Source organism: Candidatus Kuenenia sp., from assembly GCF_027493735.1.
GTDB lineage: Bacteria > Planctomycetota > Brocadiia > Brocadiales > Brocadiaceae > Kuenenia > Kuenenia stuttgartiensis_A.
Window position 1 is genome coordinate 1 of record NZ_JAOSKF010000003.1, and the last position, 115,343, is coordinate 115,343.

Below are 115,343 nucleotides of genomic sequence, written 5' to 3' on the forward strand. Positions count from 1 at the left end.
CATCATCTCCTTCCACCCATTTTAACGCTTCCTTTATAGCGCCGCCAGTTCCGAGAGGCTTATCTTCTATTACATATTCGATATCCAAATTTTTATACCTTAAACCAAAATAGTTTTTAATAATTTCATGTTTATATCCAACAGAAAGCAGGATTTTTCGAATATTCTGGCATAATAAATAATCCATTAGATAGGATAGAAATGGGCGGCCGTTTATATCCGCCATAGGTTTTGGAATATCTTTTATAACACTTTGAAGCCTTGTGCCATAACCACCTGCCAAGATGATAGCCTCCATGAATTCTATTTGTACTCCGTTGCCATAACCATCGATTTAAACTCCTGGCTTTTATCGAACAATTCGTCATACACCCCATAGTCAGTAATAGTACCATCTTTTATGAAATAAAGCAGATTGCAATTTTTTATAGTACTTAAACGGTGCGCAATAATTATTGTTGTTTTTTCCCCACGTAGGTTTTTTACTGTCTGCATAATTTCCCATTCCGTTTCGTTATCCAATGAAGCAGTGCCCTCATCCATCACCAGCACCTCAGGATTACGATACAATGCCCTGGCAATACCTATGCGTTGCCGTTGGCCACCTGAAAGACGAATGCCCCGCTCCCCTACAAAAGTACCAAGTTTATCAGGTAGATTATTAACGAATTCCTTAAGTTGCGCAGATTCAAGAACCGACCAGATTTGATCCTCATCGATTTGTTCATCAGGCAAACCAAAAGCTATGTTCCGCCGAATGGTGTCATCGGAGAGATATATGCTCTGTGGAATGTAACCTATTCGGCGTTGCCAATCTGATAAATTATCTTTCATAATTTTACCATCGACCAATACCTCTCCATGTGTTGGCGTAAGCAGGCCGATAATCACATCCACAAGAGTAGTCTTACCCGCCCCCGATGGACCAACAAATCCGATAGAATAGTGCTTTGGAATTACGAGCGAAATACCGTTAAGAACAGCCTTCTCAGTATTGGGATATTGATAGGAAACGTTCTTAAGCTCTATTGCATTATCAAAGAAGGACTCTCCTGCGGGAAAGGAAACAGCAGGAGTTTTTGGTTTGTCCACTGTTTTTGCAATAACATCAGCAGGCGCCCTTTCAAATGAAGCAGGATGTTTATCGAAGGAAGTGAGTTCATTATAAACTATTTCAACCGAAGAACTGTTGTAGCGCATCAGTGTGGCGGCTGCAAAGATGCGGTTCATAGATGGTATGATTCGAAAAGCAGCCATTGCAAATAATGACAATGTGGGTATGATCGATCCCAAATCTTTATTCTGAGCCATCATTAATAGCATTATCAGGAACATACTCAAAATGCATATCGTCTCCAGAAATGGGCGAGGGAGTTGATTAATCACATAGAGAAATCTTTCTGCATTAACATATCCCTTGCTGTTTTTATTGTATTCATTAGCAAAGAACCCTTCCCTCCCCAGCACCTTGGTTTCCTTTATCCCGCCCAAACCCTGAGTAACCCAGCGGACCATCTGTTCGCCGAAATGATGCCTCATCTCACCGAGCTTCCCGATCTTTTTCCGAATTAACTTATAAAAAAAAATTGTAATAATGCCCAACACGCTTACTGCAATTATAGACGGCAGTGGTTTTAATATAATGAGTAGGCAAAGGATAGACAGAGTAGTTATTATTTCAATCACGAACATTATCGCATAAAGCAGAAAACCACTAAAAAGCGTAGAAACCGTAACGTTGATTTTATGCAATAATTCTGCGGTATTCCTTTGCACATGAAAGGTATAGGGCTGATTAAGATAGAAAACAAATAAACGGTGGGCAAACAATATCTGTTTATTATAAATGAATCTTGATTGTGCATAAGCCAATAAAACCAGGAAGACATTTTTGAGTAAATAAAATGCAATCAATCCTATTACAGCCCAAATTAAGAATTCTTTCAAGGACCCCATACCCATGAAAACATAAAACCAATGCAAGATTCTATAAGAGTGGATAACTTCCGGATTTTTAAGTATCGAAATAAAGGGGTACATTAGCCCCACCCCAAATGTCTCAAATAAGGCGCTTACAAGTATTAAAATAAACAGGGCAAATATCTGTAGCTTTTCTCTGCGGTTAAATAAATATAAAAATTTAGAAAAAATAGTTTTCATTTAGATGGCCTAACCCGAACGAGCCGGAAGAGAAAATTGTTCCACGCAAAGACGCAAGGGGCACAAAATTTCAAAAGATTATTTTCCCCCTTCTCAACCTGGTCTTGCAAAAAACCACAGAACCTCTTAATTCCCCTTATAAATTCATCCCATCTCATAGAATATCTCCCCTTTTTTAGTCCTACGTCTTTTTCTTCTTTTCCCGTTCCAAAACTACTTGAATTAATTTCAAAACAGCATCTTTAATGTGATAGCCAGGACAAGAAGACAATGGATGGCGTATAAACACGTCCATTCAAAATATGGATTTATAAGCAGCAGTTTCATTTTCCACCTCGTGTTTTTCAAAGCCAAGCATGCCGCTTTTCTCTACAATTCTCTTTTTATCTATCACAGAGAAGCCCCTCTAAGATTTTCTCTATGGAGAAAAACACTTAATTCGCAACAGGTTCAAATTCTATTTTTTCTATTCTTGACAAAACCTTAGGGCGAATATTTTTGATCAGTATATATACCACCCGCCCACCATCCGCTTCGATGTTTTTTCCCAATTGAAGATTAAATCTCTTTAATTCTTTGTCAAATTCAGGCAAAAGCACAACCTTTGCATCCAGTGGTATCTTTGTTTCAACTTCCGGATGTTCAAACAAATACCTGCTAAACTCAGCGCTTAGCTCAATATTGCGCTCTATCATTTCTTTTTCCTTGCACATCACCCCTCCTCCAAAAATCTCTTTTTGTAATACTCTCAATTAGATTTTAGATCATTTTCAGCAAAAGTTAATGCACTGTTATTGTCTTGATTAAATAAAGGTGTTTTCTTTACATCTCCATTGACACTCATCAAATCCCCATGTACAAATCCACGAGCAGTATCATATCTGACAACAGGACACCATTTATCATTAATTCTTGTCTTATATGGTACCCTGAAAAATACTATCTTTCCTCCCTCATGTCTCATGAATATGCCGATGTCTGTATCTATCGTTGATTACAATCATTATGACATATTCTATTTTTTTGGCAGCCATATCTTCACAAAATTCCTCTGTCTGAATATCCACATTCTCAGCAAACTGTAGTCTTGTAGAAGGTTTATCTCTCCTATCAGGGCAAAGTTTGACAGGACATTGTTGTCCATAAGTATCATTCAGCACTTTCCCTGGTACCTCTTGCAGCTATCCCTTCGGCTACTATTTCTTCTATCGTTTCTACACCTATCCTGACAGGTATGCCTTTTGATAAAAGTTGCCCTCTCAGCTTAACCGGGTGAATCCCCAATAGTTCTGCCGCTTTTCCAGGATTTATCTCTCCGTCAATATAGGCGCCTACTATCAATTTCTCCCTTAATTCAGGCTCTTTATTCAAAAGTTCAGCAATAGCATTGGGAATTACAGGGACATCATACTTAATTCAGGAGAGGCTTCTTTTCCTTTTGAGACCTCTTTGGGCCAGGTTTTTGCTTATGGAGTATTCTTCCATGGGCATTTTCAAGCTGGACTAAAAAACTGTTAGCGCCAGGAAGTCTTCCGGTTCGTTCATGACATCTAACCTCTTCGACTTCTTCTTCCGATAGACCGCTGGTAAGAAAATCGTCCCACTTGCCAAACATCTCAAGCAACGGCTCTACATGCACAAGACGGTCATCTCTCCCAGCAAGGGTGGTACAGTCATTCCTGCCTGTATTTCGCACAGGCAAAATGCCTGTGCCAACCCGTATAGGCAGGCAGCTTGTGTATTAAATATCACAAGCAGTATGCTTGTGTTACATTGTGCAGATAATTACAAAAAATCGGGAATGCACCTCCCAGCAATGTGTGCCGGTGCACTACTCCATCGGTACTCCTGTAGTTTCTTAACTAATTTTGCTCTCACCGGATTCAGTTCAACATAGCGTGCGGCTAAGTACAAATGGGTTTTGTCTATTAAGGAAGAGGCAAAACGTCCTTGTGACAGGCGCCCTCTCCAGCCTTCCCGGAAGTTTACGCGACTTGTGTAGCGTCGATGCACTTATCCAATCGCCTGACTAAGCGCATTTCCAGAGGACGGACCCCAATCAGGTGTACATGGTTTGGTAGCAAGCAATATGCACATATTTCAATGTCCCAGCGCCTACACCACTGAGACATCAAGTATATGTAGCCTCACAATCCTAGTCGCAGAAGAATGCCTGCAAATGTCGACTTCCTCGTTGAGTAATATGATGTGGCGTTTCCGGAACTACCATATGCGCAATTCTGGACATGAACACCTCTTAACTATTTTAATAATGAAGTCAATAATTTATGTATGGTGTCCCCAGAACTAAAAGGAATCTTTTTCAGTTCAGCTTTCGGCCTTCCTTTTACCATTAGCAACAAAAGTTTTAATATCTACTGGATTTTTAAATCTAGTATAGCGTTTCATTAGAATATCTACATTGATACCGTCATTGCGAGCGACAGCGAAGCAATCTTAAGTCTTTTGGGAACAAGAGATTGCTTCGTCGCTCCACTCCTCGCAATGACATTTTTTACGTACACATTTTAACGAAACGATGTACGAGAAACCGGAGTTTGGGAGCAAGTCGGTATTAAACGATAATATTTACGCTGAACAGTTACTCTGTAAGAGCAAAACGCTCCTCACAGGGGAATTCTTTCGAAAGTTCAAACAGTTCCATAGCAAGTGCATAAGCTTTCTGATACACCCGGAAGTCAGAGGGCAGAGACTAGAAGTCAGAAGTCGGAAGTCAGGGGTCGGAGGGCAGAAGTCGGAGGTCTGCGGTCGAGTCTTTTTTTCTAATGAGTTGACCAGTGAATTTAGTTCTTTTCCATATTTCATGGATAAGATATGAGGTAATAGTTCACCGTAAAGGGCGCGGATAACACGGAGAAAACAAATACCCGTGGGCACCTGCATAATTTTCTGTTTTTATCTCCTAAAAACCTCTGCGATTGTTCGATTGAGCTCACGACGAAGTCCCAGCGTTCTCTGCGGCAAGCTAAATTGTTACGATATGAGTTTTTCATGTTAGAGCAATTTTTCAATTTCTTCCATATTCTTTGATATTTTCACCGCCTCTTTTATTGCCTCCAGTTTCTCTATTACTACTATTTTACTGATACGTTCCAGAAGCCTTAAACCTTCAACGCCATACTTTAGCTCCAAACCAATCTCTATCGCTTCTTTTAGGCCTTCTATCCGGCCTTCTACTCTACCTTCTACTTTACCTTCTACTTTACCTTCCGCCCTACCGGCCATTTTGCCTTTTTCTATTAATCTGGCTGCTATTGTCATGCTTAATCTACCTCCTTCTTCCGATATCTCTTTTAGGGTATCTATTACCCTTTCTTCCTCTATATCCGACGCATAGTACAAATACCTGATCACACTTTCCAGAAACTTTAATCCTTCACCCTCTTCAAAATACTGCTTCCCTATTTCAAAGAATGCCTTTAGCTTGTCTCCCAGAATTTTGTCATTATATATATTCCTCATTAATAACATGGTTATTTGAAGGGATACCCTTCTAAATGCCCTGTCCTTTATTTCCTCATTACTATAACAACTCAGATCCGTCAGCAGATATTCAAATTCCGGTATAAATCTAAAGAATACCTCGTCTATCCCTTCAAAATAGTCTCTGAATCTCCTGACTTTCCACGCATCTTTGCCATGATACAATATCACCGGAATTACCGGCATGAGCCTTTGTGACTGCTTGCTGTTTGCTTCCCATATCTTTAAAAGGTATTTCATCAACTGTAGATACGGACATGCTACGGCATAACTCTTGTGCTCGAATAAAAGGGTTATCCGGAGTTCTTTGTCTTTACAGAAACAGGTATATACAATGTCTGAGAAATGTTCTTTTAGTTCTTCGTCGATATATGAATTATTATCCTGTGTTAAAGTGGATAAATCCAGCTTTTTCAAAATTTCAGGGGGAAATGTTCCCTGGAGAAAATCGATTACATTTTTCTTTATGGAAAAGGTCTCTTTGAAAAATTTGTCGTGTGGATTGATTATTTCCATTGATGCTCTTTCTGTAACATTTATCTTTTGATTCGTTAATTGGTTTTAATCTGAGGTCATAGGTCAGAAGTCAGAGATCAGAGACCAGAGACCAGAGGTCAGAGGTCAGAGATCAGGGGGCGGAGATCAGAAACGGCTTTGGATTATTGATCATACTCCCAAGCATTTTTCCAACTTCTAAGCAAATAGACGTCAGCTCCTTATGATGTTTGTCCGTAATGTAGTTGCAGTCTCGTGCAAAGTCTAACCATGTATCTGTTTCACTGTTTTCTCCGTCACAGTCTGTAAGTTTGCTTACAAAATGTGCAGGGTAACGCCTTTTTGCCCAAGCTTCTCTCAGGTTGGCGCAGACTGATCTTGATGATCGGCGTATTTGATCTGTAAGAGCAAAACGCTCCTCACAGTGGAATTCTTTCGAAAGTTCAAACAGTTCCATAGCAAGTGCATAAGCTTTCTGATACACCCGCAAATCCTTAGCTGATTCAATTTTCATATTATCCAGAGGCCTGAAGTCAGAGGTCAGAGGTCTGCATTAGAACGGTTGAGTCGTTAAGACGTTAAATGGTTGATTAGATAATAAACAGTTGGCAGTTTGGCCGTGAGCGGTCAAAGGTCAAAAACAGGCTGACAAGCTGACAAGCATGCAAGATTTATTAAAAATCAGGATGACATCTTACTCTCTACATCTTTTTTAAACTGCTCAATAAGTTTCTCGCCTATCCAGAAGCCGTTCAACCGTAACTTATTTATCTCATGGATTGGTTCTTTTATTAAGCCTTTCGTCCATGCAAATCTAATAACACCAACTGTGCCAATCATTTTCAGATTAACAGTCCTTGCAAAATTACGTGGCTCTCTGTTGTCAAGTAAAAGAATGCTTTTTTTAATCTCCTGTCCCAGCGTTATAACTTCGGCTTCGCCTTCATCAAGAATGGTCTGCAATACTTCAACTTCTGGCCTGTTTTTCACAGAAACAACTCTTATCCATTCTTTACATGCCTCCTCTATTACATTCGCTCCCTGTTTTCCTCTTCCTTCTACAACAACTTCCTTATACACAGCCTCAGGAATAACTATTTCCGACCATAATTTTCTTAAGATATGCAGTTGTTCAATTCCCACAAGTCCTATTAATGGAGAAGCATTGGAAATAACAACAGGCATTATGATAATTCCCTGATTGTTTCTAAATCTTCCTCATACTCAGCCAAATCATAATGCAAAGGGATTTTCCTTTCTCTTAAAAATTCCAGAAAGTCCCATACTGATAACCCTGAAAATTGTCTTGCCTGACCAAAACTTAAAAGTTTTTTTTCAAAAAAATAAACTGAAAGTTCTTTTTTTAGCGTTTCACTTACTTCACTTTCACGCAAACCAAGCGCTTTTATCACTCTTTCTGGTATTTCTATATCATATTTAACAGGCATATAGCACATTCCCCATTTATAAAAAGTAAGGCGGAAAACTGGCAAAGGGTAAATAGTTCAAATTCGAGGTAAGTGGGCAAAGATCGGAAGTCAGAAGCCAGAGGTCAGAGGTCTGCATTAGAACGGTTGATTCGTTAAGACGTTAAATGGTTGATTAGATAATAAACAGTTGGCAGCGAGCGGTCAAAGGTCAAAACAGGCTGACAAGCGGACAAGCATGCAAGATTTATTAAAAATCAGGATGACATCTTACTCTCTACATCAAAGGCAATATTCTTCACGTCAATACGAGGATCGGAAGCTTCCGAATCTCTTCCGCTATGAGGTGATGTCCCTTACACTCCTTGTCGTCGTAAGCTATGTCAATATCATTCGTTTTAGTAAAAAGGAAACAGTGCCTGGACTCCGTCCCTCTCAGTTACATGGATATCATATGTGTAACTTATTATATTGCGGTACTTATGAATAACTTGCCCGCCTGCCAGTGAAACGAGATTGTCGCTCCATGTTAGACGTCACCCTTACAGTCCGTTTACCTATGCGCGTGGCAGTAAAGAATTGTTTGAATTGTTAAACGTTTAGAATTTCAAACGTTTGGCATAATAAACACTTCTTCGGGGATTGTCAATCCAGAAATGGGAAAACTTGTTAAATAGTTGAAGTCTGAGGTCTGGGACAAATTGAGTAGCGATAGTAAAAAGCATTTATTTTTAGAAGAACCTGTTTTTTTCTTGCATTTGAATTGTTTCTAGAGTATTAAATTCTGCATGAATCCATTTCTCAGTGAAAAAACCCGAATAGAATTTAAAAAAGCACATAAGAAAGAGCCTCATAGACGTCATGCCGACCGAATCAAAGCTATACTTCTTCTTGATTCAGGATGGAGTTATGAAAAAGTAGCAGAGGCGCTCTTGTTAGACGATCAAACAATCAGGAATTACGAAAAACTATACAAAGATAAAGGTTTTGACGGGCTTTTATCTGACAATTATATTGGCTGTGTGCCAAAACTCACCTGCGAACAAGAAGAACAATTAAAAGATCATATCAGGAAAAACAACTATAGTGCGGCAAAAGAAATTGTTGAATATGTAAAACAGACATTCAATAAAATCTATACACCCGAAGGAATGGTACATACCCTCGATAGATTAGGCTTTACTTACAAGAAAACTACAATAGTTCCAGGCAAAGCAAACCCTGAAAAACAAAAAGAATTTATCGAAAACTACAAACAACTCAAAGAAGAGAAAGCCCCTGGAGATAAGATACTTTTTATGGATGGAGTTCATCCACAGCACAATTCTACGTCTGCATATTGCTGGATAGAGAAAGGCAAAAAGAAGGAAATACCCTCTAATACCGGCAGGAAAAGAATAAATTTAAACGGTGCTATTGACATAGAAACCTTTGAAGTAACAATCCGGGAAGATGAAAGCATCAATGCTCAATCAACAATAAAGCTTTTCCATGAAATAGAGTCAAGGTATGCTCAAGCCGGTACTATTTACATAATCTCTGATAATGCTAAATATTACAGGTCTAAATTGGTCAAAGAATACCTTGCAAATTCGAGAATAAAGATCAAATTTCTCCCTTCCTATTCACCCAATTTAAATCTCATTGAAAGATTATGGAAATTCTTTCGCAAAAAAATATTGTATAACAAGTATTATGATACTTATGAGAAGTTTAAAAACAAATGTTTAAGTTTTTTCAAAAATATTAACGAGTATACAGATGAATTGTCTACTCTTTTAACTGAAAATTTTCAAATTATTGGCGAGCAAATTTCGAAAATCTGATTTGTTTGACTATATCTCTATTGTCTCGCTAAACGCCGCTATTTTATCTAACGATGGCTTCCCGTACAAATTTTCAATATCTTTCATTTCTTCCTTTGAAATCAAAGGTATATTTTTAAGAAATATCTCCACAATTTCTTCGTGCAAAACCTCTCTTACCGCTTCTTTAATAAGTTTATAAAGTTCTTCTTTTTCTGTAATAACTTTCATGAAGCTAATCCTCCCGTTAATCTTATTTAATTTTATCTTGGAAAAAGGAGACACATCCCACTTATTGAGAATTCATGGGACGCCATACTTAATTTTGGAGATGCTTCTTTTCCTTTTGAGACCTCTTTGGGCCAGGTTTTTGCTTATGGAGTATTCTTCCAGGAGCATTTTCAAGCTGGACTAAAAAACTGTCAGCGCCAGGAGGTCTTCCGGTTCGCCCATGACATCGAACCTCTTCGACTTCTTCTTCCGATAGACCGCTGGTAAGAAAATCGTCCCACTTGCCAAACATCTCAAGCAACGACTCTACATGCACAAGACGGTCGTCTCCCCCAGCAAGGGTGGTACAGGCATTCCTGCCTGTATTCCGCACAGGCAAAATGCCTGTGCCACGGCTAAGCACAAATGGGTTTTGTCTATTGGGAAAGAGGCAAAACGTCCTTACCGCAGGCGTCCTCTCCAGCCTTCCCGGAAGTTTACGCGACGTGTGTAGCGTCGATGCACTTATCCAATCGCCTGACTAAGCCCATTTTCAGAGGGCGGAACCGCAATCAGGTGTAAATGGTTTGGCGGCAAGCAATATGCCCATATTTCAATGTCCCAGCGCCTACACCACTGAGACCTCAAGTCTATGTAGCCTCACAATCCTAGTCGCAGAAGAATGCCTGCAAACGTCGATTTCCTCGTTGAGTAATTATGATGTGACGTTTCCGGAACTACCACATGCGCAATTCTGGACATGAACACCTCTTAACTATTTTAATAATGAAGTCAATAATTATGTATGATGTCCCCAGAACTATCAGTCAATTGACGCCTCACTATATTTTGATTAAAGAAAAGTGGATTATGGAAAATAACGATAAATATAGCCAAACAAATATGATTTTAGAGATTTGGCGATAAAATGGCTTTCTAAAAAACAGATTTATTTGACTAGGCATATTATCAAACACACCCCTAAATCCCCTCTTGATAGAGGGGACTTCTTATCTCCCCTCTAAAAAGAGGGGCCGGGGGTGTGTAAATTTTTCGAAAACCTTATTTGTTTGACTATATCTTTACGATGTAATACACGCATAAAAACCAGTGTATTATTATTCAATCTAACTCCTATTCTATATTCCCCAATACGAATCCGGTAATATGGTTTGTTATTTTTTAACTTTCTTAAATTCTTCACTTTGTCTATATCAGGTAATTTGGGAATATCTTCGAAAACCATAGTTTTAATTTTCTCATAATAATGGGAACCTTTTAGCGCTCCCAAATCCTTTATAAAACTTGATATATACTCCGTCTTCATTTCTTTTCAAGTTCATTTAATGCCTTTTCCAGGCTCATAGACGCTTCATTTTCAACCTCATTCATTGCCAGAACTAATCCTTCATCTTCAACCCAATCAAGAAAACGTTGATAATCATCAAAATCCATAATTATTTTGGTAATGTGCCCTTTAGAATCTGTTATAAATTCTTTTGCAAATGGAAGGGTTTTTGTTTTCATCGTTTTTTCTCCAATAAATTTTTATTACCATCAAGTCAATTAACACTAAGGCAATCATACTTATCAACCTTTGACGAATTCAGGGACGCCATACTCAATTTTGGAGATGCTTCTTTTCCTTTTGAGACCTCTTTGGGCCAGATTCTTGCTTATGGAGTATTCTTCCAGGAGCATTTTCAAGCTGGACTAAAAAACTGTCGGGTGCATTCCCGATTGTTTGTAAGCGTTCATGGAGTCGGGGCAAAACAACCCTGACAGGGTTTGAAACCCTGTCAGGGTTAACACTACTGCAACGTTTCATAAAACATGGCGGAAATCACAAAAAATCGGGAATACACCCAAAACTGTCGGCGCTAAGAGGTCTTCCGGCTCGCTCATGACATCGGGCCTTTTCAACTTCTCCTTCCGATAGACCTCTGGAAAGAAACTCGTCCCACTTGCCAAACATCTCAAACAACGGCTCTACAGGCACAAGACGGTCATCTCTCCCAGCAATGTGCGCGGATGCGCTACCCCATCGGTGCCCCTGCAGTTTCTTAACTAATGTTGCTCTCACCAGATTCAGTTCAGCATAGCGTGCGGCTAAGTACAAATGGGTTTTGTCCATTGGGAAAGAGGCAAAACGTCCTTACCACAGGCGTCCTCTCCAGCCTTCCCGGAAGTTTACGCGGCGTGTGTAGCGTCGATGCGCTTCTCCAATCGCCTGACTAAGCGCATTTTCAGAGGGCGGAACCGCAATCAGGTGTACATGGTTTGGCAGCAAGCAATATGCACATATTTCAATGTCCCAGCGCCTACACCACTGAAACGTCAAGTTTATGTATACCTCATAATCCTCGTCGCATAAGAATGTCTGCAAACGTCGTTTTCCTCGTTGAGTAATATGATGTGACGTTTCCGGAACTACCATATGCGCAATTCTGGACATGAACACCTCTTAACTATTTTAATAATGAAGTCAATAATTTATGTATGATGTCCCCAGAACTATCAATTGCACTGGAAACTTTGTTTCCAGTGCGGGTCTGACTTGACAAATTACAAACTGTCTTAACCCTGTGATTTTATTCCCTATCTATCAGCAAACAGGCGAGAAACCGGAGTTTCTCGAACAAATGCATTCCCAAACAGATACTTCACTATGTTCAGTACAAGGTTTGGGAACGAGCCGTGTATCGTCTACGCTGAATAGTTACCTTTTTTTAGATGAGGATGGTCTTCGATAATTTCATCAGGAGTTATACCACCGCCTAATTTACGGAGTATATGTTCCACAGTAATACGAGTACCTTTAATTACAGACTTCCCAAACATATCCTTTCATGTAAGTTCATTCCTCACTCCTCCTTTCATTATTTTCGCTGCAAGGTGAATCTTTCATTTTATGTTAATCCTCTCCTTTGATTTCTTCTATAATTTCTTCAAGGGGTTTTTTGTCGAATATCTTTGTTCTGTCTTTGGTGTAATCTCCATAACCTTTTTCGTATTCCAAAATGAATAGCGTTGCGCCGCTTGCTCCTAAGCGTTCAACGAGGGCGTCCCATCCTATCTCTTTAACCTCACTAATTGTCTTCGCCATATTGCATTACCTCCTCCAGAAATTTCAATATACTACAAACCTTCACTCTAAGCATTTCTGAGAATTCTTTGGCTCTTTTTATTATACCATCATCACAGGTAACAAAGTATTCGGCATTCTCATGCTCTGCCATAGCTATGTGCACGGCATCCATCCCCCTCATACCTAAACCAACAATCTCTTTCGCCCTCTCAGCCAGAGATTCAGAAAACTTTGCATGCGCCTTTGTCATGGCAAGGTATGTCTTAATCCTGATTCGTCTGTCAGGATCAGGCGTCATACCGTTTTCATATTCAAGGGCATCGGAGTTGATACTCGTTATTTTCCCATCTTCAATCCACTTAAGAATAATATAAAAAGCCCTTGCCTCAATCAAAACCCTCTCATTGCCCTGATCATCAAAGGGTCTGTTATACACGCAGTTATCAAAATAAACTTTTATCATACTCCATAATCCAGACTGATTATAAGAGGCTTGCTATTAAAATTTTGGCCCAGGAAGAGCCTTTGTTGAGGATAACCTTTTTTCTTCAACTATAAATATCAATTCTATGTTCACAATCAAGCTTGACGCTTTTGTATTCAAAAGGAAGAGGCCTTTGTTGCTCAAACTTCAGACAGTGTAATTACTCTGCACTTTTTAGATATGCCTACCCTAACCCTGCAGAGGATGTTCTCGGATCTGCCGGAACTGCTGATAGCAAAAACCACATCTCCTTCGCCCGCGAACATTTCAATCGGCATTTCAAGATTGTATGCCTTATCCGGATGCACAGCTTTCATGATTTCTTCATATCATCTTCCAGATATTTCATTATGGCATTTACAAAATAAACAGCCTCAGATAAAGTGTCCTGAGCCCTTTCTTTTGAGATTGGTTTAGAGGTCTTGTAGGGGTGCATTCCCGATTTTTTGTGACTTCCGCCATGTTTTAATAAAACGTACAGTAGTGTTAACCCTGACAGGGTTTGAAACCCTGTCAGGGTTGTTTTGCCCCAACTCCATGAACACTTACAAAAAATCGGGAATGCTCCCAAAACTGTCGGCGCTAAGAGGTCTTCCGGCTCGCTCATGACATCGGTCCTTTTCAACTTCTCCTTCCGATAGACCTCTGGAAAGAAACTCGTCCCACTTGCCAAACATCTCAAGCAACGGCTCTCCATGCACAAGACGATCATCTCTCCCAGCAAGGGTGCATTCCCGATTTTTTGTAAATATAGTCAAAAAAATAAGGTTTTCGGAAGATGAATAATAAAATTTATTGCAAGGGTGGTACAGGCATTCCTGCCTGTATTCCGCACAGGCAAAATGTGCCACTAGGCTAAACACAAATGGGTTTTGTCTATTGGGAAAGAGGCAAAACGTCCTTGCCGCAGGTGGCCTCTCCAGCCTTCCCGGAAATTTACGCGATGTGTGTAGCGTCGATGCGCTTCTCCAATCGCCTGGCTAAGCGCATTTTCAGAGGGCGGAACCTAATCAGGTGTACATGGTTTGGCAGCAAGCAATATGCCCATATTTCAATGTCTGAGCGCCTACACCACTGAAACGTCAAGTCTATGTAGCCTCACAATCCTAGTCGCAGAAGAATGCCTGCATACGTCGACTTCCTCGTTGAGTAATATGATGTGGCGTTTCCGGAACTACCACACGAGCAATTCCGGACATGAACACCTCTTAACTATTTTAATAATGAAGTCAATAATTATGTATGGTGCCCCGGAACTTGAGCCACACTGACAGGTTCTCTATCTTCTTCGTAACTCACGATTACCCCTCCTGATTCTTCAATCGCATCAACTGGAGGGTCATCACAAAGAACACGTAAAAGAACATCCGCTTCAATATTAGAATGTTCTATAAAAATTTTTTGTCAAATGAGGTTCCGTCTCCGATTACAATACATTTCCCAAAAGCCTTGAGCCATGACAAATGGCAACAACCTCAATAAGTTCTCCTTTAATACGATAAACGATTCTGTAATTCTCATAAATCTTTTCTCGTAAATCTTCATCTCCATACTCAGGAACCATTCGTCCAGACTTGGGAAATTGAGGAATTGATTTAACAATGACATTTACTTTTCTCGCAAAAAGAGCAGCATAATATTTGCGATGTACTCACAAATTTCTTCAAAATCGGAGGCAGCCCGTGGAGACCATTTTATATTGTATGCCATTTAGACACTGTCCAAAAATAATTTGGTATTTTTATTAATTTAGTTAAGTGAAATTGTATAATTCCAATCTGGCAAGACACTGTGTTTGTTTATGTTTATTTCTTTCATTTGGTCATCAGTGATTTTGATTCCTTTTTGGTATTCTTTCTCGTTAAGAATGGTTTGTACGAGAAGACCCGCTGTTGTTGTAGTGCCAGCAATTAAACTTAGCATAACATCATAAGACCTCAAAGGATTCCCCTCCCAATTTTTACTGATAAAACTAAACAGACGATGTTCTACCGGATTCCATTTTGATGCTCCTGAGGGATAGTGGCAAATCCTGATGGAGAGTCCGTAAACTTTACAAATATTTTGATAAAGCGCATATTTCCACAACCGGGGACGAAATCCGTTGCTCCCTCCTGCGTCACAAAGAATAAGGAGTTCTTTTGCGCATGGATACCTCTTCCAACCAAATTCATCCAGCCAAATCTTAATTGACTCGACTGCAAATTCCGGTGTGTCATAGGACGTACCAACAATAACTGTCCCTAAATTAGTCAGCAATTCATAGATACCAAACGGACATCCAACACCAATTGCCTGAGAACGAAAATCATGGGCCAAAACTTCATTTACTATTTTTGTCCACGCCTTGCCCTCATTTCTGAAATTACCTATCAATTCCTTTTTCTTACTGTCAACACTGATTATTGGCTGACCAGAATCTTCAAAATACTTTTTTGTCTCATTAATAATTTCAAACTGTCTATTACGGTCCGGATGACGTGTCTCTGCTATCGTTTTGCGATTTACTCTCAGAGAATAATCCATGTCCTTAAGAAGCCTACTAACTGTTGTTGCACATACGCTTACACCTCTATCACCGCATTCTTTTTTTAGAGTACGTGTGCTTCTTCTCGTCCATATTTTTCCTTTACCCATTGGGTCTCCTGCAGTATCGCCCTCCATCAATTCTTCAAGAAGTTTTACCACATCAGTTTTTTTTTAATCGAAGAACGACCTGCACCAACCTTACGTATCCGTCCCGGTGTAATGTTCTTACTCGAAAGTTCCCGACGCCCCTTGGCAATTGTTTTTACATTTATGCCGGTTAGCTGTGAAAGTCTTAAATCGCCGCCATGTCCCAGTTTCATTGATTCTAAACCAAGATAAAGCCGTTTCTGCCTTTCATCAAGTATGGAAAGAAATGTCTGCAGGCAATCCGTAACCACTTCACTCCCAAAGCCGGGAATTAATACCTTTTCTTCCTTACAAGCACACAACATGATTGACTGTTTACGTCTGGCGAGTTGATCCGTACCTAACACCTTGGAGATATACAAATATTCTCCGGCAATCTGCTCGCGCAAGACCCTTCCAGATACCACTAATTGAGTCAGTGCATTAAAGACTCGCACATGTACCAGCGTTTGAAGCTCCGAGGCAAAATAACCTTCCTGGGATTTATTAATGATGGCCTCGAGAGTATCTACAAGACTTCCTTGTTGAGAAAAATATATTTGATTGAAACTCCAAATGCCATATTTATTATAGCTTGCAAGTGTATCCAGTGTATGGTATTTGCCCGCATGGGAATAACTCGCACGATGTCCGAGCGATTTTAGCTTCCTGAAAACCGTTGCTTTTGAAGTCGTTCCCAAAGCTTCTTTGATACTGTCCAGAGTTAAAACGACATCCCTGCTGAATAGTCCCAAGAGCTTGCGATGAGAATACTTAGCTAAACGCATAATGACACCATTAGGATTAATACGCCGGATAAAATACCACTTAATCCTAATGTTATCATAATGGCTGGAGGGTGTCAATGCCTATATTTACTAGTTGTAACGGCTATTACCGTGACATACACAAAGACACTACAACGATACTATTGGTACTATACAATACCATGTTATTTGTGGTCGCTCCCAAAGGATGTATTTTTGATTTTTTAATTGTGCTTTTCATAAAAAACAGCTTCCTTTTATCTTATGCAATCTAATAGAACTAAACCTCTGTTTTTTCTTTATCAAATTTAATAGTAGGAACGGAAATTTTGGGGGCTTTTGCAATCCGTTCAGTATTTTCTAATAATCTTGTTATCCGTCGTCCTACATCCGCTTTTACTACTTTTTCACCGCATTGGGGACATACACCTGCCGGCACATCTTCCACAACAATAAGTTCACCTCGAATCCAGAAATCTTGTTTTATATATTTTTCTTCCATAGATGTATTGCAAATTTCACATTCTCCATAATCATATTCCTTTTTCCTATTCTTTATCTTCATGTTATCACCTCTAAAGTGCGTACGTTGTAATCAATAACAACTTTCCTGTGCTTTTAATCCTGCAGATAACTGCTATTTCTCTCCCATCCTTTGCAGGACAGACAATTTCATAACGTGTGCCTCTTGGGTCTCTAGTAAATTTACGTCTTATTTTACCATTAGCAATTGCCATTTCGATATCTGCAAAGATAAGGTTGTCATTCCCCATTTCCTCAAAAAAATGGGGGATAGTAAACTCGTATTCTTGCTTTACAACCTTTTGTCGAATCTTATGAATAATATTCAGGAACGACCCTTTTGTTTAGAAAATAAATGTTTCATAGTATGTTGATGCATCTTGCCCTATGAAAGTTCTTCTATTTCTTTATAAGGGTAAAGTGTACCATTCTTTACATGCCTCCGCTATTACATTTGCTCCCTGTTTTCCTCTTCCTTCTACAACAACTTCCTTATACACAGCCTTTGGAGATAACAACAGGCATTATGATAATTCCCTGATTGTTTCTAAATCTTCCTCATACTCAGCCAAATCATAATGCAAAGGGATTTTCCTTTCTCTTAAAAATTCCAGAAAGTCCCATACTGATAACCCTGAAAATTGTCTTGCCTGACCAAAACTTAAAAGTTTTTTTCAAAAAAATAAACTGAAAGTTCTTTTTTTAGCGTTTCACTTACTTCACTTTCACGCAAACCAAGCGCTTTTATCACTCTTTCTGGTATTTCTATATCATATTTAATAGGCATATAGCACATTCCCCATTTATAAAAAGTAAGGCGGAAAACTGGCAAAGGTCAGAGGTCAGAGGTCTGCATTAGAACGGTTGAGTCGTTAAGACGTTAAATGGTTGATTAGATAATAGACAGTTGGCAGTGAGCGGTCAAAGGTCAAAACAGGCTGACAAGCGGACAAGCATGCAATATTTATTAAAAATCAGGATGACATCTTACTCTCTACATCAAAGACAATATTCTTCACGCCGATACGATGATCGGAAGCTTCCGAATCTCTTCTTCTATAAGATAATGTCCCTTACACTCCTTGTCGCCGTAAGCTATGTCAATATCACTCGTTTTGGTAAAAAGAAAAACAGTGCCTGGACTCCGTCCCTCTCTGTTACATGGATATTATATGTGTAACTTATTATATTGCGGTACTTATGAATAACTTGATGCTGGAAGAGCCACCATTCACAGCGAGGAGATATTTTTCTTCCGACTTCATAATGCATTGTTCTTCTACTTTAAAGTGCTTTGTATCTTCAGTGGGCATCTGCGAATCAATAATCATAGTTTTATTACGTCTCCAGGCCCTGGGATATCAACGGATTGGAAACCATGGTCACTAAGTTTCGTTTTCAAAGTCTCCTGAGATTTTGGTTCTCCATGCACAAGAATGACCTTCTCCAGATGCCCTTTACTTCGGAGGGCATCAGCGAAGCGAAGCAATCCATTCTGATCTGCGTGGCCGGAAAAACCGTTCAGAACAACCACTTCGGCTTCGAGGCGGCGCATGACTCCATAAATTTTAACTTCAGGCCGCTTTTCCACCAATCTTCTCCCTAAGGTGTGTTCTGCCTGATATCCAACGATAATAACGGTGTTCCTGGCGTCCCCGATCGTGGCAGCAAGATGATGCAGGATTCTGCCACCTTCGCACATACCGCTTGCTGAAATTACAATGGAGGGCTCGGTAGACGAAGAGATTTTCTTTGAGTCTTCGACACTTGAAATATACTTTAGACCTGGAAATTCAAAGGGCGAATTCTCACTATGAAGTAGAGCGAAGGCCTCCGTGTCGTAACACTCCGGGTGCAGTTTGAAGACGTCCGTCAGTTTCACGGTGAGAGGAGAATCAATGTATACCGGAATTGAAGGAATCCGCTTTTGGTCATGGAGTTTCTTGAGTGCATAGATGATCTCCTGGGCACGTTCCAGAGCAAAGGATGGAATGACAATTTTCCCGCCCTTTTTACCGGTGCGATTAATCACTTCAGCCAGTGCCTCAATCGTCAATTCAATAGGAGCGTGAAGTCGGTCTCCATAGGTGCTTTCCGTCAGGAGACATGAAATCCCATCTGGAATTTCCGGGTCCCGCAAAATGGGAAGATGCTTGCGGCCTAAGTCACCCGTAAAAGCGAGACGCACTTTTTGACCATCGTCTTCGACATCGATAACGGATATAGCGCTTCCCAATACATGGCCTGCATCGAAAAATGACAATGAAATGCCTGGGGCAATGGTCTGTTTTCTATGGTAGGGAATTCCTATAAACTGCGACAGCGTGCCGGCCACATCTCTTTCGCCATAAAGAGGTTCGACGGGATCGAGATGCTTAGCGCCGCGTGATATGAGTTTTTGAATGTGTTCGGCATCACCCTTCATGATCCATGCTGTATCCATCAACATGGGCGAGCAAAGATCCCGAGTGGCTGGAGTAGCGTAGATAGGGCCTCGATAGCCATTTTTGAAAATGCATGGCAGAGCGCCCGAATGGTCGATATGGGCATGGGATAATACGATGGCATCGAGCTGTTTACCATCTATAGAGAAATTTCGGTTTTTCTCGTCGGCCTCCTTGCGATGGCCTTGGAACAAACCGCAGTCCAGCAATACAGATGCGCGTGATGTGCGGATCAAATGTTTAGATCCGGTGACGGTCTTCGCTGCGCCTATAAATTCCAGTTCTATCATCGTGCATCCTCCTTAATTCGACATTTTGAAAACTTCGCCTTAGCGATCGCGGGGCAAACCGCTTCTTTTTCTTTCGGCAGGCGATTTTTGAGCAGTTCAAATGCTGTTTGAACATCGTCTACGTGATGAATAAGATTTAAGTCTTTCCTGTCGATCATCCCATGCTTCACGAGCGAATCGAAATTGATCACTTCTTTCCAATACTCCGAGCCGTAGAGAAAAATGAGAATGTCCCGGTCAAGCTTTTGCGTCTGAGCCAGTGTTAGCATCTCCATAAACTCATCCAGCGTCCCGAATCCCCCAGGAAACACAATGAGTGCCCGTGCCAAATGCGTAAACCATAGTTTGCGCATGAAAAAGTAGTGAAACTCAAATAAGAGCGATGGGGTGACGTAAGGGTTCGGGCGCTGTTCGTGAGGCAGACCTATGTTGAGTCCGATAGTGCTACCACCTGCATCCACAGCGCCTCGATTTGCCGCTTCCATAATGCCGCCGCCTCCACCGGTACAGATCACAAATCGCCTTGAACCGGAAAGGCCGCATGACCATTCGGTCAGAAGCTGCGCCAACAGGCGAGCATCTTTGTAGTACTGTCCGAGCGCCCCGTCTTCCTTCATTCTTGCAGATCCGAAAAAAACAATTGTGTCCTGAATCCCTTCCCGCCGAAGCCGGTAAAGAGGTTCAAGGTACTCGGCCAGGATGCGAAGAGGCCTTCCGTCGTCGCTGTCTAGAAATATTTGATTATGATAAGCGGGTTCAGCAGCAATTGGTCTATCAGGGTGGTTCATAGTTCCTCCTTGGCTAGTATAGCGTTTCATTAAAAATCTACATTGATACCGTCATTGTGAGCAACAGCTAAGCAATCTTAAGTCCTTTTGGAACAAGAGATTGCTTAGTCGCTCCACTCATCGCAATGACATTTTTTTACGTACGCATTTTAACGAAACGATGTACCAGATAGAAAGCAGAATAAATATTTATTTCAAAAAATAAAATGGTTTTTACAACAGACTCTCTTCGTATCACTTATAGAACATCCCGCTTCCCAGTATCTCAAGCATCTCTTCCGTAATTTCTTCCTGTCTGGTGTACATCTGAACAGAATTAAGGTTCGAGAGCTGTCTTTTTAAAGTTTCTGATGCGCCGTCCATGCTTCTCAGCCGATACCAGTTCTCGCTTCTGAGCGACTCCATATAACATCGGTAAAGACTGATAAATAAAAATTCTTCTAAGATTTTATTAAAAATAATCTTTGGTTTAAGGTAGGTAAACGGTGGAATTCTGGTTGGGCTTAAAGCGTTTACTTTATTAATATCAGGAGGGAGGATTTGTTCCACAGAAATTTCAGCCTTTTTTTCAAAAATATAGGTAAAGACAAAGGTAAGCTTATAGTATTCCTCCTTTTTGTAAATATTCATTATTTTCGAAACAGTCTCTTTTAAAGCTGGCCGTATACCGTTAATGCTCGCTACGGAATCGCTGTAATCTTCATAAGGTACATGTTTTAATTCAAAAGACGATTTTAATCTCTTCCCTATAACAAACAGGATATCATTGCCGGTAATTACAGAAGAAACGACATCAACCATTTTTTCATTAAAGGAACCACATAACCCCTGCGAGGAACCGAAGACCACGAGAATTTTTTTCCCTTTACTTTGTTCCTTCAATGAAATTCCAGGATAATGCGTTATGATATCGGCCATTGCCAAAAGCATATTTTTTTCATATGCCCTTATATTCTGAACAAGATCCTCTGTTCTCCTCATTGTGACTCCGGCATATGCTTTCATAACACCGACTATGTCTCCAATGATATATGATGCCCGTATCTTTTTTTCGATATCTAAGGAAGAAAGCATATTTATACCTTTTCCTTTGCGATAAAATCTTTTAATGTTCCTAAGTCTGTTTTCCCGAGCAATCCATCCTGAATAATACGATTTATAATTTCCGGGAATGCAGGCGTAATCTTTTTAATTATTTCATCACACACTTTTCTTACCGATGGAATTGTTACATTATCAAGTATTCCAGATTCTATAATGATGAAGCTTAATACTTCATGTTCAAGGGGGAATGGATGGAACTGCGGCTGTTTAAGGATTTCCCTTAACCGTTCTCCGCGTCTGATGAGTTTTGCGGTTTCTTCCTCTAAATGCGCCCCGAATTTCGTAAACACCTCCACTTCAATGAATCTTGAATAGTCTATTTTCAGCCTGTCGGCTACGGCTTTCATCGCTTCTACCTGGGCCTTCCCCCCTATTCTTGATACCGATTTGCCGACGTCCACCGCCGGTCGAATACCTTTGTTAAACAGTAATGTATCTAAATATATCTGCCCGTCTGTTATCGAGATAAGATTTGTGGGGATATATGACGATATCCTGCCTTGCTGGGTTTCCACTATTGGAAGGGCGGTGATGGAACCTCCACCGTTCTTTTGATTCAGTTTTGCAGACCTTTCGAGGAGTCTTGAGTGTATAAAAAATATATCTCCAGGATATGCCTCTCTACCAGGAGGTCTCTTTAATAAAAGGCTTAACGAGCGATACGCATCGGCATGTTTCGTAAGATCGTCGTAAACGATTAAGACGTCTTTACCCTTGTAGAGGAAATACTCGGCTATGGCGGTGGCGCTGTAAGGTGCAATAAATTGGAGACCCAGAGAGTTTGAAGCATCGGCAATTACGAATATAGTCCTCGAGAAATCACCGTATTTTTTTATTTCTTCAATGATTTTTAATACGTGAGACTTTTTCTGTCCAATGACTACATAAATAGAAATTACACGGGAGTTTTTTTGATTGATGACGGTATCAATAGCAATGGATGACTTCCCTGTTGAGGGATCTCCGATAATCAATTCTCGTTGTCCCTTACCTATGGCAAGCATAGAGTCAATAACTTTAATACCCGTATAAAGAGGTTCGGTAATAAAGTCTCTTTGCAGCAAAGAAGGGGCATCCCGTTCTACCGGACAGGACAGACATTCTTTCAATTCCGGCCCATTATCAATGGGATTTCCAAGGGCGCCCAGCACCCTTCCCAGAAGCCCTTCAGTTGCATTTACCGAGGCAATCCTATCAGTTTTGTACGCCGTATCACCGGCCCGTATCCCATTGCGCCCGGTAAGCAACACTACTGCTATACTATCAACACCGAGATCAAATGATATCCCCTCATCGCCACTTTCAAACAGTATAAGTTCGTAGAGTTTTGCATCTCTCAAACCGGCAATATGTACAATACCATCCCCTACAGATAGTACCTTTCCCTCTTCAGTGAACCCAATAGAGAATCTGCTGGTTTTGGCTTTTTCTCTTATTTTTTCAAAAAAAGCCGTTAGTTCTTTTTCCATTTACCTGGTTTCTCTGAGCTGTGAAGCAAGTGCATTTACCTGGCCTGCCAGTGAGGAATCGTAAATCATATCGTAGACCTTTATCCTTACTCCTGCGATAAGAGTCTCATCAATGGTCGTATTCATTTTTACTTTTTTTGCAAGCTGTGATTCAAGTGTTTCTTTAAATGTTTTTACATCATCCAGAGGTAATGGGTATGCGGTAAAGAGTTCTATATTTAATATCTCCTCTTTTCCTTTTATTTTGGAAATATCAGAAACAATTTTCCCGTTCTCCTTCAAGAGCTTTCTAAATATAGACCTATGAAGCTCTTCGTCTGAAATGTCTTTTAAAAGATTTGAAGCGAAAACAGAGACCATCTCAAGGGTCTTATTTTTCAGTTCTAATTCTATCCTTATTTTTTCTGCATCAATCAAAGCCTTTTCTTTTTCGTTTATTTTGGCAGCCTCTTTATTTGCCTCATCGAGTAACTTACTCCTGTCTTTAAGGGCTTCTTCCCTCGTCTGTTCGAGCATTTGGCTTTGAAGTTCCTTTACCTTGTTCAATTCTTTCTGGTTTTTTTCCTTAAGTTCCAGCGCCTCTTTCTTTGTCTTTTCGGCATCCTCTACCGTTTTTGCTATAAGCCCTCTTCGTTTTTCAATAATTTCACGTATGGGCTTGTACAATATCCTTCTAAGGATATAGAGCAAAACAACAAAGTTTATTATCTGAAATAAAAGTGTCCAGATATTGAATTTCATTTTAAAATATACCCGATAAGAGGATTTGCAAAAAGGACAATCAAAGCGATAACAAATGCGTATATGGCAATGGATTCAATCAGCGCCATTCCGACAAAAAGCACCCTCATAATTTTGTCGGACGCCTCAGGCTGTCTTGCTGTGGCGTCAAGGGCCTCGGTAAGGGCATTTCCAAGCGCTTTTGCCGGCCCGTAACCACCGATAGCCATTACAAAGGCCGCTGCCAGTATCGAAACAGAAATAACTACGGTTTTGGCGTCCATATAAGCCTCCTATTAAGATTTTGTTTTAATGCCACCGGCTATAAATACAAGCGTTAAAACACCAAATATATATGCCTGTATAATACCAATAATTATGTGGAGCAGGCTAAACGGAATCGGTACCAGCAACCCAACGATACCGAGAAGTATTATGGCAATCATATCGCCGCTTAACATATTCCCAAAAAGCCTTACGGCAAGCGCAACCGTTCTTGTAACCTCTGCTATAAGGTGGAACGGGAGCAATATCCATGTTGGTTCTTTATAGTGTAAAAGATATCCTTTAAACCCTTGTGTTGCAATACCAATAACGTGAGTCATGGAAAAAGATATTAACGCAAACGCAAGGGTTGTATTGAGGTCTGCGGTAGGCGTCTTCAATCCTGGTATCAGACCGGCCATATTGGAGAAACCAATAAGTATCCAAATGGTACCCAATATAGGAACAACCAGCCACGGATTCAATGGCAGGACATCTTTTATCGTTTTTTCCATGAACTCAAAGATAGCCTCTAACACCTCCTGGAAAAAGGATGGCTTTATGGAGAGTTTCCTTGTAGAAAAATAGCAGATTGTTATTATAGCCGCCATGACAAACCATGTGGTAGTAACTGTGTCTGTAACCTGAACACGACCAATTGAAAAAATTGTTTCCGGAAAAACATTAAATACCTTCATTGCCGATGTTTCCTAACGAACAAATACCAGACATTATAAACACCAACGGCTATGCCAATCATAAGAAGTGTTATTGTCCACGAAATGCCTTCCCCGTGTATTTTTTTGTCCAGATACCTTCCCAGATAAGCCCCTCCAACTACCGGGATAACGAAAGTCCATCCACCAACGCCAAGAACATTGGCATAGCGCCAGAAGTTTGATTTCTCCTTTCGGGCACTCAGTAGTTCTTTCGCAGATCTCTCTATATCCATTGAAAATTTTTTATCTTCCATCAAAGGCTTCCTTTTACCAATTTTATAGTCTTTTCCATAAATGACCTTTCGATCCCCTCAAACATCTCACGAAAAGCCATCTCAGATTTGTCTCTTTTAGCAAGGTTGGTTTCAATGATTTCTGCAAGTTCTTCAGCATTGTCATTTTCGAATACCTCCCTGGACGTGATGGTCACGATTCCTTCCCTTACGCTTACTATTCCTTCATCAACTGCAAGAAAAACTTCCTTGCCATTAACATCTGTATAATAGCAAAGAGAGGGTACTGTGACGGTTAAGAAATTCGTGTGACCCTTTAAAATACCAAAAAAGCCTGTCTCATCTTTCAACCTGATATAGGTTATGTTTTTTTCCATGATCTTTGTGGGAGTTACAATATTTAATTTAAAAGACGAATTGCTCACCGTATCTCCTCAATGTCTCCGATCATAAAAAATGCATTTTCAGGGACATCGTCCATTTTCCCCGATAGTATTGTTTCGCAACCGTCAAGGGTCTTACCGACAGGCACATGCTTCCCCTCTCTGCCAGTAAATTCCTTTGTAAGGAAAAATGGCTGTGTGAGGAACATCTCGAGTTTCCTTGCCCGCTTAACAATGAGCCTGTCAGACGGAGAAAGCTCTTCTATGCCCAGCATAGCAATAATATCAAGGAGTTCCTTATACCGGGAAAGGTGCTCCGTTACAGACCTTGAGATTTGATAATGTCTCTCTCCAACATCTTCAGGGCTAAGTAATTTTGAGGTAGAAAGGAGTGGATCAATGGCAGGATAAAGCCCTTTTGATGCTATTTCACGGGAAAGAACAACTGTCGTATCAAGATGGGGGAATACGTTCGCAACGGCGGGGTCTGTTATATCATCAGCCGGCACGTATATCGCCTGTACAGAAGTAATAGAACCCCTTTGAGTTGACACAATCCTTTCCTCCACTTCGGCAAGCTCAGAAAGAAGTGTAGGCTGGTAACCTACCCGAGAGGAAAGCCTTCCCAAAAGGACAGAGACCTCGTTGCCTGCCTGAATAAAACGATAGACATTATCCATTAAGAAAAGTATATCACTTCCCAATTCATCCCTGAAGAATTCCGCCAGGGTAATTGCCGTTAACGGCACCCGAAACCGAATCCCAGGGGATTCACACATCTGGCCGAATACGAGTATTGCGTTGCTTAAGATATCCTGCCTTTCCATTTCTCTCCAGAGTTCATGCCCTTCCCTCATTCTTTCTCCAACACCGCAAAATATGGATATCCCTGAATAAACCTTCACCACCTTGTAAATGAATTCCATAAGCAACACGGTTTTCCCAACCCCCGCACCGCCAAAAAGACCAATTTTGCCTCCTTTGGGAAAAGGCGAAAGTAGGTCTATTATCTTTATACCAGTCTCCAGTATACCTGAAGCAGGTATCTGTTCTTGTAAACCTGGAGGTGGTTTATGAATGGGTATCAAGGTATGGTCTTCAACCGGGGGTTTCCCATCTATCGGCTCACCAAAGATGTTAAACGCCCTTCCCAGACAATTCTTACTTACCGGGATTTTGAGCGAACTGCCTGAAGGGACAACTGCCATGCCCCTTTTCAGGCCCTGTGTGAATCCAAGCGCAATAGCTTTTACCATTGTGCTGCTTATGTGGTCATGTACCTCAAGGATGATATGTGACCCATCCGTTTTCTTTACAACGAGGGAATCGTAGATATTGGGGAGTCCCCCGCTGAACTCAATTTCTACAACATCGCCATGAATAGCCGCTATGATACCTTCCATAATTATCTCTATTGCTTATCTGTCTTACTCATGTTACAAAAAATTATACTTTGGCGCTATGTTAGGTTTCGAAAATTACACAAAAATCTTCATAATCTGACAGGAATTAATGACTTTTCTTGTTCCATGAGGGAAATCTTAAGCAATATCAGTTGAATTCAAGAAGTCATTAATATCACAGGAGTAAAGCAGATAAGCAATTTTTCCCTTGTCTTTAAAGGTCAATACACCATATGTTATTACCTTACTCTTCGAACTCATTTTTTGCAATAAGTATTCTATAAACATTACTTTGTTAAAATAATATGCAAAACTATCTTAATTGCCGCTATTTAAAAGGATTTATGTTTTGAAAGATTCTTGATTAATTACCATACAAAATTAAGTATGACGCCGAACGTGAAGGCATGCAAAACATATTACTTTACGAACGGTTTCAATGGTTTTTGAAACAAAGTAATGTATTTGACTATTCCTTAATTTTTGCGTAATTTCCTCTGTTTTTGTCTTTTATGTATTGGATCATTGTGCGAGCTTCATTTTCCACTCTCTGAAAATCTACAGATTTACTTATGCCATAGGCTATGTAGTTCCAGAGTATATTAAAAGCTTGGGAATATGCCGAGATTATATTGTTTATAATGGAATCTCTTGCTGTGGTGGTGTTTTGGTTTTGTTGTATATTGGGGTAGCGTCTGTTTTGGTTTTGTTGTATATTTAATGAAACGGTTAAAAATATCAAGTTTTTAAGCAGTTTCTTCAAGGGATATTGGGGACTTAAGGGAGAGACTTGAGAATTGGCGACAGTCTCGTTTTTTTTAAAATCCAGGGGACATATAAGAAACAAATGAAAAGGCTTTAAGATGCTGCACAAATACCTGCATACCCAGGGCAAAATGGTGATCTATCCTCTTACCGACACAAACCTTAAAAAATGGACAAAAATGTATGAAGACTATTCATGTAAATCTTTCCGCAGATAGTTACAATATTTACATAGGAAAAGATATCCTTGCGAAAGTAGGGGAGATTGTCGCAAAAGACAAAGAACCATGCAAAACGCTCTTAATAACCGACGAAAACATAGAAAAAATCTATGGAGACGTGGTTGCAGAAAGTTTCCGACAGAACAATTTTGATGTAAAATTACTTTCCTTACCGCCGGGAGAAGAACAAAAAAATATCGAAAATGCATTATTGCTTTACGACAACTGCTTTGCCCATAAACTTGACAGAAAATCCCTCATCGTAGCCCTTGGAGGAGGCGTTGTCGGGGATTTAAGCGGTTTTATTGCAGCAACCTTTATGCGCGGCATTCCTTATATACAAATTCCCACCTCGCTGCTTGCGCAAGTTGATAGCAGCATCGGCGGAAAGGTAGCCGTCAATCACCCGAAAGGGAAAAACATGATCGGGTGTTTTTATCAGCCAAAGGCAGTATTCATAGACACAAACACGCTTTCTTCCCTCCCGTCGAAAGAAATGGTTGCCGGAATCGCTGAGGTTATTAAATACGGCGTTATAAGGGATGCGGAATTATTTGCGTTTATGGAAAAATCAATGGATGCTATTCTTCAATTACAAGATGAAGCATTGCTTAAAATTATTGCCACGTCGTGTCAGATAAAGGCCAATGTTGTAGAACAGGACGAAAAGGAGAAAGATCTTCGTGCCATTTTAAATTATGGACACACCATAGGCCATGCCATAGAAACGGTTACCCATTACAAACAATATCGTCACGGAGAAGCCGTTGCCATAGGCATGCTTTATGCCACAAAAATAGCAATTGAACTTGGCATCGCGGATACCTCCGTTTTCGACCGGCAGCTATCCATAATGAAAAACCTGGGCTTATCCATTCAAACCGGACTGAAATCAGAGGATATTATAAAGGCGCTGTACACTGACAAGAAAACGGTCTCCGGAAGACTCCGTTTTGTGCTCCCTACAAAAATCGGCGAGGTTATTATCTCTGATAAAGTAAATGATGAAATGCTCTACCGCGTATTAGATAAACCCCTTTTAGCCTTCTAACCATGGACTCGAAAAAACATCACCCGCAATGCGTGCCGGGTATTTTGGTTTTTCGATGGAGTATGTTTCTTTTAAAAACCTTATCATTCCCTTTCTTTATAAAGGATAAGCAACTTGACTGAATTTGAAGCCATTCTGCGCCTTCATATGACAAAGGGCATCGGGGCGAGGACATACCAGACACTTGTCGAAAGATTTGGTTCTATCGCCGGGGTATTTCAGGCGGTGAAACCCGAATTGGAAAAGTTACCCGGCATAGGCGGGAAAATAGCAAACGCAATACTGGAAGAATCGCAACGCGTTGATATACACCAGGAAATTGATTTAGCAGAAAAAAACAATATAAAAATTATCCCCTATACAAGCGCCGATTATCCGCAACACCTGAAGAATCTTTACGATCCCCCTCTAGTCCTTTACGTAAAAGGCAATTTGCTGGAAACGGATCTTATAGCCCTTGCGATTGTTGGATCGAGACGCTGCACCTATTACGGGCTGTCACAGGCAGAACGGTTTGCCCGCCAACTGGCGCAAAAAGGTTTCTGCATAATAAGCGGGATGGCACGCGGAATAGACACAGCAGCCCACAAGGGAGCGATCAGCTCAAATGGAAGAACGATAGCCGTTCTTGGCTGCGGATTAGGGACAGTCTATCCCAAAGAAAACACCGTATTATCAGAAAACATAATACAGCATGGCGCACTCATCTCGGAATTCCCGATAAACACGCCTCCTGACTATCGGAATTTCCCGCCGCGCAACAGAATTATCAGCGGTTTATCGCTTGGCGTACTGGTTATCGAGTCAACGCTGAAAAGCGGCTCCCTCATCACTGCTCAATGGGCATTGGAACAAGGAAAGGAGGTCTTTGCATTGCCGGGAAACGTTGATAGTCTCTACAGCCAGGGCACAAACAAATTGATCAAAGAAGGCGCAAAACTAACGGAAGACATTACCGATATTATCCAGGAATTAGGGCATGTTGCAGATAGTTTATGCCCTGCCGGCGAAGATGCAGCCTTAAATGACCCAAGAGATTTATTGCTCAACTCACATGAGAAAAAGGTTTTTTCCCTTTTATCCAGCACTCCAATATATATTGATGAGATTATTCAATCCACCAAACTACCAACATCTATTGTTTCAAGTACATTAATGATCCTCGAAATTAAAAAACTGGTAAAACAACTTTCAGGCAAACGGTTTGTTAAAGCCTGATTGCCTGCCAAATTCATTTGAATATACGTAATTTCTAAATAAGCTGATGTTTTTATAATAATTCCTATCTTTTAAATTGAACCTTTAAATTGGACCAGTGCACTGAGGATAAATAACGTTTGAGCTGATCCACCCTTTATTTTATCACTACCCAAAAGAGGGCATTGACGACGCTCAAAATATAAGGATAATATATAACGACGTGTACTGGTCTTTTCAGTGGCATTCTTATTGCGCTCTTAAAATATACAAGGAAAATAATTATTCCTTTTTCAAGCAATCTGTTTTCTGCATTTGCATTGCCGGGCGGTTGTAATCTTTTATTATTCCGGAACTAACGATTGTAAAACATTGCCAGCAATATAAACAATACGCTGTTATGGAATGATATCTTGTCTAAAACGATAGATTGCGCAATCTATCGTTTTAGAAAAATCATATTGTTCCATGTTTTAATTTAACATTCATTTTTTTATTGGTAAGGGAGGGGTGTAATGAATTTAATTCGTTGGGAGAATACAGATCCTTTAGAAGGCTTTACTCATATTCAACGTGAAATGGGTGATTTGATTGATTTTCTCAGTTCCGGATCTAAGACGGAAGGATATGTGGGCGCAGAATTCCCCCAAATGGTGGTATCTATGAATAAAGATAACGTTATTGTAAGGGCAGAACTTCCTGGCATTAAGGTTATCGATCTGGACGTTCAGGTTGCGGATGATATTTTAACCATTAAGGGAGAGAGAAAACCAAACACGGGCGAAGGACATATAACTTATTTGCGCCGGGAAAGAAACTTCGGTACATTTGCCCGTTCTACTATGTTGCCGGAAAAAGTCGATGCAGAAAAAGTTGTGGCATCATACAAAAATGGTGTCCTAACCATCACATTGCCTAAGGCAGCAGAAAAAAAACCGAAACAAATTGAGATAAAAAAATCTTAAAGAAAAAGGAGATTTTTACAATGAGTAATACAGAGTACCCTGTCGTTAAAAAAAAGAAACTTGCGCCGGACAGATGTATTGTGACGGGAAAAGGCAATTGGTATTATCCCTTGTCGGATATTTATGAAACACCGGATAATTTCACAGTCGTAATAGATATGCCCGGGGTGGGAGCTAACAACATTACGGTAGATATGCAAAGCAATGAATTAATAGTTAATGGAGAAATCTCTCAGGAAGCATACACTGATGAGAAATTACTTTACAGCGAATACAATATAGGACATTATCACAGGCACTTTATCCTTTCGGATGCCGTAAACAGAGATAAAATCGAGGCAAAGATGTCTGATGGGATTTTAACGATAATACTCCCAAAGGCGGAGCATGTAAAACCACGAAAGATTCAGGTAAAGGAAGCATAAGAGAGATTCGCACCATTCGCGGGCAATATGAGAATCTGGCGTATGATTAAGCGCCAGGGGTATTAATTAACTATGGCTCAGAAACAATGATTATTGTGGAGAAAACTGAATGTGTTGGATGTGAAGAATGTTTATATGCATGCCCCCCCGCGGCAATTATCATGAATATGGACAAGGCAGAGATACTTCAACACAAATGTGATCAATGCGAACTGTGCATTAACGCATGTCCTGTAAAGGCAATAAAAAATGTACCGGAATAAGTTGGAAAAACAACCCTTTAGTGTTGTAGCAGTAATTTCTTGTAACAGTTCAGATTTTTGAAAAAGTAAAAACGCTCGTTCCCAAGCTCCGGCTTGGGAACGCAAGTGGCCTTGGAAGCTCCCGCTTCCCTTATGCTAAATTTCAATCCTAATCCTCCCCCCTTGCCCCCTCAAAGAGGGAGAATGTCCCCCGCTAGCGGGGAGTGTTGGGATAGTTGTCCCCCTTTGAAGGGGTCAGGGGAGGATTTTATATTTTGTTTCGAATTTCGCATTTTCTTTTGGTGCTTGTTTCGTTCTGGTTATGCCAGCGTATGGGTGAAATAATTGTAGCAATCATTTTTATTATTTTTAAAACCTGATTTATGGAGGGAAAAACTATGTCTGAACCTGGATTGTTCTGTCAAATAAACACTGCAGCGACCGGCCCGGCGGAGACTGTGAAAAAACATGTACCGGTAATAACATTGCCCGAAAAGGTAAAAGCGGGAGAACCATTTACCGTAACTATCAAAGTCGGTGAAGCCCCGCATGTGATGGAAAACGGGCATTTTATACAATTTATCGATTTATACTGCGGCCATATCTATCTTTCACGTGTGGATTTTACCGCAGTTATGACAAAGCCGGATATCTCTTTTTCCATTGTACTGCAACATGAAGGCTCCAGAACACTCAGGGCATTCAGCCGGTGCAATCTCCACGGTATATGGGAAGGTACGAGGGAAGTAAATGTAATGACATAATCTTTCTTTTCACAAGGAGTAATTATTATGATAAAGGTAAAAACATTTACTTCCACTCTGAAGATATTTCATGTTCATAATGAACTAGTTGAACTGGATAAGGAGGTGAACGATTTCTTACAACAAAACAATATTACAAAGGTAGTCTCGGTTTCTGACAGCACAACAAATACCGGCGGCGATACTATGGGAATAATACGTGTACTTGCTTATGAGTATTAAATACCGTGAATGAATCTATTCGCAGGATTATTCTAAAGACCGGTATTAAAAACGAATCGCTATTATTTATTCTATTGGTTTTTTTTCAGGAGAAGAAAAAATGAAGAACAAAAGCACTTTAACCCTTGCATTATTTTCCGTTACCATTGGCGCAAGCGCCTTTTTTTTCGGAACGTCTGTTTCAAAAGCCTCGAACATTGATGGTATGAAATTATATTTACAACACTGCAAAACCTGTCACGGCGTTGATGGAAACCCTACAGATCTTGGCGAAGGCCTGGGCGCGCGTAAATTTGCAGACGCTGAGTGGCAGGCAAAGACGAGTGATGAGCGAATAATTGAGCAGATAAATGAAGGCACGCCGGAAATGATGATGCCTTTCAAGGAAAAACTTACCCCGGAAGAAGTGAAGGCTTTGGTGCCTGTTGTCAGAGGGTTTAAAAAGTAAGTTGTGCTGAAAATTTTTACACCGGGAAGAGGATACCATAATTATGGCACATAAGAAAACAAGTATGTTGAGAATCGTTTTTATCTTTTCAGCCTTATTTTTGCTTGCAGGTTCCGTCATTCCTTTTCCTTCCCGTGGGGAAGAAAAGGCCATAGACGCACGAAATCTTTTTGAATATCACTGTGCCAAGTGCCATGGATTGACAGGAGAAGCAAACAAAAGGGGAAAGGCATTAAAGGCGCCGGATTTATGTGATCCTGGATGGCAAAATTCAAAAACAGACAAAGAAATTCTCTATTCCATCACTAACGGAAAGAACAAAATGCCGGCATGGAATGAAAGGCTGTCACCTGAAGAGATAGAGGCCCTGGCCAGGTACGTGAGGAAATTATCAAAAAAGCAACGGTGATGAACGCCATTGCAGATTAAAAATTACCGTTAATAAATTTTTACGACTTTGTTCTCTTTTATGTTCATGTTTAGGAATTTTAATATTTTTAGTTAAACAATGAACAAACCCACCCCTCAATATCCTCCCAAGAGGGGACTTATCAAACTCTCCTTTTAGGAGGAGTTAGGGGTGGGTAAAAATGAATGTCGTTGGGTTTTTTGTCTTTTTAAAATACAACCTAATTTGCGAAAAAATGAAGGCGTGTTTTTTTTCCCACCGGGGGCAATATCTCTTATGTCACATAATGTAAAAAAGATTGGTGTGTTAACAGGTGGAGGAGATTGTCCCGGACTGAACGCAGTCATCAGGGCTATCGTGAAGTCCGCTGTCCAAAAACATGATATTGCCATAACAGGAATAGAAGATGGCTATGATGGGCTGATATTACCAAACAAAACAAGAGAGTTGACCCCATTTAACAGCAGGGGTATTCTTCATGTCGGGGGAACCATACTTGGCACTTCAAACCGGGCAAATCCATTTAAATATCGAATAACGGTAAACGGTAAAACGGAGATAAGAGACGTCTCCTCGGAAGTTATACAAAAAACAAAATCTCTGGAATTGGACGCCCTTATCGTTATTGGCGGGGACGGCTCGCTGAACATCGCATCTCATCTTTATGACATGGGCTGCCCGGTGGTAGGCGTACCCAAAACGATCGATAACGATATCCTCTTCACAGATGTCTCTTTCGGATTCAGTACAGCAGTACAGATTGCCACTGAAATGCTGGACCGTTTGCATACCACCGCAGAAAGCCACCACCGGGTGATGGTAATGGAGGTAATGGGAAGATATGCAGGATGGATCGCCGTGGCGTCCGGGATTGCAGGTGGCGCTGACGTAATACTCATCCCGGAAATACCCTATGATAAGGAAGAGATTTGCCAGAAAATTCTCCGCAGGCAGAAGAAAGGTTGCCGTTCCAGTATTGTTGTTGTATCGGAGGGTGCAAAAGAAATAGACGGCGCATTGTGCATTTTGCAGTCGGCAGAAGAAGGCGGGAGTGCGGAACGACTCGGGGGCGCTGGCGAAAAGGCTGGACTTTACATCAAAAATAACACCGGCATAGATGTGCGGGTCACAACGCTGGGGCACGTGCAAAGAGGCGGGACTCCCAATGCCACAGACCGGATACTCTCCACCAGATTTGGCGCCGCTGCGGTTAAGCTGATTATTAATAATCAGTTTGGACGCATGGTGTGTCTGAAAGGACAGGACATTGAATCTGTTCCGCTGAGCAGTGTGGCAGGCGGACAAAAAAAAGTGCCAACGGAAACAGGATTGGTAATAACGGCGGAGGAAATTGGCGTTAATTTCGGCAGAAAAGCGTAAAACCTGAAACCGTAGGGGCGAAGCATTTGCGATAACTGGCATACATGCGTTCATACTCAAGCATGCAAATGCTTCGCCCCTACATCGTGCGGTAAATATCGTTATTAAAAATGTTACAAGGTTTCACCAGTTAATTACCCCCCTGGACGTAGAGCAAGCAATTTCAATGAACCCCAAAATAACAACTTCACTTGCCTTCGGCCTGCTCATTATCGGTATTGTTGCGGTTCTCTTCATTATCATTCTGCCTGGCAGAAATAAAAAGACACACTATCCGGATTTTTTCCGGCAGGGACATCGTATTGCCGGCTATGCCTTCTTTGTGCTTTATATATTCATATGTTATTTAATGTCATTGAAAATCACGCGCGACCCTATTACCTGGTCGGCAAAGGATGCTATTCATGCGTATCTCGGACTTGCTATTTTCCCGCTGCTCGTTGCAAAAATATGCGTTGTCCGCGGTTTTAAAAAATATTATCCGCGCCTGCCAATATACGGCATGATCGTAATGGTTGCCGTATACCTGACGGTTATTATGAACGGCGGGTATTTTCTCCTCACTTTAGCCCGCAGTCAGTACATTGTGCTTTTACAACAAGGCAAACCGGTAAAGGTGAATGCGAGTGAAGGTAGGAAGGTAGTACAGACGAAATGCTCCAGTTGTCATTCGTTAGAAAGGGTGTATTCACATTTTAAAACAGCGGCGGAATGGAGGGATTATGTAGCCCGCATGAGGGCAAAGGACCCGCTTCGCCTGAGCGATCTGGAAGAATTGCAGGCGCTGGGATTTCTGATAAAAAACCTTGGCATTGATGAGCAAAAAATGGATGCACAGGTAGGCATGAAGATAATTTTAAACAAATGCCATCTTTGTCACACACTAGAACGCGTGTTCCAACAGAAGAGGACGCAATCAGATTGGCTAAAGGTAATAGAAACAATGCGGGCATTTGATCCGCAGTTGCTGAGTGATTCCGAAGCCCGGCAAGTCCATTATTATTTGAGCAAGATGCTTCTAAAACAAAAAATAGATTCCTGAGAGAAAACACCTTGTTTTATTTCTTTTTTTCGTATACAGATATAGGCGGTGTGTATGTGTGTAGAACTATTTAATTTGCATGATAAAGTCGCCCTGGTGACAGGCGCAGGAAAAGGGCTTGGAAAATCAATGGCGTTAGCCCTGTCAGAATCGGGCGCACATGTGGCGGTGGCAAGCCGTACTTTTTCAGATGTGGAAGAAACGGCGCAGGAAATAGAGGGAAACGGGGTAAAATCACTTCCTATTGCCGCTGACGTAACAAAGCCGGAAGATGTGACAAAAATGGTTGAAATGGTTTTGTCAAAATTCAAAACTATCGACATCCTTGTGAGCAATGTCGGCGCCTTCATTGGCGGTTCAATACAGGATATTTCCTTAGACGATTGGCATAAAATGATCGAAATAAATCTTACAAGCACCTATTTATGTGTAAAAACGGTAGGCAAGCACATGCTCGACAAAAAATGCGGCAAAATAATCACCATGAGTTCCGCCCTTGGAATATTTGGTGCAAACCGGTCTTCAGCATATTGTTCCGGTAAGGGAGGGGTAATACAACTCACAAAGGCCCTGGCAATTGAATGGGCAAAATACAACATAAATGTCAACTCAATCGCCCCCTATTCGATGGAAACTGAAACTACCAGGGAAATGCTGAAAGACGAAAAAATAAAGCAGGCGATTATTTCAAAAATCCCCTTACAGCGGATTGGACAACCCTCCGATCTCTCCGGAACTGTTGTCTTCCTTGCCTCTAAGGCGTCTGACTATATAACCGGACAGGTTATATTCGTAGATGGCGGGTTTTCTGTACAATAACCCGGCGCTGCAAAGCCGCAATTTAGAAGGGTTGAACCGCTAAGGGACTTGAAATTAGTTTTTGTCAGATAAAATATGAGTATGAACTTGAATTGCTAACGTTTCCAAATCTACCAATGGATTTTTAACCATGAACGCTTCCTTAAAAAAATACATTGCCCGTTTTGAATCATTGCAGGGAATACCTTCCGAAGAGGAATTAAGAAATAGTTTCGGGGGATTGCACCAGGAACAATTGTCTATTGAGGAATATACACGTTTCTCCGGCACGGGGTATCAACGAAATGTTATTAATGCCAGTGCCACATGTGAGTTAATTGCATTGTGTTTTAAGCCGGGACAATACACCTCAATTCATGACCACGGAGGTTCTGTTGGGATTGCCTTTGTTTACAAAGGGACTATGACGGAAGAATTATTTGAAAAACAGCAATCATCGGGTATGATCGCACCGTTTGCAAAGAATTCGGTTTCGGCAAATGAAGTGTCCTGCATTGATCTTTCGACAATTCATCGTGTATCAAATGTTCATGATGATGGATTAGTTGTTATTACTGTCTATTTCCCGCCTCTTGTTGCAATGAATATTTATAACACGGAAAATACCCTGGTTGAGAAATGGACAGCGGCGGCACAGAGGAAACAATATTCTTAGTAACTTTAATTGTGAAATACGAAATACGAATCCACCCCCTGCACCCCCGCCAGCGGGGGACATTTTCTCCCATTGGAAAGGGGCATGGGGGAGGATTAGGATTGAAATTTAGCATTTTCGGATTTCACCATTAAATATTTTGCCAGAAAGCATGCACTGACGAATGGAAGTGTGCAAAGAAATTTCGTCACACTTTGTAACACTTTAGTTTTTTGAAAAATGTATTACCTATAAGCTCCGCAGGAGCAGCCTGTTTGTATCAAAATAGGATATTGTAACAGATCGTAGAGACAGGTTTGAAACCTGTCTCTACTACAATTAGGAGCGACCTGTCTCTTGTAAATCCATATAAACAGGTCTACCTGAATACAGACAGGCCGCTCCTACGGAGCTATTTACTCTATTGAATTTTATTGTGCTACTACAAACAGACCGCCCCTAACGGGGCTACATGGTATTTTTTCTATCCCGTGAATTTTCCAAAAAGCTAAAATGTTACCACACTTTAGTTTTTTGAAATTACTGGAAAATTCCAAATCCCTTAATAAAGATATTCTAAAATGCCGGAAAAGATGGAAGAGAATAGCCCGTGGCAAACGGCGCTAACACAATTCAATAATGTCTCGAAGCGGATGAACCTCCCGGAGGATATTCATCAGATATTGAAACATTTTTCCCGAATCCTTACCGTGTCTGTTCCAGTTCGGATGGATAACGGATCAACAGCTTCGTTTGAAGGATTCCGGGTTCAGCATTGTTCTGCCAAAGGGCCTTATAAGGGAGGCATACGGTATCATCCGGACCTTACTTTGGACGACTTAAAGGCACTGGCAATGGAAATGACATGGAAGTGTTCCCTAGTGGATATTCCTTTTGGCGGAGCAAAAGGAGGCGTCGTTTGCGACCCCAAAAAACTCTCACGCGGCGAACTTGAAAGAATTACCCGGCGCTATACGTATGCTATTCAGCCAATCATCGGGCCAGACATCGATATTCCCGCGCCGGACGTCAATACAAACGAGCAAATCATGGCATGGATCATGGACACCTACAGCATGAATAAAGGCTTTTGTTCCCCCGGCATCGTCACGGGGAAACCATTGAATATTGGGGGCTCTCTGGGCAGGGCAGATGCAACGGGGCTTGGCGTTGCCTATATTGCCGCAAGCGCGGTGCGTCAAAACAAAAAAACACTAAAGGGCCTCAACGTAGTCATACAGGGATATGGCAATGTCGGGTCTGCCGCGGGAAAATTTTTAGAAGAAATGGGGTGTAAGATAGTAGCTGTCAGCAGTTCAACCGGTGGAATATACAACCCGGGGGGGTTGTCTCATAACGCTATTATAGAACATTACAGAAAAACCGGAGGATTCCGGTATTTTCCCCTTGCAGAAAATATTACGAACGCTGAATTACTGGAACTACCCTGTGACGTGCTGATTCCCGCAGCAATGGGAGGCCAGATCACAAAGAAGAATGCCGGTAAAATAAAGGCAAAACTGATCGTAGAGGGTGCAAATGGCCCTACAACCCCGGAGGCGGACGAAATACTCTCCGGCAGGAAAATAAAGATCGTACCGGACATCCTTGCAAATGCGGGGGGTGTGATTGTTTCCTATTTCGAGTGGGTGCAGGATGCGCAATGTTATTTCTGGTGCAAAAACGAGGTAAACGCCAAACTTAAAATACTTCTTGAAAGATCATTTAATGACGTTTATGCTTTCGCACAAAAAAACAAATATTCCCTACGCACCTCTGCCATGATGCTGGCAATTAAAAAAGTCGCTGACGTTTTTACCGTGAGGGGATTGTATCCGTAACTTTTATAACTACAAAAGAAAGGTGTTATTACAATGGAGTTCGAAAACTTTAATGACCATGAAGTCCTTCGAATCGCAATAAACATGGAAAAAGAAGGCAAGGTTTTTTATACTACCCTGGCAGAAAACGCAAAAGACTCAAGGGTAAAAGAAATCTTTGCAAAGCTCGCGCAGGACGAAGAAGATCATATGGATACCTTCCAGAGGATTTATGATTCTTTGCCTTCGCCACAGGAACAAATATACGCCGGCGAGGATTACACGGCAGATGAATATTTGAAGCACCTTGTGGATACAGGTGTCTTTACCAGGAAAGACTCGGCAAAAGAACTTGCCTTGCAGATAAAAAGCGATGTTGACGCTTTAAAAATCGGCATACAAGCAGAGAAGGATGCAATCCTCTACTACCGCGAAGCAATACAGCATACAAAAAACGATGACGGACGGAAAGCCTTTGAACAATTATTAAACGAAGAAAAAACCCACCTTCATTTACTGGCAAAACAAATGATTCTTTTGAAAGAGTGCGCGGCATAGAAGCGCAACAATGTCTTCTGTAATACACAAGCTACACATTTGTTGAATCATTGCCGACCATCGCATAAAAATAGATTTGAGCGAACAAATCATCTTTTTATCATTCACCTTATCCTTCAAAAATGCATTGAAACTATTATCTCCTTTTTTTTACGGCGGCATACAGTATGCAAAAATCATGGAAAGAAACTCTTTCGGAATTATCCATGTAAGAGCTTCAAGAGGCGAAAAGCATAATCGCCAGATTAATTCAGGAAGAAAAAAAGAGGCAAAAAGGGCTTAAAAGGAAGGCGCCGGAAACAAAACAAGGATCTTTTGAGGACGATGAAAACCCTGTGATCTTCTTCCAACCTGAAGAAGGAACAAACGCCAGACAGAAGCGCACAGAGGAGAGGTTTGTTTTAGACACGGAAGGTTTCTGTTCTGCAGTAAGAAGGGATCAAATCGATTTTATGCATGAAGAGGTCCCCATTCTCATAAAAGACATTTCTAAACATGGAATACATTTTACCTCCAAAAGACCCTTTATCCCTTCTACAATACTAATAATCACCTTTTATTTGTCATATAAAATCCAACAGGCACAAGACGGCACAGACATACAGAGAACGGTGTATTACACAGCAAAGAAAACAAACAACGTGGATGACAATCTTTTGTACAAGAGAACACAAAAGCAAATTTATGCAGAGGTACGAAGGGTCATCGAGTGTTCTGATATAACGGGAGTTATGTATGATGTAGGCGCCCTCGCGATTGATCGTACGAAGGCGGATGAATTACGGAAAGAGTGGGAAGATTGCTATTTAATAAAAAAACGCCTTTCCGTCAAGCACGGCTTAAACATCCTGATTGTTTCTATGTTTGAGAAGGTTGTTAAACATCGGATGTACTCTTGCTTGACAGCGTGTGTTTATACTGAAGGCCTCGGATACAATCCTGCCTGCCTTACAATTTCAGGCACCGCTTCTTCCCACTCAACGGCCATAATATGAATACCTGCAACGCCTTTTATCTCTCTCACCTGCTCAATTACTTCCAGACAAATCTTTATCCCTTCTTCTTTCCCTCTTTTCGCTTCAGCAGCAGCGTCCATGCGCTCCATAACTTCATCAGGCACATCCATGCCGGGTACGTTATATTTCATATGCTTTGCCATGCCCTTTGATTTGAGGGGCGCTACACCGGCAAGTATATAGGTCTTTTCGTGAAGTCCCATATCAGTAACCATTTTCATCCATTCTTTAAATTTGTTTACGTTGTAGATAATTTGAGTCTGAATAAAATCCGCACCTGCCTTAATTTTTTTACCAAGTCTCGCCGCACGATATTTAAAAGGGTCTGCAAATGGGTTCTCCGCTGCACCAATAAAAAACGCGGGACTCCCCGCCTTCAATTCCTGTCCGCACTGGGATAACCTTTCGTCCCTAAGTGCTTTTACGATTTGAATAAGTTGAATGGAATCAATGTCAAATACGCCTTTTGCCATCGGATGGTCGCCAAATTTCTGATGGTCTCCCGTGAGGCAAAGCACGTTTTTTGCCCCCAAAGCCGCAGCGCCCAAAAGATCGCTCTGTATGGCAATACGGTTTCTATCCCGGCATGTCATCTGAACAATGGGTTCCACACCCGAATCAAGCACAATTCTGCCTGCAGCGATGCTTGACATCCTTACCACGGCGGTTTGGCAATCGGTAATGTTAAAGGCATCGCCATATCCCTTCAGCATCACCGCTTTTTTTTCAATTACCGTTCTGTCCGCACCCCTTGGAGGGCCGAGTTCCGCTGTTACTGCAAATTTTCCGTCACGAAGTAATTTCTCCAGATTGCTTCCAGATTTCATGGTTTCGCTCATTTCCTAATATAGTTAACAATACCTATTTACAAAAACATTGCCAGGGCGTAATTGTTTTCACGGTAACTTCTCAATAAGTTGAGGTTTTTATAATAATTTCTACCTTCCACAGTCTGCAATCTGCAGTTTGCCGATCGTAGATTGCAGATTGCCGACTGTAAGAGAGTTCTTTGCCTCAACTTATTGAGAAGTTACTTTTCCACTGTAAAACTTTGAGATTATACCAGTAAGCAATTATTTTATACAAGCATCTTTTCCTTGTTCCATTCTTGGTGCTTCAAACATCCAGGGTGGATTAAGATGCGGCTTTTTTGCACCGAATCCACCACAATAATACTTAATTATTCATCTTTCTAATACCATGATTTGTTGTAACTATTCAGCGTAATCTATTAAACTATCGAAGCACAACTCGTTCTCAAACCTTGTACTGAACATAGTGAAGTATCTGTTTGGGAACGTAATGGCAAGGGAAACTACATTCGCGGGTTAAGGTTTGTAACCCAATGTCATTAAGTTAAGAATTATTGTAACACTTTGGTTTAAAAAAAACGTATTACCGATAAGCTCCGTAGGAGCAACCTGTTTGTAGTAGTAGATAGGATACCATAACAGATATTAGCTCCGTCAGGAGCGGCCTGTCTTCCTGTCAATCATATACAGGCCGCTCCTATGGAGCTATTTACCTGTTGAATTTTATTGCGCTACAAACAGACCGCCCCTAAAGGGGCTACATTGTTTTTTAGGCTCTTCAGGCTGCAGGTTGCTTAACTTAATGACATTGGTTTGTAACCTGAACCAAACGTTTTATACTTTCAATCCAGCCTTCTATTAGCAGAACAAATGACAAATAAATTCCAGATTCCAAACAGGGATTTTGTGATTTGGGAATTGGCATTTTACCACAGTACATGGCCCCATTATACGCATAAACTCATAGGTTCAGGTTACAAACCTGAACCCGCCTGTAGTCGTGGCAATGCGCATCATCGTGAAAAATGGAGGGTTGATTATGCCGATGTAGATGGCGGATATATTGGATTCATTAGTCAATTAGTAAACACAGATACGAGTGATTGGACAACAGATGCCTGGAATGCTACAATTTATTGGTATATGAGGGGTGGGTAAAAATAAATGCCGCTGGGTTTTTGCATTTTAAAACCCCACCTAATTTAATAACCGCCAAAACACATTAGTCTAAGGAAAGGTATCGGGAAAATGAATAATTACTGGGTTAAAAAAACAGTTGGAGGCCTCCTCCTGGTAATATCAAGCCTCTCCTTTGTTAACGACTCTTATTCATACAGCCGCGAGAATTACGGCGCCCATTCCATGATTTACCCGGATATGCCGGAAGTTGATATCGAAGAACTCTTTTCAAAAAGTTCGGCATTGGGGATTGCTTACCTGCGGCTTGATGTTCAGTTGTCTTCCATTTTTGTTCAGGAAGACGCACCTCCGGAGTGGGAACCAATGGATATTATTGTAGATTTGGCGGGAAAATATGGCGTACAGATATTGGGAACACTCACTTCCATGCCAGACTGGGCAGGGAATTGTCCGTCAGGAGAGGCCGCCTATGACCCCAATTTTTGCCCACCTGCAGATTATGATCAATGGGCAAAATGGATTGCCATGATTGTGGGACGATACAAAGGCGATATTCATTACTGGGAAGTTTGGAACGAACCCAATGAATATACTTGCACCAGCACTGCATGCGAAGGATTCTTTTACGGCGATGCTTCGGAATATGCACAATTGCTCTCCACAACATATGACGCTATTAAGGCGGCGGACAGCTCTGCAAACATTCTTATTGCGGGCGTTTTTATGCCTCTAGACCATGAGGATCTCTCTGAATGGCTGCAGGAAGTGGCAGAAAATGCCCCGGATAAATTTGACATTGCCAACATTCACGTTCGTGATGATCTCGATAAATTGCCAGATATGGTTGCAGAGTTTATAGAGATGTTTTCATCGATAGGTTTCGACGGTCCGGTATGGGTATCGGAACATGGATACACATCTGACCCTAATTATCAAACGGATAAGAATTATAAAAACGGCCTCATATCGCAGGCGGAATACTATGCTTCCTCCATAAATGACATTCTGGACAATGGCGTTGATAAGGTATTTGTCACCTTGAGGGATAATGATGAATTAGAGGCGGCAGATGTTGCAGAAGGATTGCTCGCACAGGTCATAGATGACCAAACCACCGGCGAAGTAACTTTTATTGAAAAGCCATCATATATAGCAGTACAGGAACTTATAAATGCAGATGCAAGTGCAACCCCAACCCCAACTCCAACACCAAGTCCGGCGCCAGGTGAATGTGATGCGAAATCTATAACGGCGGCGTCTGAATTAAGCCTTGCAAGGGGGGAAAGTGAAGAAGTTACCGTGACGGTAAAGGGCGACAATGATTGCTTCTCTGAAGGCGTTACGGTGAAAGCAAAAATTAAAAAGGGGAAGAAGTTCATAAAAATACCGGCGAAAACGGCAGAAACCGATAAAAACGGGGAGGCAACATTCACCATCACTGCCGGAAATAAGAAAGGTAATGCAAAAGTACTATTCACCTCAGATGGGCTGAAGGCAACGCTCAATGTAAAGGTTGGCAAGGAGTAATACAAAAATGATGCGAAGGGGGGGCGGGAAATAGCAAATCCTATCTCTAACCCCCAAGCTGGCAAAGCCAGAACCGAACAAGCACGAAAACAGTCCTCAGTCGGCAATCGGCAATTTGCAGATTGCCGAAGGGGCAATAAATATTTTGACAAAAAGCGCCTGGAAATTGTCATTTGTAGTGCGACGAGGTTCGTCGCACTACATGATTTTGTAGGTTCCTCTTAGTACCTTTCGTGCTTCGTGTTTTGTGGTAAAACTCTTTTTGGTTGCGGCTTTTCTGCGTTATGAAGTGTAATTTGCGTAAAGGGAATCGTCCAGCCATGCTTGTTGCACGCATCAACCGCTATTTTTTGAATGGCACGGGAAAGTTTGTAATAGTCCCTGGCTACCCGTCCGGAGAAATTGGCAAGGATTGAATAATTGAGGGAAGACGACCCCGCCTCTTTAAATTCAACAACAATGCTATTGATATCTTTTTCATAACCGCTTTTTGAAAGTTCTTTTAAAATTATTTCCCTCAATATGCCCGGTATCTCTGAAGTGCTTATTGCCTGGTGCTGGTAATCAACGCCAAACGTAATATGAAGGCAAAACACCGTTGAAATGTTTATAGGTTTTTGTTGCAGGAATTCCACGGTTGAATAGGTTTTATCGCTTCCGCCGATAACCAAAAGCTTAACTATCTCCGGAGTCTGGATAACCACGTTGCCCAGGGTACCGTCCGCAAGGATTACCCAATCATTTTCTTTAGAGGGGAACCATGGTTCATCCTTATGAAATTGACGGGAACGAATCCCTTCGAGTTCCCTGATTGGAAGCCGGAGCATTCCTCCTTTTAATTCTGGGTTTACAAGATAGGTGTAAAGATTTAAGGAAGCAACCCTCCACGGCAAGCCATTATATATTACCCGCTCATTTTCTCTTACCGTTCCCAAATTTAACAAAAGTTTGCATTGTTCATAAAAGCGCGGCAAGGTTTGTTTTGCCGTCCATATCATCCCGAATATAAATATGAACGCCAATCCCAAAAGAACCCAATCCCCTGAAATATAAAGCACGATTAACAATGCGCTTGTAGCGCCAATGAAGGTTGCAATATGGTAAAATACCTCCGCAAGGCGTACGTAGAATGAATGCTTCACCGACTTGTAAACAGAACTGCTTCTATAAACGTACCTATGGATATAACGAAGGAGGAAGAAAACGGAAAAAAAGGCGATTATTGAAAAGATAAAATTCTTCCCCCTGCTCTTAAAAAACCCCTTTACCAGCTTCTGGCTTGATTCGAGCAAAGATTTTTTTTCACTTTCTTTCTCTGCCAACTGATATTTGGCTATTGTGAGTTCCGTAGAGCATTGCTTTCCTTTATTGTACCATTCGTGCTCCAGTGCGATTAATTGCTTTTTTAGCAGCTCATCATGCACATGCGCAGTAAGTTCCTGTATATTCCTTAAGGCGTTTTTTACAAACTGAATCTTTTTTTCATGATACGACACCTGCGTCCGGAGATTTTCAATTAATCTTGGTCGGGCGGTTATACTCTTTAACTCATTAATGATAGGCCCAATCAGCACCTGGGCTTCCTCTTTCCACTCAAATTGTTTCTGTGGTTTTGCATCGAACATTTTCAGGTCAAGGCCGGTTGCAATTTCTTCAAAATTTTCTCTTGATGTATTCAAATGTTCTTTGAGTTTCTCAATTTCTTTAATAATTTCTATTCTTTGTTCCTGTTCTGTTATGCCTGCAAGTTCATTTTTTTTGACGGCAATCTGTCCCTGAATTTCTTCCATTATCTGAATAATCCCTCTCAACGCCGTCAGGGAAGCTGTCTCTTCCGGAACACCCTGCGCTTCCTCTTCCTGCACAGTCTGAAGCCCGGATTGTCCATATGACAGGTTGCCGCATGGAAACAAAAGGAACAACGCTGCAATACAAATAAAACTACCGTTTTTGATGTTTTTCATTTTTCCTAAAATAACCTCCTAAGCTGGTATAGCCAGAACCAAACAAGCGCGAAATAAAAAATACGAAATCCGAAACAAATTCCAAAATCCTCCCCCCAACCCCATCCAAAGGGGGACAACCACAGTGGATATCAATTATCTCATAGCGCGGCTAGGCTGCAAACAAATATTTGCAGGAAGGCAAACCTGAAGGTGCGTCCTGCATAATCTCTGGAAAAAATATTTTTTATAAGATATTATGTATTCCATACATTTATATCTCATTGGTGTTACTGGTAACCGTTATAAAATAAAATCTATGATAAGAAAACATGTAAACAACATTACGCCAGGAATGGCGCTTGGTAAGACTATTTACGGAGATAATTATGCAATTCTCCTTAAAAAGGGGATAGCGATTACGCAGGATCATATTCTGAGCCTTAAAAGAAGAGGCATTGTATGCGTATATGTGGAGGAAGAAGACACTGCGGATATAGAAACGCCCGAGATTGTTTCTGAAAAAGTGCATACGATGATGACGAAGCGCGTCATCATAACATACAAAAAGATTTCTGATTCTTTTAAAGACCTCAGCATGAAAGGAAGTACCTGTGAATCCATCATAAACAGCATCAATTCCGAAAAGTTCAAGAAAACATTCCACCAAAATATCGAGCTAAAACAATTAAATAACGATATAAGCTTTTTCATTGAGAGATTATGGAAAGGAGGGGTTTTATTGAGAGATTATGGACAGGAGGTTTTGGCTGGACTGAATACCATAAAAACGCATGACAACTATACCTATGAGCATTCCGTTGATTCTGCGATTGTGGCTTTACTCTTTGCAAAGAGATTGCGCCTGGACAGAAATAAATTAAAACAAATCGCTATCGGAAAACTTCTTCATGATATCGGAAACATTTTTATTGATATGGAAATACTCAATAAACGGGAAAAGTTGTCAGAACATGAAAATGAACAAATTAAAAAACATTCTGTTCTCGGGTATGAATTACTGAAGGATCTGGAACATGTGGGATTTGTTGCCGCACACATCGCCTATCAGCACCATGAGTGGCAGGATGGTTCCGGATATCCACTGGGGTTAAAGGGGAGCAATACCTTTGACTTCTATAATGTAAATGAGATATGCTACAGCGATGAGGCGAAAATAATACTGCCGGCAGAAATTGCGGCTATTGCGGATTTTTATGATGCTTGTGTTGCAAACAGGCCTTTTCGTCCCCCGATTCCTCATGATATCGTATATGAACTTATTAAAAACGGAGCAGAGACACATTTTAATAAAGAATTGGTGCGATATTTTCTGGATTTATTACCAAAATACCCGGTAGGAACAGAGATAAAGATTAAAAATGGCGCATACGAAGGGTTTACCGGGTTTGTATTTTCTTTAAACAGAGATTCACTTAACAGGCCTGTTATAAAAATTCTTTATGATAACAACAAAAAGAAAATAAACCCTGTGGTTATAGATCTAAGCTCAGTGGGCAGGAATATAACGATACAATGCATTTTCTAACAGGCGTTTAAGACAAAGAGTAAAGGGATATATCAAACAATGAAAACAGAGAAAAATCAGAAAAAAACGATCTATATCCGTGATACCCTTTCAGATATGGCCCTCGCCGGAGAGGATTTTTCCGGCAAACGCCTGATTGAAAGCCATATTCAGTCTGTCAGGTTCGAAGAAGGGCGTTTCCGTTACCTCCGGGCACAGGACAGCAAATTCCAAAATGTTTCCTTCGACCATGCCCTTTGCGAAGGGGGATTTTATCTGGATTGTAAATGGGAAAAGGTGATGATACAGGATGCCCTTTTTACCTCAAACCATTTCTCCGGATGTACGATAGCAAAAACCACGGCAAAACTGAGTTCCTTCGGATTCTCCACATTTCACAAGTGCCAGCTCCGGGGTTCCTCTTTCAGCGAGGTCGCCTTCAGTGGTTCATTTTGGCATGATTGCCTGTTTGAGCGGGAGGATTACTTTTTCGTCCGCTTTCCCTTCTCAACCTTCATTGATACTCGGTTTGTGGAGTGCCGTCTGCAAAAGGCTATTTTTCGGGCAGCAATTTTTATCCGTTGCAGTTTTGAGAAATGCACGCTTGATGAAGCGGTGTTTCATAAGGCGCATTTTGTAGATACAAAGTGGGTTGATACCGATATAAATCAGGCGGCAAACCGGGATGAGGTGCGCTATGATTAACCTGGGGTTTGCCGTTTATTTTTTGAAAAAAACGAATTACTCAAAGGAGATCACGCCATGATTTGCAATCTGATATTCAGGCGTTTTACCGTGGGAAGTTACCCGATTAACGGGTATCTTGTTGCAGACCCTGAAACCAGGGTAGGGGTATTTATTGATCCCGGGGGTTTCAGCGATGAAATAGAGGCTTTTATCCGGGAACGGCAAATCCTCTTACAATATCTCTTTTTTACGCATGGACATTGGGACCCACCCAAAGGGGAAGGGGGGGTTCCCCCCCGCCCCTCTTTAAAGGTGAGGGGGGGGGAGGAGAGAAAAATATCTGCCAATAACATACTGCAGGGCAGCGAAATAATTGAGGTTGGTGCGCTGCAATTCAAAGCATTATCCACGCCGGGCCATACGCTTCATGGAATGTCGTACTATATCCCTGGTGGTGTGTTTACGGGAGATGCCCTTTTTTGCGGTTCAGTTGGTGGTACGAATTCTTCAAAGGCCGTTCAATGCCAGACAGAACATATCCACAAGCATATCTTCACCCTGCCTGACGAAACCCTTGTCTTTCCCGCCCACGGACCAATGACTACGGTAGGTATAGAGAAATACACAAATCCATTTTGCCAGTAAATGGGTTTATAGTATTGCCCTGTAAAAACCTCTTTTTTGTAACCTTTTCTTCGTACCACTATCCACCAACTTCTTGTTTTTAATGCTCGTTTAAATGCATAACAGTAAGGCATTGATTAGATGAGGCTTACGTAAAGTTTAGGAGTTTAGGAGTTTAGGAGTTTAGGAGTTAACTCTTTAACTCTTTAACTCTTTAACTCTTTAACTCTACAACTCTTTAACTCTACAACTCTCTTTGGAGCATTGGATTTTTTGTCATTTGAATTTGTTTCGTATTTCGATATTCGTATTTCGAATTTGGTTGCGGCCAAAGGCTGCGCTATGTATTTCAAGCATGGACATTGGGACCATACCGAAGGCATGCAGGAGTTTTCCCGCCGTTATCCTGTTAAGAGTTATGCCGGAGAGGGAGAAGTACATTCTGCCAATAACATGCTGCAGGGCAGCGAAATAATTGAGGTTGGTTCGCTGCAATTCAAAGCATTATCCACGCCTGGCCATACTCTTCATGGAATGTCGTACTATATCCCCGGTGGTGTGTTTACAGGAGATGCGCTTTTTTGCGGTTCAGTTGGTGGTACGAATTCTTCAAAGGCCGCTCAATGCCAGACAGAACATATCCGCAAGCATATCTTCACCCTGCCTGACGAAACCCTTGTCTTTCCCGCCCACGGGCCAATGACTACGGTAGGTATAGAGAAATACACAAATCCATTTTGCCGTAACACTTTAGTTTTTTGAAAAATCCATCCATGCTTTAACCCCATGCTTTAGCATGGGGTTGACAAAATAAAAATGTCCGGGGCTTTAGCCCTGAAGTACTGTTAATCCATGGCGGTCAAATGCGCGGGGAATAGTTGATTTAACCCTGACAGAGTTTGGAACTCTGTCGGGGTTACGGAATAATCCAAAGTCCTGGCTAAAGTCGGGTTTTTTACGAATATCTCCGCACTAAAGTGCGGAGTTAGGAGTGAAGATACGGTTCACACCTTGATTTGTGATCAAGCCCAAACTATCGACATGTTAACCCCTGATCAAGGTATGCCCCTTTTTACGCTTTAGGGTTACCACCTCTGGTGCGTGTTCAAACAGTAGCAAGGCACGTCTTACCACTACGCTGTTGAATGTCACCGTAGGCCTGATTCCCTACCTTCAAATGGTCCAGTCTACAACCTTAAGCCCTTTTATACGATTAAATTCCCTGGTATTATTAGATACAAGGGTTACACCGAGACTCATGGCATGAGCGCCAATGAGCATATCCATTGAGCCAATAGGGGTTCCTGCCTTTTCAAGGTTCGCCCTCACATTCCCGTACACCTCAGCAACCTTTTCATCGAAATCTGCAATTTCAAGAGGCAGGATAAACTCATGTAAAGCCTCTCTGTTTCTCTGGATATAATTGCTGTTTGCCACCCCGTATTGAAGTTCCGCGAGGGTAATAGATGAAATACCAACCTCCCCTATGTCGTGTTTTTTGAGATACGCAAGGATTTTAGGGTTTTTCCGCTTGATGAGATAAATGCATATATTGGTATCAAGCATACATTTCATTAAAGTGGCTCCCTTGTCTGGGTATCTAACTGTTTTCTCTCACCCATGAAGTCATCGGTAAATTTATCAAGGCTGTCTACCAAAGAATTCCACGATTCTTTGGCTGGAATAAGCATCACAATATTTCCCGACTTTTTGATAAATACGTGGTCACCCTCAAACCGAAACTCCTTGGGCAGCCTAACAGCCTGGCTTTGACCGTTTTGAAAAATTTTTGCAGTTTTCACAAAACACCTCCTTTGAATATATACTATGAATATATATTATTTTAGGATCATTGGCAAGCGCTATTTCGCCTTTATTTTATACCTTGTCTAGCCAATTTTAAAATTTCCTGCAAATCTACTATATGCCATTCAGTAAATATTAATTCAACGTCTTAATCGCATAACAACTGCGATCAACGACAAGGCTACAACCCCTGTGCCGGACTCGTCTGCTATATCGCGCGATCACGTTGTATTCTGCTCAAGTTGGCCGTGCCACCTGAGGGGAAGCATCCTCGATCCATGAGCAAGGGATATAGGGGGGGAAATAGGATATAGGGACACTTCTCTTATTATTCCTATTTTCCCCGTAATTCGAAATTCCCTGGAGGTTGTTTAGAAAGATAACCGCTAATGGACGCCAATGAACGCGAAAGCCGGTCGCCAGAAGCAGTAGGCAGTGGTCAGAGACTAGATTGCCAGATTTCTGTGACTCCCGTTAAAAATATTTGCGTCCATTTGCGTGTATTTGCGGTTTCTAAATTCCTTATTTTAATAGATTCGATATTCGTATTTCGAATTTGGTTGCGGCCAAAGGCTGCGCTATGTATTTCAAGTAGCTTTCTTTCTGCCTTGTAAATATTTTTGATAACGCCCTTCACCGACACACTCGCTTCCCACGGGACATTTCTCAATACAGCTTTCAGGGATATCACGCTGTATCATTCCCCCGCAGCTCTCGCATTCGAATTCATATTCAAAACCGGCCACCGACGCCGTACCTTTCTGATGGCAGTAGGGACACGTTACCTCCAAAATTTCCACCCTTTTTATCTTCTCCGCCCCCGGACACTGAAAGACGTTCGGTTTCTTGAATTCTTTTGCGGAAGATTGAGGGGACTCCTTTATTTTTGCAATAGTTTGAACCGCCAAAACGCGGAGAGGCATTCGCCGCTCTCCCTTTAAAAAATCCTGAAGCATTTTTATGGCCTCGCGATTCCCCTTTCCGGATCTGCCAATTTCTTCAAGGGCTTGACGCACCACTTCGCTTTCATTATGCTGCAATCTTTGCATAAGCAATTTCATAGGTGAATGTTCTTCGTTCATGCAGCTACTATGGCATATTTCCCACAAAATGAAAGAAACAACCCTGACAGGGTTAATATACCATGCTCGCCAAGACTCTTTTCTCTCATTTCGTGTAGGGTGGGCTTTTTCACAGCAAATCCACCAATAATAAATGAAACGGTTGATTCGCTGTCGCTTGATCCACCCTACTGTCTAACGGATTTTACCCACACCTTATGGGTGAAGACTTACCATATTCTTGTGTTCCCGGAATCTGCGTACCTGTTTCAACATGATAGGTTATTTTTTCAGGAGAGAATGTATTACGAATAATCTACTTTGCCATTGGAAATCTTTATCAACTTTTCAACAATTTTCACCATCGCCATCGTATCCAACTCACAATACTCTTCAAGATATTTCCGAACTGTCTTTCGCTCTTTTTCGGTAACACCTTCTCCATACGTCACTCGCAGATATTCATTGCTCGCCGTTCCACCATCGGCGATCTCCATCCCATCATATCCTTTTCCCGTTAGTACAGGTAAGACAGATTTGATCGATGCGCTTCCCTCTTGTTTGTAGTTATAGTAGTAGAAGGCTTTGAAAGGATCCAACAGATCAACTATTCGGGCTTGTATCTTCCGATTCCACTCCCGGTAAGCCGGAAATGCTTCGCACGCTTTGTTGAGTTTGTCTTTTTCAAAGGATGCGTTGTATGTAACAATCGATCCTTTCATGCCAAGGTGTTTTTTCAATAGCTTTAATAATTCCGGACGGGGGTCGTCTTTGCCTTCTGCTAAATAACCGATGTGCTCAAGTTTACTCTTTGGTGATGCTTGAATATGAAGCGAGAACTGAAATGGAATCTGTTGATACGGTTTTACATGGTCAAACAGCGGGATTGCAGTTCCGATAGTCTCAAAATCAAGATAATATAAAGGATAAGCAAGTTTATTTAAGAATGACTGTATTCCCTCTTTATTTACATACTCTCTTTTTGACCGAAGACTCTGTATCTGTATCTTTTGTTTAGCGGATAGTGTGATGGAATCATCGAACTTTAGAATATCGGTGACGCCATCATTTATCAATGAAAAGGCTTTCTCTCCTTTGAAGTAATATAACGTCAGCGGATTGTGTCTTGGCAAATAATCAAAGCATTTTTCTTGCAGCGGACATTCGTAAGGGTCGTTACAATGTAAACCGATTTCAATTTTGGGATATTTTTTTGCTGCAATTACTTTGATCATTTTTTCCAATCGTCCTTCAACTTCTGGAAGTAATATTTTCACATCCGATGTAATATCTTCAAGGGCAAATAACTTTCCCGGATCGATTTCTCCTTTGCGGACATATTCATTATTAATATGCAGAAGATAACATCGTTTGATCTCAAGTCCGGTTCCTTTATATGTATACCACTGCAAAGAAAGGTCGTAAAGATGAATATCTTTCACCTGGGTTGAACTTTTCACTTCTATAATTTCCCAGGCTTTTCTTCCTGCCGGATTTAGAATATCTGCGCGGGCGTAAGCGTTTTTATAACGAAATGCGGCTTCAAAAAGCGGTAGGCGTTTTGAGATTAACTGTTTAGATTGCTCAATGACCTTTTCAAAAGCGATGATATCTTCAGACACTTCTATTCCGGTTGGATAGCGTTTTTTTGCGTATTCACCGACTAAATGTCCTTGGTCGAATAGCGATTGCGTGCCGGCATCTACTTCCTGGAACTCTTCCTTTGCGTTGTAGTAATGCCAGAGGAGTTTATGGCACTGAATACCGGCGATGTATTTTGTTTTGGAGATGAAGGGTGATTTATTCATAACGCAAAAATGTTAGTTATCTATCTTTCCAATTAATTAGATCATATAAATTATCGGGATTGAATCGTTCTGCTTTAGTATACATCTCTCATGAGAATCGAAAGGGTGCATTCCCGATTTTTTGTAAATATAGTCAAAAAATAAGGTTTTCGGAAGATGAATAATAGAATTTATTGCAAGGGTGGTACAGGCATCCTGCCTGTATTCCGCACAGGCAAAAAGCCTGTGCCACCCATCTATTGATACCTGGAGTATATATTAAATTTTAGAAAAATAGATACTATTGGCTATAAACAATTAGTGGGGCATAAAAATATAGGTCATTGTAGAGACAGGTTTGAAACCTGTCTCTACGATGCTTCCCTGTCTGCGTACGTTTCCGAAGGTAGCCAGACCGTCCCGGTCTGGGCGAGTCGCCTGTCTGCGTGCCGGGACGTATAGGCAGGCAGCTTGTGTATTAAATATCACATGCAGGATACTTGTGTTACATTGTGCAGATAGTTACAAAAAATCGGGAATGCACCCGAATCGAAATGTTAATCCTCTACCATCATTAAACGCAACTTAATAATTAGGGCGATTTGTGAAATTTTCCAGCGATTACTTCTCATGACTGTCTTGGGCCTTGAAGCGGGAGAATAAGAGAAACCATTTTCCATATCTCTTCATCTGACTTCTCGCCAAACGCCGTTCGCAAGGCAATGGAATCAGGTCATCTGAAAAATTCGTGGTCAGGCATCCTGGGTTCGCCAGCCATTTCCTTCAGAAAATCCACCTCTCAGATTGTTTCCAGCCTCTCCGTGCAGTATCTAAATCTATTGTGATTCCGGTTTCCTGACAACGCCCCGCGAACACTTGAAAATCTGCGGACTGTCTTGTTAGCAAAGTACCAACTATATCAAACAGTATCGCATTGTATCTTTTGTTGCTTTTTTGATTTTTCATTTTCAACTACCTAGATTTAAGTATTTACGAATGTCTTTAGCATCTCCAGTCGTTCGGCATATTACCGCATCTTCCTTAACAACCTTAAATAAATGCCCACACCCACATTCTTCAAAAACATTACGTAATTCAGTGTCTTCTTGAATATCAGTCATAAGGTAGGTTCTTAGTTTGTCGAGATGTAAGTATTCTTTATCATCTCTTCTGATACCGAGTTTTTTGTGCAATAACAGTCCTTCTGGTGTTCCATCCATTGTGATAAAGAGAAATGTTCTTACTATAGCAACTCCATCGTTTATCGTTGTTACCAAATAACCCAGTTTGTGACAATTAAACCAATATTCGATAAGATATTTTCCATTAGTACTTTTAACAACTTTTGCATTTAAGATGGAACACCACAAATAATCGTAAATAAGACTTTTTGAGTTTTCAAAACAATCTATTCTTTCGTATAACCTTTCCAACGCATGAGATTGAATGTATACAGGAATGTTCTTTTCTAAGCCAGTTAACCCAACATTTTTGTTGTCCAAGCCAGCCCATTTTATTCCATAAGGCATAAAACACTGACCGCATTTATATGCAATTCTTTGCTGTCCATCAACAAAAAAACTTTTAGACATACACTGTTGTCTATGTATTCGAATCAACCTGATAGGCTTTCCGTTTGGTAAAGTGTTACATTCTATAGACGCCCAAAAAAAAAATCTGTCCATTTTATTATGTTCTATGAGTACTGCATCTATATTTTGATACAAACATTTTATTACTGCAGCTATGTTTTCCTCTGACAACAACAAACTCGTAGCAGTTTTTATATTTTCTAAGGATGAGAGTTCTTCGCAATTTTTAAAACAATGGGCAACGGAAACCGCAACTGAGAAATAATCATTTATTTTAATGGTTGTGTTAAAGGGCTTTAGTACAAAAGTTAATTGCTTAATACAGTCATCTACTTCCTTCGCAACCAAAATCGATTCGGAATCATTTTTTAATTCATCAGATAACTCTATACGAAAAGATGGATAACGTCGTGATATTACTTTTTCCTTCAAGCTCCTTTGCAACTTTGAAAAATCTTTTTTATGCTTATGCTTTCAAATACTCTGTCAAATTGTTCCCACTTTTTATTAGCAGCCAAGTCTTTTTGTGCTTAAGTTTTTCTTTCCTTTTTCTCTTTTCATAATTTGTGTTTCTTTTTGAAAAAGTGTTTAAAAATAGCGCGATGAATCTTTTTTATATTATTGGAGTAGTATTTCCAATCCTTTTCATTGAAAACAGAAGAGAAATATTCAGGAAGTATTATTGTTCCGTCTGATCTCTGAATTTTTAAATGAGACTTACATAGAATATCAATTCTTGGTCGAAATCCAAGCATATGCGAACAAATGTCTTTTAGAAATTGGAAATCTGGTTCGAACCTTTCCCGTATTGTCTCATGTGCATAATATTTTAACATGATAGAAAGATATTTATACCAAAGACAATCCATGAGTAGTCTAAACTTTTTAAAATATATATCCAGTTGTTTAAGGTATTCTTGCCATTCTTCTAAAGACATGGGAGTTATTTTTGTCTTAAGGCAGTGAATTGCCATTTCGATTTGGTTCCTCAAAATCCAACCAATGGCAAGGAAGATATGCATAAAGTTTGGTATGTTCTCTTTAGGTATATCTTTAATATGTATCTCTAACTTTCTAAAATGTTTGTCTATAAAGTGAAGTGTCGCTTTGTGATGATTTATGAAGTGTCTAAGATTCCATTCTCCAAGTCTCCATGTTTCCTTGCTCAACCCAGAAGAAGGTCTTGGGCTGTATGCTAATATTGGTTGTATATTTTTGATTACTGGAATATCACAGAAAGTCAGGAACTGTTTCAGTGCCTTGGAATTGCTGGAGTTGTATAATTCTTTGATTGCTTCTATGCACTGCAATGTACTTTGCTGCGCCTCCTTTATTTGATATTCACATCCTATACTTCTACCAGTTTTAATCTCTTGAAAATTGGTTGATAGAACCTGATTTTTAGGTACAATCGAGTTATTTTCAACTAAAGCTCTGATTTGAACAATGGACGAGTTTATATGTTCACAATAAATGTGCCATTTTTCCTCTTTGAGAATGGATTCAAAATACTCTGGAAGGACTAAAGCCCTGCCACTTTCACGTTGGACCTTTAATTGAGATTTTCGCAAGACCTCAATTCTTGACCTAAATCCCAACATCTGCGAACAGACATCCTTCAAATAGTGGAAATCAGGATCGAGTTTTTCCCTGATTTCCCGGCGGGTGTGATGTTTAAGCATGGTCGTTAGATAATCACCCCAAAGACAATCCATAACTTCCTTGAAGTATTTAAAATATTCATCAAGTTGTTCACGGTAGTCATACCACTCTTTTGAAGTCATCGGTGTTAATTTTGACTTAAACCCCTGAATTACCCTTTCAATCTGGTTCTCAAGAATCCAACAAATGGCAAGAAAGATATGCATAAAGTTTGGTATGCCTTTTATAGTTCCATTTTTTATATGTTTTTTGAGCTTTCCAAAATGCCTATTTATGAAGTCAATGGTTGCTTCGTGAAGGTCTACAAAGTGTTTGAGATTCCGTTCTCCAATGTTTCGCATTTCCTTGTTCCGATCCAAAGGTGGTCTTGCCCTACGTGCAAATGGTTGTTCTGCTTCAATTACTGGAATATCACAATAGATCAGGAACTGTATCTGGCGATCTAAATCACCAGAGTGGTTCATCTCCTTGAGCGCTTCATGGAACTTGTCTGTGCTTTGCATTGCTTCCTTTATTTGTCGCTCGCGACGCACACTTCCACCGGTTTGAATATCTTGTAGATTGGGTTAATAGAAGAGGATTGCTTAGTGCAATCAATTCATCGTTCATCAAAGCTTTTATTTGAACAACGGATGATTGATCACCAAAATTCTTCAGCATTTCATCTGAAAGGTCTGCGTCGTAGTATCCTTCATCTAACTGCTGCAACTTAACTTGTTGCGTAGGTTTGTTTGGAGAACTGATTTCAGCAATGAGAGGGTATTGTCTAAATTTTTCAGAAATATCAGCGATCAGGCACAACCGTTCACCCTCAAGCAAGGCTTCTTTAAGTAATATATCATATCTATTGGATGGAGATTTTTTGTCCTCCTCCTGCGTAAAATTCAATTGTTTTTCATGATTAAGCAGAATGGCAGTATTGTCTGGATCAAAAAACCTTTCTGGGCTTATACTCGATTTACTTAAGCCATGGAAACACAAGATTACCTCAGCATTACCATCGTTCATGGTACGCAACATCGCTGGTGTAGTAAAATTGGCACTACCAAAAGCAAATACGATATTTTTATCTTTCTCGATAGCAATAGCTTTTGCATGAAGGGGTTGGCTATGTTCTTCATCTTTATATGTACATAGATATATCTCAACTTTACTCTTCCTCACTAGCGGATGTTTCAACCATTGTGAGGTCAATGTGGTGATTCCGTTTTGAGTAAAGATTTTAATTTTTTTCGGTTTAAAATCTCGATCCACTCTATCAAGAAGGGTAGGTGTTGGGTCGAAATATCTGGAAAGCACAGAAATAGAATCAACGGGTTGTTCAATTTTCGCCTTTAGCTGTTCCCATAGTGGGGTATCAATGTTATGTAGTAGTACTGGATTTGATTCGTTTATTTCATTGTTATACCCTTCAGTTAACCAGGCAATTTCCCGTTCTACTACCCGAATATTGGATTCGAGTGTTTGACTTAGAGAATAGTTACTTATTTGTCTGAAATAGTGAAATGCAGACATAAACAAATACTTAAATTGTTCCTTTTCCTCAACTTCATATTCGTAGCATGACACCAACTCTGCATTTGATGCAAGGCCTGGACGGGTAAAATTTGCACTTCCGATTACAAGCAAGCCATGGTCTTGATTTACAAAAAGAAATATTTTTGAATGAAATGCACCTAGAACGTAAACTGGATGTAAGAGATAACGAAGATTTGCCTTTTGTGGCATTGATGAGTCTGTTCCTTTTATGACTTTTTCGTATTCACCCCTATCTACGAGAACAGAAATATTACCATTTCCACTTAGACTTTTAAGTTTTTCAAGACAGTACTCCTCAAAGAACTCTGGGTCAAAAGTATACGTAGCTATGAGCGCATGATCATAGGAGCTACTATCAAGTATCTCATGCAAATTGAATCGATTGTCTTTCTTATTACTCATTCATGTTCGTTCAGTATTTTGTTCAGAATTGTTTTGCCTTTCGAGGTAATCGAAAGGTATCCTTCATCGTCAGATTCTATAAGACATAAGTCACGCATAATATTAACTGCTTGAAGATGTCGATTAGCACGAAATTTAGGTGAGTATTCCTGTTCTTTAAATAGTCGATTTCCATCAGTTCTGAACCAGCAACTTTCCAATCTCTTTTTCTCGTACATAATTCTATCATGTTGATCAACAATGAAACATCTTATAATTCTTTCTAGTGTTTCATCCCACTTTGTATTCTTGTCCAGCCATTTATCAATGATTGGCATAAACGTCCAAAACCAAAGGCCGTTACCAGCATGTTCATGTACATAACACATGCCTTCTTCATCCTGAATTCCTCTCCACTTTCCATAAAGAACTGCTAAAAGTAGCATTGCCTTAGCCGTAACACTTCCTGTGTCTTCCTCAGATATCCTCAGGATATCAAATTCGCTATTTTTAGCAGTTGGAATAAGCAATTGTTGCAAATCGTATGATGCTTCATGAGTCGGAATGTCTTCGATGTTAAAAGCTTTAAGGATTTCTCTTGGTCTATAGCAATCCTTTCCTGCTTTCTCTCGTAAAACTTTGAGAAATGTGGTCTCCATCAATCGTAAAACAATATTTTCTATAGTTAGACCCGCTGATTCATTACCTATTATTTCCAAAACAGCAAATAGTATGTTTTCTAATGCATTTGTAAAATATTGTTGGAGACAGAATTGCCTCCAAAGAGAGTGACAACGTCTAAACTTTTCAGGACATTTATATGGAATAGTTTTATCATCCTCCTCAGACCAAATGACATCGAAGTAAGAAGGCGCATAGACAAAAATGACATCGATGCTATCTAGGTTTAGATATAAATCATGTCTTTCATATTCACACAGAATGTGGAGTATTTGACCCAAGGTGTGTCTTCTGAGTAAGGTGCTTTCACAAATGGTAGTGCCATTGAAGCCGAAAAACAGATCTATGAGAAGTTTCCGTTCTATGACTCCAGATTTTTTCATGATGGCATCGAGAGTCAGCAATTTTTTAGACCCATCAAAGTCAACAAGTGGAATTTTTGTTTTTCGAAAAAGTTCCTTTTGGATGTAAGGAGTCTCATGAATAGATAAATGAAATGCTTCTGCCAATGCTTCTCCCATTCCTTTATTCAAATGGTCAATTCCATTTTCAATGCGACGCGTCAACCCAAGCTGATACAGGCTTCCTCCGTAATACTGACCATAGCCACCCAGCGCATTCGAAGGTAGAACACGAAAATTACTGTCCATCTCACCTCTCTGGAATCCTTTCTCCAATATTGGACGGGCGGCTTTAATGCCAACAGGTGAGGTATTACTATTGTTGGCATATGTGGACATGGCAAGTACTGCCTCTCTTCTACGAAAACTGTCAACAAAATCTTTATACTTCTGAGGCTTTTCCGTTAGATGAATATGCCAGATATTCCAGATATTCCAGCAGTAAAATGAATAGTATCTTGCTCTATTCGTTTGAGTAGTAATACCTGTTAAAAGGAATTCGACAATCATGTCCGAAACCCTTGATAAACCAAGAGGGTCTCGCCCACCCGTTTCTGCGATAACTCTTTTCGTCCATCTGGGTAAGAACTGATCAATATTTGACAATTTGGTAAGCTGTTTCATGGAATCAATCCTTTTTTAGTTAGGGTGTAGTCAAAGTCAATGGGGTCAAACCTAACCTAACCTAACCTAACCTATTGGCAAGGGGAGTCAATGGGGTCAAACCTAACCTATTGACAAGAATGTTTTTTCCCTAAAATGATTACAGTTTTAATTATAAGGATATGTTGAAATTGATTAATATTCAGGTAAATCCTTTTACCTGTATAAATAACTATTCGTCGGAGAGCGCATTACTGCACTGGTTATACATGAACCTTAAGGTATCGTCTTTCTGCAGAGGGATGGGGTCAAATCTTTATCAATTACATATTTGTCAATGGTAAAGATTTGACCCCTTCCTATGTGTTGGACAAACTAAGTTAATAAGTAATTGTAAAAACCAGGGGTGAGCTAAGTCAATAAGCAAATCTTCTTTATATCAAATCTAAAAATTCTTTTAGTACATTTTCCATTAAAATGAGGTCTTTAGGCGAAAGTTTGCCAAGTTTCTTTAAAACTAAGCTTTGTTCAATAGTTGATATGGCTGGTTTGATAGAAGAAGGCTTTAACAAACCAGCACTCTGCCAATCTTCTATTAAACATTCTCCTATGGTAAGATTGCCTGTTTTTCCCGTAATTGCCATAATAACAATGTCAGAGGATGTATTGTTATAAACATCAGAACTAATAATTACCGCCGGACGTTTCTTTATGATAGTTTGGTTGCTGAATGGAAAAGGGACAAGAACGACATCTCCTCTATTATAGACTGTCATAAACTGCATCCTCTTCATTGTCCCATATTTTTTGAAATGATGCAGTGGACAAGTCCTGAGAGGCTCTTGCAATCACGATTCTTTCTCTTTTGCTTTCTAAAAACTGAATGAAATCAAAGACCTCTGGAAGAAGATTTTCCGGAAGTTTATCAATCTCTTTCTTTATCATTTCTTTGACCGACATTTTGTTCCCTCCTTCTTTATTTCAGGTTTGTGGCTGAAGAATTACCTCACATATTCTTAATTATTTCATCGGCAAACTCGGAACACTTGACTAATTTAGCGCCCTTCATCTGACGTTCAAGGTCATACGTAACTGTCTTCTTTTGAATAGCCTTTCCCAATGCCTTCACAATCATGTTTGCTGCCTCATCCCAGCCCAGATGCTCAAACATCATTACCCCTGATAAAATAACTGAACCCAGATTAACCATATCTTTTCCCGCATATTTGGGGGCAGTACCGTGGGTGGCCTCAAAGACGGCCGCCTTATCACCAATATTTACCCATGGGTATGGCATGGGGTCAAACCTAACCTATTGACAACAATGTATTTTTTCCTGAAACGATTATACATTTAACAGTTTTAATTACAAGGATATGTTGAAATTGATTAATATTCAGGTAAATCCTTTTACCTGTATAAATAACTATTCGTCGGAGAGCGCCTTATTGCACCGGTTATACATGAACCTTAAGGTATCGTCTTTCTGCAGTTTTTCTTTTAATCTCTTTCTTACCTGACTCATCCCTCCAACGGTTAAACCTCCCAGCTCCTGACCAATTTCCCTTAAACTTTTATGATACAACCTATACCTGCAACATAAATCAATATAAACCATCCTTGCTTCTCTAAATGACCCCAGCAGCCCCTTGTCTTTCTCGCCCACGAGCCAATGACTACGGTAGGTATAGAGAAATACACTACTCCATTTTGCCAGTAAATGGGTTTATAATATTGCCCTGTAAAAACCTCTTTTTTTGTAAGTTTTTCTTTGTACTACTATCCATCAACTTCTTGTTTTTAATGCTCGTTTTTCAAAATGCATACTCGTGCGGAGCTTGTCGAAGCAACAGTAAGGCATTGATTAGTAGAGACGCACGGCCGTGCGTCTCTACATTTTTGGTTGCGACTTTTTGCTGCGCTATGTATCTCCAGTAGCTTTTTTTCTGCCGTGTAAATATTTTTGATAACGCCCTTCACCAACACACTCGCTTCCCATAGGACACTTCTCGATACAGCTTTCAGGGATATCTCGCTTTATCATGCCCCCGCAGCTCTCGCATGCGAATTCATATTCAAAACCGGCTACCGACGCCGTACCTTCCTGGTGGCAGTGGGGACACGTTACCTCCAAAATTTCAACCCTTTTTATCTTCTCCGCCCCCGGACACTGAAAGACGTTCGGTTTTTTGAATTCTTTTGTGGAAGATTGAGGGGACTCCTTTATTTTCGCAATAGTTTGAACCGCCAAAACGCGGAGAGGCATTCGCCGCTCTCCCTTTAAAAAATCCTGAAGCATTTTTATGGCCTCGCGATTCCCCTTTCCGGATCTGCCGATTTCTTCAAGGGCTTGGCGCACCACTTCACTTTCATTATGCTGCAATCTTTTCATAAGCAATTTCATAGGTGAATGTTCTTCGTTCATGCGGCTACTATAGCATATTTCCCGGGCGCATTCCCGATTTTTTGTAACTATCTGCACAATGTAACACAAGCATCCTGCTTGTGATATTTAATACACAAGCGGCCTTGCCTATACGTCCCGGCACGCAGACAGGCGACTCGCCCAGACCGGGACGGTCTGGCTACCTTCGGAAACGTACGCAGACAGGGAAGCATGAGTCACGTAGAGACACGACATGTCGTGTCTCTACTAATTGTTTATAGCCAAAAGTATCTATTTTTCTAAAATTTAATATACAATCCAGGTATCAATACACGTAAGCCTCCTGATATAGTCAAAAGCATCTGTTTTTAGAAAAATTTAATATAGTATTTAAGTATCGATAGAGGGTGGCACGGACAAACAAGGTTTGTCCGTGCCACCCAATTAACAATTTAAAATTCATATTTTATGAGCATCTTGGATATAACGCGAAAGCGCGAAAAGATAGGAATCTTTTTCTGACCCCCTGAATAATGTCACAATTACAATAGTTATCTGTAAAAATTACAAAAGTCTGAAAAATTCATGTGTTGTAATAATGATAAAATAAACGATAAATTTATTTTAAGTAATAATGTTTCAGATACTTATAATCAATGCAAATTCTTTCTGAATTGTATGGTATTCTAGTTGCTTTAGCCATAGAGGGCAGAAGTTTTTTGAGAGCTAATGGCAAACAAAAAGTGCTTTTTCAGGATATATACCTTGTTTCAACTTTTTTACGGGAAGATCGTTTTATGAACAGTTCAATGAACAAAAAATTTCTGAAATCTATTTACTGTATTTTGGCAATAATTGTTTTTCAAATATATGTGATTTCAATGTCATTTGCAGGTGTTTTGAATAAAAATACCGGGGTCTATTTATTACAAAAGGGCAATGATGCTGATCATAAAATAAATAATGATGGAGACGAAGATGAAGATGGGGAGGAAGAAGATGATGATGATGATGGTGAAGACGAGGATTCTCACAACGCAGGAAGGAATTGTTTGACGAGCGGTTGCCACACAGGAGGCAGAGAACATACGTTTTCTATTGGGGGAACGATTTATGATGATGCTGAAGGTTCAAATGCGAGAAAGAGTGCAAAAATAAAAATAACAGACGCTAATGGCCAAAAAGTACGCTTGCGATCAGATCAGTTAGGAAATTTTTACTCAGAGAAGGATTTAACAGCACCGTTTACCATATCTGTATCTTATCGTGGCCGTACGGTATCGATGCCGACCGGCGCAGAAAATGGTGGTTGTAATGCGGATGGTTGTCATACTACCGAAGCAGAGGGCAGAGTATTTATAAATACAAATGACCTCGATCTTGCTGGTATGGTAACCAGTAATGATAACGGAGGTAATTCTTCGGAGATAAGTTATGAGAGCAGTGTAAAGTCGATTCTCGACGCCAAATGTATTTCGTGCCACAAAGAGGGTGGCTCTGAAAGTAGCATACCCTTGACGACATATGCTGAAGTAACGGATCCAAGATTGGTTACTCCGGGAAGTGAGGATTCTCTCTTATTGAGAAAACTTGATAAAAATTCCAGCGAGGGTACTATGTGGCCGAACCTCAACAGCAATAGTGAATATAACACAATAAAGGATTGGATTGTTGAATATAATGCCCGGGAGTATTTATCGGATACGATTGATGTAGCCGGAGAACCCGTTGCCGGCGCTAAAGTACGCCTCAGTAAAAATGGTAAGATCAAATATCAAACGAAAACAGACGAAGGCGGTGAATTTATTCTTGAAAAAGTGAAGGCAGGTGCGTATTCCATGAAAGTGTATAAGAAAGGTTACGATGCTTACAATCAATCCTATCAAATGAATCAAACAGATGTAACACCATTGGAAATTACCTTAAAAAAGAAATAGTATCTGTATGAATAAAAACATTTATTGTAAGGAGTTGTAATGTGAAAATAGTAAAGAATTCTCTTTCTTGTTTGGCGTTGAGTGTATCGTTATGCAGTATGTTTTCAAGTGCAGTATTTGCATCGGCAAGCGGTCCTGATGCTTACCGTACCGGAGCTCCTGATGATTCCGGCACCTGTAATGCAAGTGGTTGCCATGATACATACACCAACGATTCCGGGGATGCTGAATTTTCTATTTCCGGTCCCTATGAGTATACCCCTGGAAAAACTATCAAATTAAAGGTAGCATTTAGCAACTCCAGTGGAAAAAAACGTGGGTTTGAAATGACTGCGGTTGATGCAAGCGGAAACAGAGTGGGAAAATTTAAAAAAATCGGGAATACCACACAGGTTATTCCTGCGGATGATTATCGGGGACTTGATAAAGCTGACAAGGATAAATATATAGAACATACGTATAAGGGAACAAAGAAAAAGAACTGGAAGGTGAAGTGGACGGCTCCTACCGACGCTACGGAGCCAATAACATTTTACGCGGCAGGCGTTGATGCTGATGGTAAAGGCAGTGAGACGGATGATTACGTCTACACCACCACTTTGGAAATAAGCGCAAAATAGTCTCTATGTTTTGACTATACCCGGCATGGCATTGTAAATATTACACATAGGCGCAAAAATCTCTGTCAAAATCGTTTGCGTTCTTTATTTTAACCATCGCCATGTGGTTGTTTAACTCAAAACATTCGTAACAATTTAGCTTTTTGAAAATATGTTGCAGTTTAGTTTTGGGTGGCACGGACAAACTCCGTTTGTCCGTGTGGAAATTAGACGTAGCCCCATTTGCACACGACCACGGACAAGCACTGCTTGTCCGTGCCACCCATATTAAGCTAAAATATGTGTATCAATTTTCAAAAGACTAAAGTGTTACAAACATTCGCATTAAAAATGCTTGGCATATATTGTTTTGCTTAGTAATTACAATTCATCAACGCAATGACTTGTGCAATGGCTATCTGCGTCTTTTCCGAAGAAAAAAGGTATTGACTAAATTATGAAAGATTACACGAAAAACAAACGTCCGGATATGCTGGAACCCTTTTTCCCGAACGAAATGTTCCGGTACATTATCGTTGGTTGCTTTCTTGTGGTGCTTGACCTCCTTGCCGTTTTATTTTTCCCGCTCCCGTTTAACCCTGTAAACAAACCGGAACATATTCCGTGGTTTTTCATTCCCGTGTATTTGCTCAAAAAATGTATCCACAACGAGTTTGTCTTTATTTTTATTCTTGTGGCAAGCGCCTTGTTCTTTATCTTCCTTCCATTCATTTTCAGAGGAAAACGAAGGCATGATACAAAGCAATCCTGAAAATGCATCAATGGGCAGACGTCTGTTCCCCTTTTTCATAGTTATCTTTTTCTTTCCGATGGCCTTCATTATCAGCGGCTGCATTATTTACCCTGAGCTGGTGGAAACAGGCATGAAGTCACCTGAAGCGGGAAAATGCGGCGATTGCCATATTGATATTTACCATGAATGGAAAGATTCTCCCCATGCCGGAAGTTATACCAGCAATGCCTTCAGGGAACAAGCATTTGATTATTCATTCACTTTTTGCCTTGGATGCCACGTACCGGAAACCATTTTTACCGATGCAAGCATCGTCCCTCGGAATATACATGTTGAAGAGGGGGTCAATTGCAATGCCTGCCATTTAAATGACTGCACACTCGCCGGACCAACCCCTGCCCGCGCCCCACATCCGGTTACCGGGATGAATATGTTTTACAAGAGCAGTGAACTTTGCGGAAAATGCCACGCCGGCACGTATAACGTCTGGAAAGAAATAAAAGACGCCGAAGATAAAAAGACCTGCCAGGACTGCCATATGCCGGAAATAGTCCGAAAACTTATTCAGGATGAACCCTGGCAAAAGATATATCCAAAGCGGGAAGGCAAGCAGCATCTTTTTTCTTTTCAGGAGTTAATTCCCGTTGACGAGCATATGTTGTCCCTTTGCTTTACTAAAATAGTTCAAACAGAAGATGCTATTGAAGGCGCACTTGAAATAACCAATACCGGCATCCCGCATAGTGTACCAACGGGTGACTACGGATACCGGGAAGTGCTCGTGACAATAGAGTTGTTAAATAAAACGGGGCATGTTGCAGGCTACAGAGAGACAAGCCTGTTTGTAGAATTGAAAACAGCGCTGCACTATAAGGAGAAGCGAATGATACCATTCCACTTTACGCTGAAAGATAATGTCTGTACCCTCAGGGCAAGAATGATAAGAACGTCATTAAACCGTGACATATCCATCGTTTTGGCGGAAAAAATATATTCGCATTGATTTTGATTCCAGTGGTTGCGGCTCGTTCCTCACTTGAGATATCTAAGTAGAGACAGGTTTGAAACCTGTCTCTACCATGTAGTGCGACGAACCTCGTCGCACTACAAATGACAATTTCCAGTTTCAAAAGACTAAAGTGTTACGTTGTAAGTGAAGAATAAATCATGTTTGAAGAAGTAAAAAATTTAAATAAAAGACACGCCGTCCGGCTGGCAATCTCTGCACTCATAGCCATTGCAATTGCTGTGGCAGCGCTGTTTTTTACCGTGACGAAGGTGAAGTATACACAATATTGCGGCAAGTGCCATTCGGACGTCACATTCAACAATAAATGCTACAATGTCTTGTCAGGGAACATTGCCTGTATCGACTGCCATGCACCCGAAAACAGAAGCATGAAGGTAATGGCGGTCGAAATGGCGGATGAACGTTGTACATCAGAACTGTGTCATCCTTTACAAAAACTCTCAGAAACGGCAACCCGATTCAAAAAAACAAGAGATTTCCGGCATGCAACACATACAAAGCATTTTCCAGGCAATCTTACGTTGCGCTGTGTCTCCTGCCACTCGCATATGGTAATGGCAGAAGACATTTTGAGACAGAGGCCGATACCTGCAATGTATGTCATTTTGCCGGCATGCAACAGGCGCTTCTCACAAGGGAGAAACAACCCATTTCCGAATGTACCTTGTGTCATGCTCCCGTAGAAAAAACCATTCAAATTTACGGCAACACATTTAACCACATTGCTTATGAAGAAAGGAAGAACGTGGGTTGTTCCGATTGTCATTTCGCTGTTGTACAGGGAAACGGCGCCGTTGTCAGGGAGAATTGTTATGTATGCCATCAAACTATTCAGGAAAAGTATACTGCACCGGACATGCATGATATCCATATAATGAATCACAAAACATCATGTGTTGCATGCCACAGTGCCATTATACATACCGCTATGAAGAAAAATGGAGTTGTGCTTTCAAATATTCCGAACCGCACATTTGACCTCTCTCTCTACAAAACGCAATGGATGGTTATGGCGGGAACGGGCGGCGCAGGCATTGCGGACGAACCCGATCCCATGTTTATCGCAACGCTCAATTGCTCGGCATGCCACAAGGACGTATTATTATCAAAAGTAGCGCCGGAGGTATGCAACAATTGCCATGACAGTGGATTTGACAAAATAGTATCTGAGCAAATATCTTTCGTCTCGAAAAGAATGAGGTTGCTAAAGCTTCTTTTGAAAAGGGCAAAAAAACTCCCTCTTCCGAATGCAGGGCATGTTATTACCGAAGCGGAGTCGAATTATTATTTTATCAAGGAAGATGGGAGTAACGGCGCCCACAACATTAAATATGTAAAGGACCTTCTGGAATACAGCATTACGAAACTCAATCAGGTCTTGCAGGAAAGCACATGAAACGATTAATAATCATCGCCTGTTTTTTTATCGCTTCGCTCAATTCACCCACATCAGGGGAAGAAAATCTGTTGATGCGGCAAACACCGTTCGTGTATCCTTCAGGCTCATGCACGGACAGGTGCCACGTAAATTATTTGCATTACCGTACAAAATATAAGGACAGCTTTTTTTTGCACAACCATCATTCTCCCTTACAGAACATTGAATGCTGTGAATGCCATAATAACGATCCGGCAAACACGAAAACACACGGCGGTTTAATAATTGAAGAAAACGACTGCAAAAAATGTCATCACAATGAAGCAACAAATGACGATTGTTTGAAATGCCATTCCGCGGTAAACGACTACCGAAACGGTTCGTTCCGCTATGCGGGCATTCATTCTCCCGTCACCGGAACCCCTGATTGGATGTATAAGGCGGTGTTGTGTACCGATTGCCACAAACAGGAAGAAAACAATTTTCTCTTCCGTGATACCCGCAGTATCTGTATAGAGTGTCATAATGATGATTACGGATTACTCTATGATAAATGGAAAGAGTTTTTGAGAGAAGAAACGCAGCCGGTTATCCGGGAAAACAATAATAGCGCGAAAATGCAAAAGTATGTAAAGCAAATACAACAATATGGCATACACAATATCCAATTATCACGAATGCTTTTGAAAGGCATTCAAAAAGAAAGGGACGTCTCTGCACAACCATGAACATAACAGAAGAACACGTTCATTTCCCTTCTGATAATTTATCCCTCGAGGGAGTATTGGCATACGATGAAAACACAATGCCTTCCAGGGCAATTCTTTTATGCCCCCCCCATCCTACCCTCGGCGGCGATATGGAAAACAATATAATAACGAGCCTTGCGCGTGTTTCGGCAAAAGCCGGCTTTCTCTCGCTCCGTTTCAATTACCGCGGCGTTGGTAACAGCGAATGCGGGGTGAAAGATATTGCAGAAATATTTCAGTACTGGGAAAAAACAATGAGCAGTGAAAATTATGCCGATGCCCTAACGGACGTTCATTCAGCTCTAAATTTCCTGGTAAAGCAGTCCGGCAGGGACGCTAAGATATTTATTGCGGGGTATTCATTTGGCTGTATTGTTGGCATGAGAGTGGCGACGGCAAGCGATGCCGTATCGGCATTCGCTTCAATTTCCACGCCATTTGGCAAATATAACCTCAGTTTTTTAAGGGAATGTAAAAAACCAAAATTATTCATATATAATCAAAATGATTTCGCCACAACAGTGGAAGACACACTGCAAGGTTTAGAAAAAATACCCTTGCCCGTGACAAGTGAGTTAATAGAAAACAGCGACCATTTCTACCGGGGAAAAGAAGGTATTGTTTCCATGAAGGTGTGTAATTTCTTTGATGGTATCAGGTATTGACAACGACACTCAGGCGGCTCTCCATTTGCGATGTATACTCAAAAAGCTCACAAAATGCGAGTTTTATAAGGGTGGCACGGACAAACCCTGTTTGGAACTATTAGAGTTGCTGGTGTTTTAAGATTTCAAATGAAGGTAACAATTGAAAGCTTCCAAAAATCTTCACACAAAGTAGCCATTATATACCGCTAAATTTGAAGCATCTGTACAATGCAAGTTTAACTATATCACATGATTTTCTTGACTTTATAATTGCAAAGATATAGTTTAACCGCGAGCCTTGATATCGAGAGTTACTATAGCAAAAGGAAACTGGGGGCATTCCCGATTTTTTGTAATTATCTGCACAATGTAACACAAGCATCCTGCTTGTGATATTTAATACACAAGCTGCCTGCCTATACGGGTGGCACAGGCATTTTGTCTGTGCGGAATACAGGCAGGAATGCCTGTACCACCCTTGCAATAAATTTTATTATTCATCTTCCGAAAACCTTATTTTTTTGACTATATTTACAAAAAATCGGGAATGCACCCATCTTCAATGGGAAAAATAGAAGTCAATTATGATTTCAATATTCTGGCAACGCTCAAAGACAAACAACTGCAAGTAGGCAAAGGATTGTCACGGGTAAATATTATTCACGCAAACATTTTTAATCAGTAAACAGTATGGAAGAGTTGCTTAAAAACGATTTACTGTCACCGTATGTATCCATGCTGGATATAGACCTGAATGATGCCTTTTCTTCAATTAAACAAAAAGAATGGACTGCGGATAACTTTAAATTTGCCACTGCAGTATCGGTAATGTCTTCATCCCGTATAGAAGGCGAAACCTTAGAGGTTGACAGCTATGTAAAACACAAAGTGCTCAACATAGAATATCTGCCCAACCTGACCGAAAAGCCCAATGATTTGTATGCCGCCTATGAATTTGCAAGGGACAACAGGCTTAGCCTATCCAATTTTTATAAAGCCCACAGCATAGCTACCCGTCAGTTATTGCCGGAGGCACAACGGGGCGTGATAAGGACAGGTAACATGCTGATTATGGAGCAGCAGTCTCAACGCATACAATACGAAGCTGCGCCTGCATCCATTGTAAAAAAGGAATTTAAACGTTTTTGGGATGAACTGGAAACATTGCTTGCCGGTTCGCCCGGCACCGAAGAGATTTTCTATTATGCATCTTACATTCATTTAGTATTTGTAAAAATTCATCTATTCAATGATGGTAATGGCAGAGCTGCCAGGCTGCTGGAAAAATGGTTTTTAAGTAGCCATTTAGGTCAAAATGCGTGGTATATAGCAAGCGAGTATTACTATTATCACAACCTGCAAGCCTACTACAATAATTTAGCCCGCATAGGATTATTCTATGAAGATTTAAAGTATGAAAAAACATTGCCTTTTCTGCTGATGCTTCCAAAGGCATTGGAAATACAGTATAAAAGCAGTTAAGTCAAAATTATGGAATTAAAATTATATCAACATATACGCAGGCACTTCCTGAGGGAGACGATTGATTTATTCGACAAGTCAACACAGGAAAAAATTGAAGCTTATGATGCCTATATTGGTTTAGATGAAAAAATATTGGATGCCGTAAAGAAGTATCTGAAAGCTTACAACACTTATCTGGAAGCCCGCAAGCAACAGAAAGTAACCCTTAGTTACTATCAGATATTGGCGATTTACTTTACCTAAGTTTTTTTCAGGCAACGTTACAGCAAGGAATTTGAAGACTTTGCAAAAAGTGCATTGGCTTACTGGATGGCAACAGGAAGCGGTAAGACAATGATAGTGCACATCAATGTTTTTCAGTTTATTGAACACAACAAAGGTTTAAAGACCCGGAACTTATCATCACCACACCCGGAGTAAACCTGATACATCAACACGAACGGGAAGTAACGCCATTGGTGGAATACCTGAATAAAATCCATCGAAACAAAATCAGATTTACCATTGACACAGAGGGTTCCGTGCTTCATACGACAGTTGTGGGTCAACAAACAGTAATGCTTCGAATGAACTTTAGTGCTGAAAATCGCCAACTTCGGCAACACGCAAAACGTTGGCGGTCATTGTAAAGACGACACCGAAACCATAAACGAACAGACAAAAAAGGAAAGACTTGATGCAGAAATATTCAGTTAACCAACACTTAATCGAGACAATTTTAGCTTGGGTAAATTCAGGAGAAATTGCAATTCCGGAAATTCAAAGACCATTTGTTTGGGACAGTTCAAAAGTCCGCGACTTAATGGACAGTTTATATCAAGGTTATCCTGTTGGCTATGTTATCGCTTGGAGAAACCCTAACGTAAGGCTGAAAGACGGAAGTTTAAGTGAAGGTAAAAAGGTTTTAATTGATGGACAACAACGAGTAACAGCATTAACAGCTGCAATTCTTGGACAATATATAATCAACAAGACATATCAACAAGTAAAAATCAAAATAGCGTTCAATCCAATTGAAGAACGGTTTGAAGTTCAAAATCCAGCCATTCTTAAAGACAAAACCTGGCTACACGATATTTCAGAAGCAATAAACGGAGACCTATTTGAGATTGCGGACAATTATTTTGAACTAAATACTGATGTTGACAAAAAGCACGTTCGTAACGCTTTCTCAAACCTTATTAACATACCGAAAAAGCAAATTGGTTTAATCGAACTTTCGCCTGACTTAGACATTGAAACCGTTACGGAAATTTTTATCCGCATCAACTCAAAAGGCGTTGTTTTAAGTCAAGCAGACTTTGCAATGAGTAAGATTGCAGCAGACACCGAAAATGGTGGAAATGAACTAAGAAAAGCGATTGACTATTTCTGCCACCTTGCCATTGCTCCAGACTTTTACAAACACATAGTAGATAATGACAAGGAGTTTGCAAAAACAGACTTCTTTCAAAAAATGCAATGGCTCAAAACTGAAAATGAAGACCTTTACGACCCCGACTATAATGACTTAATTCGTGTTACTTTTACTTCACAATTCAACAGGGGCAGACTTTCCGACTTAGTTAGTTTGTTATCAGGAAGAAATTTTGAAACAAGAACATACGAAGCGGAAATAGCTCAACAATCATTTGCGACACTTAAAAACGGAGTAACCAACTTTATCAATGAAACCAATTTCAAAAGGTTTTTAATGATTGTAAAATCAGCCGGCTTTATTTCACCTAAACTAATCCGTTCACAAAACGCCATAAATTTTGCTTACATAGTTTACCTTAAACTGAAAGACCTTGGAGTAAGTTCCGTTGACATTGAGAGTTATGCAAGACGTTGGTTGGTTTATTCAATTCTGACAGGTCGGTATTCAGGTTCACCAGAAAGTGCGTTTGACTTCGACATTAAGCAGATTGAACACAAACCATTTAACGAGATTTTGAACGAACGAGAAGAAGCCGAACTTTCAGAAGCATTTTGGAACGCTTCTTTGCCACAAAGTTTGGACACTTCTGTTGCAAGTAGTCCATATTTCCACGTATTTCTTGCCTCACAAGTAAAAGCTAACGACAAAGGATTTTTATCAAAAGACGTTTTAGTTAGCGACTTGATTTCGCTTCGTGGTGACATACACCATTTGTTTCCAAAAGACTATTTGAAGAAGAACGGGCTTGACCGAAGCAAATACAATCAGATTGCAAACTATGTGTATATGCAGTCAGAAATAAACATTAAGGTGGGCAACAAGCCTCCTAAAGACTATTTCGACTTACTCAAAACGCAAATGATTGAGAACAACAGACAAGTAAGTGGAATTTCGACAGAGCAGGAACTTTTGGACAATTTAAAAGTGAATTGTGTTCCGACAGAGTTGATGGAAATGACCATAGACGACTATCAAGACTTTCTGGCTTTGAGAAGGAAACTTATGGCAAACAAAATGAGAGATTATTACTTCGGACTATGACGACAGAAAAAAAACAACGAACCGCCAACAGGCGTTTGGCGCAATGGTGGGTGACGCGGTTAAATCAAGTGCAGTGCTTCTATCTGGCATTTATACAGGTTGATAGTTTTGTGCTTCTAAGTCCGCCACGGGTGCATTCCCGATTAAGATTTCTAAAGGAATATGAAGATTAAAATGAAGCTTTTTAATCATATTTAAAGTAAGACTTCTTTGATGATTAAAATTTCTGACACTCGACCACGTTTTCCTATAAATGGTTCTAAATCCTTTCTGGATAACTCCATTTGTTCCATTCTGAATCTTAATGCTTCTACCGGATCAGGTGGATCAACTGGATAGTGTTTTTCTTCATATGCTTCCACCAAAACTAAAAGAATATCTAGTATAGCGTTTCATTAAAATATCTACATTGATACCGTCATTGCGAGCGACAGCGAAGCAATCTCTTGTTCCCAAAGGACTTAAGATTGCTTCGCTGTCGCTCCACTCCTCGCAATGACATTTTTTACGTACACACTTTAACGAAACGATGTACTGGTTTATCTCCTTTTTTTGTATTTTCTTTTGAACCCCAGAGATTTTCAATTTCGGAAAGTGCTTTTTGTAATCTACTTCTGTTTTTATTGGATAAATGTCCATTATATAACCTCCGCATTGATTTTATTATATTGTTGATAAAGGCGCAAAAGGGGTAACATATTGATCATTGATTTCAAAAATGGGTTTAATCACACATCAAGATATGATCCCATCCCCTCGTGCTCAATCCTCAATCCTCAGGCCACAATCTGCAATTTGCAATTTGTCGATTGCCGATTGTCGATTGCTGACTGCTAACTTCCGACTGCCTACTGTCCGTTTTCACGTAAAGAAAGATATTTTGTTTGCTCAGCACCTTTCTTTTCATCCACAAAAAAAAGCAGTACCCCTCCGGTTATAAAGAGAATCACGATTGACGCGATGCCCATTCGCGAACTCTCAAAAAATATCCCTGTAATGCCGATTAAAACAGGGCCTAGGATAACGGCAAACTTGCCTACCATATTGTAAAATCCGTAAAACTCAGCCAATTGATCATGGGGAATAAGGCGTGAATAAAAAGACCGACTCATTGCCTGAATGCCGCCCTGGACAAGCCCTATAAGGATAGCAAGCCCATAAAACTCATAGGTTGCCTTCATCCTCATTGCCCACATTACTGCAAAGATATAGACTCCGATAGCAATAAAAATCGCATGTTTCGCCCCTATTCTTTCACCCAGCTTTCCAAATACTATGGCGCAGGGAAAACTTACGAATTGGGTGATAAGCAATGCCAGCAGCAAGTCCCTGTATTCGAAACCTATTGACAATCCATAATCAACCCCCATTCTTACTATAGTATCCACGCCATCAATATAAAGCCAATAGGCGGTTAAAAAAAGAACTATCGTTTTCATGTGTTGCATCTTATGTAAGGTATGGGTTAATTGTTTCAATCCGCTTCGGAAAGCAAATTTAGGCGAAATGCGGGGTTCTTTCCCGGGTTCCTTTACAAAAAAAATAATGGGTAATGTAAATATTCCCCACCAGGCGGCAACGGTTAAAAAGGAAATACGTATTGCGTGGTTTGCATCTTTCAGTCCAAAAAATGCCGGGTGTAATATCATCCAAATATTGAATGCAAAGAGTATTCCTCCGCCAAGATAACCCATCGCATAGCCCAGCGCAGATACATAATCAATCCTTTTTTTATTTGTTATTAAAGGAAGGATGGAATCATAAAAGATGACACTGCCTGAAAATCCAACCGTGCCAATTGTGTAGGCAACTGCCGCAAACAGCCAATTACCCCTCTGCACCATAAAAAGCGCTGTTGTTGACAGGACTCCAAGATATGCAAAAAAAATAAGAAACCTTTTTTTATACGACCCGCTATCCGCAATCGCACCAATTATTGGGGCAATCGCTGCCACTAAAAACCCCGACAAAGAATTTGCCATTCCCAAAATCGCAGTACTTTTTGTCACTTCCATACCCTGACACCAGTAATTTTTAAAAAAAACCGGGAAGAATCCTGCCATGACGGTTGTGGCGAATGCCGAATTCGCCCAATCATAAAAACACCACCCCAATTCCTGCCTGTTTTTAAACTTCAGCATATGTTCTTATCCTCAATGTAGGGACTTCACATGAAAATGAAATAAACAACCCTGACAGGGTTCCAAACCCTGTCAGGGTTAATATACCATGCCTGCAAAGACCATGTTGTTTCACTTGGCGTTTCAAACGTGTAGGGGTGGATTAAGGTGCGGCTTTTTCGCACCGAATCCACCAATAATAATGGAACGGTGGATTCGCTGTCGCTTAATCCACCCTACTGTCTAAAGGATTTTACTGCACCTTATGGGAGAAAACTTATCATATTTTTGTGCAGGACGTAAGAATAAAATGTCGCTGTAGTGCTACTTTCTTTGCCATTACCTATCTCTTTCATGGCAGTATAATTTGTTCATAAACAATTGAGGCGAATAGGGTTTTTTCGTTGACGGATAACCTTGTTTATGCTTGAATTTTAACTTGACTTGTAAAAGCATCCTGTACGAAAACGCAGACCGTTATAGGGTGTAACAAATAGAATGTCCTTTTACGAAGAAAGAGAGAAAAACATGGCTAAAAATAAATTTAAAGTATTTTGCACCCCGTTTTGCCCGAAATGTAATCAATTGCTTGCATACTTAAACAAGAGAAATGCAGATTACATTTCCTACGATATAGACAAGGATGAAGACGCAAGGAAAGATGCGATAAGAATTGTTGGCACTGATGACATAGAATCTCTCGACAAACTTCCCATTGTCGTTGTTAATGAAGATAAGATATTGTATGGTTTCAATAAAGAAGAAATCGACGCATATCTTGTCTGATAATTCCAGGCTCTTTGCCGAAAGAGGCCTGCCCATCCCTATTTTTGTGCAGGCGAAATCCATCGGTGTATCAATTATCAATTCAGTCCAAGCATATACTCAACAACTTTTTTATCCGGTACAAATTTATTGAGCTGGCTTAATCCCAGTTTTTCTACTGCAACGTTGACAAGGTTTTGTTCATTTTCTTCCGAAGAATAAAAACGTCCTGCCTCAATAATAGCGCCTTTTGGTATAAGGCCGATAACCTCGCTGCCACGGACGTTTACGCCATAAACGTTTGCAAGTTTCTTTATCTCTTCAAAAACAACATGCGGCGGGGTTACTTTATAATTCAGGATGTTGGTGGATACCTGAGTAATTTTGTATTCCTTTAAATCCACGCCCATTGCCTGAACGAATTTCAGCGTACCGGCAACACGCTCCTTTTCCCCTTTTTCATTCAATTTCATTCTCCCCGAAGACCGGATCATCCCTGAAATAGTATTGGCAACGGAAATATCGTCAGTATCAAGATTCACATTGTAAGCAATTAAAAATTCCCGCGCGCCAATCACCGTGGCGCCTGTTTTTTTCACACGGTCGTTAAATACTGAAGGGCCGTAATCAGGCCGCCATTCCGCATCGTTCATTTTTTTTGAAAGGCCTTCATATTCGCCTTTCCGTATGTCCGGGAGCAAATAACGTCGGGGTACATTTGCCGCCTCCGCGTAAAGATACACGGGAATACCAATCCTTTCTCCAACATCCTTACCTAATAAATGTGCGATTTTAACGCATTCAGACATGGTAATGTTTGCCACGGGAACAAAAGGGCAAACATCTGTTGCGCCAATACGCGGATGTTCCCCTTTTTGCAGTGTCATATCAATAACGTTCGCTGCCGTTTCTATTGCAGAAAATGCAGCGTCCCTTACTGCTTCCGGCTCTCCCGCAAAGGTAATTACCGTGCGGTTATAGTCCGGATCAGATTCGACGTTCAGCAATTTCACCCCCTTAACCCTTTGAACCGCATCTGCAATTTTTGCTACTTTCCGGGGATCTTTTCCTTCGCTAAAATTAGGCACACATTCAATTATTTTATTCATATGTTTTCCTTAAAAATAAAAGACCTCTTGCGTTTTATTAAACGCAGGAGGTCTATATAAATATATCTTCTCCGGCAGCACTCTTAGTGGGCTTCCACTACAAATTCTTCTTCATCATTGTAAGAATCTCTTCTGTGGCCAAACAGAGAAACCACCGTCCCGCTTGCAAGCCCGGTAATAATGGCCACGACAAAGGTTATAACAACCCCCTTTATCTGCAATCCCGGCACTGCGCTGCCTGCCATAAAAATTGCTGCCAGACCACCCAATATACCAGGCATACCATGAAGGTTATGAACGCCGCAGGTATCAATACCCTTAATCATTTTCTGAAGCCGTGGTTGTATGAGTGCAAAGCCAATGACACTCAAAATACCGGCTATGAAACCTAACATCAGCGCTGCCCTTGGCGTTGTATGAGCACAAGAAGAACCGATAGCCACACCGCCGGCAAGTGCGGCATTTGCCATATCTTCAATAACGATTTTCTTTCGAATCAACGTTGTCGCAAGATAAGTAGAAATTGTTGCGGCACATAAGGAAAGAATAGTGTTTATCGCCGCAGTAACCATTTGTGACGCCTCGGCGGCTGCCGCACAAAACGATGGCCAGAATATCCACAGCACCATACTTCCAAGCATCGAATACTGATTGCTTATCTTATCGGACTCAATACCTTTCGAGAAGTCTTCCTTTGTGGTCATCCTTATTATTACGCCCAATCCAAAATATGCACCAAACTGATGGATAACTATCGACCCGCCCGTATCAATGAGCTTCCCCTTTGGTATCAAACCCATTCCATCGTCTAACATAATCCATTCGTTAAGCATATAGGAAGGAACAAACAACAATGCCGCAATAATATACTGAGACATTTTTAATCTTCCCAAATATGCCCCCATTGCAATAAGCATGGACGCCGCACAGAATTCCGCGAGGATTAAACGGTCTATTTGAAATTCCGCTACCTCTCCGAATAGCCCCTTTGATTTTAAGTACATGTAGTAAGGAATAACAAAACTCACGGCAATATAGGTGGCGGTAGCAGCCCCCCAGCCATATCTTTTTACGTAGACCATTAAAAATCCGAAACCTACCATCAACATTGCCATAACGTGAATGGATTTGTTGTATTTATTTACTTCGAGCAATTCCTCCACTGCAGAAGCAACCCCTCCGCCTATTGCACTTATCTTAAAAAAATCAAAGTCCGCATTGGCCGTGGTTTTTTGTTGAGCGTTAAAACCTACCAAGCCGACCTGCGGATGTTTAAAATGTAAGCCGGAAATGTGATCTACGGTCGTCCATGTTTCTCCATTCGTGCTGAAAGCGCCGGAAATACTTTCCCCGGACTTTGTTAATTTTAAATACAACGTTGTCAATGATGTGGCGGCAGATTTCGCACCTTCCGTTTTAGAAACAGACCTGCTCATTACGACGTGCTGTGCGTCATCTTTTTGGCGGGTGAGCATTACATAGTTTTCCTCATCCTCGTATAGGATTATTCCTGCCTGCTGAAACTTTTCTTTGGGATCATACGTTAACCTGGCGACTATTTCAAAATCGCCATGTGGTCCACGGCGAAGGAGTTTAATCTTGTTGTTAACATTTATTTGCCACAAGTCTTCAGCCTTGGATATAATCCTTAAATGCCCCGGGCTTTCGGTAAGACTAATATCACTTTGATTTTCACGTAATATAATCCATGAATTTTCCAGAGATTTCCCATCAAATTCATCCTCAAACAGTGCACTTGCATGAACCTTTGTTCCCTCTATAAACAGAAAACTTATGAGGCCAATAAAAAAAATATACAATACTAATGTCAGTTTTTTCATCACTTGCTTGTCCCCCTTTCTTAAATATACAATATTGGTTTCTGCTCTTGATTACAAATTCCCCAAATACAATGATATTTCTTCACAATTATCACTGTTACTGCAAATTCCAGAAAAATCAAGTGTGCCGCGCATTCAACATTTTCCCTTGCCATTTTACCGCATAAGCTGAATAAAGAAGCATGTTATAACAAATACGCCATGCTATTCACCTTATGCTTACACCGTTACATTGTTTTAAAGATCGAATACAAATCTCTCATAAAAAAATACAAACTCTCCTTTCAAAAAATAAAATGCACATGAAGCGAACGTAAGATTTCAGCCAGTTTCCTAAATGATTTCCACCAATTATTACGCTATATGCACCAATGACGCCTTCAATGTATTGGTCTGTAACTTACCGCTTTTTCGTACGGCCAAAAACAAAGAAGAATCGCTTCACATTGATATTTTTCGGGATATATATATTTTATTCGCAATAAAATATCAAACGCAAAAGTATTGGCAGGATAGGTAACTCAATTTAAACAGACGTCAGGTGTGATAAATGAGCGAAATGTATGCCAGAAAGATGTACGCCGGAAACAGGTTTCCTAATTAGGAGTTACAACGTTTTAGCGGGAAATACTTATTGATGGGTTCTGTCGGGTTGTAACGCTTTAGTTTTTTGAAAAACCAGGGGCGAAGCATTTGCCCGTTTGGGTATGAATGTATTTATGACAATTTACAGCAAATGCTTCGCCCCTACATTATGCGGCAAACATCGCTATTATTGGAATTTTTCAAAAGACTAAATTGTTACCTTTTTTTTCGTAAGTTTTTCTTTGTACTACTATCCATCAATTTCTTGTTTTTTATGCGTGTTTTTCATGCCGCCATTTCCGTAAGTGCTTTAATATCAAGGGCTGAAGCGGTCATCAGTGAACAAGAGAACTTCTGGCCTTTCTCCGTCAAAACATAGCGGTTGGCCCTCGGAACTTTGCGGATTAGACCGTGTGCCCGCAGCATCTTTATCCGTCGGGTCGTTCGTCCGGAATATTTCTTTTGCTGATCCTTGCCGGATTGTTCGGATTCCCGGTAAAGCCACTTACGCAAATCATGGTTGCGGAATCCATTTATCGCGTTTTCGCCTTTGGACAGGAACATCAGCATCTGGTAATCATCCTGCTGCCAGGGATTCAAACCTCGATACCTCTTGCCCTCTTTGACAACCTTGTTACAAGCGCTGCTCACCACTTCTTTCAGTTTCTCCTCTACCTGAGCCGCCGCCAAAGCATCCCCATAACGATCATTGCATTGTTGGCTCACCTCACACCGTCGATGAAGATCGCTTACGCCCTTACGCATCTTCTGCCATGACGCCGGTTTGCCTTCATCATCATTGGGACTCCGAAAGACCTTAAAGTCCCGCGTATTATTGATCGTTGTCTCAATACGCAAGAGACTACCGCTCTTGTTATACATCTTCACTGAATTATAATTCACACTGTGCTTGACCCGTATACCTTCATAGCGTCTTCGATAGTCGCTGATAACCTCATCAGGGGCAGCGCCTGCAAGGTTACGCCTACCCAAATACTTCATCACCGAAGAACTGTCGCAAACCCGCATCGCATGATGAACAAACGATGGAAACAACTCCTCCAATGCCTCAACCGATTTAAACATGATGTCCGTCGCCCACTCCGTCTCATCCGCAGACCAGTAATACTCCGGTTCCAACGGACGAAGAATCTGCGACAATGCCGGGCAACTGCCCAACGCAAGCCCGTTCAGCAGCTTCGCCCAGTCAGTCTTAAGCTGCTCATGGAGCAGAACCTGCGCAGCCGCAATATCCTCTATACGCACAAAACAGTTGCCGTCCTTAACATAATCAATACCTTGCTTCTGAAGTTGCCGCTCCAGCCAATGACGACCATTGAGACAAATGAAAATATTAAACGGCGCCCAACTCTGGATACGAACATGACCAAAACCAAACACTGGATCGTTAAAATAATGATACACAAAGACACACTTGCGGGGCGCCATTACCAACTCGAGCTTCTTGCTGGCCTTGTTGCCCTTGACCATCGGCGCAATACAAGGCTCTACCACACTCAACAGGCAGATGGAACCTTCCGTAATCCTCTTATCCGCCGCGATCTGGCGAGCCAACTTCTCCTTATCAACACCGCTGCTCATCAAATACCGCACCTCGATACCCAAATCTTTCGCCCGCGATTCACAACTGTCTCGCACCTGTGCCGTAAGCCCATTGACCCAACCGGAAAAATCCTTAAGCAGAATTCTCGCTTGGTTCATGAATGTTCCCATCCCACGCTCACTGGCCAACCACCGCAATGTCCCGCGAAAACGAATCCTGTCCAGACCGCTTATTGCACCCACGATCCTGTCTCGATATAATTCCATCAACTTATTCATAAGTAGTGTCCTCCAAATTGTCTGATTACTATTTACGAGGATACTACTATACTTTATAATAAACTAAAAATCACCTTTTTGGTTGCGGCCAAAGGCCGCGCTAGGCCCTTTGTGGTTAAATCCTTTTTGGTTACGGCTTTGCTGCGATATGTATAGCCAAAAGCTTCGTAACATTTTAGTCTTTTGAAAAACGTATTACCTATAAGCTCCGTAGGAGCAGCCTGTTTGTAGCAAAATAGGATATTATAACAGATATTAGCTCCGTTAGGAGCGACCTGTCTCTTGTAAATCCATATTAAACAGGTCTGCCTGAATATGGACAGGCCGCTCCTACGGAGCTATTTACCTTATTGAATTTTATTGCGCTACAAACAGACCGCCCCTGACGGGGCTACATGGTATTTTTCCTATCCCGGGAATTTTTCAAAAAACTAAAGTGTTACAAAGCTTCTGATTTTCTAAAAATGTAGTGCGAATCGCCTGCATTTGCCGGTTTAAGTTTCAAAAACCTGACTTGTTTGACTATATTTAATGACAAAATCCCCCTGCCAGCAGGCAGGAACAATATAAAACGTGAGGTTCAAGTTGCAAACTTGAACAAGCCATGAGTGGGAACGCTCATTGGTGCGTTTGCGGGATAAGAGGCGCGTCGATGGGTAAAATATGGTCAATTGCTTGTCAATTGGGCTTTTTTGGCTTCATAGTCTTCTTTGGTAATGATTCCTTGTTCCATCAATTCACGAAGTTCTGATAATTTTTCATTGTTAACATCTTTATCAATAATATCAGAGGTAAAAACATCCCTACCTGTTAATTCCTTGTATTTGAACCGGTAATCTTCTTCTGTAATAAGCCTGTCATTATATAACCCTTCCAGCTCGCTTACTTTTTCATTATAGGGGTTCTCATCAAAGGCAAAAGACCCTGATTCCTCTTTCACGCTTAATTCATTATACTTATGCCGGTAATCTTCCTCCGTTATCAACCCCTCTTTATATAATTCTTTAAGGGCGCTAAGCTTTTCTTCTCTGTCAGCGCCTGGTGGAGGAGGAATCGGAAAGGTCTTTTCTTCTGTTTTAAGTACCAACTCCCTCTTTTTTATTTCAAAATCTTCTGCTGAAATCAGGCCTTCCGATAGCATTTCATGCAATAGCCTTAACTTATGATCCGTTGGCAATGTCTCAATCGCTGAAGTTCCCTCATAACCCTCCCCTCCCTGTCGTTGTTCCCCTCCCGGTTGCGTATACGGCTCTTCCTTATAATAGGTCTCTTCAATATCGGTATGCTTATCTAATGGTGCATTGGGTAAACGGTATGTATCTTCCGGTAGTTGTGCATATTCATCAACCTTTTTTAAGAGCGCAGCGTCTTTTTGGGGCAAGTCTCTTTTCGGCAAATTCTCTGGTTCTGCAAAGGTATATTTCTCTCCACCCATGATCAGTGCATCTTTCTTTTTTTCATATTCATCGGCGGAGATAATCCCTTCTTCTTTTAACTTCAAAAGGCGGGTAAGTTTTTCATGCAAACTTACGATGTCCACTTCTGGAGGCTCAACAGACTCTGCATTTTTTGCCTTTTTTTTACCCCTCTCTTTTAACGTTAGATAATCGTATGAAGCAGTACCTTCTTTTTTTGTTTGAAAATCCCGAACATCGGACAAGGGCAAAGCAGCTTTTTCTTTCATACCTTCCTCTGCTGTCGCAACTTTCTCCGTTTCTTCGATAATTTCTTTCTCTGTGCCTTCCTCTGATGAGACTTCAACTTCTTCCTTTATTTTCTTTGCAGTAACACCTGCAAGCCGTTTTTCTTCTTTTGCCCCCCGGTCTGTCTTTTTCTCTTTTTGTGTAAATTTCTGATCCCTACCATCAAAAGGCGGAGAAAAAATTGAAATAGCCATAAATGCTTCATCGCCGGTATTCACAAATTTGTGTACCGTTTTGCTGGGAATCTGCAAAATGGACCCCGATTTTACCATGTATCTCGTACCGTCAAGTATCGCAATAGCGTTGCCCTTTTTCACATAAATAACTTCATCATGGCGTTTGTGGTAATGTGAGGAATATTCGGTATTTTCACGCAATTGAAGCACATGCATGCTGGAATTTCTATTCTCACCAACATCGGTAATTTTTACATCTTCACCTTCCAGAAGAGGGTTCTTTTCCACGACATCCTCAATATTTTGCACACTAAAATCGAAAATATCCGGGAATTTAGTGGGATGCTTCAGTGATTCTACAAAGTTTGACGGATAATACTTAACGGTCGTGCAGCCAATGCCGACGAATAAGAGGACGAGAAGTGAAAGGGAAAAGGGGGTTCTTTTTATGTATGCCATTATCGCTATGTTTAGTACAATATTTAGTATAGGGGCGAAGCATTTGCTATAAATTGTCATAAGTATGAATATTACCTGAAAATTATTTAAGGGAAAGTAAAATGTCTGTAAAAAGCATTGAAAGAAGATTATTTCTTAAAAAAGCATTGCTAATGGAAGGAGGTTTTGCGCCACTTCAATCCTGGCAAAATACCTGAAACATTGTTCAGCACACTTTGCCCATGGAAATGATATGCAACCTGCAGTTCTTCCCGATGTAGTTATCGGGCGGGATGATGCCGTTGTTGCTGACAATGGAAACGTAAAAGAATCAAAAATAACAAATCTCCTGCATACAGCAGTTATGCAGCTGGCAGGCTCTGCCTCAAAAGAGCATGCATGGCAGAGGCTTTTTCGTCCATACGATATTGTAGGCATCAAACTAAACTGTCCTTTCGGCCGTATTATGTCGTCGCATGTAGCAATAGTAGATGCCATTTTCCATAGACTCAAATTTGCCGGAGTGAAGGATGTAAACATCATTGTATTTGAACGGTATAACAGGGAACTTGAAGCGGCAGGGTTTCGGGTGAGGCGTGCAACCAAAGGCGTGCAATGTTTTGGTACTGACGAATTACCGCAGGGCGGTTACGACTCCGAACCCCAGATAGCCGGAAGAGTGGGAACATGTTTCAACAAAATAGTCTCTAAAATGTGTACCGCCATCATTAACGTTCTCGTCCTGAAAGACCATGCCCTGGCAGGCATTAGCGTTGCCATGAAGAATTTTTTTGGAGCAATGCACAATCCGAACAAATACCACACCAACAATTGCAATCCCTATATTGCAGAACTGAACAGCCATCCCTATATCGTAAACAAGGTCAGGTTTATTGTTTGTGACGTCATACTGGCGCAATACAACGGAGGCCCCCGGTTACAAGCCTCAATGGACATGGAATTACAACGGCATTATTGTAGGAAGGGACCCTGTCGCTTTCGACAGGATATGCCATACTATTATCGAAGCTCAGAGAAAAAAGATGAAACTTCCCTCTTTACAGCAAGCTCGCAGGGAGCCAAAATATATCTCCACTGCTGCCATGCCCGGATTGGGAACAGATGATCTCTCAAAAATAAACGTTGTCTCTATTTAATGGCTTTCGCTTGCCAGCAGTTGGCAGTTGGCAGATTGTGGATTGTGGAAATTATTATAAAAACCTCAATTTATTGAGATGTTACGCAAAATGCACGTTCTCTAAAATGTATTGATTTGCTCAATAGCATTTGTTATCATTTTTTCTCAAAAGATATTTAAGCCTTGTAAAGCTCAGTGGATACAAAGCGGGCCATGTTATGGTACATGGCCTTTTTTCTACAGATAATTAACAACTTGGCAAATAGGTTAGGAAAAAAGCATGTCATTATCATTTACTGAAGAACAAATAGAACGATATTCCCGTCACATTATTCTCCCCGAAGTCGGAGGCAAAGGCCAGCAGAAGTTATTGAATGCCAGGGTGTTTCTGGTAGGTGCGGGCGGCCTTGGCTCTCCTGCCGCATTTTATCTTGCCGCCGCCGGCGTTGGAAAAATCGGAATTGCCGATGGTGATTGTGTTGATTATTCAAACCTGCAACGCCAGATATTACATTCTGCAAAAGACGTCGGGCGCTCCAAGGCTATTTCGGCGAAAGAGACCCTTGAGGCATTAAATCCCGATGTAGAAGTCATTCCTTATACCGAACGGTTAACTTCCGGCAATATCCTTGATATTATTAAAGATTATGACGTAATACTTGACGGCGCCGATAACTTTCCCACCAGATATCTCGTGAACGATGCCTGCGTTTTTCTCAGAAAACCGCTTTCGCACGGCTCCATTTTCCGCTTTGAAGGACAAGTAACCACCATTCTGCCATTTGACGGGCCTTGTTACCGCTGTCTTTATGAAGAGCCACCGCCTCCGGGCTTAGTGCCTTCTTGCAAAGAAGCTGGAGTATTGGGGATATTGGCAGGCGTCATTGGCACCCTCCAGGCGACAGAAGCAATCAAACTCATTCTGGGAAAAGGACAGTTATTAAAAGGCAAGCTACTAATATATGATTCCTTAAACATGGAATTCAAAAAGGTGAATGTCCGGAAAAATCCCAATTGCCCGGTATGCAGCGATAAAGCTACGATCAAGGAACTTATCGATTATGAAGAATTCTGCCAAATAAACACTTAACATGTTGAAAAAGAACATCTTCTATTTTGAAAAACCGGGAAGAGAAAATACAGAGGAATGCATAGAAATAGCCGCATCATCTGTCTCTGAAGGATATAAACACGTTGTTGTTGCCACTTCCGTCGGTGAGACTGGCGTTGCAATGGCAAAGAAACTGCACGGTAAAGAGGTAAACCTTGTAGTTGTAACTCATTCAGCCGGTTTTCAGGAACCCAATCATCAGGAATTGCTTCCTGAAAACCGGGATCAAATCGTAGCCCTGGGAGGCAAAATCTACACAGGCACCATCCTTACACACTCAATAGAAACCGCTTTTTCGCAAAAATTTAACGGACTTTATCCGGCGATGATCGTTGCACAATCGTTACGAAGACTGGGCGAAGGATTAAAGGTTTGCTGCGAAATTGTTATGGAGGCATGCGATGCGGGACTCATCCCCGAACGGGAAGAAGTGGTTGCGGTTGCCGGCACAATAAGGGGCGCAGATACCGTATGTATAATAAAATCTGCCGCCTCAAAGAGGTTCCTCGATGTAAAAGTACTTGAAATCCTGGCGAAGCCACGTTGTTAATCCACCCCGGCGCCCTTTTTCCATACCAAAATGTAGAGACGCACGACCGTGCTTCTCTACCTTAACTCCGATGCGAACCTTTCTAATGTCTGGAGGAAATAAAGTTGGAAGTATCCGGGAATTTTCTACAAGCAGCCATTGATGGTATTCGCGCATATATCAATATAATCGACAAAGAGTACAATATATTGTTTGTCAACGACGCGGTAACAAAGAAACTCCGGAAAACACGCCAATCCATTGTCGGGAAAAAATGTTATGAACAATTATGGAACAAAAATGCACTCTGTGAGAATTGCGTAACTCCAAAAGTCTTTGAAGACGGCAAACCCCACCAAAGGATAAACTGGGAGAACAACGCTGCCGGAAAAAATCGCTGCATTGAACATTTTGTATTCCCAATACCAAACAAACATGGCCAGGTTGAATTTGCGGTAGAAATCTTTATGGATATCACCGAAAAAAAAATGCTGGAAAAAGAACGGGAAGAACAGCGTTTGGAATTGGGCAAAAGAATACGCGAACTTCGTCATGCGTACGAAGAACTCAAATCTCTGCAAAACCAGCTTTTGCAGGCGGAAAAAATGGCTTCAATAGGACTCCTCGCCTCCAGCCTAGCTCATGAACTAGATACACCCCTTGCTACCATCTCCGGGTATTGTGAGTTGTTATTGGAGGAAGTTCATGATGAAAAAGCTCTCGGCAAAATCAAAACCATCTCCGACCAAATCGCCAGGTGCCAGAAGGCAACACGAAATCTATTAATTTTTTCCAGAAAGTCCGATAGTGAGAAAAAGGAATATCATATAAATACGTTAATAACTACTATCCTGGCGCTGGTGGAACATCGTTTAAAAATCCATAAAATAAACATCCGCAGGGCATTTGACAAACAGTTGCCCCCTTTATTGGTAGAAGGAAATCAAATCCAACAGGTTATTTTAAACCTTGTAAATAATTCAGTGGACGCCTTACCCAATGGCGGAGACCTGTTTATCAAAACGAGGATGAACAATGCAGAAAAATCCGTGGAAATTGTATTTGAAGATAATGGTACAGGCATCCCCGAAAAATATCATAAACGTATTTTCGAACCATTTTTCACCACAAAAGAACAGGGAAAAGGCACCGGTCTTGGTTTGTCAATTTGTAAGGACATAATTTCCGCACATAACGGCACGATACGCCTTGATAACAATACAGACAAGGGGACAAAATTTATTATCTCACTCCCCTGCAAATAGTAGCTTAAAAGTTGTTTTTTACATTTTTTGGCAAAAGATTTAATTGTCCCTTCTGCCGTCGGCAATCTACAGTCGGCAGTCGGCGGTTGACCAATGACTAATAACTAATAACTGTAGTAGGTTTTTATAAGGGAGTCATACTCTGAAAAAAATATTAGTGGTAGATGATGACCCGGCATTGGGAGAAATGTGTACGGAACTCCTGAAAAGCAAAGGATATGCAGCGGACGCCGTTACAAATGGCGCTGATGCCATAGAAAGGATTTCAAAAGATCCGGAGTATGCCATTGTCCTCACGGATTTTGTTATGCCGGAAATGGACGGCATACAACTGCTCTCAAAAATCAAACAGATCAATTCCGCTATTGATGTGATTGTAATGACCAGTTACGGCACCGTCTCAAGCGCCGTAGAAGCAATGAAGCACGGGGCGTCTGATTACATAACAAAACCTTTTAAACGCGATGAACTTGTTCTGGTGATAGAAAAAATACTGCAAATGCAACGCCTCGAAGGAGAGGTAGACCGATTACGGTCTGAACTTGGAGAAAAATACACCTTTGGCAATATCATCGGAGAAAGCCCTAAAATTAAAAAAATATACGATATTATCTCCCATGTCTCAGGCACGGAAGCAAACATACTCATCCAGGGCGAAACGGGCACCGGAAAAGAACTGGTGGCAAAGGCAATACATTATAACAGCGCCAGAAATAACCACCGCTTCGTCAAGGTAGATTGTTCCTCTTTAACGGAAACCTTGCTGGAAAGCGAACTTTTCGGACACGAAAAAGGCGCTTTTACCGGTGCGACGAAAGACCGGGTTGGGCGTTTCAGAAAAGCAGACCATGGCACTATCTTCCTTGATGAAATAGGTAATATCTCCCTTGCCGTTCAGGCAAAGCTGCTGAGAGTCCTGCAGGATAGTGAATTTGAAGCGGTAGGTAGCGATGAATCCATAAAAGTTGATGTGCGCATCATTGCCGCTACGAATGCCGATCTTGAGGGTTGCGTTGAAAAGGGACTTTTCCGCAGCGATCTGTTTTACCGGCTTAATGTAATACGGATATTTCTACCGCCATTAAGAGAACGAACAGAAGATATCCCTCTGCTTGCCGCCCATTTTCTAGCTATACACAACAAGAAAAACCGGAAAACCGTGGAAGGGTTTTCCCGCGATACACTAAATATACTCACGTCATATGCGTGGCCCGGAAACATCCGCGAACTTGAAAATGTAATTGAACGCGCGGTAATTCTCTGCAAAAAGAACAGAATCACCCCCGAAGACGTTCCCTTATATCAGGAAAAAATGGGGACGCGCCCCGGCCTGTCCGGAAAACCGCTTCAGGAATTATTGGAACAGACCGAACGCCAGATAATCATAAATACATTAGAAGCCAATGACGCCGATAAGGAAAAAACCGCAAAAATACTAAAAATCTCCCGTGCAAGTCTCTACAATAAACTCAACAAATACAAGATATAAGCATAGGGGACACATCCCATCCACATCCCACAAGGATAGTCATATTTATGCACAATTCCGGCAGGCAAAACTACCATCCAATAACGCCTTTTTTGCTTTGTTTTGAGAGTTCCTTTTCATCTTCCCATACGGCAAGGCCTGCGTTATTCGTGAGGGAAAGTTGAAAGGTATAAGTTACTTGTCTTATGTCATTTTGCCGTTCACGTTTTTCAATGATCTTGCCTGAAAGCGAGAAATCCGGCATGCGCTGCGGCTCTGTTTTGTCGCTATAAAATTCTTTCTCCTGTTGTATGCCTTGCGCCAGAGGGTCTTCGGCTATGCCACCCAATCCGATTGTAGTAGTTGTCAGCGCCTTTCCACTTATATTCAGCGCAACCCTGATCTTTTTTATTAACAGGTCAGTATCAATCTGTTGAGTAGTATTGTTTGTAATGCGGCTTATCGCAAGCATTGCCGGCTGGATTGGTGCAGTATCCAACGCACCCGACGCCAGAAGCGAATTAATCATTTCCTCCGCCGCATACGAAAAGTCCTGAATGTTTATATCAGTAGTGACGATGGTACGCGGGCCTCCGGTCTCAACATATCTTGTATGGGTAGAACAACCGGCAAAAAATAAAGATGCTACTGCAGGCAACACAACTACGGTTAACGGTAATTTCATCTTGTATCCTTTCTTCTCTTAATTATCCCTGACGTTTTCCATAAATTTCACACGAAAATCACGCGCAGTCTGTTTCGGCGCTGTCGCAGTAATAGAAAGTGTCTCTTGCCCCTCTATTTGTCTTGGAACCCATACAGATGCAGGTGTATCCACACGCATACCATTCTCATCGAACCATTCTATTTTGTAAGTAAATTCCTGCATGGAATTTTTTCTGTTAAGTATTTCTATCTGCAGTTGAAGAAATCCACCCGGCGTTACGGCTTCGTTCAATCCAACGATGCTGACCTTTTTATTAAGCGTAGCATCGGTAATAACACGTTTGTCAGTAACCACCTGCTTTGTTCCTACAGGCTCTTCACGCTCCACGGTGTTAACTGTGGTGCATGAAGAAAAAAAGGTTATGCCAATAAACATCCCTGCTAATAATAGTGTAATATTTTTCATGCTGCCTCCTTTATAAATTGTTTAATTGCTGGTCATTCAATCTTGTTCCCTTGTAGGGGCGAAGCATTTGCCGGTTTGGGTATTAACGCCTTCATGACTATTTACAACAAATACTTCGCCCCTACTTTTTCAAAATCCAAAGTGTTACGGCATTTCATGTTTTGTCTCTGTATTTTTCTCTTTTTGAACATCTTGTTCTGCGGAAAAGGCCTTAGCATCTGTAGCCGCAACTACCGGTTCTGGGCGCCTTACCGGCAGGTTTATCCCTTCCGGACTATCTTTTAGCCTGAATTGGGCAACCGTAAAAGGACTATTCCTGCTTATGGATTTAACCCATACCACATTCATTATACCATCATCTATTGTTACCGGTAATTTGAAACCCGAATACGGTTGTTCCAGTTCAATTTTCCGGTCAACCGGTGTAGGAAAGCGGCAAAAATGAAATTCCTTAGGCAGGGTCTGCCATGTCCTTATATCAGCCTGATTCATTGCCGCCTGATATACGAATGCCGCAAACATCACGACAAGCCCTGCCGTTGTATTTTTTTGGTTGCCGCCCGTTACGCCTGTGTATGCGCCATATGCTGCACCAGCCTTTATTGCAGAAGCAATAAGTGTTTTAGTAACTATGAGAGATAATTCATTTTTAAAATCCTGCGCAATAACGGCATCCATGCTTGACAACAACATTGCCGGCTCTGTCAGACCGTCATGTGAAATGTTCAGAGAGGAGATAAAATCATTATTATATACAAGTTTAGGAATCGCCGCACCAAAGTAAGGAAGGCCAGGCATTATGAAAAAAAGCGGCAAATCAATACGAATGCTATCCCTTGCCGGCGCTTGCCCTGTTTCAAAGATAACATAGGTGGTAGCCTGCAGTGGTTGCCCGATCATTCTTTGTCTCACCATTTCAATATCCTGATTGATATATGCATTTTCTCCAATCATGCTACGCACCCGTTCAAATGATTTCAGTGATCGCTCCAGGTCTGAACTGCTTGTTGCCTGCGCCATAAAATAGAGGGCATCGAGATAAACAGTAAGAGGGTTGACATAAAGCTCAAGGGCTTTAAACCGCTCAAGGTCTGAAAAATTATTTTCATATTGTTGCTTAAATTTACTGTCACTATTAATTTGGGCAAGATTAATATTGTAGTTTTGCTTTTTCCCTTCTTCCTGCGCTTTTTCAATTCGGGCTGAATTTATATAGACAGCATCTTCCTGTCGTTGATGTGCGCGGTAAAGTTCGACACGCGCCTTTTCATACTCTGCCAGTTGAAGATAATTAAGCGCTTTGTAGGTATTCATCATAATTTTGTCATACGCAAAACCTTCATAAGGCAGCATTGCAAGGTTAGTGACAGTTGCTAACGTCTCGCGGGCAACTTTTACCTTTGCCTTATCCTCATACTTATCAATAAGCTCTTCCGCCAGATCAAATGCCTTGTTGCTTTCTTCGTATTTCCCTGCAGTTCGCAGGACTGCCCCCTGCTCCAATCTCCACACAACAGCGTCCTTTGATTCACCTTTTTTTTCTGCCTGTTCTGATATTAACGCTGCCGCCTCATGGAAATTGCCGGATTTCCACTTTTGGTTTATCCTCTGTGTTTGCATATTGTAACTGGCGCATCCGGCACATAACAACATCGATACCGTCATACTCAATAAAATGTGATGCCATATAGTTTCTCTCTTGTGTCTCATACCAGCAAATTTGTCATAAAATTATGTTAAGGCAATTCACCCAATTTAATGTTTAGGCATTTTCAATATTTTTGTAGAGACGCATGCAATGCGTCTCTACCTTAACATCAACCCGCATGGAAATCTGCAATCCGCAATTTGCCGATTGCAGACTGCCTACTGCCTAAATTTTACTGCGCTTTTCTCACTATTGCCCCTTTATCAATCCCGTGATCTTCTATAATCTCAGCCGTCGATACCTTCGGGAGTATATTAACAATTTTCACCTTGCCAACCAGGATTTCTTCCCTGCCGAGGGATTCGTTTGTATCGGGATCAATCAATTCATCCCCCACTGCAAAGATGTCCCATATCTGACCTGAAGCAATATCAGTTTCATCTCCCCGGTTAATAGTAATCCGGTTATCTCTTTTACTTAGTACTTTTGGAGGGAAAATCACATCTGTCATCCTTTGAGCAATTTTATCCGCCATTTTGCGTGCAATTCCCACTAACAGCGCTTCATTGAGATCGCCATCCCTTGTCGAATAGGTTTTATTTTCAGAAATGTCCTTATTGCTTATCTGAAAATTGGCAGATTCCAGCAATTTGCCGGTAGTGGTGTCATATATTTTGCCGATACATGAAAGCCTGATAACCCGTTTCGTAGCGGTTCTTCCTGTTTTCTTAAATGTTGCAAGCTCGTTATAATCCTGAAAATCATCAATTGTTGCAACGAGTAAATACTTTATCCCTGAAATCTTAAATTGTTTCGCAGCGGTGCTGTCATCCGCGGAAACATTTCCGGAATGTGCAAACTCCTGTTCTTTAACAATATCGTCAAGATCATTACGGGCAACTATCTGAAATTTTCTGGTTGCGTTAATGCGGTCTGCCAATTGCCCGTTCATAGATTGCATCACGCGGTCTAAAGAAAGCCTACTTCCACTCCTGTTAGCGCCAGCTATTATAGCTTGTGTCGGTCTAACGGATGCAATACCCATTGTTTCTCTTTCTGCAAACGCCCTTGTTTGCATCAAAAACGCCAGCGCACATCCTAAAAAAAGTATTTTCATCATGGTCGGTTTTTTCATACACACCTGCCTTTCTTGTAAAGTAGGGCGAAGCATTTGCCCGTTCGGGTATGAACGCATTTATTGCAATTTACGGTAAACGCTTCGCCCCTACACTATGCGGCAAACACCGCTATTATTGAGATTTTTCAAAATACCAAAGTGTTACAAAAGTGTTTCTTCCTGGTTTTCCGTGCTACCAGAACAATTCGAAGATGGAGTTTATTTCCTTGGCTACATCTGCCTTTACGTCAATCTTGAATCCGCTTTGCCGTAACATCTGCGCACCTCCCTTTATTAATTCAACATTGGCATCCGTTAATTTTTCGCCGTTTTTCAAATGCTGAAGAAAAGCGGTATTATCCTTCCACCTTGCATAGCCAGCTTCATTCATCTGCAATGCCACCTTCAACCTTTGTACGTTATAAACATTAATTGTTCTTTCCCAGTCCCTGAATCCCTCACGGGTAAGCCGGATCTTGTTTAACCCGGGTGGCGCTTTAAAAACGCCAGGTGCAGCGCCAATAACAACGCCGTTGAGTTCTACGGTTACATCCAATACCTGCACTTCAAGGTTGCTGTTTTGCACTACAACCATAGTCTTGTCTTCCTTTACCAGGACGTCAGGCACACTTACCGGAAGTTGCACAAGGTCTTGCATGCCGCAGGCAATGGTGATTTCCACAAAATCAGGCTTTGGCGGAGGCGGGGCAATATGCTTGCTCCCCAAACTTTCTGCAATCCTGTATGCCGACTCATCCAGCAGCATATTCATCATGTCATCATCTTCAACCGTACTCCTTTCGGTAAACCGCTCAGATTTGCTTGCCATAATTGTATCCGCAACCAGGGTGCTACCTTGTAAACCTTCCAGTATTTTGTAGCTGGCACGCAGATTGGTGACTAAATTAACTGTTTCGACGCCATATCCTTTAAACTTTTTCTTTTCTGTTCCAAAGGAACTTATCGATGCGGCAATAAGATAGTCGGCATTCATCATTTGTGCCAGCCTTAGTGCGGATGTATTGTTACTGAGAAGTGTATCCAGTCTGTTTTCTTTTGCCGCACCTGGGGAGTAGGTTTTCAAACTGTCTGTTACCACTTCACGGCTAATGACGTTAAACCCCTTTTCAGCAACACGGCTGGTAATAAAATCCTCAAATACTGCAATCTTATTATCAAACTGGCGTCCTGCCCTGTTTTCCACAAAAATTGCCGCTTTGTGCACCTGTTTATCATCTTGCTGCGCGAAAAGATATGCATTTAAGGAAATAAAATACAAAAGCATAAAGCCTGTAACAAAAGACATGCGTTTTAAAAAAAGCGACATAATTCACCTCCTTTTGGTATATTTCTGATTTCATAAACCTTATTTGTTCGATCATATTACACATTTAATCATTATATTAACTCATATTTTATAAAATATAGCTCAATAAATCACGATTTAGTTTGTTTGAATCGCATATCCTTGAGGATTGTAAGAAATCATTTGTATTGTAACGCTTTAGTTTTTTGAAAAATTCCGGGAAAAAGGAGAACCCCGAAGGGATAATTATGATTATAGAAAAACTTGGGGGTTTCAATCCTCATCCAGCCCGAAGCTTAGTCGCTCCACTCCCCGCAATGACAAATGTTTTGAACATTCAAAGCATTTGAATTTAGGATTTGTTTCGTATTTCGATATTCAATATTAGAATTTGTTCTCAATATTTTTTTTCAGTAATGCGTCTTCACACTGTCAGCGTTGAATTCACACATTATGAGCCTGTTGAGTATATCTTCGGAGGTATGATTGTTCCTCGATTGTGGAAATTAATTGAAATACCAAAATATATTGACTAACATTATGGTATTATGTTGATTTATATTTCAGGCTTGTTTTATTTAGGAAAGATGCAATGAAAATTACCATGTTAGGATACTCAGGGTCCGGTAAAACCACTCTCATGCACGGAATGGCCTCCACCCTGGCGCCGGGAAACGCAGACCATGATTATGCTTTGATCCCAAGGCTAAAAAATGATGATGAATTGGCGTCTTTTAATGAAGAAGTTGATGTACTGGTTGATTTTATGGAAAATACCGTAGAGCATGCAGGTTACTGGCCTCTCGGAACGAATAAAACCACCGTATATCCATTTGCAATCGAATACCTAACAAACCATAAAATTACAAATATAGAATGGGTGGACTTCAGAGGAGGGCTTTTATCACATATTTTTAAACCTGCACATAGAGATGAAAAAGAACTGGAAGCGCTGTTTTTTCACTTAATCGAAAGCAATGTGGTGGTGATTGTTGCAGATGCTTATCATCTTACTCATTTTACCAGAATTGATGAAATCAGACATTTTTCCGGTGCTAAGATTATTAATCTGATAATGAACAGGTTTGACAGAATATACCCCAACAGAAAATTGAACATCTTAATTGTTCTTACCAAGGCCGATTCTGTTGATTCCTGCTGGAAGGAAGAAGATTATAAACAACTCCTTGATAAGGGAATGGAAGTATTTGACCCGGTGGTGAAACTTTGCCGGAATAACAGCAACTGGAATGGCGGTATCCTGCCGGTTTCTGTTATTGGTGAAGAAAATGTAGAAAGAAAAATTACCCCGAAAACCGATTCGGATAGCCCTATGGATATCCCTTTTTTAGCGGAAGACAAAATTATAGGACTGCCCCAACCGTTTAACACGGAATATGTTCTTTATTTTTGTCTTGGCTTTTCCTTGTTGCAAATGAAAAATGCGGCAAAGGAATCTATATCTGATTATCAAAAAACCATAGAGCAGGTGCTTCAGGATGCCGGGACATTAAACTCAATCTGGTCATTTTTACGCGGCAGGCCAAGCGCTGCTGAAATCGCCCGCAAGTCCTCGGAAAAGAAAAAGAGAGACGAAGAATCCTTGCTTAAGTTTGAAAGCCATATAGATACACTTATGGATTATACCAGGAAAAGGGTAAGGCTTTTTGCGTGAATGTGGAACGATTCATATATTCGAGGACTTTGACTGCTGACTACCGGTGGATTGTTACGTCTCCTTTACTTTCTTCTAAAGAGACACACCTGCTTGAACGCTTTATTGATTTTTTTAAAAAATATCGTTTCGCATACGCAAAAGCCCCGCTTAAACCGCTTTTTTGCATAAATTTTCCGGAAACTACTGTGCTTTTTACCCTTCAAAGCAGTATGTTCAAAGATGAATTCGGCAGGGACATTTATTCCCTGGAGGGCATTTGCACAGGTCGTATTCACAGGAAAATTTTATGGAAAAAAATGCCAGAGATAGTAGACAATTACACAGGGGTGCTTAATCCCTGGACCGATATAAATTTCCGGAAAGCAGATAATCTGGTAAATAACCCATCTGCGTCCTACACTCTGGAAAGTCTGATTCCTGATAGAGTCCCGCCCCAGCCTCAAACCGAAAGCATGGAAGTTCTGCCGGAATCGCAAACTCCCTCCGGCACAATCATTATTCCTTTTGTTGAAGAAGGATTAAGAAAACTGAAAAAAACAGTTAATTCGTCTTCTTTTTCACCATCAAATTTTGCATTTGGATGCACCACCGACATGCTGAAAGCAGGGCAATTTCGCATAATAGCTTACGTAGATGACAAGAACAGAAAAGAATCCATTGGAAAACCTGCAGAAAGGAAAAAAAACAAATCACCCATTTCCGGCGCCTCTGATGCTACTGTGAAAATTACAACAGAAAATATGCAAAAAATTAAAGAAAAAAGACGTTTCTTCACAGACGAAAAATGGAAGAAAATAGTTGATAGAATACGGCTCGTATTCCTTAAAAAATAATTGCAATATGTTTTATAACGATTTGTATTCCCTCAATAATTCTCTGAACTTGCCAAAGGCTGCTTCATATCAATTTACTCTGCAAGGTCAACCTCGGCACTATTTTTAGCAAGGACACCGGAGGTCAAATCTTTCAAAATGACATGGCCTCGCTAAACTCCAAAGACGCTTAATATTCTACCTGCTTTTCTCCCTAGCTTCATAATAAACTCTTCCCTGTGTATTTTCCCATTTTCTTTCTACAGCAGCATATTAAAGATGAGCGGTTTGTGCATAGTGGAAATCCGCTCAATCTTCAGAATCCTTAACATTTTGTATCGTGTTTTACTAAAAAACAATTTGCAATGTTTCCCCTTGTAGTCTACGCAGTGTTTAAAGACTATGAAAGAAATTCACTGGCATAATTCAGGGGACACCATACTTAATTTTAGAGATTTTAATTTGTCAAACCGCAAGTATGGAATGTCTGCAAAAGTCCAAAAATCATGTAGCGCAATGTGGTTAAACCATTCTGCTTCCACCCTGCCACGCCATGTTCCTTAATTATTTTGTTTCGGGCCGTTCAGTACATGGTTTGTCACCTGGCCCTGGTAATGGAGCTTTATTATTGCCTCCAGCCGTTTCTCCTTCAATCAAGGCTTCGATACTTGGATATGGATATATTGTTTCCGCCTTGTTTTGCATTAAACCTCCTGTATCTGCAGTTGGGCCATACGTACTGTAAATTTCCCTGCCTATAATTCTGAGCAGCATTGTCATCTGCCCACGATGGTGAGCGGTATGGGCAATTCTCCTTGTGACAATCCAGGCGCGTGAACGCCTGACATTAAAAAAGCTTACTTCTTCCTCCCACCATGCATTATCTTTTTCTCTCAATGCATCCAGGCGTTTCCCGGAATCTTTCGCATAGCATTTAATAAATTCCAGCCGTGTTTCATTTGATGGTAATGGAAGAGCCCCTACATCAATTCCAAGCATATTGCAAAACCACACATTCTCTCCCATGCATTGATGAACCATATGCTCATGTGCATTTCTTCCCCTTTTGTCCTGCGGGTGAGGGCGTCTTTTTAAGTCGTCATCTTTAAACGTACTCCAGGTGGTGAGCGTTTTAATACGTTCAGTTTCATAAGTATCTACAAGGAATTTATATGCCATCTGCAATCTCCTTTCATTAATTCAATATAATTGTATAAATTGGGTGAGTTTCAAAATAGAAACCCCTAACGGTATAATAAAAAGCTTTGTAACATTTTAGTCCTTTTCAAAAAACTATAGTGTCGCAAAAGATTAAACCTCCTAAACATTGAATTACTAAAGGCAGACAAGTCTGTCTTTGAATATCAAAAATTTTTTAGATATCTATATTTAATAATATGCATGCGGCGTCTCTGGCTGCCTTGACAGGCCATGCCTGTCCATAGTTTTGACTGGCAACAATTGCTCCTTCTATCAAAACATAAACCATATCCACATCCTTCTTAATATTAATATTATTATAACGCTTATCAGAAGCCTTTAATCGAGATAACATTTGTTTTAAATATAACCTTAAGTCGTCCTTATGTTTTACTACCTCTGTCCTGATCTTGCTGTTAAGAGAAGGTACCTCGGATGCAATATTTAAAAACGCACACCCCCTGAAATTGCATTTTGTCATCCACTCACTTAAAAATCCAAATACCCCTTTGATACGGTCTTCAATAGATGTATGTTTTTCAACGCTGCTTCTTAACCAACCCATCCAGACAACATGACGCACCTGCAAATACGAGACGCAAAGATTTTCTTTTGAGGAAAAATGGTGGTAAAACGTTGCCTTTGCAACCTGCGACTCAGCAATTATCTGGTTAATGCCAGTGGCAATATACCCCTGCTCATAAAATAACCGCAATGCGGTTTCTATTATTCTGTCTCTTGGAGAATTCTCAGCTTTATTATCCATAATTCAACATATACCAGACAGACTTGTCTGTCAAGGGTAAAGATGAAATATCCATGAGCTTATGGCACAAAAAATATTAAAGCGGGGGGGATATCACGGGAAAGGTAAAATTCTATACGTTGAGGGAATGTATTGCTTGCATGCCTTTTTCCAAAGCTTGCTGGTTGATAGCCAGTAAATCCTTTTTTCTTCCACACAATGAGATATTTAGCTGGCCTAGAATGCTCTCGGCAGTAAATAATTTTTTTACCTCCAAATAAGCGCCCAGCATAACAATGTTGGCAACTAACACATTTCCCAGTTTACTGGCAATTTCCGTTGCCGGTATGGGATATATTTTCACATCGGGAAATGAATCAAATTTAACCATAGAAGAGTTTAAAAGCAACAAACCGCCGTGCGTTATCAAGTCTTTATATTTTTGATAAGAAGGCTGGTTCATGACGATCAGTGTGTCAGCTTCTTCTATGAGCGGGGAAAATATTTCTTCGCTGGAAATAACGAGGTGATACACCGCGGTGCCGCCTCTTACCTCGGTGCCATAGGAAGGAAAATATGTTACGTAAAGGGAGTCCGCTATTGCAGTCTGTGCAAGCAATTTCCCCAGCAGCATCATGCCTTGTCCGCCAAAACCCGCCAAGATAATCTTTTCCGTCATTCTGCTTCTTTACTCCCAATCCTTTACAATACCGAGGGGAAAGGTACCGGTCATTGTTTCATCAATATGCTTCATAGATTCGTTTGCGCCCATTCTCCAGTATATCGGGCAGGGGGACAATATCTCTATCAAAGAAAAACCTCTCTTTTCCTTTTGTGTTTTAAATCCTTTTTCAATTGCTTTTTTCGTTTTCCGGATGTTTTCAGGAGACGAAAGGCTTACTCTTTCAATATAGCTGCTGCCCTCAAGGACAGACAATAATTCACAGATACGAATAGGATATCCATCGTTCGAAGGATTTCTGCCTTTAGGCGTCGTGGCGCTTTTCTGTCCTATCAAGGTTGTCGGCGCCATCTGGCCGTTTGTCATGCCATAGATGGCATTGTTGACGAAAATAAACGTAATATGCTCTCCCCTGTTTGCCGCATGAATAATTTCAGCCATACCAATTGCCGCTAAATCACCATCTCCCTGATAGGCAAATACAAAATGATCCGGGTGTACCCTCTTGATACCGGTGGCGACTGCAGGCGGTCTGCCGTGTGCGGCTTCGCACATGTCAATATCAAGATAATTATACGCAAGAACGGCGCACCCAACGGGGGCAAGTCCGATGGTTTTGCCACGAATGCCCCACGCATAAATAATTTCGGCAATAAGTCTTAGCACAATTCCGTGTCCACAGCCGGGACAGAAATGTGTTGGTGTGTCTATGAAAGTTTCCGGTTTTTCGTAAATAGCCTGCATATTATTTCACCCCGGCAAATGGTAAAGGTGTCTTTGCCGCCATGTTTTTCGGCAGTATTTCCACTATTTTATTTATTATTTCCAGAGAAGTAGGTACGCCGCCGCCTGTTCTGCCATAAAAGTGGACAGGACATCTTCCTTCAACCGCAAGCCTAACGTCTTCCACCATCTGGCCGGCGCTCATTTCAACGGTTAACAGGCATTTTACCCGTTCAGATATTTTTCTTATATATTCACCCGGAAAGGGCCACAATGTTATCGGGCGTATTAGTCCGACCCGGAATTCAAACTGGGCACTTTTTCTCATGGCTTCCTTACAAATACGCGCAGAGGTGCCGTAAGCCACTAATACAACGTCCGCCTCGTCAATATTCACGGCTTCATACCGTACCTCATTTTTCTCGATTTCCTTATACTTGTTCTGCAACTTGGCGTTAAATACCTCTAATTCCCCTTTGACGGAATAAAATGATTTTATTATTCTCCTGCTGCGGTTATCAGCGCCGGTCAGCGCCCAATCTTTTAACGGCAGATTTTCCCTGAATTCCTTTTTAAATTCGACCGGCTCCATCAGTTGCCCTATCTGTGCGTCTCCCAGGATCAAAACAGGGTTGCAATACCTATCCGCCAAATCAAATGCATCATAAACAAGGTCTGCCATTTCCTGGACAGAACTAGGCGCAAGCACTATTAACCGATAATCGCCATGTCCGCCGCCTTTGACCGACTGAAAATAGTCCGCCTGCGAAGCGGAGATATCGCCTAAACCAGGCCCTCCGCGCTGAATATTGACGATAACACAGGGGAGCTCGCTTCCCGCAAGGTAGGATATGCCTTCCTGCTTCAGGCTTATTCCGGGGCTGGACGAAGAAGTCATAGCGCGGCCTCCGGCGGCTGCACTGCCATGCACCATACTTATGGCGGCAATTTCACTCTCCGCCTGAATGAATGTGCCTTTTACCTGAGGCATTCTCACGGACATATAATTAATCAGCTCATTTTGAGGCGTAATGGGATACCCATAATAGTATCGGCAGCCTGCATAAACTGCCGACTCTGCGGCAGCTTCATTGCCCGTTAGTAATTGTTTCATAATACGCAGTATCTAAAAAGTTGCATGAATTAAACAGCATCAGTTATAAATTTCTATTGCAACATCAGGACACATTATGGCACATTTTTTACAACCGTCGCATTTTCCCCCTTCTTTAAATCTTACGGGGTACAGTCCCTGATCATTCAGTGTTTCCGAAATAACCAGAGAATTATGATGGCATACGGGAACGCATAAAAGGCATCCCTTGCAATAATTTTCCTTTATCTTAATTACGGCCATAATTCGGAGGTCCTCCCCAGTTTAATTTTTCACGCAAAACACCGTAAAAAGTCCTTTCTCCGGTATCAACCATTTGTATTTCAATATCTGACCGTTCGACCATCACCTTATCTCCACCTTCCAATTCGGTATATATTTGCCCGTCAACGGTCATGCCGATGCTTGGAGATTGCGACAGCGGTTCGATTTCAATCTTCGTATTGCCGGAAACCACCAATGGTCTGTTTGTGAGCGTATGGGGACAAACGGGCACTATAATAAACGCGTTCAAATCCGGTGTTACTAAAGGTCCCCCGGCAGATAAGGAGTGTGCCGTTGATCCTAAAGGCGTTGATATAATCAGTCCATCAGCCCTGTATGTTGCAACGTCTTCGCCATCGATAAGCAATCGTATGGAAATTAATCTCGATAAAGAAGACCGGGAGATGACGACGTCATTTACGCCTATTGACTCACAAATAACCTTGTCCCTCCGTTGAATGCGGCAATGAAGAAGCATTCTTTTGCGTATCGAATACTTTCCGGAAAAGATTTTTTCCATAGACTTGCAAACTTCCCGTTCCGTGATTTCTGCCAGGAAACCGAACCGCCCCATGTGTACGCCAATAATGGGTATCTGATTCCCGGACAGTTTTCTGCAGGTGGACAAAATAGCGCCGTCGCCGCCAAACACCACGGCCATTTCATATATGCCTTCAGGGATTTCGTCCTGAGACAAATCGACAATCGCTGTTTCGACATATTTATTAAGCCATGGCTTTAAGCCCGACACCATATCATGTATTTTTTTCTTTGTAAAATTTCCTAGCACGAGGATTTTTTTCATTATTCACCCTAAGCTGGCACAGCCAGAACCAAACAAGCACGAAAACAGTCCTCAGTCCTCAATCTGCAATCTACCGACTGTAGCTTGTAGACTGCCGAAGCTACTAAACGGCTAAATGCCGCTTACCTGTATTTGCGAATGAGCCTTTTATTTCCGTTAGATCGAGAGATGCAATAAATGTATCTGCAATACCGTCAGCATCCAAACCAAGATTTTTCAATATAACCTCTCTTGGCCCATGTTCCATAAATCTGTCAGGAATACCCATCCTTACAATTTTGCCCGCATCCTCTTTTTCATCAGAAACCATCTCAAGCACGGCGGAGCCGAAACCTCCCGCAAGCGCATGGTCTTCAACAGTAAGAATCAGTTTGTGTTTTCTTACTAATGACAAAATAAGTTTTTTATCAAGGGGTTTTGCATATCTGGCATTTACTACCGTGGCTTCGACGCCTTTTCCCGACAATTGTTCCGCCGCCTGCAGGCATCTTTGTACCATACAACCATACGCCAGAAGCACGCCGTCTTTGCCTTCTCTTAGAATCTCAGCCTCTCCAATCCCAAACGGCTTGCATTCCAAATCGATTTTTTCATCGGGTATATTTTCTTTTGGATAGCGAATTGCAATTATCTCATCAGAATCGATGGCAATCTTTAGCATTGCCCTTAGTTCGCTTCCGTCTTTAGGGGACATCAATACAATGCCGGGCAAATTGCGGAGATACGCTATATCAAACACGCCGTTATGGGTAGGGCCATCATTGCCAACCACCCCGGATCTGTCCATGACAAAAACTACTGGATTTTTTTGTAAACAAATATCATGGAAGACCTGGTCATATGCCCTCTGCAAAAATGTGGAATATATTGCCACCACAGGCTTCAATTTTTCGGTTGAAAGACCGTTTGCAAGTCCAACGGCATGTTGTTCACAAATACCCACGTCAAAATATCTGTCCGGGAATTTTTCCCCAAAGGAAATCATACCCGTGCCGTCCGGCATAGCCGCAGTAATGCCTACGATAGAAGGATTCGTTTTTGAGAATTCCACCAGCGCATCGCTAAAAACTTTTGTGTAAGAAATTTTCCCTGCATCCTGTACCTCTTTCTCTATTTTGCCTTCAGAAAGCTTAAATTTCCCGGAGCTGTGGAATTGCGTGGGGTTTTGGTATGCAGGTTCAAAACCACGCCCCTTTTCTGTTATCACATGCAGCAACACAGGGCCGTTTAAATGCTTAATATCATTTATTGTTTCTGTTAATACCTTAAAATCGTGCCCGTCAATCGGCCCGAAATAATTGAATCCGAGGTCTTCAAAAATACGCCCCGGAGTAGCACCGATTTTTACCAATTCAACAAGATGTTCCAGTGTTTTCTCCATAGGCTTCCCAAGCACCGGCAATATTTTTATCAAACCGCGTAACTCTTTTCTTATATCCGCATAAATCGGCATTGTTCGTATTTTGTTCAAATATTTCGAAACTGCCCCTACGGTGTTGGAAATAGACATCTCATTATCATTTAAGACAACAAGTAGATTTTTCTTAATATCGCCTGCATGGTTTAATGCTTCCAGAGACATACCAGCCCCTATGCCGCCATCTCCCACCACCACCACAATGGATCGTTTGTATCCGATAATCTCATCTGCACATGACAATCCCAGGGCGGAAGATATCGCATCACCGCTATGGCCGCATGTGAAAGGATCATATACGCTTTCATTTTTATCCGGAAAGCCGCTGAGTCCTTTATATTGGCGCAGTATGGAGAAATGTGTTTTCCTGCCGGTAAGTATCTTGTGGACATACGCCTGATGGCCAACGTCCCAGACAATTCTGTCTTTCCTGAAATCGAAACAATAATGGAGCGCCATCGTCAATTCCACCACTCCGAGGTTTGAGGAAAGATGTCCGGGATTTTTTGATATGACGTCCACAATAAAGGAACGGATTTCACTTGCCAGTTTGGGCAAATCTTCCGGGTTTAACTTTTTCAGGTCTTCCGGAAATTCAACGGAGTCTAAGATATTATTCATTTGTCTCTTTGGTATTGTTTATTGTTAAAAATCTCTCTACACATATTATTTTTTTACGGTGCGTTATTCGTGTCATTCGTACTGTTATCAATAAAATCTCTGGTGCTGAAAGAGCCATTTTCATCCTTTACCAATATCTGGATTTTTTTTTCTGCCTCGTCCAGCATAGAAACACACTTTTTGTACAATTTTATGCCATTTTCATATTCAGATAACGTTTCATCGAGGGGCATATCTCCCTTCTCCAGTTTATCAACAATTTTTTCAAGTCCCTTTAACGCCTCCTCAAATTTTACTTTTGCCATATACTACAATGCCCATCATCAATCAGAAATTTTTGCTTATATATACGCTTATTTTAACGTTCTTACCTCTCCTACCAATATATTTCAGGCAATCCCGCTTACCCTTCAATTTCAATTATCGAGGAAACAAAACTGCCATCATATAATCTGGTTCTTACCTTTGTACCGGACGACAGTTCCTTGCAGGATTTTACAGGGATATCATTCTGCAGGACAGTGGTAATTGAATATCCTCTTTGCAGCACCTTTAGCGGGCTTACGCTCTCCAGTCTGTTTGCAAGTCCTTTCAACTGCTCCTTTTCCATTTTCAAGGTATGACCGCACAACATAACCAACCTTTGCATATTCTCGTCCAGTACCTGTTGTAATCTATGTATCCTGTCAAACGGCCTCTTAAAGGGAAAGCTATGTTCCGCTCGTAACAAACGACTTCGATCTGTTTTTATTTTATTATAGAGTGATTGTATAAGTCTAGCTTTAATTTTTTCCAAAGCATCTGTTAACTGATCATAGCAGGGAACTACCAGTTCAGCAGCCTCTGTCGGGGTCAACGCCCTTATGTCTGCGACCAGGTCAGAAATAGTGACATCAATTTCATGCCCTACTGCGGAAATGACGGGTATCTTTGAGGTAAAAATGCTTCTGGCAACAACCTCTTCATTAAACGCCCATAAATCTTCCAGGCTCCCTCCGCCTCTACCCACAATAATCACATCAATCCCGGCAATAGTATTCAGGTTATCAATGGCATTGGCAATTTCCCGGGCAGCGCCCTCGCCCTGAACCCTCACTGGATAAATGAGGATTTCCATCTTCGCAAACCTTCTGTTGATGACATTCAGGATATCCTTTATTGCCGCACCGGTAAGGGATGTTACGATGGCAATCTTTTGGGGAAGCAACGGAAGGGGTTTCTTGTAGCATGGGTCAAATAAACCCTCCTTCCCCAATCGTTCTTTCAGTTTCAAAAATGCCTGTTGAAGTGCACCAAATCCTTTTGGCTCGATGTTTTCAATGATTATTTGATATTGTCCGCGGGGCTCGTAAACAGTGATAGAACCAAAGGCCAGGACTTCCATTCCGTCCTTTAAGTCAAATTTTATCCAGTTGGCGACGGATTTAAATATGACCGCCTGAATCTGCGCATGTTCATCTTTCAGCGTCAAATACAAGTGGCCGGAGGATGGTTTTTTTAAATTGGACACCTCTCCGGTAATCCATACGTGGGAAAACCCCTGTTCCAGCGAGTTCCGTATCTTACCGGTAATCCCGGAAATGGTCAGTATTCTCTTTTGACTCCTTACCGCATCTGATATAAGAGGAAACAGATTATTCATTGCTGCTCAACTTGCTTCTTTTTCTTTCACTTCGATTCTCATTATGCTTTCGGCCCTTCCTGTTTGGCTGTCCACAACAATCTTTACACCATTCATCCGCACATCATTCTCTGCCACTTCGAACCGCGTGGGCATTTGCGTCATAATCGCCTTTAGCACGCAATCGGATTTTCTGCCCAATATGGATTCATGAGGGCCCGTCATGCCTATATCGGTTATATAAGCAGTTCCCTTTGGCAATATCTTTTCATCTGCAGTCATTACGTGTGTATGGGTACCGACAACTGCACTGACTCTACCGTCCAGGAACAAACCCATTGCTATTTTTTCGGAGGTCGCTTCCGCATGCATATCAACAAAAATCATCGACGTTTCATTAGAAAGCACCCCCAAAATCTTCTCCACTCCCCTGAAAGGACAATCTATGGGCTTCATGAATACCCTGCCAAGCAGGTTAACCACTCCAATGGGATATCCCAGCTTTGACGTTGCAACCACAAAGCCCTTTCCAATGGCATACGGAGAATAATTAAGCGGCCGTATAATATTTTTATGTATTTCCAGGACGTGAACCTTTTCCTTTTTATCCCACACATGGTCGCCCATAGTGATGACATCCACGCCGTAAGAAAATAATTCTTTTGTGATTTGATCTGTAATGCCGGCCCCCGCTGCCGCATTTTCTCCGTTTGCAATACAAAAATGTATCTCTTCCTTCTCCATAAAAGATTTCAGTTTGTTTTTTATTATCGTGCGTCCCGGACTACCCACAATATCGCCTAAAATAAGGACGTTAACCTTCATGTCGTCTTCTTTCTTTGTAAGCGTTTAAATTTTTGCATTAAACCTCTTTCAACGTCCGGAGGGACAAATTTGCTTACGTTTCCGCCCAGACTGGCCGTTTCTTTAATCAGGGCGGAGTTTAGAAATAAATATTGTTCACTTGCCATTACAAATACTGTTTCTGCATTTTTATCGAATACCCTGTTTGTTAATGCCCGGTTCCGTTCATATTCAAAATCAGATGCCGTGCGTATGCCACGCAGTATAATATTTGTTCCTCTTTTTGCCAGATGATCCACCAGCATACCTTCAAAGCAATCTACTTCAACGTTTTTAAAATCCTTAACATTGTGCCTGATCATCTCCATTCTTTCTTCTACAGAAAACAACGCTTGTTTTAACGGATTACATCCAACAGAGACAATTAGTCCGCTAAAAATAACACTTCCCCGCCGGATAACATCAAGATGTCCATTTGTAACAGGATCAAACATCCCCGGATAAACTGCTGTTCTCATAGATTGCACCCTGTGTATTAAAACCAAAAGCGGCTCGTGGTTTGCTGAAGACCCTTGGGGCTAATATCAAAGCGATAAGAATTATCATTTCTAATGGGGTCTAATTCAAGGGTAATGCTTCCTACCCAGTCATGAAAATAACGGGACAGCACAAAGCTTGTTTTTAAATTTTTCCGTTCCTCGCGTCTCCCCTCGCCGTCATCATCATCGGCTAGCGAGGTTTTCAGATCATATTTTTCCTTCCCCATAATACTCCATTTTTCATTAATCTGGTAATTTGCCGCAAGCATTATCATGGAACTGATATCTCTGATAAACCTATGTCCTGCAAAAAACTGCCAGTCAGGGGGATTGACCACTTCCGCGCCATAAGAAAGGACGTCAAACTGAAACTCTTCAGTATTAAATTCGTTCCTTTCGGAAACAATAGCAACGATATCGTTTAATTGGCAGCGGAAATCAAGATTAATAAAATTATCTTTTCTTACAATAATCCCGTTGATCCCCTCCGTGTAAATACCGGAATTTGTGGGAAACATATAATAATCCAGGTTAAAATCAATAAAATCCACCGTTTTTTCATGTCCCGGGTTCCCCCGTTTTGTCTGTAATTTGTTTTTCACGCCCATAACCAATATCTGAGAGGAATCCAAAGCATCGATTTCATCATACTGATACAATTCGTCCGGGTCACGAGTAACAAAAGGGCTGTAAATATAACGCAGCTCCGGTATAAATATATGGCGTAAACGATTAATCCTGAAAAAATCATTATAGACGCTATATGTCCTCCAGTGCGTAGAACTCCAGTCAAGTCCAAACGTAGGAATAAAGCGGCCTGTCACATCCCCATGTTCTTCCGCCACCCCGTCTGAAGTGTCTATACTTTCAGAATACCCGGTAGCCCTCCCCTCGACAAATGGATTAATATTAAAAATCCATGGCTTAAACGGAAAACTTACACGGGCAACACTATCAATTCTTGCCACCGGCCGGGTTTCGGTTGCTTCATTTACCGTTCCCGAATCAAAACCGGCAAGGGCAGGATGGTATTTCCGGAAATCAGCCGATTGTTCAACAGTGTTGTTAAAATACGTAATTGAGCTTTCTGAAGAAAACAACATCCGGTTGTCCAAAAGAGGCTCGCTAATGATCTGGTATTTTACCTCAGGAAGCCGTTCCGCATAATTTTTTTCCCTTAAAGAATCTACCGTTGTGTCAAATCCGTTTAATTGCTGATTTACGAGAAACGTCGCCGCCCTGTTATCCTCCGTTCTTCGAAGATAGAATACCGTTTCACGATCTTTTTCCGTCTTGAATTTCTGAGGGAAATATTCCCTCAGGAATCTTGGGTCGCTCAGATAGGAATATTCCGTATCCATGCGCACACCATACGGCAGCTCTTGCCGGTGCCTCCATAATATGCTCCCGCGATCTTCTTTGTCTATCGGTATGCGATTAATATCATACTCTCCATGGTCGTTCAGATAATATGTTTCAACCGACCCAAACAAATCCTGCCCCCGGTAACCAAAATCAAACCCTGTACCAATGCCGCGGTTCTGTAAATAGTCCAGTTTAAATATAAGGTCGCTCCACTCCTTTTGTTTTCCCCCGGCAGCCACATAGAGGTCCCAATCGGTCCGAATAAATGTGCCAAAGCGGGAAGAGCTTCCAAACGTCCAGTCTCTTAAAAGCTTTTCCTTCTTTTGAATATCAAGTGATATGTAAGGAAAATATGCCACGGGATATCGGTCGAGATAAAAAAAGTTATCTTTTGAAGAGATAATATTATGTCCTTCGCTCTGAATTAATCGGATTTTTTTCCCTTGGAAATGATAATGCGGATGCCCATACCCACATGTAGTTATTTGGCCGTTTTCGATCTCATATCGTCCTTTTCCTACATGATGTATTTCTTCCGCAGTGACATGCGCGGGCAAGTCTTTTAGCCCGGCAAATTTGTCTTTTTTGGAACGGAAAGCGGCATCCTGGCCGGAAACATCCTCCTCCTGGCCGGATTGAATAGTTGTCTTGATCTTACCGTCTAAAATAATCCCCCTGTCTTCTGCCATTTGTTCAAAGATACGATCGGCAATGAGAAAATCATTTTCACGGCGCATGGTAACGTTGCCTTCTGCATAAAGTTCGCTAAGAGGCAATGCCATGGATTGTTGTGTCACATCCGGCAAGGCACTTTTATCAAACCATAGGATAATACTATCCGCGTCAACAGTCATGTCCTCTTTTTTGATTTTTACATTCCCAAGAGCAACAACAATGCGCCTGTCACCCTCCTCCCATGAATCGATTTGATCCGCAATAATATCAATCAACTCCTCCTTTTCCCTTTGATCTTTAGTTTTTATCGACTCAGGGGTCTCCATAGATAAGAACTCTTCTTCTCCCCTAGAACGAATATCTTCTCCCCTGAGAAAAAAAGGCATTGGTTGTGCCTCTTCAAAGAACACTATTGGCAATATATCCGGATTCACCTCAATCCCTGTCAAGGTGACAAATTTCAAATATACCTGCTCAAATTTTTCGTAATTTTCTCCATGAAACACCGTTACGTTGCCTTCGCAATATACCTCAATGATTGCGTCTTCATACTGCATCGATTCCTCTTCGTGAAACCAGCAAACCACATTGTCCGCAACGATATAAAAAGGCCCCTGCGAAACACCGGCATTCTTTTCAGCAATAAAGACCCTGGTTCCTTCTTTTTTCCATGTACTTATACGTTTGGCAGAAAGAGAAAAGGGTCTGTGTGCAAGGTTGCTGCCGGAAAGCAGACTGTCTGCAAAGGCAGGAGCGCTTAATAATAAAAACAAGGCGAGAGTAAAAAGAAGGCGTGTTATTTTCATAAAAAAATGCTATTTACGAGTGAAAAAAGCCTTTATTTGCTCAATAACAAAATCTTGTTCTTCCCGGGTAATTTCAGGGAAAACAGGTAGGGACAAAACTTCGTTTGCGGCTTTTTCAGATACCGGCAAGTCGCCGGATTTATATCCTAAGTACGCAAAGCATTTCTGCAAATGAAGGGGTACCGGATAATAAATAACCGTCTCTATACCCTGTACTGAAAGATGTTCTTTCAAAAGGTCGCGTTTTGGCGTAGCTATCACATACTGATGATAAATGTGCGTATTGCCGTTCATAATTTCGGGAAGTCTTACAGGCATTCCACTTAAGTGTTCATCATAATAGGCGGCGACTGTCCGGCGCTTTTCCGACCATTCGTTTAAATGCTTCAGCTTCGTATGCAGGATGGCCGCCTGAAGGGCGTCCAGCCGGCCGTTGATTCCAACATATTCATGGTAGTATCTCGTATTCGACCCATGTACACGCAGTGCCTTAATCAAAGCCCCCATCTCATCGTCATTCGCCGTTACAAGACCGCCATCACCGTAAGCGCCCAGATTTTTCGACGGATAAAACGAAAAACAGCCTGTATCGCCCATCGTTCCCGCTTGCTTCCCCTTATAAAAAGCGCCTATTGCCTGCGCAGCATCCTCAACAACATATAATCCTTTCGTTTGCGCCATTTCAAGAATCGCATCCATTTCGGCGCATTGCCCGAACAGGTGAACGGGAAGAAGCGCCTTCGTTTTGCTACTTACCGCAGAGGCGATCTTGCGGACGTCTATGTTGTACGTTGCAGGATCGATATCGACAAACACAGGCAATGCCCCTAATCGTGCAATCGAGCCTGCCGTGGCAAAAAAAGTAAATGGCGTTGTAATAACTTCGTCGCCACTTTTAATGCCACATGCCATTAATGCCAATAATAATGCATCCGTACCGGAAGAAACCCCAATAGCGTATTTAGCGCCGCAATAATTTGCCATACTATTCTCGAACGACTCAACGTAAGGTCCGAGAATAAAAGACTGTTGTGCCAACACATCTAAAACAACAGCGTCTATTTCATTTTGAATACTTTTATACTGCCGCTTTAAATCCTGAGAGGGTATTTTCATAGATAAAATGTCCGCCGTTATCAGATAAATCCAAAAACCTTAACAATGCTAACTTATTATATTTAAATCATTTAAAACGGATTATAAACCAACGAAACTATCTTTGTCAATTAAAAAAGAATGCGATGGGTAACCGCATTAATTAGTGCCTTATCGGTAATTTCTTTGCTTTTTTTGCAAAATATTTAATTGTCCCTTCTGCGGTTGGCAATCTACAATCTACAATCTACAATCTGCAGTCGGCGGTCGGCAGTTGACCAATGGTCAATTACGAGTGACGAAAGACTAATGACCAATACGTATTAAAAACATTAGCCTTGATTTAAATTAACCATTTTTTGTAAAATTATATTACAAATCAGATTTTCCACGCCCCTATAGCTCAATTGAATAGAGCGTTGGCCTCCGGAGCCAAAGGCTGCAGGTTTGAATCCTGCTGGGGGCATTTAACTCCTAAAATGTTTCCACGTTGAGCTTTACAGTAATTATAATGAGGGGTAAGCTCCCTTTGTTCATACCGGTTTAAAAATATTTTATATCCTTATCCCTATGAAAAAACGCATAGTTCCAAAACGATACCTCATTTCTTTCGACACCCGCACACATTCTCACCTCTTTACCGATATACTTGTGGTAGGGAGCGGGGTCGCCGGCCTAAGCGCCGCCATCCAGGCGTCAAATCATAGCTCCGTGCTCATTATTACAAAAGATAAAATCGACGAGAATAATACCACCTATGCGCAAGGCGGCGTTGCCGTGGTGTTGTCCCCCGGTGATAATATCTCAAAACACAAAAAAGATACCTTGACTGCAGGGCAGGGTCTGTGCAACCCCGCGATTGTTAGCAAGATTATTTCCGAAGGTCCGAAGCGGGTACAGGAAATGATCGAATGGGGAGCGGAATTCGACAAGGAAAACGACCATTTAATCTTTACGCAGGAAGGTGGACATGGTTTTCCCCGAATAATACGCGCCCTTGGCGATTCAACGGGAAGAGAGGTGGAAAACACTCTCATACGTCGTATAAAGAAAAACAAAAACATCAAGGTATTCGAATATACATACGCAATTGACCTTATTACAGCCGACAATTTCTGCCATGGCATAGCGGTGTGGCACCCTAAAAAGGGGACCACGTTAATATGGGCAAAACAGACCATTTTAGCAACGGGAGGATGTGGCCAGGTTTACCGGGAAACGACCAACCCCGGCGTCGCCACCGGGGATGGACTGGCAATGGCATATCGCGCCGGCGCTGCCCTTCAGGACATGGAATTTGTCCAGTTTCATCCCACTACATTATATATAGCCGGTGCGGTGCGTTTTCTTATTACCGAGACGGTAAGGGGCGAAGGCGGCATACTGCTAAATAAGAACGGCGACCGGTTTATGCCAAAATACCATGAAAAAGCCGAGCTTGCGCCCAGGGACGTAGTAAGCCAAAGCATTTTGAAAGAAATGCGTGAAACAGGTAATACGCATGTATCTCTGGACATTCGCCATATCCCCAGGAAAAGACTTTTTACACGTTTCCCGAAAATTAAAGAAATTTGTGAATCTTTCGGCATTGATATCTCCAAAGACCTGATTCCGGTGCGCCCAAGCGCTCATTACATGATTGGTGGAATAAAGGTAAATCGTCTTTCTATGACCACAGTGAAGCACCTCTATGCATGCGGAGAGGCGGCGTGTACAGGCATGCATGGCGCTAACCGTTTGGGAAGCAACTCCCTGCTGGAAGGGTTGGTAATGGGAAACATTGCCGGGATAGAAGCCTGCAAATCGGCGCAAGGCATTAAGACAAATCTCACTCCATTATCAATGAATGAAACGCCGGGAGCCTCCAAAATAAGCTGGCTTGACCTTGAAGACATTGGGGATTCCCTCAAAAGTCTTATGTGGAGGAATGTGGGAATTGAGCGCAACGAAAAGCGCCTGCTCCAGGCGGAAGAAATGATAGACATGTGGTGTAAATATGTAATGGATAAGGAATTTTCAAACCCGGAAGGCTGGGAATTACAGAATATGTTGCTTGTTGCAAGTCTTATAGTGTCATCAGCATACAAACGCAGGGAATCACGCGGCGTTCATCACCGCACAGATTATCCGCAGACCGACGATATTCACTGGAAAAAACATCTGGTTTTGAAGAAATAGCAACATTTTGCCCCCCTGTTAATTTTGAAATCCGAAACAAATTCTAATGACAAAATGATTTGAAATTTTAAACAAATGCATCTTTACAACAATTTTGAGCATAAACGGGGTAAAAATGAAATTTTCAACGGAATACCTTACTTTTAATACGAAGAAACACCGGGAATTGATTAATATTACGAAAGAGGTAGAAAGGATACTCATCAGCAGCGGTATAAAGGAAGGCATGGCGCTGGTTTCCGCCATGCATATTACTGCGGGAGTTTTTATAAACGATGCAGAATCAGGGCTGCATCGGGATATTGAAGAATGGCTGCAAAAACTGGCGCCTGAAGGGCCTGATTATTTCCACCACAGAACCGGAGAATCCAATGGAGACGCACATTTAAAGAACCTCCTTGTCGGCCATCAGGTGATAGTGCCTGTAACAAAAGGAACATTGGATATGGGACCCTGGCAGCAAATATTTTACGCAGAGTTTGACGGACAACGTAACAAAAGACTGGTTATTAAAATAATGGGAGAATAAATATTTGCAATGACAATGAATAACATACAGACAAAACAGAATACATGCACCGGCGAAGAAGCTCCGTGCGTTATGGCATGCCCTATCCGGCAGGATGCGCGTGATTATGTACAGCTTATCGCCAGGGGCCTTTTTAAGGAAGCGTACCGGCTTGTCAGGGAGAGAAATACGCTTCCCGCATCATGCGGACGCATATGTACCCATCCCTGTGAAACAAAGTGCAGAAGGAACAGCACGGACAAGCCGATAGCAATCGCATGGCTCA

The 115,343-nt window shown here is 41.2% G+C and carries 122 protein-coding genes, 1 tRNA gene and 1 pseudogene (1 of these 124 running past the window's edge); 47 read left to right on the top strand and 77 right to left on the bottom strand.

Features of this window, described 5'->3' with window-relative positions:
- From M5U24_RS02625 to M5U24_RS02675, 11 genes are all read right to left on the bottom strand, one after another.
- On the bottom strand, positions 1 to 298 hold a 298-nt coding region (locus tag M5U24_RS02625), incomplete at its 3' end, for a sugar phosphate nucleotidyltransferase (RefSeq protein WP_298201464.1).
- Positions 299 to 303: 5 nt separating this feature from the next.
- Positions 304 to 2,160, bottom strand: a complete 1,857-nt coding sequence (locus M5U24_RS02630) for an ABC transporter ATP-binding protein (RefSeq protein WP_099325459.1) — start codon at positions 2,158 to 2,160, stop codon at positions 304 to 306.
- Between the two features lie 434 nt (positions 2,161 to 2,594).
- Positions 2,595 to 2,873: a DUF5647 family protein gene (locus M5U24_RS02635; protein ID WP_099325458.1), complete on the bottom strand. Its 279-nt coding sequence runs from the start codon at positions 2,871 to 2,873 to the stop codon at positions 2,595 to 2,597.
- A gap of 35 nt (positions 2,874 to 2,908) precedes the next feature.
- Positions 2,909 to 3,124, bottom strand: coding sequence for a hypothetical protein (locus tag M5U24_RS02640; RefSeq protein WP_099325457.1), 216 nt, complete (start codon positions 3,122 to 3,124; stop codon positions 2,909 to 2,911).
- Complete coding sequence (locus tag M5U24_RS02645) at positions 3,114 to 3,320, bottom strand: hypothetical protein (protein WP_099325456.1); 207 nt, start codon at positions 3,318 to 3,320, stop codon at positions 3,114 to 3,116. The genes M5U24_RS02640 and M5U24_RS02645 overlap by 11 nt, the downstream gene beginning before the upstream one ends.
- A complete protein-coding gene (locus tag M5U24_RS02650) occupies positions 3,310 to 3,576 on the bottom strand; it encodes a UPF0175 family protein (RefSeq protein ID WP_099325455.1) in 267 nt (88 codons plus the stop codon). The genes M5U24_RS02645 and M5U24_RS02650 overlap by 11 nt, the downstream gene beginning before the upstream one ends.
- Positions 3,572 to 3,862: a hypothetical protein gene (locus M5U24_RS02655; protein WP_157820544.1), complete on the bottom strand. Its 291-nt coding sequence runs from the start codon at positions 3,860 to 3,862 to the stop codon at positions 3,572 to 3,574. Before M5U24_RS02655 ends, M5U24_RS02650 begins: the two co-directional genes overlap by 5 nt.
- A 1,313-nt stretch (positions 3,863 to 5,175) precedes the next feature.
- Entirely contained in the window at positions 5,176 to 6,180 is a 1,005-nt protein-coding gene (locus M5U24_RS02660; RefSeq protein ID WP_099325453.1) for an Rpn family recombination-promoting nuclease/putative transposase, read from the bottom strand.
- 112 nt (positions 6,181 to 6,292) lie between these two features.
- Positions 6,293 to 6,673 (bottom strand): four helix bundle protein, encoded by a 381-nt coding sequence (locus tag M5U24_RS02665; protein ID WP_099325452.1) that lies wholly within the window; start codon positions 6,671 to 6,673, stop codon positions 6,293 to 6,295.
- A 167-nt stretch (positions 6,674 to 6,840) separates the two neighbouring features.
- Positions 6,841 to 7,344 (bottom strand): DUF3368 domain-containing protein, encoded by a 504-nt coding sequence (locus M5U24_RS02670; RefSeq protein ID WP_099325451.1) that lies wholly within the window; start codon positions 7,342 to 7,344, stop codon positions 6,841 to 6,843.
- Positions 7,344 to 7,607, bottom strand: coding sequence for a UPF0175 family protein (locus tag M5U24_RS02675; RefSeq protein WP_157820543.1), 264 nt, complete (start codon positions 7,605 to 7,607; stop codon positions 7,344 to 7,346). The genes M5U24_RS02670 and M5U24_RS02675 overlap by 1 nt, the downstream gene beginning before the upstream one ends.
- Before the next feature lie 767 nt (positions 7,608 to 8,374).
- On the opposite strand from M5U24_RS02675, the gene M5U24_RS02680 reads away from it, so the two are divergent.
- Positions 8,375 to 9,412: an IS630 family transposase gene (locus M5U24_RS02680; RefSeq protein ID WP_099324671.1), complete on the top strand. Its 1,038-nt coding sequence runs from the start codon at positions 8,375 to 8,377 to the stop codon at positions 9,410 to 9,412.
- Positions 9,413 to 9,421: 9 nt separating this feature from the next.
- Here the strand turns inward: M5U24_RS02680 and M5U24_RS02685 are convergent, their stop codons facing one another.
- The 26 genes and pseudogenes from M5U24_RS02685 to atpD all read right to left on the bottom strand — a co-directional run bounded on the left by M5U24_RS02685 (position 9,422) and on the right by atpD (position 26,934).
- The gene (locus M5U24_RS02685; protein WP_099325449.1) at positions 9,422 to 9,622 is read right to left on the bottom strand and encodes a hypothetical protein; all 201 of its coding nucleotides are present in this window, start codon (positions 9,620 to 9,622) and stop codon (positions 9,422 to 9,424) included.
- 88 nt (positions 9,623 to 9,710) lie between these two features.
- On the bottom strand, positions 9,711 to 10,025 hold the full coding sequence (locus M5U24_RS02690; protein ID WP_205713339.1) for a hypothetical protein: 315 nt from the start codon (positions 10,023 to 10,025) through the stop codon (positions 9,711 to 9,713).
- Positions 10,026 to 10,924: 899 nt separating this feature from the next.
- Positions 10,925 to 11,128 carry a hypothetical protein gene (locus tag M5U24_RS02695; RefSeq protein ID WP_099325447.1) on the bottom strand — a complete coding sequence of 68 codons (204 nt, stop codon included), beginning with the start codon at positions 11,126 to 11,128 and terminating at the stop codon, positions 10,925 to 10,927.
- Positions 11,129 to 11,444: 316 nt separating this feature from the next.
- Positions 11,445 to 11,735, bottom strand: coding sequence for a hypothetical protein (locus M5U24_RS02700; RefSeq protein WP_197705179.1), 291 nt, complete (start codon positions 11,733 to 11,735; stop codon positions 11,445 to 11,447).
- A 21-nt stretch (positions 11,736 to 11,756) separates the two neighbouring features.
- The gene (locus M5U24_RS02705; RefSeq protein WP_197705178.1) at positions 11,757 to 12,056 is read right to left on the bottom strand and encodes a transposase; all 300 of its coding nucleotides are present in this window, start codon (positions 12,054 to 12,056) and stop codon (positions 11,757 to 11,759) included.
- 459 nt (positions 12,057 to 12,515) lie between these two features.
- Entirely contained in the window at positions 12,516 to 12,707 is a 192-nt protein-coding gene (locus M5U24_RS02710; RefSeq protein ID WP_099325445.1) for a hypothetical protein, read from the bottom strand.
- Positions 12,691 to 13,152, bottom strand: a complete 462-nt coding sequence (locus M5U24_RS02715; RefSeq protein ID WP_099325444.1) for a PIN domain-containing protein — start codon at positions 13,150 to 13,152, stop codon at positions 12,691 to 12,693. The genes M5U24_RS02710 and M5U24_RS02715 overlap by 17 nt, the downstream gene beginning before the upstream one ends.
- A gap of 161 nt (positions 13,153 to 13,313) precedes the next feature.
- Positions 13,314 to 13,490, bottom strand: coding sequence for a hypothetical protein (locus tag M5U24_RS02720; RefSeq protein WP_157820542.1), 177 nt, complete (start codon positions 13,488 to 13,490; stop codon positions 13,314 to 13,316).
- A complete protein-coding gene (locus M5U24_RS02725) occupies positions 13,487 to 13,798 on the bottom strand; it encodes a hypothetical protein (RefSeq protein ID WP_298201470.1) in 312 nt (103 codons plus the stop codon). The genes M5U24_RS02720 and M5U24_RS02725 overlap by 4 nt, the downstream gene beginning before the upstream one ends.
- A gap of 801 nt (positions 13,799 to 14,599) precedes the next feature.
- Positions 14,600 to 14,806, bottom strand: a pseudogene (locus tag M5U24_RS02730) (type II toxin-antitoxin system RelE/ParE family toxin); the annotation flags it as partial.
- 116 nt (positions 14,807 to 14,922) lie between these two features.
- Positions 14,923 to 15,861 carry an ISAzo13 family transposase gene (locus tag M5U24_RS02735; RefSeq protein WP_099326881.1) on the bottom strand — a complete coding sequence of 313 codons (939 nt, stop codon included), beginning with the start codon at positions 15,859 to 15,861 and terminating at the stop codon, positions 14,923 to 14,925.
- Positions 15,855 to 16,616 carry a hypothetical protein gene (locus tag M5U24_RS02740; RefSeq protein WP_099325837.1) on the bottom strand — a complete coding sequence of 254 codons (762 nt, stop codon included), beginning with the start codon at positions 16,614 to 16,616 and terminating at the stop codon, positions 15,855 to 15,857. The genes M5U24_RS02735 and M5U24_RS02740 overlap by 7 nt, the downstream gene beginning before the upstream one ends.
- Before the next feature lie 259 nt (positions 16,617 to 16,875).
- Positions 16,876 to 17,160: a type II toxin-antitoxin system MqsA family antitoxin gene (locus M5U24_RS02745; protein WP_099325439.1), complete on the bottom strand. Its 285-nt coding sequence runs from the start codon at positions 17,158 to 17,160 to the stop codon at positions 16,876 to 16,878.
- Positions 17,161 to 17,170: 10 nt separating this feature from the next.
- On the bottom strand, positions 17,171 to 17,446 hold the full coding sequence (locus M5U24_RS02750) for a DUF4258 domain-containing protein (RefSeq protein ID WP_315850892.1): 276 nt from the start codon (positions 17,444 to 17,446) through the stop codon (positions 17,171 to 17,173).
- 332 nt (positions 17,447 to 17,778) lie between these two features.
- Complete coding sequence (locus M5U24_RS02755) at positions 17,779 to 17,904, bottom strand: hypothetical protein (protein WP_298201473.1); 126 nt, start codon at positions 17,902 to 17,904, stop codon at positions 17,779 to 17,781.
- A 397-nt stretch (positions 17,905 to 18,301) separates the two neighbouring features.
- On the bottom strand, positions 18,302 to 18,448 hold the full coding sequence (locus M5U24_RS02760; RefSeq protein WP_157820539.1) for a hypothetical protein: 147 nt from the start codon (positions 18,446 to 18,448) through the stop codon (positions 18,302 to 18,304).
- Positions 18,445 to 19,851 (bottom strand): MBL fold metallo-hydrolase, encoded by a 1,407-nt coding sequence (locus tag M5U24_RS02765; RefSeq protein WP_197705176.1) that lies wholly within the window; start codon positions 19,849 to 19,851, stop codon positions 18,445 to 18,447. The genes M5U24_RS02760 and M5U24_RS02765 overlap by 4 nt, the downstream gene beginning before the upstream one ends.
- Positions 19,848 to 20,639 carry a TIGR00730 family Rossman fold protein gene (locus tag M5U24_RS02770; protein WP_099325437.1) on the bottom strand — a complete coding sequence of 264 codons (792 nt, stop codon included), beginning with the start codon at positions 20,637 to 20,639 and terminating at the stop codon, positions 19,848 to 19,850. The genes M5U24_RS02765 and M5U24_RS02770 overlap by 4 nt, the downstream gene beginning before the upstream one ends.
- Positions 20,640 to 20,873: 234 nt before the next feature.
- A complete protein-coding gene (locus M5U24_RS02775; protein WP_099325436.1) occupies positions 20,874 to 21,713 on the bottom strand; it encodes a F0F1 ATP synthase subunit gamma in 840 nt (279 codons plus the stop codon).
- Between the two features lie 2 nt (positions 21,714 to 21,715).
- Positions 21,716 to 23,212: a F0F1 ATP synthase subunit alpha gene (locus M5U24_RS02780; protein ID WP_298201475.1), complete on the bottom strand. Its 1,497-nt coding sequence runs from the start codon at positions 23,210 to 23,212 to the stop codon at positions 21,716 to 21,718.
- Entirely contained in the window at positions 23,213 to 23,953 is a 741-nt protein-coding gene (atpF, locus tag M5U24_RS02785) for a F0F1 ATP synthase subunit B (protein WP_099325434.1), read from the bottom strand.
- Complete coding sequence (gene atpE / locus M5U24_RS02790) at positions 23,950 to 24,216, bottom strand: ATP synthase F0 subunit C (RefSeq protein WP_099325433.1); 267 nt, start codon at positions 24,214 to 24,216, stop codon at positions 23,950 to 23,952. Before atpE ends, atpF begins: the two co-directional genes overlap by 4 nt.
- Positions 24,217 to 24,228: 12 nt before the next feature.
- Complete coding sequence (atpB, locus tag M5U24_RS02795) at positions 24,229 to 24,894, bottom strand: F0F1 ATP synthase subunit A (RefSeq protein WP_164995630.1); 666 nt, start codon at positions 24,892 to 24,894, stop codon at positions 24,229 to 24,231.
- Entirely contained in the window at positions 24,891 to 25,169 is a 279-nt protein-coding gene (locus M5U24_RS02800; RefSeq protein WP_099325431.1) for an AtpZ/AtpI family protein, read from the bottom strand. The genes atpB and M5U24_RS02800 overlap by 4 nt, the downstream gene beginning before the upstream one ends.
- Complete coding sequence (locus tag M5U24_RS02805; RefSeq protein WP_099325430.1) at positions 25,169 to 25,573, bottom strand: F0F1 ATP synthase subunit epsilon; 405 nt, start codon at positions 25,571 to 25,573, stop codon at positions 25,169 to 25,171. The genes M5U24_RS02800 and M5U24_RS02805 overlap by 1 nt, the downstream gene beginning before the upstream one ends.
- Positions 25,570 to 26,934 (bottom strand): F0F1 ATP synthase subunit beta, encoded by a 1,365-nt coding sequence (gene atpD / locus M5U24_RS02810; RefSeq protein ID WP_099325429.1) that lies wholly within the window; start codon positions 26,932 to 26,934, stop codon positions 25,570 to 25,572. Before atpD ends, M5U24_RS02805 begins: the two co-directional genes overlap by 4 nt.
- Positions 26,935 to 27,882: 948 nt before the next feature.
- Between atpD and aroB the strand changes: the two genes are divergently transcribed.
- The 16 genes from aroB to M5U24_RS02890 all read left to right on the top strand — a co-directional run bounded on the left by aroB (position 27,883) and on the right by M5U24_RS02890 (position 40,891).
- Entirely contained in the window at positions 27,883 to 28,971 is a 1,089-nt protein-coding gene (gene aroB / locus M5U24_RS02815) for a 3-dehydroquinate synthase (protein ID WP_164995631.1), read from the top strand.
- A 114-nt stretch (positions 28,972 to 29,085) separates the two neighbouring features.
- The gene (dprA, locus tag M5U24_RS02820) at positions 29,086 to 30,189 is read left to right on the top strand and encodes a DNA-processing protein DprA (RefSeq protein ID WP_169704099.1); all 1,104 of its coding nucleotides are present in this window, start codon (positions 29,086 to 29,088) and stop codon (positions 30,187 to 30,189) included.
- A gap of 494 nt (positions 30,190 to 30,683) precedes the next feature.
- Positions 30,684 to 31,133 carry an Hsp20/alpha crystallin family protein gene (locus M5U24_RS02825; protein WP_099325426.1) on the top strand — a complete coding sequence of 150 codons (450 nt, stop codon included), beginning with the start codon at positions 30,684 to 30,686 and terminating at the stop codon, positions 31,131 to 31,133.
- 20 nt (positions 31,134 to 31,153) lie between these two features.
- On the top strand, positions 31,154 to 31,558 hold the full coding sequence (locus M5U24_RS02830) for an Hsp20/alpha crystallin family protein (protein WP_099325425.1): 405 nt from the start codon (positions 31,154 to 31,156) through the stop codon (positions 31,556 to 31,558).
- Positions 31,559 to 31,653: 95 nt separating this feature from the next.
- Entirely contained in the window at positions 31,654 to 31,821 is a 168-nt protein-coding gene (locus M5U24_RS02835; RefSeq protein WP_197705175.1) for a 4Fe-4S binding protein, read from the top strand.
- Between the two features lie 377 nt (positions 31,822 to 32,198).
- Positions 32,199 to 32,564, top strand: a complete 366-nt coding sequence (locus M5U24_RS02840; protein ID WP_099325423.1) for a class II SORL domain-containing protein — start codon at positions 32,199 to 32,201, stop codon at positions 32,562 to 32,564.
- A gap of 27 nt (positions 32,565 to 32,591) precedes the next feature.
- Positions 32,592 to 32,786: a hypothetical protein gene (locus M5U24_RS02845; protein WP_099325422.1), complete on the top strand. Its 195-nt coding sequence runs from the start codon at positions 32,592 to 32,594 to the stop codon at positions 32,784 to 32,786.
- A gap of 100 nt (positions 32,787 to 32,886) precedes the next feature.
- Complete coding sequence (locus M5U24_RS02850; protein ID WP_298201481.1) at positions 32,887 to 33,234, top strand: cytochrome c; 348 nt, start codon at positions 32,887 to 32,889, stop codon at positions 33,232 to 33,234.
- A 43-nt stretch (positions 33,235 to 33,277) separates the two neighbouring features.
- On the top strand, positions 33,278 to 33,643 hold the full coding sequence (locus tag M5U24_RS02855; protein WP_298201482.1) for a c-type cytochrome: 366 nt from the start codon (positions 33,278 to 33,280) through the stop codon (positions 33,641 to 33,643).
- A gap of 276 nt (positions 33,644 to 33,919) precedes the next feature.
- Positions 33,920 to 35,023 (top strand): ATP-dependent 6-phosphofructokinase, encoded by a 1,104-nt coding sequence (locus M5U24_RS02860; protein WP_099327037.1) that lies wholly within the window; start codon positions 33,920 to 33,922, stop codon positions 35,021 to 35,023.
- Positions 35,024 to 35,126: 103 nt separating this feature from the next.
- Positions 35,127 to 36,065, top strand: a complete 939-nt coding sequence (locus tag M5U24_RS02865) for a DUF6529 family protein (RefSeq protein ID WP_298201544.1) — start codon at positions 35,127 to 35,129, stop codon at positions 36,063 to 36,065.
- Positions 36,066 to 36,119: 54 nt separating this feature from the next.
- Complete coding sequence (locus tag M5U24_RS02870; protein ID WP_099325417.1) at positions 36,120 to 36,884, top strand: SDR family NAD(P)-dependent oxidoreductase; 765 nt, start codon at positions 36,120 to 36,122, stop codon at positions 36,882 to 36,884.
- 130 nt (positions 36,885 to 37,014) lie between these two features.
- A complete protein-coding gene (locus tag M5U24_RS02875) occupies positions 37,015 to 37,539 on the top strand; it encodes a cysteine dioxygenase family protein (RefSeq protein ID WP_099325416.1) in 525 nt (174 codons plus the stop codon).
- 560 nt (positions 37,540 to 38,099) lie between these two features.
- Entirely contained in the window at positions 38,100 to 39,359 is a 1,260-nt protein-coding gene (locus tag M5U24_RS02880; protein ID WP_099325415.1) for a Glu/Leu/Phe/Val dehydrogenase, read from the top strand.
- Between the two features lie 33 nt (positions 39,360 to 39,392).
- On the top strand, positions 39,393 to 39,896 hold the full coding sequence (locus tag M5U24_RS02885) for a ferritin family protein (protein ID WP_099325414.1): 504 nt from the start codon (positions 39,393 to 39,395) through the stop codon (positions 39,894 to 39,896).
- 335 nt (positions 39,897 to 40,231) lie between these two features.
- On the top strand, positions 40,232 to 40,891 hold the full coding sequence (locus M5U24_RS02890) for a hypothetical protein (RefSeq protein ID WP_157820538.1): 660 nt from the start codon (positions 40,232 to 40,234) through the stop codon (positions 40,889 to 40,891).
- Here the strand turns inward: M5U24_RS02890 and M5U24_RS02895 are convergent.
- Positions 40,810 to 41,739, bottom strand: coding sequence for a methylenetetrahydrofolate reductase (locus tag M5U24_RS02895; protein ID WP_099325412.1), 930 nt, complete (start codon positions 41,737 to 41,739; stop codon positions 40,810 to 40,812). The genes M5U24_RS02890 and M5U24_RS02895 overlap by 82 nt on opposite strands.
- A gap of 855 nt (positions 41,740 to 42,594) precedes the next feature.
- On the opposite strand from M5U24_RS02895, the gene M5U24_RS02900 reads away from it, so the two are divergent.
- Entirely contained in the window at positions 42,595 to 42,882 is a 288-nt protein-coding gene (locus M5U24_RS02900; protein ID WP_298201491.1) for a hypothetical protein, read from the top strand.
- 90 nt (positions 42,883 to 42,972) lie between these two features.
- Positions 42,973 to 44,391: a glycosyl hydrolase gene (locus M5U24_RS02905; RefSeq protein WP_164994270.1), complete on the top strand. Its 1,419-nt coding sequence runs from the start codon at positions 42,973 to 42,975 to the stop codon at positions 44,389 to 44,391.
- Positions 44,392 to 44,612: 221 nt separating this feature from the next.
- Here M5U24_RS02905 and M5U24_RS02910 read toward each other — a convergent pair whose 3' ends face one another.
- Positions 44,613 to 46,355 (bottom strand): hypothetical protein, encoded by a 1,743-nt coding sequence (locus tag M5U24_RS02910; RefSeq protein ID WP_099325316.1) that lies wholly within the window; start codon positions 46,353 to 46,355, stop codon positions 44,613 to 44,615.
- Positions 46,356 to 46,653: 298 nt separating this feature from the next.
- Between M5U24_RS02910 and M5U24_RS02915 the strand changes: the two genes are divergently transcribed.
- From M5U24_RS02915 to M5U24_RS02930, 4 genes are all read left to right on the top strand, one after another.
- On the top strand, positions 46,654 to 47,883 hold the full coding sequence (locus M5U24_RS02915) for an HD domain-containing phosphohydrolase (RefSeq protein ID WP_298201494.1): 1,230 nt from the start codon (positions 46,654 to 46,656) through the stop codon (positions 47,881 to 47,883).
- Positions 47,884 to 47,922: 39 nt separating this feature from the next.
- A complete protein-coding gene (locus M5U24_RS02920) occupies positions 47,923 to 48,567 on the top strand; it encodes a pentapeptide repeat-containing protein (protein WP_099325313.1) in 645 nt (214 codons plus the stop codon).
- Positions 48,568 to 48,624: 57 nt separating this feature from the next.
- Positions 48,625 to 49,194, top strand: coding sequence for a hypothetical protein (locus M5U24_RS02925; RefSeq protein WP_298201496.1), 570 nt, complete (start codon positions 48,625 to 48,627; stop codon positions 49,192 to 49,194).
- Between the two features lie 252 nt (positions 49,195 to 49,446).
- Positions 49,447 to 49,935, top strand: a complete 489-nt coding sequence (locus M5U24_RS02930) for an MBL fold metallo-hydrolase (RefSeq protein ID WP_298201498.1) — start codon at positions 49,447 to 49,449, stop codon at positions 49,933 to 49,935.
- Positions 49,936 to 50,346: 411 nt separating this feature from the next.
- Here M5U24_RS02930 and M5U24_RS02935 read toward each other — a convergent pair whose 3' ends face one another.
- From M5U24_RS02935 to M5U24_RS02995, 13 genes are all read right to left on the bottom strand, one after another.
- A complete protein-coding gene (locus M5U24_RS02935; RefSeq protein ID WP_099325311.1) occupies positions 50,347 to 50,748 on the bottom strand; it encodes a type II toxin-antitoxin system VapC family toxin in 402 nt (133 codons plus the stop codon).
- Positions 50,748 to 50,975 carry a type II toxin-antitoxin system VapB family antitoxin gene (gene vapB, locus M5U24_RS02940; protein ID WP_099325310.1) on the bottom strand — a complete coding sequence of 76 codons (228 nt, stop codon included), beginning with the start codon at positions 50,973 to 50,975 and terminating at the stop codon, positions 50,748 to 50,750. The genes M5U24_RS02935 and vapB overlap by 1 nt, the downstream gene beginning before the upstream one ends.
- Positions 50,976 to 51,566: 591 nt before the next feature.
- The gene (locus M5U24_RS02945; protein ID WP_099325309.1) at positions 51,567 to 52,040 is read right to left on the bottom strand and encodes a HEAT repeat domain-containing protein; all 474 of its coding nucleotides are present in this window, start codon (positions 52,038 to 52,040) and stop codon (positions 51,567 to 51,569) included.
- Positions 52,041 to 52,345: 305 nt separating this feature from the next.
- Positions 52,346 to 53,848 (bottom strand): DUF2779 domain-containing protein, encoded by a 1,503-nt coding sequence (locus M5U24_RS02950; protein ID WP_099325308.1) that lies wholly within the window; start codon positions 53,846 to 53,848, stop codon positions 52,346 to 52,348.
- Positions 53,849 to 54,795: 947 nt separating this feature from the next.
- On the bottom strand, positions 54,796 to 55,851 hold the full coding sequence (locus M5U24_RS02955; RefSeq protein ID WP_298201501.1) for a hypothetical protein: 1,056 nt from the start codon (positions 55,849 to 55,851) through the stop codon (positions 54,796 to 54,798).
- Between the two features lie 125 nt (positions 55,852 to 55,976).
- On the bottom strand, positions 55,977 to 57,584 hold the full coding sequence (locus M5U24_RS02960) for a hypothetical protein (protein WP_099325305.1): 1,608 nt from the start codon (positions 57,582 to 57,584) through the stop codon (positions 55,977 to 55,979).
- Positions 57,559 to 59,022: a phospholipase D-like domain-containing protein gene (locus M5U24_RS02965; protein ID WP_298201503.1), complete on the bottom strand. Its 1,464-nt coding sequence runs from the start codon at positions 59,020 to 59,022 to the stop codon at positions 57,559 to 57,561. The genes M5U24_RS02960 and M5U24_RS02965 overlap by 26 nt, the downstream gene beginning before the upstream one ends.
- Positions 59,019 to 60,707: a hypothetical protein gene (locus tag M5U24_RS02970; protein WP_298201505.1), complete on the bottom strand. Its 1,689-nt coding sequence runs from the start codon at positions 60,705 to 60,707 to the stop codon at positions 59,019 to 59,021. The genes M5U24_RS02965 and M5U24_RS02970 overlap by 4 nt, the downstream gene beginning before the upstream one ends.
- A gap of 413 nt (positions 60,708 to 61,120) precedes the next feature.
- The gene (locus tag M5U24_RS02975; protein ID WP_197705163.1) at positions 61,121 to 61,462 is read right to left on the bottom strand and encodes a type II toxin-antitoxin system PemK/MazF family toxin; all 342 of its coding nucleotides are present in this window, start codon (positions 61,460 to 61,462) and stop codon (positions 61,121 to 61,123) included.
- A complete protein-coding gene (locus M5U24_RS02980) occupies positions 61,449 to 61,646 on the bottom strand; it encodes a DUF2281 domain-containing protein (RefSeq protein ID WP_099325301.1) in 198 nt (65 codons plus the stop codon). The genes M5U24_RS02975 and M5U24_RS02980 overlap by 14 nt, the downstream gene beginning before the upstream one ends.
- Positions 61,647 to 61,692: 46 nt before the next feature.
- Positions 61,693 to 61,983, bottom strand: coding sequence for an isocitrate/isopropylmalate family dehydrogenase (locus tag M5U24_RS02985; protein ID WP_230407993.1), 291 nt, complete (start codon positions 61,981 to 61,983; stop codon positions 61,693 to 61,695).
- Between the two features lie 129 nt (positions 61,984 to 62,112).
- Positions 62,113 to 62,352 (bottom strand): hypothetical protein, encoded by a 240-nt coding sequence (locus M5U24_RS02990; RefSeq protein ID WP_164994278.1) that lies wholly within the window; start codon positions 62,350 to 62,352, stop codon positions 62,113 to 62,115.
- Positions 62,353 to 62,607: 255 nt separating this feature from the next.
- Entirely contained in the window at positions 62,608 to 63,168 is a 561-nt protein-coding gene (locus M5U24_RS02995) for a hypothetical protein (protein WP_164994279.1), read from the bottom strand.
- 701 nt (positions 63,169 to 63,869) lie between these two features.
- Here M5U24_RS02995 and M5U24_RS03000 point away from each other — a divergent pair.
- The 12 genes from M5U24_RS03000 (at position 63,870) to M5U24_RS03055 (ending at position 74,112) form a co-directional block, all read left to right on the top strand.
- Positions 63,870 to 65,009, top strand: a complete 1,140-nt coding sequence (locus tag M5U24_RS03000; protein ID WP_298201510.1) for a carboxypeptidase-like regulatory domain-containing protein — start codon at positions 63,870 to 63,872, stop codon at positions 65,007 to 65,009.
- Between the two features lie 41 nt (positions 65,010 to 65,050).
- A complete protein-coding gene (locus M5U24_RS03005; protein WP_157820525.1) occupies positions 65,051 to 65,629 on the top strand; it encodes a Reeler domain-containing protein in 579 nt (192 codons plus the stop codon).
- Positions 65,630 to 66,065: 436 nt separating this feature from the next.
- The gene (locus tag M5U24_RS03010; protein ID WP_099325295.1) at positions 66,066 to 66,380 is read left to right on the top strand and encodes a hypothetical protein; all 315 of its coding nucleotides are present in this window, start codon (positions 66,066 to 66,068) and stop codon (positions 66,378 to 66,380) included.
- A complete protein-coding gene (locus M5U24_RS03015; protein WP_099325294.1) occupies positions 66,361 to 67,365 on the top strand; it encodes a cytochrome c3 family protein in 1,005 nt (334 codons plus the stop codon). The genes M5U24_RS03010 and M5U24_RS03015 overlap by 20 nt, the downstream gene beginning before the upstream one ends.
- Before the next feature lie 164 nt (positions 67,366 to 67,529).
- Positions 67,530 to 68,075 (top strand): NapC/NirT family cytochrome c, encoded by a 546-nt coding sequence (locus M5U24_RS03020; protein WP_298201512.1) that lies wholly within the window; start codon positions 67,530 to 67,532, stop codon positions 68,073 to 68,075.
- Positions 68,006 to 68,788, top strand: a complete 783-nt coding sequence (locus M5U24_RS03025; protein WP_298201514.1) for a cytochrome c3 family protein — start codon at positions 68,006 to 68,008, stop codon at positions 68,786 to 68,788. The genes M5U24_RS03020 and M5U24_RS03025 overlap by 70 nt, the downstream gene beginning before the upstream one ends.
- Complete coding sequence (locus M5U24_RS03030) at positions 68,785 to 69,498, top strand: hypothetical protein (protein ID WP_298201516.1); 714 nt, start codon at positions 68,785 to 68,787, stop codon at positions 69,496 to 69,498. Before M5U24_RS03025 ends, M5U24_RS03030 begins: the two co-directional genes overlap by 4 nt.
- A complete protein-coding gene (locus M5U24_RS03035) occupies positions 69,495 to 70,184 on the top strand; it encodes an alpha/beta hydrolase (protein ID WP_298201518.1) in 690 nt (229 codons plus the stop codon). Before M5U24_RS03030 ends, M5U24_RS03035 begins: the two co-directional genes overlap by 4 nt.
- A gap of 544 nt (positions 70,185 to 70,728) precedes the next feature.
- Positions 70,729 to 70,851, top strand: coding sequence for a hypothetical protein (locus M5U24_RS03040; RefSeq protein ID WP_261341063.1), 123 nt, complete (start codon positions 70,729 to 70,731; stop codon positions 70,849 to 70,851).
- 5 nt (positions 70,852 to 70,856) lie between these two features.
- Positions 70,857 to 71,648, top strand: coding sequence for a Fic family protein (locus M5U24_RS03045; protein WP_099325290.1), 792 nt, complete (start codon positions 70,857 to 70,859; stop codon positions 71,646 to 71,648).
- Positions 71,649 to 71,657: 9 nt separating this feature from the next.
- A complete protein-coding gene (locus tag M5U24_RS03050; RefSeq protein WP_099325289.1) occupies positions 71,658 to 71,894 on the top strand; it encodes a hypothetical protein in 237 nt (78 codons plus the stop codon).
- Positions 71,895 to 72,327: 433 nt separating this feature from the next.
- Positions 72,328 to 74,112 carry a DUF262 domain-containing protein gene (locus M5U24_RS03055; protein ID WP_099325288.1) on the top strand — a complete coding sequence of 595 codons (1,785 nt, stop codon included), beginning with the start codon at positions 72,328 to 72,330 and terminating at the stop codon, positions 74,110 to 74,112.
- Positions 74,113 to 74,460: 348 nt separating this feature from the next.
- On the opposite strand, the gene M5U24_RS03060 is transcribed toward M5U24_RS03055, so the two are convergent.
- The gene (locus M5U24_RS03060; RefSeq protein WP_298201521.1) at positions 74,461 to 74,751 is read right to left on the bottom strand and encodes a hypothetical protein; all 291 of its coding nucleotides are present in this window, start codon (positions 74,749 to 74,751) and stop codon (positions 74,461 to 74,463) included.
- A gap of 209 nt (positions 74,752 to 74,960) precedes the next feature.
- A complete protein-coding gene (locus M5U24_RS03065) occupies positions 74,961 to 76,253 on the bottom strand; it encodes an MFS transporter (protein WP_099325287.1) in 1,293 nt (430 codons plus the stop codon).
- Between the two features lie 507 nt (positions 76,254 to 76,760).
- On the opposite strand from M5U24_RS03065, the gene M5U24_RS03070 reads away from it, so the two are divergent.
- Positions 76,761 to 77,018 (top strand): glutaredoxin domain-containing protein, encoded by a 258-nt coding sequence (locus tag M5U24_RS03070; RefSeq protein ID WP_157820523.1) that lies wholly within the window; start codon positions 76,761 to 76,763, stop codon positions 77,016 to 77,018.
- A 77-nt stretch (positions 77,019 to 77,095) separates the two neighbouring features.
- On the opposite strand, the gene ftcD is transcribed toward M5U24_RS03070, so the two are convergent.
- From ftcD to M5U24_RS03090, 4 genes are all read right to left on the bottom strand, one after another.
- Positions 77,096 to 78,106 (bottom strand): glutamate formimidoyltransferase, encoded by a 1,011-nt coding sequence (gene ftcD / locus M5U24_RS03075; RefSeq protein WP_099325285.1) that lies wholly within the window; start codon positions 78,104 to 78,106, stop codon positions 77,096 to 77,098.
- An 83-nt stretch (positions 78,107 to 78,189) separates the two neighbouring features.
- A complete protein-coding gene (locus tag M5U24_RS03080) occupies positions 78,190 to 79,947 on the bottom strand; it encodes a DUF1349 domain-containing protein (protein WP_099325284.1) in 1,758 nt (585 codons plus the stop codon).
- 870 nt (positions 79,948 to 80,817) lie between these two features.
- Positions 80,818 to 82,374 (bottom strand): hypothetical protein, encoded by a 1,557-nt coding sequence (locus M5U24_RS03085; RefSeq protein ID WP_099323647.1) that lies wholly within the window; start codon positions 82,372 to 82,374, stop codon positions 80,818 to 80,820.
- Positions 82,375 to 83,041: 667 nt separating this feature from the next.
- Positions 83,042 to 84,712 carry an SHOCT domain-containing protein gene (locus M5U24_RS03090; protein ID WP_164994300.1) on the bottom strand — a complete coding sequence of 557 codons (1,671 nt, stop codon included), beginning with the start codon at positions 84,710 to 84,712 and terminating at the stop codon, positions 83,042 to 83,044.
- Positions 84,713 to 84,944: 232 nt separating this feature from the next.
- Between M5U24_RS03090 and M5U24_RS03095 the strand changes: the two genes are divergently transcribed.
- The 5 genes from M5U24_RS03095 to M5U24_RS03115 all read left to right on the top strand — a co-directional run bounded on the left by M5U24_RS03095 (position 84,945) and on the right by M5U24_RS03115 (position 90,223).
- On the top strand, positions 84,945 to 85,817 hold the full coding sequence (locus tag M5U24_RS03095; protein ID WP_099325281.1) for a DUF362 domain-containing protein: 873 nt from the start codon (positions 84,945 to 84,947) through the stop codon (positions 85,815 to 85,817).
- Between the two features lie 292 nt (positions 85,818 to 86,109).
- Positions 86,110 to 86,919 (top strand): molybdopterin-synthase adenylyltransferase MoeB, encoded by an 810-nt coding sequence (gene moeB, locus M5U24_RS03100; protein WP_099325280.1) that lies wholly within the window; start codon positions 86,110 to 86,112, stop codon positions 86,917 to 86,919.
- Position 86,920: 1 nt separating this feature from the next.
- Positions 86,921 to 87,490 carry a pyruvate kinase alpha/beta domain-containing protein gene (locus M5U24_RS03105; protein ID WP_099325279.1) on the top strand — a complete coding sequence of 190 codons (570 nt, stop codon included), beginning with the start codon at positions 86,921 to 86,923 and terminating at the stop codon, positions 87,488 to 87,490.
- 104 nt (positions 87,491 to 87,594) lie between these two features.
- Positions 87,595 to 88,734 carry an ATP-binding protein gene (locus M5U24_RS03110; protein WP_099325278.1) on the top strand — a complete coding sequence of 380 codons (1,140 nt, stop codon included), beginning with the start codon at positions 87,595 to 87,597 and terminating at the stop codon, positions 88,732 to 88,734.
- A 157-nt stretch (positions 88,735 to 88,891) separates the two neighbouring features.
- The gene (locus M5U24_RS03115; protein WP_230405713.1) at positions 88,892 to 90,223 is read left to right on the top strand and encodes a sigma-54 dependent transcriptional regulator; all 1,332 of its coding nucleotides are present in this window, start codon (positions 88,892 to 88,894) and stop codon (positions 90,221 to 90,223) included.
- 70 nt (positions 90,224 to 90,293) lie between these two features.
- On the opposite strand, the gene M5U24_RS03120 is transcribed toward M5U24_RS03115, so the two are convergent.
- The 5 genes from M5U24_RS03120 to M5U24_RS03140 form a co-directional block, all read right to left on the bottom strand.
- On the bottom strand, positions 90,294 to 90,887 hold the full coding sequence (locus M5U24_RS03120; protein WP_099325276.1) for a penicillin-binding protein activator LpoB: 594 nt from the start codon (positions 90,885 to 90,887) through the stop codon (positions 90,294 to 90,296).
- Positions 90,888 to 90,905: 18 nt separating this feature from the next.
- Complete coding sequence (locus tag M5U24_RS03125; protein WP_099325275.1) at positions 90,906 to 91,334, bottom strand: YcfL family protein; 429 nt, start codon at positions 91,332 to 91,334, stop codon at positions 90,906 to 90,908.
- A 144-nt stretch (positions 91,335 to 91,478) separates the two neighbouring features.
- The gene (locus tag M5U24_RS03130) at positions 91,479 to 93,044 is read right to left on the bottom strand and encodes a hypothetical protein (RefSeq protein WP_157820522.1); all 1,566 of its coding nucleotides are present in this window, start codon (positions 93,042 to 93,044) and stop codon (positions 91,479 to 91,481) included.
- Positions 93,045 to 93,214: 170 nt separating this feature from the next.
- Positions 93,215 to 94,117 carry a CsgG/HfaB family protein gene (locus tag M5U24_RS03135; protein ID WP_157820521.1) on the bottom strand — a complete coding sequence of 301 codons (903 nt, stop codon included), beginning with the start codon at positions 94,115 to 94,117 and terminating at the stop codon, positions 93,215 to 93,217.
- Between the two features lie 175 nt (positions 94,118 to 94,292).
- Complete coding sequence (locus tag M5U24_RS03140; RefSeq protein WP_099325272.1) at positions 94,293 to 95,426, bottom strand: PEGA domain-containing protein; 1,134 nt, start codon at positions 95,424 to 95,426, stop codon at positions 94,293 to 94,295.
- Positions 95,427 to 95,997: 571 nt separating this feature from the next.
- Between M5U24_RS03140 and M5U24_RS03145 the strand changes: the two genes are divergently transcribed.
- Both M5U24_RS03145 and M5U24_RS03150 read left to right on the top strand, forming a co-directional pair.
- Positions 95,998 to 97,080, top strand: a complete 1,083-nt coding sequence (locus M5U24_RS03145; protein ID WP_099325271.1) for a hypothetical protein — start codon at positions 95,998 to 96,000, stop codon at positions 97,078 to 97,080.
- Positions 97,081 to 97,082: 2 nt separating this feature from the next.
- Complete coding sequence (locus M5U24_RS03150) at positions 97,083 to 97,916, top strand: hypothetical protein (RefSeq protein ID WP_157820520.1); 834 nt, start codon at positions 97,083 to 97,085, stop codon at positions 97,914 to 97,916.
- Positions 97,917 to 98,459: 543 nt separating this feature from the next.
- On the opposite strand, the gene M5U24_RS03155 is transcribed toward M5U24_RS03150, so the two are convergent.
- From M5U24_RS03155 to M5U24_RS03220, 14 genes are all read right to left on the bottom strand, one after another.
- Complete coding sequence (locus M5U24_RS03155; RefSeq protein WP_099325269.1) at positions 98,460 to 99,074, bottom strand: DinB family protein; 615 nt, start codon at positions 99,072 to 99,074, stop codon at positions 98,460 to 98,462.
- A gap of 196 nt (positions 99,075 to 99,270) precedes the next feature.
- The gene (locus M5U24_RS03160; RefSeq protein WP_099325268.1) at positions 99,271 to 99,861 is read right to left on the bottom strand and encodes a TetR/AcrR family transcriptional regulator; all 591 of its coding nucleotides are present in this window, start codon (positions 99,859 to 99,861) and stop codon (positions 99,271 to 99,273) included.
- A gap of 112 nt (positions 99,862 to 99,973) precedes the next feature.
- Positions 99,974 to 100,519, bottom strand: a complete 546-nt coding sequence (locus tag M5U24_RS03165; RefSeq protein WP_099325267.1) for a 2-oxoacid:acceptor oxidoreductase family protein — start codon at positions 100,517 to 100,519, stop codon at positions 99,974 to 99,976.
- A 9-nt stretch (positions 100,520 to 100,528) separates the two neighbouring features.
- On the bottom strand, positions 100,529 to 101,266 hold the full coding sequence (locus M5U24_RS03170; protein ID WP_099325266.1) for a thiamine pyrophosphate-dependent enzyme: 738 nt from the start codon (positions 101,264 to 101,266) through the stop codon (positions 100,529 to 100,531).
- Between the two features lies 1 nt (position 101,267).
- Positions 101,268 to 102,359, bottom strand: a complete 1,092-nt coding sequence (locus tag M5U24_RS03175; RefSeq protein WP_205713348.1) for a 3-methyl-2-oxobutanoate dehydrogenase subunit VorB — start codon at positions 102,357 to 102,359, stop codon at positions 101,268 to 101,270.
- Between the two features lie 39 nt (positions 102,360 to 102,398).
- The gene (locus M5U24_RS03180; RefSeq protein WP_099325264.1) at positions 102,399 to 102,602 is read right to left on the bottom strand and encodes a 4Fe-4S dicluster domain-containing protein; all 204 of its coding nucleotides are present in this window, start codon (positions 102,600 to 102,602) and stop codon (positions 102,399 to 102,401) included.
- Positions 102,589 to 103,428 (bottom strand): NAD(+)/NADH kinase, encoded by an 840-nt coding sequence (locus M5U24_RS03185; protein ID WP_099325263.1) that lies wholly within the window; start codon positions 103,426 to 103,428, stop codon positions 102,589 to 102,591. Before M5U24_RS03185 ends, M5U24_RS03180 begins: the two co-directional genes overlap by 14 nt.
- A gap of 103 nt (positions 103,429 to 103,531) precedes the next feature.
- Positions 103,532 to 105,466 carry a 1-deoxy-D-xylulose-5-phosphate synthase gene (gene dxs / locus M5U24_RS03190; RefSeq protein ID WP_099325262.1) on the bottom strand — a complete coding sequence of 645 codons (1,935 nt, stop codon included), beginning with the start codon at positions 105,464 to 105,466 and terminating at the stop codon, positions 103,532 to 103,534.
- 53 nt (positions 105,467 to 105,519) lie between these two features.
- A complete protein-coding gene (locus tag M5U24_RS03195) occupies positions 105,520 to 105,771 on the bottom strand; it encodes an exodeoxyribonuclease VII small subunit (protein ID WP_099325261.1) in 252 nt (83 codons plus the stop codon).
- Between the two features lie 98 nt (positions 105,772 to 105,869).
- Complete coding sequence (gene xseA, locus M5U24_RS03200; protein ID WP_099325260.1) at positions 105,870 to 107,108, bottom strand: exodeoxyribonuclease VII large subunit; 1,239 nt, start codon at positions 107,106 to 107,108, stop codon at positions 105,870 to 105,872.
- 6 nt (positions 107,109 to 107,114) lie between these two features.
- Entirely contained in the window at positions 107,115 to 107,912 is a 798-nt protein-coding gene (locus tag M5U24_RS03205; RefSeq protein ID WP_099325259.1) for a TIGR00282 family metallophosphoesterase, read from the bottom strand.
- The gene (gene coaD / locus M5U24_RS03210; RefSeq protein WP_099325258.1) at positions 107,909 to 108,409 is read right to left on the bottom strand and encodes a pantetheine-phosphate adenylyltransferase; all 501 of its coding nucleotides are present in this window, start codon (positions 108,407 to 108,409) and stop codon (positions 107,909 to 107,911) included. The genes M5U24_RS03205 and coaD overlap by 4 nt, the downstream gene beginning before the upstream one ends.
- A 17-nt stretch (positions 108,410 to 108,426) precedes the next feature.
- Positions 108,427 to 111,276, bottom strand: coding sequence for an LPS assembly protein LptD (lptD, locus tag M5U24_RS03215; protein ID WP_164994304.1), 2,850 nt, complete (start codon positions 111,274 to 111,276; stop codon positions 108,427 to 108,429).
- Positions 111,277 to 111,285: 9 nt separating this feature from the next.
- On the bottom strand, positions 111,286 to 112,392 hold the full coding sequence (locus M5U24_RS03220; RefSeq protein ID WP_164994305.1) for a DegT/DnrJ/EryC1/StrS family aminotransferase: 1,107 nt from the start codon (positions 112,390 to 112,392) through the stop codon (positions 111,286 to 111,288).
- A gap of 371 nt (positions 112,393 to 112,763) precedes the next feature.
- Between M5U24_RS03220 and M5U24_RS03225 the strand changes: the two genes are divergently transcribed.
- The 4 genes from M5U24_RS03225 to M5U24_RS03240 form a co-directional block, all read left to right on the top strand.
- Positions 112,764 to 112,837: transfer RNA gene (locus M5U24_RS03225), tRNA-Arg, on the top strand.
- 104 nt (positions 112,838 to 112,941) lie between these two features.
- Positions 112,942 to 114,549 carry an L-aspartate oxidase gene (gene nadB, locus M5U24_RS03230; protein WP_164994306.1) on the top strand — a complete coding sequence of 536 codons (1,608 nt, stop codon included), beginning with the start codon at positions 112,942 to 112,944 and terminating at the stop codon, positions 114,547 to 114,549.
- A 115-nt stretch (positions 114,550 to 114,664) separates the two neighbouring features.
- Positions 114,665 to 115,078: a secondary thiamine-phosphate synthase enzyme YjbQ gene (locus M5U24_RS03235; RefSeq protein WP_169703414.1), complete on the top strand. Its 414-nt coding sequence runs from the start codon at positions 114,665 to 114,667 to the stop codon at positions 115,076 to 115,078.
- Positions 115,079 to 115,087: 9 nt separating this feature from the next.
- Positions 115,088 to 115,343: the 5' end (the start) of an FAD-dependent oxidoreductase gene (locus M5U24_RS03240; protein WP_295099978.1), read on the top strand. The gene runs 1,838 nt beyond the window's last position; only the first 256 of its 2,094 coding nucleotides appear in the window; it begins with the start codon at positions 115,088 to 115,090; the stop codon falls past the right edge of the window.

Excerpts from the sequence above, each read along its gene's own strand:
- M5U24_RS02635 (WP_099325458.1), bottom strand. The coding sequence starts at position 2,873 with ATGTGCAAGGAAAAAGAAATGATAGAGCGCAATATTGAGCTAAGCGCT.
- M5U24_RS03065 (WP_099325287.1), bottom strand. The coding sequence starts at position 76,253 with ATGCTGAAGTTTAAAAACAGGCAGGAATTGGGGTGGTGTTTTTATGAT.
- M5U24_RS02825 (WP_099325426.1), top strand. The coding sequence starts at position 30,684 with ATGAATTTAATTCGTTGGGAGAATACAGATCCTTTAGAAGGCTTTACT.
- M5U24_RS02985 (WP_230407993.1), bottom strand. The coding sequence starts at position 61,983 with ATGCCATACCCATGGGTAAATATTGGTGATAAGGCGGCCGTCTTTGAG.
- M5U24_RS02700 (WP_197705179.1), bottom strand. The coding sequence starts at position 11,735 with ATGGACAAAACCCATTTGTACTTAGCCGCACGCTATGCTGAACTGAAT.
- nadB (WP_164994306.1), top strand. The coding sequence starts at position 112,942 with ATGAAAAAACGCATAGTTCCAAAACGATACCTCATTTCTTTCGACACC.
- coaD (WP_099325258.1), bottom strand. The coding sequence starts at position 108,409 with ATGAGAACAGCAGTTTATCCGGGGATGTTTGATCCTGTTACAAATGGA.
- M5U24_RS03050 (WP_099325289.1), top strand. The coding sequence starts at position 71,658 with ATGGAATTAAAATTATATCAACATATACGCAGGCACTTCCTGAGGGAG.
- M5U24_RS03130 (WP_157820522.1), bottom strand. The coding sequence starts at position 93,044 with ATGAGACACAAGAGAGAAACTATATGGCATCACATTTTATTGAGTATG.
- M5U24_RS02770 (WP_099325437.1), bottom strand. The coding sequence starts at position 20,639 with ATGAACCACCCTGATAGACCAATTGCTGCTGAACCCGCTTATCATAAT.
- M5U24_RS02640 (WP_099325457.1), bottom strand. The coding sequence starts at position 3,124 with ATGAGACATGAGGGAGGAAAGATAGTATTTTTCAGGGTACCATATAAG.
- M5U24_RS02765 (WP_197705176.1), bottom strand. The coding sequence starts at position 19,851 with ATGATAGAACTGGAATTTATAGGCGCAGCGAAGACCGTCACCGGATCT.
- M5U24_RS02630 (WP_099325459.1), bottom strand. The coding sequence starts at position 2,160 with ATGAAAACTATTTTTTCTAAATTTTTATATTTATTTAACCGCAGAGAA.
- M5U24_RS03185 (WP_099325263.1), bottom strand. The coding sequence starts at position 103,428 with ATGAAAAAAATCCTCGTGCTAGGAAATTTTACAAAGAAAAAAATACAT.
- M5U24_RS03070 (WP_157820523.1), top strand. The coding sequence starts at position 76,761 with ATGGCTAAAAATAAATTTAAAGTATTTTGCACCCCGTTTTGCCCGAAA.
- M5U24_RS03105 (WP_099325279.1), top strand. The coding sequence starts at position 86,921 with ATGTTGAAAAAGAACATCTTCTATTTTGAAAAACCGGGAAGAGAAAAT.
- M5U24_RS02695 (WP_099325447.1), bottom strand. The coding sequence starts at position 11,128 with ATGAAAACAAAAACCCTTCCATTTGCAAAAGAATTTATAACAGATTCT.
- M5U24_RS03000 (WP_298201510.1), top strand. The coding sequence starts at position 63,870 with ATGAACAGTTCAATGAACAAAAAATTTCTGAAATCTATTTACTGTATT.
- M5U24_RS02975 (WP_197705163.1), bottom strand. The coding sequence starts at position 61,462 with ATGACAGTCTATAATAGAGGAGATGTCGTTCTTGTCCCTTTTCCATTC.
- M5U24_RS03030 (WP_298201516.1), top strand. The coding sequence starts at position 68,785 with ATGAAACGATTAATAATCATCGCCTGTTTTTTTATCGCTTCGCTCAAT.
- M5U24_RS03135 (WP_157820521.1), bottom strand. The coding sequence starts at position 94,117 with ATGAAAAAACCGACCATGATGAAAATACTTTTTTTAGGATGTGCGCTG.
- M5U24_RS02830 (WP_099325425.1), top strand. The coding sequence starts at position 31,154 with ATGAGTAATACAGAGTACCCTGTCGTTAAAAAAAAGAAACTTGCGCCG.
- M5U24_RS02710 (WP_099325445.1), bottom strand. The coding sequence starts at position 12,707 with ATGGCGAAGACAATTAGTGAGGTTAAAGAGATAGGATGGGACGCCCTC.
- M5U24_RS02665 (WP_099325452.1), bottom strand. The coding sequence starts at position 6,673 with ATGAAAATTGAATCAGCTAAGGATTTGCGGGTGTATCAGAAAGCTTAT.
- M5U24_RS03020 (WP_298201512.1), top strand. The coding sequence starts at position 67,530 with ATGTTTGAAGAAGTAAAAAATTTAAATAAAAGACACGCCGTCCGGCTG.
- M5U24_RS03220 (WP_164994305.1), bottom strand. The coding sequence starts at position 112,392 with ATGAAAATACCCTCTCAGGATTTAAAGCGGCAGTATAAAAGTATTCAA.
- M5U24_RS03165 (WP_099325267.1), bottom strand. The coding sequence starts at position 100,519 with ATGACGGAAAAGATTATCTTGGCGGGTTTTGGCGGACAAGGCATGATG.
- M5U24_RS02935 (WP_099325311.1), bottom strand. The coding sequence starts at position 50,748 with ATGAAATGTATGCTTGATACCAATATATGCATTTATCTCATCAAGCGG.
- M5U24_RS02870 (WP_099325417.1), top strand. The coding sequence starts at position 36,120 with ATGTGTGTAGAACTATTTAATTTGCATGATAAAGTCGCCCTGGTGACA.
- M5U24_RS03170 (WP_099325266.1), bottom strand. The coding sequence starts at position 101,266 with ATGCAGGCTATTTACGAAAAACCGGAAACTTTCATAGACACACCAACA.
- M5U24_RS02755 (WP_298201473.1), bottom strand. The coding sequence starts at position 17,904 with ATGCCTATTAAATATGATATAGAAATACCAGAAAGAGTGATAAAAGCG.
- M5U24_RS03025 (WP_298201514.1), top strand. The coding sequence starts at position 68,006 with ATGCAACAGGCGCTTCTCACAAGGGAGAAACAACCCATTTCCGAATGT.
- M5U24_RS03095 (WP_099325281.1), top strand. The coding sequence starts at position 84,945 with ATGCAACCTGCAGTTCTTCCCGATGTAGTTATCGGGCGGGATGATGCC.
- M5U24_RS02760 (WP_157820539.1), bottom strand. The coding sequence starts at position 18,448 with ATGATTATTGATTCGCAGATGCCCACTGAAGATACAAAGCACTTTAAA.
- M5U24_RS03055 (WP_099325288.1), top strand. The coding sequence starts at position 72,328 with ATGCAGAAATATTCAGTTAACCAACACTTAATCGAGACAATTTTAGCT.
- M5U24_RS02780 (WP_298201475.1), bottom strand. The coding sequence starts at position 23,212 with ATGGAAAAAGAACTAACGGCTTTTTTTGAAAAAATAAGAGAAAAAGCC.
- atpF (WP_099325434.1), bottom strand. The coding sequence starts at position 23,953 with ATGAAATTCAATATCTGGACACTTTTATTTCAGATAATAAACTTTGTT.
- M5U24_RS02680 (WP_099324671.1), top strand. The coding sequence starts at position 8,375 with ATGAATCCATTTCTCAGTGAAAAAACCCGAATAGAATTTAAAAAAGCA.
- M5U24_RS02800 (WP_099325431.1), bottom strand. The coding sequence starts at position 25,169 with ATGGAAGATAAAAAATTTTCAATGGATATAGAGAGATCTGCGAAAGAA.
- atpE (WP_099325433.1), bottom strand. The coding sequence starts at position 24,216 with ATGGACGCCAAAACCGTAGTTATTTCTGTTTCGATACTGGCAGCGGCC.
- M5U24_RS02745 (WP_099325439.1), bottom strand. The coding sequence starts at position 17,160 with ATGAAGATAAAGAATAGGAAAAAGGAATATGATTATGGAGAATGTGAA.
- M5U24_RS02945 (WP_099325309.1), bottom strand. The coding sequence starts at position 52,040 with ATGAAATTGCTTATGCAAAGATTGCAGCATAATGAAAGCGAAGTGGTG.
- M5U24_RS03010 (WP_099325295.1), top strand. The coding sequence starts at position 66,066 with ATGAAAGATTACACGAAAAACAAACGTCCGGATATGCTGGAACCCTTT.
- M5U24_RS02685 (WP_099325449.1), bottom strand. The coding sequence starts at position 9,622 with ATGAAAGTTATTACAGAAAAAGAAGAACTTTATAAACTTATTAAAGAA.
- M5U24_RS03085 (WP_099323647.1), bottom strand. The coding sequence starts at position 82,374 with ATGAATAAGTTGATGGAATTATATCGAGACAGGATCGTGGGTGCAATA.
- M5U24_RS02965 (WP_298201503.1), bottom strand. The coding sequence starts at position 59,022 with ATGAGTAATAAGAAAGACAATCGATTCAATTTGCATGAGATACTTGAT.
- M5U24_RS02950 (WP_099325308.1), bottom strand. The coding sequence starts at position 53,848 with ATGAATAAATCACCCTTCATCTCCAAAACAAAATACATCGCCGGTATT.
- aroB (WP_164995631.1), top strand. The coding sequence starts at position 27,883 with ATGAAGACTATTCATGTAAATCTTTCCGCAGATAGTTACAATATTTAC.
- M5U24_RS02675 (WP_157820543.1), bottom strand. The coding sequence starts at position 7,607 with ATGCCTGTTAAATATGATATAGAAATACCAGAAAGAGTGATAAAAGCG.
- M5U24_RS02900 (WP_298201491.1), top strand. The coding sequence starts at position 42,595 with ATGACAAATAAATTCCAGATTCCAAACAGGGATTTTGTGATTTGGGAA.
- M5U24_RS03090 (WP_164994300.1), bottom strand. The coding sequence starts at position 84,712 with ATGGCATACATAAAAAGAACCCCCTTTTCCCTTTCACTTCTCGTCCTC.
- M5U24_RS03180 (WP_099325264.1), bottom strand. The coding sequence starts at position 102,602 with ATGGCCGTAATTAAGATAAAGGAAAATTATTGCAAGGGATGCCTTTTA.
- M5U24_RS02880 (WP_099325415.1), top strand. The coding sequence starts at position 38,100 with ATGCCGGAAAAGATGGAAGAGAATAGCCCGTGGCAAACGGCGCTAACA.
- dxs (WP_099325262.1), bottom strand. The coding sequence starts at position 105,466 with ATGAATAATATCTTAGACTCCGTTGAATTTCCGGAAGACCTGAAAAAG.
- M5U24_RS02740 (WP_099325837.1), bottom strand. The coding sequence starts at position 16,616 with ATGCGTTTAGCTAAGTATTCTCATCGCAAGCTCTTGGGACTATTCAGC.
- M5U24_RS02705 (WP_197705178.1), bottom strand. The coding sequence starts at position 12,056 with ATGTCCAGAATTGCGCATATGGTAGTTCCGGAAACGTCACATCATATT.
- M5U24_RS02920 (WP_099325313.1), top strand. The coding sequence starts at position 47,923 with ATGAAAACAGAGAAAAATCAGAAAAAAACGATCTATATCCGTGATACC.
- M5U24_RS03080 (WP_099325284.1), bottom strand. The coding sequence starts at position 79,947 with ATGAAAAAACTGACATTAGTATTGTATATTTTTTTTATTGGCCTCATA.
- M5U24_RS03160 (WP_099325268.1), bottom strand. The coding sequence starts at position 99,861 with ATGGATAATAAAGCTGAGAATTCTCCAAGAGACAGAATAATAGAAACC.
- M5U24_RS03195 (WP_099325261.1), bottom strand. The coding sequence starts at position 105,771 with ATGGCAAAAGTAAAATTTGAGGAGGCGTTAAAGGGACTTGAAAAAATT.
- M5U24_RS02660 (WP_099325453.1), bottom strand. The coding sequence starts at position 6,180 with ATGGAAATAATCAATCCACACGACAAATTTTTCAAAGAGACCTTTTCC.
- M5U24_RS02720 (WP_157820542.1), bottom strand. The coding sequence starts at position 13,490 with ATGAAAGCTGTGCATCCGGATAAGGCATACAATCTTGAAATGCCGATT.
- M5U24_RS02960 (WP_099325305.1), bottom strand. The coding sequence starts at position 57,584 with ATGCAAAGCACAGACAAGTTCCATGAAGCGCTCAAGGAGATGAACCAC.
- M5U24_RS03125 (WP_099325275.1), bottom strand. The coding sequence starts at position 91,334 with ATGAAAAATATTACACTATTATTAGCAGGGATGTTTATTGGCATAACC.
- M5U24_RS03235 (WP_169703414.1), top strand. The coding sequence starts at position 114,665 with ATGAAATTTTCAACGGAATACCTTACTTTTAATACGAAGAAACACCGG.
- M5U24_RS02840 (WP_099325423.1), top strand. The coding sequence starts at position 32,199 with ATGTCTGAACCTGGATTGTTCTGTCAAATAAACACTGCAGCGACCGGC.
- atpB (WP_164995630.1), bottom strand. The coding sequence starts at position 24,894 with ATGAAGGTATTTAATGTTTTTCCGGAAACAATTTTTTCAATTGGTCGT.
- M5U24_RS02875 (WP_099325416.1), top strand. The coding sequence starts at position 37,015 with ATGAACGCTTCCTTAAAAAAATACATTGCCCGTTTTGAATCATTGCAG.
- M5U24_RS03015 (WP_099325294.1), top strand. The coding sequence starts at position 66,361 with ATGATACAAAGCAATCCTGAAAATGCATCAATGGGCAGACGTCTGTTC.
- M5U24_RS02915 (WP_298201494.1), top strand. The coding sequence starts at position 46,654 with ATGATAAGAAAACATGTAAACAACATTACGCCAGGAATGGCGCTTGGT.
- M5U24_RS02715 (WP_099325444.1), bottom strand. The coding sequence starts at position 13,152 with ATGATAAAAGTTTATTTTGATAACTGCGTGTATAACAGACCCTTTGAT.
- M5U24_RS02860 (WP_099327037.1), top strand. The coding sequence starts at position 33,920 with ATGTCACATAATGTAAAAAAGATTGGTGTGTTAACAGGTGGAGGAGAT.
- M5U24_RS02970 (WP_298201505.1), bottom strand. The coding sequence starts at position 60,707 with ATGAAACAGCTTACCAAATTGTCAAATATTGATCAGTTCTTACCCAGA.
- M5U24_RS02925 (WP_298201496.1), top strand. The coding sequence starts at position 48,625 with ATGATTTGCAATCTGATATTCAGGCGTTTTACCGTGGGAAGTTACCCG.
- M5U24_RS02910 (WP_099325316.1), bottom strand. The coding sequence starts at position 46,355 with ATGAAAAACATCAAAAACGGTAGTTTTATTTGTATTGCAGCGTTGTTC.
- lptD (WP_164994304.1), bottom strand. The coding sequence starts at position 111,276 with ATGAAAATAACACGCCTTCTTTTTACTCTCGCCTTGTTTTTATTATTA.
- M5U24_RS02845 (WP_099325422.1), top strand. The coding sequence starts at position 32,592 with ATGATAAAGGTAAAAACATTTACTTCCACTCTGAAGATATTTCATGTT.
- M5U24_RS02670 (WP_099325451.1), bottom strand. The coding sequence starts at position 7,344 with ATGCCTGTTGTTATTTCCAATGCTTCTCCATTAATAGGACTTGTGGGA.
- M5U24_RS02895 (WP_099325412.1), bottom strand. The coding sequence starts at position 41,739 with ATGAAATCTGGAAGCAATCTGGAGAAATTACTTCGTGACGGAAAATTT.
- ftcD (WP_099325285.1), bottom strand. The coding sequence starts at position 78,106 with ATGAATAAAATAATTGAATGTGTGCCTAATTTTAGCGAAGGAAAAGAT.
- M5U24_RS03060 (WP_298201521.1), bottom strand. The coding sequence starts at position 74,751 with ATGGACATTTATCCAATAAAAACAGAAGTAGATTACAAAAAGCACTTT.
- M5U24_RS02885 (WP_099325414.1), top strand. The coding sequence starts at position 39,393 with ATGGAGTTCGAAAACTTTAATGACCATGAAGTCCTTCGAATCGCAATA.
- M5U24_RS03040 (WP_261341063.1), top strand. The coding sequence starts at position 70,729 with ATGGGAAAAATAGAAGTCAATTATGATTTCAATATTCTGGCAACGCTC.
- M5U24_RS03035 (WP_298201518.1), top strand. The coding sequence starts at position 69,495 with ATGAACATAACAGAAGAACACGTTCATTTCCCTTCTGATAATTTATCC.
- M5U24_RS02905 (WP_164994270.1), top strand. The coding sequence starts at position 42,973 with ATGAATAATTACTGGGTTAAAAAAACAGTTGGAGGCCTCCTCCTGGTA.
- M5U24_RS03205 (WP_099325259.1), bottom strand. The coding sequence starts at position 107,912 with ATGAAGGTTAACGTCCTTATTTTAGGCGATATTGTGGGTAGTCCGGGA.
- M5U24_RS03175 (WP_205713348.1), bottom strand. The coding sequence starts at position 102,359 with ATGAAACAATTACTAACGGGCAATGAAGCTGCCGCAGAGTCGGCAGTT.
- M5U24_RS02855 (WP_298201482.1), top strand. The coding sequence starts at position 33,278 with ATGGCACATAAGAAAACAAGTATGTTGAGAATCGTTTTTATCTTTTCA.
- M5U24_RS03140 (WP_099325272.1), bottom strand. The coding sequence starts at position 95,426 with ATGTCGCTTTTTTTAAAACGCATGTCTTTTGTTACAGGCTTTATGCTT.
- M5U24_RS03155 (WP_099325269.1), bottom strand. The coding sequence starts at position 99,074 with ATGGCATATAAATTCCTTGTAGATACTTATGAAACTGAACGTATTAAA.
- moeB (WP_099325280.1), top strand. The coding sequence starts at position 86,110 with ATGTCATTATCATTTACTGAAGAACAAATAGAACGATATTCCCGTCAC.
- M5U24_RS02980 (WP_099325301.1), bottom strand. The coding sequence starts at position 61,646 with ATGTCGGTCAAAGAAATGATAAAGAAAGAGATTGATAAACTTCCGGAA.
- atpD (WP_099325429.1), bottom strand. The coding sequence starts at position 26,934 with ATGGAAGGTATCATAGCGGCTATTCATGGCGATGTTGTAGAAATTGAG.
- M5U24_RS02775 (WP_099325436.1), bottom strand. The coding sequence starts at position 21,713 with ATGCTTTCTTCCTTAGATATCGAAAAAAAGATACGGGCATCATATATC.
- M5U24_RS03120 (WP_099325276.1), bottom strand. The coding sequence starts at position 90,887 with ATGAAATTACCGTTAACCGTAGTTGTGTTGCCTGCAGTAGCATCTTTA.
- M5U24_RS02850 (WP_298201481.1), top strand. The coding sequence starts at position 32,887 with ATGAAGAACAAAAGCACTTTAACCCTTGCATTATTTTCCGTTACCATT.
- xseA (WP_099325260.1), bottom strand. The coding sequence starts at position 107,108 with ATGAATAATCTGTTTCCTCTTATATCAGATGCGGTAAGGAGTCAAAAG.
- M5U24_RS03145 (WP_099325271.1), top strand. The coding sequence starts at position 95,998 with ATGAAAATTACCATGTTAGGATACTCAGGGTCCGGTAAAACCACTCTC.
- M5U24_RS03045 (WP_099325290.1), top strand. The coding sequence starts at position 70,857 with ATGGAAGAGTTGCTTAAAAACGATTTACTGTCACCGTATGTATCCATG.